We start from the raw sequence: 111,602 nt of genomic DNA, 5'->3' as shown, positions 1-111,602 counted from the left end.
GACGGTCTCGCCGAGCAGCAGCGCCGACCAGATCAGGGTCAGCACCGGCTGGGTGAGCTGGATCTGGCCGACCTTGGCGATGCCGCCCCTGGCGAGACCCGCGTACCAGGCGAAGAAGCCGAGGTACATCGAGATCACGGTGAGGTAGCCGAACGCCGACCAGACGACGGCGTCCGCCTGCGGGGGACGGGCGGCGGCCGCCACCGCCGTGATCGGCACTGTGACGGGCAGGGCGAGCAGCAACGCCCAGCAGATCGTCCGAGCGCCCCCGAGCTCGCGGGCGAGCACCCCGCCCTCGGCGTACCCGAGGCCGCAGAGCACGACCGCCGCCAGCAGGAACAGGTCGGCCAGGGACAGGGCGCCGTGCACCGCGCCGCTGGCGGCGAGGAAGGTGAGCACCGACAGCAGCCCGGCGACGCTGGCGATCCAGAACAGCGGTGCCGGGCGCTCGTTCGACCGCAGCACCGCGAAGACGGCAGTCATGGCGGGCAGCACGGTGATGACCACCGCGCCGTGCGCCGAGGTCTGCGTGGTGAGCGCGAGCGACGTGAACAGCGGGAAGCCGACGACGACGCCGAACGCGACGATCGAGAGCCGCCGCCACTGCCCGCGGGTGGGTCGCGGCGCACCGGTGAACCGCAGATACGGGTACGCCAGCAGCGCCGCGCCGACCGCCCGGCCGAAGGCGACGAACCATGGGTCGAGATCCTGCACGGCGACCCGGGTGGCCGGCAGCGACATGCTGAAGGCGAGCACCCCCAGCGCGCCGAGGGCGAGGCCGGCGCCGCGTCCCGCTGTTACCGTCGCCGGTCGAGTAGCGCTACTCTGTGCTGTCATGGGCAATAGTAACGCTGGTGATCCTGTGGTGCGGGAGCTGCGGCGGCTGCTCGATGGCGCGGCAGCCGGCACGCGGCTGCCCTCGGTGCGTGAGCTGACTGCCCGTCACCACGCCTCCCCGGTGACGGTGGCGGCGGCGATCCGGCAGCTCGTAACCGAGGGCCTGATCGAGACCCGATCGGGCCGGGGCACCTTTGTGGCCAGTCGGCCGGCCCAGCGGAGCGCACCCGACCTGTCGTGGCAGACGGTGGCGCTCGGCCCCCGCCGGCCGGGCGAGGAGGAGATGCAGGCGTTACTGGCGTTACCGCCCGCAGGTGCGATTCCGCTGTCCGGGGGTTATCTGGAGCCCGACCTTCAGCCCGCCGGCCCGCTCGGTGCGGCGTTGGCCCGCGCGGCCCGGCAGCCGTCCTCCTGGGAGCGCGGCCCGGCCGAGGGGCGCGCGGACCTACGCGCCTGGTTCGCCCGCGAGGCCGGCGCCGGGCTACGCCCCGACGACATGGTGATCTGCCCCGGCGGGCAGGCCGCGCTCTCCTCGACGCTGCGCGCGCTGACCACGCCCGGCGACACCCTGCTCGTGGAGTCCCCGACCTATCTGGGCGCGCTGGCCGCCGCGCGCGCGGCGGGGCTGCGGCTGGTGCCGGTGCCCGCCGACGTCGACGGCGTACGGCCCGACCAGCTCGCCATCGCGTTCGCCCGTACCGGTGCCCGGTTGTTCTACTGCCAGCCGCTCTTCGCCAACCCGCACGGTGCGACGCTCGCCGTCCAGCGCCGAGCCGCGGTCGCCGCCGCGGTTCGCGACGCCGGGGCGTTCCTGATCGAGGACGACTACGCCCGCGACCTGGCCATCGACGGGGAGCCACCGTCGCCACTGGCCGCCGACGACCCGGACGGGCACGTCATCTACCTGCGCTCGCTGACAAAGTCGGCCGCACCTGGTCTGCGGGTCGCCGCGATCGGTGCGCGCGGTCCGGCAGGCACCCGACTGCGGGCGGCCCGGCTGCTCGACGACTTCTTCGTCGCCGGTCCGCTTCAGCAGGCCACGCTGGAGTTCGTCACCGCGCCGGCCTGGGCCCGGCATCGCCGCACGCTGCGAAACGAGCTGCGCGCCCGACGTGAGGCGCTACTGTCCGCGCTCGCGCGGCACCTGCCGTCGCTGACCCCGCAGGGCGTTCCCCGCGGCGGGCTGCACCTGTGGGTGCGGCTGCCCGACGGCACCGACGATGTTGCGCTGGTCGCCGCCGGTGCCGCCGAGGGCGTCATCGTCTTTCCCGGCCGACCCTGGTACGCGGCCGAGGCTCCGGCACCGCACCTACGCCTCACCTACGCCGCCGCCCCGGCGGGGCTGATGGACGAAGCGGTCCGCCGACTCGCCGTCGCACTCGACCGGACATAGCCTCCGCCTGGACCTGGTACCCGACCACCCCCTGCACGTCGGGGACGGCAGCCGCGGCTGCGGCATGAACCTTGACCCCCAAACGCGGGCAACTGCCGCATCGACGAGCGTTCACGTCTTGGCAGCGGTGCGCGCCTCCGCTAACGTCCATGGGAACGCTCCCATGAACTTGGATACATCTATGTGATCTGGAGGCAACACGTCGTGGCTATCCTCTCCTCGCTCCGCCGCAGATCGGCGGCCATCAGCGTGGCGGCCGTCGCGGGCGCCGCCACCGTCGGCGTCTGCCTCACCGTCGGCAGCGCCTCCGCCGGCACGGTGTCCGGGTCGCTCTACCGCGACCCGAGTTCGGCAGTCGTCCGCTGGGTCGCCGCCAACCCCGGTGACTCGCGTGCCGCCGTCATCCGCGACAAGATCGCAAGCCAGCCGCAGGCCCGCTGGTTCGCCAACTTCAACATCTCGACCGCGCAGTCCGAGGCCGCCGCGTACGTCGGCGCCGCCAACGCGGCCCAGCAGATCCCGGTGCTCTCGGTCTACCAGATCACCAACCGGGACTGCGGCGGGGCCAGTGCCGGTGGGGCACCGGACCTCAACCAGTACCAGACCTGGGTGTCCAACTTCGCCAGAGGGCTGGGCAGCCAGACCGTCCTGATCATCCTGGAGACCGACTCGCTCGCCCTTCTGACCTGCCTGAACAGCAGCGAGATCAACGCCCGTAACCAGGCGATCTCGACAGCCACCCGCACCATCAAGGCGGCCAACCCCAACGCCAAGGTGTACCTCGACGCCGGCCACTCCACCTGGAACAGCGCGGGTGAGACAGCCAACCGACTCCGGGCGGCCGGCGTGCAGTACGCCGACGGCTTCTTCAGCAACGTGTCGAACTACAACTCCACCTCCAACGAGGCGAACTTCGGCCGAGCGGTCATCTCCGCCCTGAACGGCATGGGCCTCACCGGCAAACGCCAGGTCATCGACACCAGCCGCAACGGCGGCGCCAGCGGAGACTGGTGCGGCGACGACAACACCGACCGGCGCATCGGGATGTACCCCACTACCAACACCGGCGACAACAACATCGACGCGTACCTCTGGGTGAAGCCGCCGGGTGAGGCGGACGGCTGCCGCTACACGGCCGGTTCGTTCCAGCCCGACCTGGCCTTCAGCCTGGCCAACGGCGCGCCGAACCCGCCGAACACCACGCCGCCGACCACCACGCCGCCGACGACCACCCCGCCGACCACCACGCCGCCTACCACCACGCCGCCTACCACCACGCCCCCGACCACGACCCCGCCGACGACCACCCCGCCGACCACGCCGCCGAACACCACGCCGCCGGCCGGTGACGGCTGCTACGCGTCGGTCGCGGTCAACCAGTGGGCCGGGGGCTTCACCGCGAACGTGACGGTCACCGCCGGCAAGTCGGACATCAACGGCTGGACCGTGACCATCGCGCTGCCCAGCGGCACCTCGGTCACCGGCACCTGGAACGCCCAGGCCAGCGGCACCAGCGGAAACGTCCAGTTCACCAACCTGAGCTACAACGGGCGGATCCTCGGCCGGCAGTCGACCACCTTCGGCTTCCAGGGCACCGGCACCGGCCCGGGCGTGACGGCCACCTGCGTCGGCTGATCCCGCTCGTCGCCGCAGCCCGGGTCTCACGAGCACGGGCAGTTGACCCACGGTCCGGTCGAACAGAGTCAATCTGTTCGGCCGGACCCTGCTCGGCGACGCGGTCGTCAAGACGAATTCTCGCTGGTTGCCCCGCCTGGTGTGGTCGGCGGTCGGGCCGCTTCTCGGGTCACTGCGGCCGAATTAGCGGCTCAGGACGCTAGCGGGCGGCCAGGCGGACGTAGGAGTTGTCGTCGATCGCCTCCACGTCCCAGCTCTTGCCGAAGGCGTTCAGGCCGGTCAGCCGGACCCGCCCGATCTCCTCGGGAATCTGCGGGTCGAAAATGAGCTGACCATCTTTGGCCTCGAGGCCGAGCATGGTGCGCAGGAAGAGTAGTGGTGCTCCACTCGCCCAAGCCTGGGGGTTGCAGGCGGTCGGGTACAGGACGGGTAGCCGGCTGAACGACCGGTCATACCCGGAGAGCGCCTCTGGTAGGCGGAACTCAGAGCTCTCGGCCGCCTTCAACATCGCCAGAATGATCCGGTTTGCTTCCTGCCGATAGCCGTACTGGGCAAGCCCGTGAGCGATCAGGGAATTGTCGTGCGGCCACACGGTGCCCATGTGGTAGCCGATCGGGCTGTAGCCACGGTCCTGGGTCGAGGTGGTGCGCACGCCCCAGCCGGAGAAGAGGTGATCCGACATCAGCTGGCGCGCCACGACGGCGGCTCGGTCGGGCGGCACTATGCCGCTCCACAGCAGCTGGCCCATGTTCGAGGTCATCGAGTCGATCCGACGCTTGTCCCCGTCCAGCCCGACCGCGTAGTAGCCGCCCCGCTCGTCGATCCAGAAGTCCCGGTTGAAGCGCTGGCACAGCTGTTCAGCCTCGGCTCGTAACCGCTGGGCCAGCCCGGGGTCGTCGAGCGGGCCGTCGGCCAGCTCTGCCACGCGCAGCTTCGCGTCGTAGGTGTAGCCCTGGATCTCGCAGGTCGCGATCGGCAGCACCGGGATCGATCCGTCGGCGAACTGGATGCCGTCCCACGAGTCACGCCAGCACTGATTGCCCAACCCTTGCGACGACCGGGTGGCGTACTCGACATATCCGTCGTGGTCACTGTCGCCGTACTCGTCGATCCACCGCAGTGCCGCGTGCACGTTGTCGCGCACCTCGCGGACGAGTTCATTGTCGCCGGTGAAGCGCCAGTACTCCGACAGCAGGATCAGCCACAGCTGGGTGGCGTCAGCGGTCCCGTAGTACGGGTCGTACGGCTTGAGGCCGAGCTTGGTCAGCTCGCCGGTGCGGACCTCGTGCAGAATTTTGCCCGGTTCCTCGTCGCTGAAGTCGTCGATCTTGAGCCCTTGGTGCAGCGCCAGCTTGATGAGTGCTCCGTGCGCCAGATGCGGCGCGTAGCTCACCGTCTGATAGGCGGTGATCAACGTGTCCCGGCCGAAGATGCCGAGGAACCAGGGCAGCCCGGCGGCGGGCAGCACGAGCGGCTTGTCCCGTGGACGCACCTCGATCCGCAACGCGATCAAATCCCGCACCGACTTCTCGAAGGCATTGCCGAGCGTCGCGGAGTCCGTCTGCAGGCGCGGCAGCACCGCCCGCCACCGGGAGACGGGGTCGTCCGCGTCGCCGCCGAGGATCTCGCCGAACTCCCGGTGGGTGGGCAGCACGTAGTTGGGCCCGTAATGCAACGGCACATACAGCTCGCATTCCCACCCGCGGCCCGGATCGAGGTGGAGATCCCAGACCAGGTCATCGCCCTCTACCCTGGTGGCCGGGGGGTTCGCCTCGACCACCGTCCTGGCCTCGAACGATTCGTTGCGGTACGAGAAGTCCAGCCGCGAGCCGTCCTGGGCGTGCGCGCGGGTGATCTGCGCCGACCGGTCCCGTATCTCCTCCTTGATCTCCAGGATGTCCGCGAAGTCGTTTCCGACCGCCAGGCGGAGCTGGACCGACACCGGCTCCCGGGCCAAGCAGCGCACCTCGATACATTCGCGCATGCCCTCGCCGACGAAGCGACGCCGGCGGATGCCCAGAGTGTTCGCCGGAAGGCCGGGCAGATCGGGATTGCTCAGGAAGAACGCCGCCGAGTAATGGTCGACGGTGCCCGAGCTCAGGACGAGCAGGGGCTGGCCATTGACGGTGAGCTCCCATCTGCTGAGAAACCTCGTGTCGGCCCGCACCAGCCCACCGATCGAGTTCCGGGGGACGTCGCCCGCCTCGTTCGAGAACATGAAGGTGAGCCCGTCGAGCACCCCGATCGCGGCCGAGCCCAGATCTGGCGGCAGCTTGTGGACGGTCCGGCTCGGGATCTGCTCGTCCGCTGTCAATCCCGGTGTCGGATCGGCCGGGGTCGGACGTCGACCTGTCGTCGTCACGGCGAACCTCCGCAGTAGCCCGGCTCGGAGAGCTGCGTGTCCAGGTCGCGGGCCGCGCCGCCACTGATCTGCTCCGCCGATGTCGTGAGCGTGGCTCCGACGAGAGTCGCCGCCTCCGCCGCTGGCAGTCCCGCCCGCTTTCCTACCGCTTCGAGAAGCTCGGCGTGGTTCACGGGTTCTCCTTCCGCGCCGCACATCGCGTCCTCACTTGTGCGGCGACCAGCGCCGCTTACCCGAGCGCGGTCTGGCAAAACGGCCGCGTCACGCGGTTGGACGACGTCATCGGATACCGATGGGCCTACATCGGCCACGGTTGCGACCCACGCACCGTGGTCACCGACATCCCGCCGGACCGCTCCCTCCACGGAACGCTGTACCGGCGGCCGTCGAGCACGTCGACCATGATCTGCTCGTCCGGGCTGATCGGATCCAGGCTGTAGGTGCCCGGCAGGTCCTCGATCAGGTACCGCCGGTCGCCCGCCTCAAGGGTGCCGACGAATCGGGACACCGTTACACCGGGGTAGTTGCCCGTCTTGGCGTGCAGACCGGTCAGCGCGTTGAAGATGCTCGTCTTGCCGGTGTTCGGGCTGCCCGCCACGGCGGCGCCCCGTCGGCCAGCCCCACGATCGTGGCCCGACTGCCCGGGGGCAGGTCGGACAGCCGCCCCGCTGACCCGGCGGACGCCTCGACGGTACGCACCGGACGACCGGAGCGGGCGGCAGGACGTCTCAGCAGCACCAGCTCACCATAAGGCTCGCCTCACCTGTCAGGGCGTGTGACGAATTCCGGCGGCGGTGCTCTGTCCGCCCTCGGCGACGTACCGTGCGTGCGGGTGTCGACGTTCGGAAGGGGGTGGGCGGGGTGCGGGTGCTGGTCGTCGAGGACGAGACCGCCCTGGCGCAGGTGCTGCGCGCCGGCCTGGTGGACGAGGGTTTCGCCGTGGATGTGCAGCACACCGGGACCGACGGGCTGTGGGCGGCCACCGAGAACCCGTACGACGTGATTGTGTTGGACATCATGCTGCCCGGCCTGAACGGTTACGAGGTGTGCCGGCGGCTGCGGTCACAGGGTGTGTGGACGCCGGTGTTGATGTTGACCGCGAAGGACGGGGAGTACGACCAGGCGGATGCCTTCGACCTCGGGGCCGACGACTACCTGGTCAAGCCGTTCTCGTTCGTGGTGCTGGTGGCCCGGCTGCGGGCCCTGGTGCGCCGGGGCGCGCCCGCCCGGCCGGTCGTGCTGACCGCCGGGGACCTGACCGTGGACCCGGCCCGGCGACAGGTCAGCCGGGCCGGCCAGGCCGTTCGGGTCACCGCGCGGGAGTTCGCGCTACTGGAGTTCCTGATGCGGCACCGCGGTGACGTGGTGTCCAAACGGCAGATCATCGACAACGTCTGGGACGCCCACTTCGACGGCGACCCCAACATCGTCGAGGTGTACGTCGGCTACCTCCGCCGCAAGATCGACCAACCGTTCGGGCGCCGGGCGATCCAGACCGAGCGGGGCATGGGCTATCGACTGGCAGCCGACGGCGGCTGAGGATGGTCATCCGATGGACGCGCCAGCGTCTGGGGGTACGGCTGCGGTCGGCGCTGGCCGCCGCCGCTGTCGTGGGGGCAGCCTTCGCTGTCGGCGCGGCGGCGTTCGTCCTCATCGCTCGCGCGGATCTCGCCGGCAACGTGGATGCCGCCGCACGACAGCGGGCGGCCGAGGTGGTCGCGGCGGTGGCCGCCGGCGATCAGGACGCGCTCGCCCAGACGCTGAAGCCCAGCCCGGGCGAACAGACGTTGGTGCAGGTCCTCGACCCGTCGGGGCGGGTCGAGGCGGCCTCGGCCGCGCTCGGTGACGCCGCGCCGCTGTCCCCGCTGCGGCCCCGGCCCGGTCAGCTGCTGCGCGAGCAGCGGCTGCTGCCGTTCGCCGACGAGGACCCGTTCCGGATCGCGGCCGTTGGGGTGGCCACCGGCTCCGGCACCCGCACGGTGCTGGTGGCGCAGTCGCTGCGGCCGGTCAACGAGAGCACCGAGGCGGTCGCGGGGATCCTGGCCGCTGGGCTGGCGCCCATGCTGCTGGTGGTCGGCGCGGCGGTGTTCTGGTTCGTGGGGCGTTCCCTGCGTCCGGTCGAGGCGATCCGCCGGCGGGTCGCCGGCATCACTGCCCGTGACCTGCACGCCCGGGTGCCGGTGCCGGCCGCCCGAGATGAGGTCGCGGCGCTGGCCGAGACGATGAACCGGATGCTCGAGCGCCTGGAGACCGCCGCGGCGAGCCAGCGCCGGTTCGTCGCCGACGCCAGCCACGAGCTGCGCAGCCCCCTGGCCACCCTGCGCGCTGGCCTCGACCGCCTGACGCTGGCACCCGTACCCCAGGGGCACCGCGACCTGGTCGAGCTGCTGCGCCGCGAGACCAGCCGGCTCGGCGATCTCGTCGCGGACCTGCTGCTGCTCGCGCGCATCGACGAGCGGGGCGCCCCCGGGCGCCGGGACGACGTCGACCTCGACGATCTCGTCTACAACGAGCGGGAGCGGCTCGCCGGGCAGCACCCGGACCTCACCGTCCGGGTCGACCTCGCCCCGGTACGGGTGACCGGAGACGCCCACGATCTGGGTCGGGCGTTGCGGAATCTGGCCGACAACGCCGCCCGTCACGCCCGTACCCAGGTGACCCTGCGCGTGTCGGTGCGCGACGGGTGGGGATGCGTCGAGGTTACCGACGACGGACCCGGTGTCCCCGACGCCGACCGGGAGCGCATCTTCGACCGGTTCGTCCGTCTCGACGACAGCCGCACCCGCCCGGAAGGTGGCACCGGCCTCGGCCTCGCCATCACCCGCCAGGTCGTCGCGGCGCACGGTGGACGGGTGCGGGTGAAGCCGGGTCCGGGAATGACCGTCGAAATCCTCCTGCCTCGAAACGGTGACGTCGACCAGGGGTGAAGTCGGGCCTGGTCCGTTTCAGGCTCCTCTCAGGTGGCGGTTGTGAAGCTGGACGCCAGGCGGCCCGTGGGGGGCGGACCACCAGTTCCAGGGAGATTCATGAACTACCACCTGTTCCAGATCGTCAACGGCGCAGCCGGCCGCAGCGACCTCGTCGACGACGTCTTCGAATGGTCGGCGGCGTGGCTGATCTACGTCCTCGTCGCCACCGCGGCCGTACCTGTCCTGGCTCACCTGCGACACGGGCGTGCCGCCCTGATGCGCGTCGTCGCGTCCCTCGGGCTGGCCTTTGCCGTCGGGCAGGCCGTCGCCGCGCTCAGCACCGAGGTGCGGCCCTTCCAGACCCACACCGTGCACCAGCTGATCCCGCACGCCGCCGGAGCGTCGCTACCCAGTGACCACGCCACCGCGGCGTTCGCGGTGGCATTCGCCGTCGGGGCGTTTCTGTCCCGTCGATGGGGGGTAGCGCTGAGCGTGCTCGCCACCATCATCGGCTTCGCCCGAGTCTGGACCGGCGTGCACTACCCCGGGGACATCCTCGCCGGCGCGCTCATCGCCGCCGCAGCTGTCGCCACCATCGGCGTCGTCGGTCGCGCCTACGAGCGCCGTACCAGCCGCCGCCTCGACACCACCGCCTGAGCACCAGCCCTCGCCCCCTCGTTCCGGAGGTCATGCCATGTCCACGCCTCAGGCGCTACTCGCCGCGGGCCCCAGCTTCATCGACCCGGAATGGCTGATCTCCACCTTCGGGCTGATCGGGATCCTCGCGATCATCTTCGCCGAGTCCGGGGTGCTGATCGGGCTGTTCCTGCCCGGCGACTCGCTGCTGTTCACCGCCGGGCTGCTCGTCGCCGACAGCCGCTACCTGCACCAGCCGCTCTGGCTGGTCTGCCTGCTCGTCGTCGTCGCCGCCATCGCCGGTGACCAGGTCGGCTACCTGTTCGGCAAGCGCGTCGGCCCGAGCCTGTTCCGGCGGCCCAACTCCCGGCTGTTCAAGCAGGAGAACGTGCACCGGGCCAACGCCTTCTTCGCCCGCCACGGCGCCCGCTCGATCGTGCTGGCCCGCTTCGTGCCGGTCGTCCGGACCTTCACCCCTGTCATCGCCGGGGTCAGCCGGATGCACTACCGCACCTTCGTCACCTACAACGTCCTCGGCGGCCTGCTGTGGGGAACCGGCGTCACCGTGCTCGGCTACTTCCTCGGGCAGATCAGCTTCGTCAAATCGAACATCGAGTTCATTCTGATCGCCATCGTGCTGGTCTCCGTCGTGCCGATCGGCATCCAGTTCCTGCGCTCCCGCCGCCGCTCGGCAACCCCGGCCACCGAGGCGACGGTGTCCGGAAACGCCTCCCGTGCGGACTGAACGACCGCTGAGGCGACACTGACCGAATGACCTCGACGATGCTGGTGCTCGGGCCGAGACTCGCCGTCGCGCTGGTGCTGCTGACCGCTGCCGCGGCTGCCATCGCCACCGTCGGACGGCTCGGGCACGGCCGACAGATCGTCGTCGCCGCCGTCCGCGCCGCGCTGCAACTGGCCGCTGTGTCACTGGTGATCACCGCGATCGTCGGCTCGCTGTGGGCCACCGGTGCCTTTGTGCTGCTCATGTGCGCGGTCGCCGCCAGCACGTCGGGCCGGCGGATCACCGGTGGACCGTACGGCTGGTGGGCGGTTGTCCCGATCGCCACCGCCAGCCTGACCGTCGTCGCCGCCCTGCTGCTCGCCGGGCTGGTGCCCCTGCGCGGCATCGCGATCATCCCGATCGCCGGCATCCTGACCGGCGGCGCGATGACCGCCACCAGCCTCGCCGGGCGGCGCTTCAACGACGACCTGCGCGCCCGGCGCGGCGAGGTCGAAGCGGCACTCGCGCTGGGCCTGCTTCCCCGCGACGCCCGGCTGCTCGTCTGCCGCCCCGCCGCCAGCCAGGCACTCATCCCGGCCCTCGACCAGACCCGCACCGTCGGCCTGGTCACCCTCCCTGGCGCCTTCGTCGGCGTCCTCCTCGGCGGCGCCAGCCCGCTGACCGCGGGCATCACCCAACTGTTCGTCCTCGTCGGCCTCCTCGCCGTCGAAGCCACCGCCACGGTCCTCACCATCGAGGTGATGGCCCGGGGGCGGCTCCGTCCGCGCGAGGCGGTCAGCTGACGCCGTCGAACTGATTCAAGGTCGCCAGCAGGGTGTCCACCGCCGAGGCGCAGTCGCCCCGCACCGGACTCGACGCCCGCAGGGCCGTCAGGACCGCATCGATCTGGTCGTCGAGTTCGTGCCACCGTGCCGAATCGCGCGGCTTCAGGCCCGCCTCGGCGTCGTCCCAGGCGACCTCGAGATCCTTCGCCCGGGTCTTCCCGCCCACCAGGTCGTTCTGGGCGACCCTCTCCTTGACGTCGGTGACGATCACCGCGAACTTGCCCAGGTTGCCCAGCTTCGTGGTCGGATGAGCCTGCTGCGGGAGGGCCCTGGGGGCACCGGCCGGGCTACCGGGCTGTGCGGTCGTGATGGGCGCAGGCGCGGCGGTCGGTGTCGTGTCCGCGGCCGGCCGCAGCACGAACCCGGCCAACGCGACAGCTACGACGGCCACGCCGGCCCACAGGTAGTCCTGCCGGTAGCCGCCCAGCGGCCCCGCGCCCTTTACCGCCACCCCATGACGATTGACCAGAACCTGTTCACGGATGACGAGGACCACGATCGTGCCGAAGAACAGCAGACTGGTCACGCTCGCACCCAGCCCCAGACCGCCGAAATCCTTGTCCTGCGTCAGCAGGTCACCGAGCGAGGCGCCGAGCGGGCGGGTGAGCACGTACGCGATCCAGAACGTCAGCACCTGCCCGGCGCCCAGCCGGTAGGCCAGCCACGTCGCCGCGATCAGGCCCCCGAAAATCAGCACCCCGTTGCGGAATCCCAGGCTGAGTGCCTCGGTGGCGAGGTCACCAGCGGCGGTGCCGAGCGCGAACGTGGTGAGGATCGCACCCCAGTAGAACGCCTCGCGGCGCGGGGTGTCGATGGAGGTGATCGCGAGAGTACGTTCCTGCCGATACCAGACGGCGAACACGACCGCGAGGACCACCGCGAAAACAGCGGTACTGACATACAAGCTGACGCCCAGCGTGTCGGTGAACAAGTCGGTCAACTGCGTACCGACGATGCTCACCAACACCACACACAACCAGTAGATCCACGGCGTGTACGCGCGGGTCCGGAACTGGATGACGAGCGCGCCGACCAGCGCAACGATCATGACCGCGTCGGTGACGGCGGGACCCAGCCCGACGTTCACGGCCAGGTAATCCGCGAACGTCTCCCCGATCGTCGTCGACAACACCTTGATGACCCAGAACGTCGCGGTGATCGCCGGGACTTTCGTCAACCACCCGCGCGTACCCACCAGCCGGTCAGTGGCAACGGACACAACTCTTCCCTTCGTCGAGGACACTGACGCGAGCATGGAACGCCGACCCTGAAATCTCGCTGAAGACCTCACCCGCTCTTCGACCTCAGCGACCTCGAGAACCACTCCGCATGCGGCCCTCGCCGCCCGGTGGCCATCACCGAGGCGCGCAAGATCACCTGCGCAGCGTTCTGCGGGGTGACCAACGTCCCGCTGCGGAGCAGCTACGAGACGGTCAGGCTGGCGAGCGCCTGAACCCGACGCATATCTGCTCGGCATCCGGCGACGCCGAATCCGGCGATCGCTCGATCGAGGTGCTCGGTCGTGTCGAGCCCGAGGGCGGACCGCTGCCCCGCGGCGAGATGTCTGCCGAGTTCGTCATGGGCGCGCGCCAGCTCGTAGGGCATGTGACGGCGTTCGGCTTCGCGGGCCGCCTGGACCCACGCCCGCCGGGCGGGCTCGGCCCGGCCGTCGAGCCATCGGTACCAGCCCAGGCAAATGAGCGCTCTCGGGCGGGCCATGGGAAACGTGCGGGCGTAGCGGCGCAACCGGCGTAGGGCGATTCGGGTGCTGTCGCGCAGCTCGGCTGGGCTCGGTTCGCCCGCCCCGCGCTCCGAAGTGCGATGCGGGTCCGTCAGCTCGCGCAGCGCCAGACAGACCTCTGCAATTCCGGCGTGCGCCTCCAACGCGTACTGCTCGAACGACGGATGTGCGCCGATCAGGTGGTCGGCGGTGCGGACCGCCTGCCAGGCGCGCGACGGCTGCCCGGCGGCGAGGTGCCGGCGAGCGGCGGCGACGTGCAGACGGGCGGCGTCGATCCGGGCCGCCGCCGGCAGAAGCTGTGCGGCCTCTTCGGACCAGCCCGCCAGCGCCGGGTCGTCGGGGTCGGTGCGCAGGGCCGTCTCGATCAGGACGAGCAGAGCCCAGAGGTGGACGACGGGATCGCGGCGATCGCGGCCGGCGGCCAACGCCTCCGTGGCCTCTGCCGCCGCCTGCGCGTAGCGGGCGGTGAGGTACCGGCTGCCCGCGCTGATCAGAAGCACCTCGTCGGCCCACCGGTGCATCGGTGTCCGGCGCCGGAGTTTCAGGACCCGGTCCGCGCCGTGCTCGACGGCCGCCCAGTCGCCGACCCCGGTCCAGTGCAGCCCGCCCACGATGCCGACCCAGCAGGCGGTGAGCGGGTCGTCGGTGCGCTCCACGGCGCTGTTCGCGGCGCGAAGGTGGCGGCCCGCGAGCCGGTGCAACCCCACGGTGCCGACGATCATCCCGAGACCGGCCTGCGCCCGCACGATCAGATCGAGGTCCCCGGCGCGTTCGGCGGAGTTCAGCGACGAGATCGAGGCCGCGAGGATCGGAACGTGCTCGTCGAGCACCCAGTAGACCTCGGCGATGGCGAAGCAGGCGGCAGCGCGTTCGCGGGCCGCCTCGCGCCGGTCCGCACGGCGGTCGACGACACCGCCCGGCCGCAGGCCGTGAAGCGCCCGGCGCGCCACCTGTGACGCGAGCATCCCGATCCGACCCGTCGTCGACACCGGGACGCGGCCGCCCAGGAGGTCCAGTGCCCGCTCCAGGTGGTACCGCGCGGCGTCCGCCTCCCCGAGCTGCTGGTGCGTCTCGCCGAGCATGCGGTGCCAGCGGGCCCGCTGGAGGGTCGTGACGTCACGGTTCAGCGCCGCGCGGAAGAAGGCCTGGGCCTCCCGGAACCAGCCCAGGCGCTGGTACGCCGCCCACAGCCGGACCAGGTGGGCGTCGAGGGTGGTCGGGTCGGCGTCGAGGATGAGCCAGTCGGTGGCGGCACGCAGGTTCTCCTGCTCCATCTCCAGACGAGGCCCGCCGTCGGCGCGGGCCTCGCCCTCCAGGGGCAGCAGCGCGATGTGGTGCTCGGCGTGACGCCATCGCGTCCGCGCCTCCTCCGCGGGGTCCGCGGCGAGGCTCTCGGCGGCGTACTGCCGGAGCAGCTCGTGCATCTCGTACCGCCCGTCCTCGCCGACCGCGATCAGCGACTGGTCGACGAGGCCGGCCAGCATCGGCAGTCCGGCGCCGGCCACGGCCTCGGCGGAATCGAGGTCGAAGCTGCGGCGCAGCACCGACAACCGACCCAGGGTCCGGCGTTCCTCGGCGGTCAGCAGCTGCCACGACCAGTCGATCACGGCGCGGATGCTGCGGTGTCGCGGCTCCACGTCGGGTGCGCTGGTCTCCAGCAGTTCCAGCCCGTCGGCGAGACGATCGGCGATGGCGGTCGGACCGGCGGAGCGTACCCAGCGGGCAGCCAGCTCAATGGCCAGCGGCACACCGCCGACCAGCCGGCACACCCGCCCGGCCCCCTCGGCGTCGTCGACGGCGGCAAGGCTGGGACGCAGCAGCCGGGCCCGCTCCTGGAAGAGCTGCACCGCCTCGTAGCCGGCGGCGTCCGCGTCGGCCTCGGGCGAAGGGTAAGGCAGGCCGGGCACCTCGACCAGCCACTCCACACCCAACCCCAGCGGTCGCCGGGAGGTCACCAGCAGCTGCACACCCGGTGCTCGCCGCAGCAGTTCGGCGAGCACTCCTGCGGCGTCGCGGAGATGCTCCAGATTGTCGAGCACCAGCAGCAGCTCGCGGCCGGCCACGTGCTCGGCGAGCAGGTCCAGCGGTTCGCGAGGCACGGCCAGGTCGATCTCGAGCGCGCGGGCGAGACCGGCGACGACCAGATCGCCGGCCTCCGCCGGCCGGGCCGGTCCGGTGCCGACGAAGGACACGAACACCGTCCCGTCACGACGACGCCCCCGCCGATACGTGGCGACCTCCACCGCCAGCCGGGTCTTGCCGATCCCGCCGGGGCCCACGAGCGTCACGAGCCGGCAGGTGGGATCGTCGAGGAGCTCGTGCAGGCGCGTCAGCTCCCTCTCCCGACCGATCAGCGCGGTGAGCGGGCGAGGCAGATCGTTCGATGGCGACCCGGTCGTTGGGGACGGGTCCTCCCGCCCGGCCGCCGGGAGCGGATCGACACCAAGCGCGGTGAACTCGCCGGTGGTGGCGATCTCGTCACGCAGCGCGAGCGTGTCCGCCGCCGGTTCGATGCCCAGCTCCTCCCGAAGGAGATAGCGGCAGGTCTCGAACTGGGCGAGTGCGGCGCTACGCTGACCGCCCACGGCCAGGAACCACATCAACGCCCGGTGCGCCTCCTCGTGGAGCCGCTCCAGCTGTAGCAGGCGGCGGGTCACCTCGATCCCGCCGGCAGCATCCCGCCGGTCTCGGGCCCGCCGTACGGCACGGTCCATGAGCGCGAGCATGTCTGCGCGAACAGCGGCACGCCGCTCGGTCAGCCAGTCATCGAAGAGCGGTGCTCCCGGGACGCCGAAGCCCTCGAGAAAGTCGCCTCGGCAGAGCGGGACGGCCGCCAGCAGCTCGTCATCCTCCCCGTGGGAGGCAGCGACCCGGCTCACCTCCGCGACATCGACCCACACCCGGCTGCTGTCGGCCAGCCCTATGGTCTGCCTGCTCGCCGCCACCTGCTCCGGGACGGCCCGGCGCAGCTTGCTCAGCACCAGCCGCAGGTTGGCCCGGGCGGTCGCCTCCGGGAGGTCGCTCCAGAGCAGACCGGCCAGCGCCGAGCGTGGGTGTGCGGTGCCGGTGACCGCCAGATAGACCAGGAGCGCGGTCGCCTTGGCGGAGGCCAGCTCCACCAGGGGACGCCCATCGACCGTCAGCTCGGCGCCGCCGAGCACCCGGACACGCAACTGTTGGTTCCGCATCGCCACCACCGCCGTCCGGAAGGAACTTTACCGCTTCCCACGCTGCGAAAACGGTCGGGAAACGGTCCGCACACGGCAGCTCCCTACGGTCGGGTCATGAGTGTCAGAACCCGGCTCACCAGCGGCGAGCTGGTGCCGGTGCCGACGGTGAAGGAGTCACCATGGCAGTCGTCCACCCGTCCCGCAGCGACCTGCCCGACGTCCAGGTCGGCGGGACCACCGTGCCATCGCTCGTACTGCGGCACGCCGGCCGCCTCGGCGACAAGCCGGCCCTGATCGACGGCGCGACCGGCCGCACGATCAGCTACCGGCAACTCGCCACCGGGGTGGAGCGGGTCGCTGCCGGCCTGGTCGCCCGAGGGTTCGCGCCGGGTGACGTGCTGGCTCTCTATAGCCCCAACCTGCCGGAGTACGCCCTGGCGGCCTACGGAACGATGGCGGCCGGTGGCGTCGTGACCGGCGCCAACCCGATGCTCACCGTCGAGGAGCTGAGCGGCCAGCTCGCCGACGCCGGGTCGCGACTGCTGGTCACCGTGCCGCCGTTCCTGGACCGCGCGGTGGCCGCAGCCGAGCGCGCCGGCCTCGACGAGGTACTGGTCCTCGGGGACGCGGAGGGCGTGACGTCGTTCCGCGAACTGATCGCCCACCATCACCCGCCAGCGGAGGTGGCGAGCGACACCGACAGTGGGCTTGCTGCCCTGCCGTACTCGAGTGGCACCACCGGCCTGCCCAAGGGAGTGGAACTGACCCACGCGAGCCTGGTGACGAACGTCCGCCAGAGCCAGGCGGTGATGGGTTTCCGTGAGGACGACGTGGTGCTCGCCGCGGCGCCGTTCTTCCACGTCATGGGGTTCAACGTCGTGCTGCCGTGCAGTCTGGCGGCCGGCGCCACAGTGGTCACCCTGGCCCGCCTCGACTTCGAGGCTTTCCTTCAGGCGATACAGGAACACCGGGTGACGGTCGCGATCGTGTCACCGCCGATGGCCATGGCGCTGGCCCATCATCCACTGGTGGACGAGTACGACCTGTCCTCGCTGCGGAGCCTCGGCGTGGGTGCGGCACCTCTCGGCGCCGACGTGGAACACCGGTGCGCCGAGCGGCTCGGCTGTGTGGTCAGTCAAGGGCTCGGCATGACGGAGGCCACCGCCATGGTGGCCGTCGGTCCACTCGACCAGCCGCGGCGCGGGTCGGTCGGTCGTCTCGTGCCGAACACGGAGGCGCGCGTCGTCGACCCGGACAGCGGCGCCGACCTCGGTGCCGGGCGCGCCGGCGAACTGTGGATCCGCGGCCCGCAGGTCATGCAGGGCTACCACCACCGCACGGAGGCCACGGCAGCCACCGTCGACGTCGACGGGTGGCTGCACACCGGGGACCTCTGCTACTTCGACGACGACGGCTACCTGTACGTGGTCGACCGGCTCAAAGAACTGATCAAGTACGAGGGGTACCAGGTCGCGCCGGCCGAGTTGGAGCACCTGCTCCTCGCCCACCCGGCGGTCGCCGACGTGGCCGTGGTGCCACGGCCCGACCCGGACGCCGGTGAAGTGCCGGTCGCGTACGTGGTTCTGCGGGGACCGGCGACGGCGGACGAGCTTCTGACCTATGTGGCTGAGCGGGTCGCCCCCTACAAGCGGCTCCGCGCGGTCCGGTTCACCCCGTCGGTGCCGCGGGCGCCATCCGGCAAGCTCTCGCGCCGGGTGCTGGTCGAGGCCGAACGGGCCGGATCGGAAGAGGCACGGACAGCGGACGGCGGGCCGCGATGAACATCCTGGTGGCCGGGGCCGTCGGTCACGGCCCCACAACGCTCGCTGCCTTCGACGCCGCGCTGGTGGCGGCCGGTGTGGCCGACCGGAACCTGATCTACCTCAGCTCGGTGCTGCCACCGGCCAGCCTCGTCGAGCAGGTCGACCGGATCGGCCGTACACCGGGTGGTTGGGGTGACCGGCTGTACTGCGTGGTGGCCCAGGCGCGGACGGCGGTGCCGGATGCACAGGCCTGGGCCGGTCTCGGGTGGGTGCAGGACGCGTGCGGACGCGGGCTCCTGGTGGAACACGACGCCGAGGACGAGGCGAGCCTGCGGGGGCTGGTGACCGCCTCCCTGGACGCGCTGTGCCGCAACCGCGGCGTTCGTTTCCCGACGCGTGGCATCGAGGTCGCGGGAGCTCGCTGTACCGGGCAGCCGGTATGCGCGCTGGTGGTCGCGGTGTTCCAATCGACGGCCTGGGATCCGGGCCGACGAGCGGCCAGAGCGGCGGCACCGGTATGAACGCGGTCGGTGCGGCGCAGGTGGGTCGACCGGCGACCCGCCGCAAGTTCTGGAACTGGGTCGTCAGCCTCGCCGCCACCGCCGCATCGGCCTACGCCCTCGAGGTGAGCGTGGTGGCGACCGGCGGGTGCCTGGTGGCGTCCGGCCTGCTCAGTGGCCTCGACCACCGGGAGGCGGTGGCGTTCCTGGTCGCCAGCTACGTGCTCTGGGGGTTCGGCCTTCGTGCCGGTGTGCGGGCCAACGGGACGCTCCTGGCGACGACGGACACCAGCACCAACGTGCTGTCCAAAGCGGCGTACGACCTGCTCCGGCGCAGGACGAGCGGCGGCCGTGCACCGCGCCTGGCGGCGGCCCTCGGGTACGCAGGTACGGAGGTCGCCAAGGAGGTGCCCTACTACGCGGGCGCGTTCGGGGTGGCCGCCTTCAGCGACTCGATCACCTCCAACGAGGCACTCGTGTTCCTCGGCGGCGCGAACCTCGGCGCCGCCCTGTACGAGTACGGCCTCGCCCGTCTCACCCGAGCCGTGCTGCGGCGTCGCCGCCGGTACGCGTCATTCGACACGGACTGGGTACCAGCCGACTACCTCGCCGACTACTACCGCACGATCGAACCGGACGAGATCGCCACCATCGCGTTCCTCGTCGAGGCGATGCGCCACGCGGACCGCGGTCAACCCGTGTTGTTCTTCGGGGTGGGCCCCACCCTGCACCACGTGTTCGCGGCCGCCGAGGTGGCATCGGAGATCCATCTGGGCGACTACCTCCCGGCGAACCTCGGCGAGATCCAGCGGTGGATAGACCGGGATCCCGACGCCCACGACTGGCGACCGTTCGTCCGTTACACCCTGCGGTGCGAGGGGGTCCGCTGCCCGACCGACGAGGACGTGGCGACCCGCGAGGATCTCACCAGGAACAAGATCACTGCGCTGATCCGTGTGGACGGCCGGCAGCCCCACCCGGTGGACCGCCGCTACGCGACGGTGGTGAGCGCCTACTGCGCGGACTCCGCCACCGAGGACCGGGCGGTCTGGCAGCTCTTCATGCGCCACATCACCGACCTGGTCCGGCCCGGAGGTCTCTTCGTCACCGCGGCCCTGCGCCGATGCCGCGGCTACACCGTCGGGGGACGCACCTTTCCCGGGGCGGATGTCGACGAAAACGACCTCCGGGCAGTGCTGCGGCCCGAATTCGGGCCGCTGGACGGATCGATCGAGGTGCGGCAGGTCGCCCAGGAGCTGTCGCACGGCTATTCGGCGATCGTCCTGTGCCGGGCCCGCAAGCACCCAGGTTGGCGGCGAGCGGTTCAGCTGGCCTGACCCTGATCGGCGCCGCGACCACAGTGCCCCTGGTCGACGGCCGGGAATGCCGCTACGGCTGTCCGTCCCGGTTGACCAACGACGCATACGAGGGCGCACGCGCGGCGATGCGAGACTTCGTCGGTGGGCGCCCTGACGACGTCGTCTTCCTCGCCCCGGCGGACCTGACACGCGACAACGACGACCAGCCACCGCGCGGCTGATGGCGACCTGGCCGGACCCCCCCCGTGGGAGGCGGCGCCCAGCCGGGGGAGCGGTCAGCCCCACATGATCTTCGATGATGTGCGCGGTGTGTGCTCTTTAGCGAATGCCAACCGGGTGAACCGGTGTCAAACGCGGGTCACCGCGGCCGATCGCTGGTCGCAACCCGGGGTTCGTGCGCTCAGGGTGTGGTCCTGGGCTGGGAGAACGGGGATCCGGGAAACGTGGGTGAACGTGGGCGACTCCCTGCCACCCCAGGTGAACCCCCAGGTCGTTACACTGACCACTCGCGCCCCCGTAGCTCAGGGGATAGAGCATCGGTTTCCTAAACCGTGTGTCGCAGGTTCGAATCCTGCCGGGGGCACGTTACAGATCTGCAACAGCCGGCCGGATGCTTACCGTTCGTGGCTGCTTCGATTTTCCGCATAGACTCGTGGCGGCTTGGAGGCGGTTGGTGAGCCGCCTGCCCGAACCTGGCGCATCCTGGCTGGCCGTGCACCACCGCGTCGGCGTCGTCGAGCAGGCCGAACACTTCGGCGATCGCCTCGTCGTCAGGCTGACATATCGCACGCCTGTGCGGTTATCCGTCTTGGCTAGGTAGCCGTGCCACCCGCGGTGGATGCAGGAATCGAGCCGCGGCATGCCTGTCGGCCCGGAGCGGCCGCTGTGCGGGCGCCCTAAGCCCGCAAGCCTGAGCACGACGGCGGTCGCCCATGACCCCTTCATGCTTCAAGCGGTCGTCTCGAATGCTCGCCATGGACTATCACACCCGTCCATGCATTGCGAGGCCCCACCGGTGCTGTAAGCCGTCGGGCGCTGCTGTGCGCGCCTTGGCGACGGCGGTCGCGAGTCGCTCGCCGGCCGCAAGTGCCGTTACCACCTCGGCAACCACGGCGGCCGTTGATATCGTCGGTAGCGGCCACAGCCCGCCGACGACCGCGGAAACCCCGCTGATCATCATGGCAGCGGGCAGATTGATCGGAAACGACACCGGAGGCGCGTCCAGCGACCGGCACGACGCCACCAGCGCGGCACGCCCCCGGACGGCTTTCGCTAGTTGCAGCGCCGACAGCGATCCGATGCCGTGACCGGTGCGGAAGTTCAGACCCTTGCCACCGCCGTGTGCGAACACCAGTAATAGATCGCTCGGCGTGGTTAATTCGATGCCCAACTGGTCGCGCACCTCGATTTGACCCGAGTGGGCTGCCGCGTTCAGCGCGTCCCGTACTACATCGGCCTCCGTCATGTGGGGTTCGACCAGGGCCGTTACGCTGCGTACGACGCCGTCGAACGCTGGCAGTCGGGCATAGACCGACAGCGAAGGCGCCATGCTCACCACGGTGTCTCGAAACATCGATGCCGCCTGCCAGGGGACCGACCACAGTGCGCCGTCCGGAACGATCAGCACAGACTCGAGACCATCGCTGGCTAGTCGGTCGAGCAGCGCCGTAGGCAGGAGTGCGTTCACCAACTCGTCTACGTCAGCGGCTGTCACGGCCGACATGGCCACCGGTTCGCCACGTGCGACGGCATTGAGCAGCGCGGTGTGCCGCGCGTTGAGTATGGTCGACTTGACCGCGCCGGCATCAGGTGGCTCGATGAAGAAACTCAGCACAGCGCCGTGTCGCGCCGCGAACATGCGTTGGCGGCGCATGATCAGGACATGGCGGCCACCCAGCCCGCGAATGCAGGAAGGCAGGTCGGGCCAAACGGGGTGCGTCTGCGCCGCCGCAGCAAGTCTGGCCTGCGTGACGGCCGGCAGGTCGCCGTCCTGCGCCCCCAGCGCCACCTCGGATAGTCCGGCGTCGGCCAACGCCTCCATGAGCTCAGCGAGAACGTTCACGGAAGCAGGCGTCGCGTCGGTCTTCAACAGATCGGCGACCACGTCTATGCCGGCTCTGGCCACCGGGGGTACTTGGCCGTAGCGTTGCCGACCTCGCAGTTCGGCGAGCGCTATCGTGAGCCCCCGCCGGGCGCCGTCTACGTCCACGTCGGGACCCGACATCGCGGCTACAGCGGCTTGCAGACCACCGATGAGGGTGTCGCCGGTGTCACGGTGTACGTCGGCGAACTCATTCGCCAGCGCCGCCGCCGCGCTCTGGCGATCACCGGCGCGGACCGCTTCGCCCACTATTGACATGGTCCGGTTGGCGTCCGGATGAAGGGTCGGTCGCAGTTGCTCGGCCTGCCGGGCCCTGGGATCGTCGGGTGGTAGACGATCGGTTATTGCGTAGGCAGCGAGCACATCTGCGCGATCCTGCGTGAACAGCGCGAGTGTCAGTCTGGCTGCCGCCTCCTGCGACGGGGTAAGTTCGGCGCGGCGGGAAATGGCTCGCTCCGCAGCCCACCGACCCAGCCGGTCCTGGTCGATCCGCTGTGCCGAGATCGCGACAGCAACAAGATCCGGTCCCGGCCGATCACTTGTCCTCCGTTCGACGAGCAGCGCAAGCGAAACGGCGGCGAGCAGCACCTCTGCGGGAAGGATGCGGGCCCGCAACAGCGCGCGGGCGGAGGCGACCGCCTCTCGGGCGAGCGCAGTGGTCAGGTCAGCATCGGGCCGATATGCGGCATAGACGCCGCCGACGGCCGCCGTCAGTATGTCGACGTCATTACCCTGCGTCTGGAGGCTCAGTAGGATCCTGCGGGCCGTCTCGGCGTCGGAGGGTTGCCCGTAGCCGAGGCAGTGGCGGCACAGCACCTCGGCAAGCGCCGCAGGCAACACATCGTCGGGGGCCACGAGTCGATTCTGCCGCACGGGAGGCGTGTACCCGCGCCTGCTCCCAGGTGCGGTTGGTGATCCGCATACCAGCGGACATTAACCTCCATCCCTCGCCAACAGTTGACCAACGTGTCGCTCCTCTTGCTGATCTTGTTGTCGGCCGACAGTGGCGGCGTGGATGCGGCGCCTGTACTGCGGCGTCCGCGCGCCCTGCGCCGGCAGCCGAGAACCTTCGTAACGAGCGAAATGGCGGCGGCGGTGGTGCCGAGAGCGCCGGTGATGATCGAGACCCACTCCTGCATGAGTGTCCTTTCTCGCGTTGTAGATGTCAGCATGAGCCGTGGTGCGTACCACGCAGCGTGCGCTGGTGTGCGCTCTTCGGCCATGGCCCGCTGAGGTGGCCATACGTCGCCGCACAGCGCACACTAGGGACACGAACAGAGCACGCTCCTCACGGAGGTCGTCGTAGCCGCATGGGCGAAAACCGAGGCCAACCGATCGATACCTCCGGATGGCCGCAGGGTGGCGCCCATCGCGCGTGGCTGTCCTTCTGCGAGGATCTGCATCGCCGCAACGGCTTCCCCAGCCGCCGAGAACTGGCCACCGCCATGGGCCTGACGTCTGCCACACGGGTGAATGACATTCTTCGGGGACGCCGCTGGCCAGCCGACGAGGAACAGGCGCGGCGCCTACTGATCGCGCTCGGCGGCGTAGCCTCCGAGATTGACCAAGGTCTGCGCCGCTTTCGGGAAGCTCGTCGCGTGCGCCGGCCTGCGCCGCCGCAGAACAGTCAGGGCGACGGCTACCTGCAACCGATCCCGGCGGCGGACACGCGCGAGGCGGCGATCCCACGCCGGTCTGTTGCCGAGGCGCCGGTGGTGCCCCGACAGCTTCCACCGGCGCCGCGCACATTCGTGGGACGTGCCGATGAACGTGCCGAACTGGACGCTGTGTTGCGTTCCGTGACCGAGCACTCCGCCGTTTCGGCGACGATCATCACGGTGGACGGAACTGCGGGTGTGGGCAAAACGAGTCTGGTCGTGTGGTGGGGTCACCAGGTTCAGGACCGTTTTCCCGACGGCACGCTGTTCGCCGACCTGGGCGGCCACGGTCCAGGCGCCCCAGTGGAGCCGTCCTTGGCGCTCAGCGCGTTCGTACAGGCTCTCGGATTGCCGGAGCACCGCGAGCCACGCGGGCTGGATGCCCTGGTCAGAGCCTACCGGTCTTTGCTCGCAGGGCGACGCGTCCTGGTTGTGTTGGACAACGCCGCGGACGTGGATCAGGTCAGGCCATTGTTGCCCACGTCCACCGGTTGTCTGGCCGTGGTCACCAGCCGTGGTGTGTTGACCAGCCTGTCCGTCGTCGAAGGTGCCCATCGGATCGGCATCGGTTTGTTCACTCAGCACGAGGCCGAGGAGTTGGTTCGTGTATCCGTGGGAACGGACCGCGCGGCTGCCGAACCCTCTGCTGTTGCCGAGCTCGTTCGGTTGTGTGCGCGCTTACCCTTGGCGTTGCGTGTGGCGACGGCTCGTATTGCCACCCGGCGGCGCGTGCCGATAAGCGATCACGTGGCCGACCTCGGCCAAGCCGGCCAATTGCTGGAAATGTTGGGCTGCACCGGCGACGAGCGCATCGCGGTGCGCACGCTCTTCGACTGGTCGTACAAGCAGCTCGATGCTGCACAAGCACGGTTGTTTCGCCGCCTCGGACTGCATCCAGCTCTGGAATTCAGCGAGTACGCCGCCGCCGCGCTCACCGGGGTCGACAAGACAACGGCCTACCGCAGGCTCGAGTCGCTGGTCGATCTTCATTTGGTGGAGACGGTCTACCGGGGGCGGTATCGCATGCACGCGCTACTGCACGTTTACGCTGCGGAGCGTGCAGCCACGGAGGACCCCGCATACAAGCGTCATGAGGCCCTCGTAGCAGTGCTCGACTGGTATGCGTACACCGCAACGACCGCGGACCGGCTGGTCTTTCCCGCACATCCGGCTGTCGACGTCACTTTGAAGCCAGTCCCTGTGCCATCGCCGTGCACGGACCGCGCCAGCGCGTGGGCGTGGTTGACCAGGGAGTACTCCACTCTGCTCGAGGTGCTGAGCCACACTTCGGACCACGGCCGGCACCAGACGACGGTCGTGCTCGCGGCGGCGATGAGGTTCCTCGCATTGAAGCCGCCCGCATTGTGGCAGGCGCGTCTGGAGGCTGATTCCTACGGTCTGACCGCTGCGAAGGCCATCGGCGACCGTATGTCGGAGGCGATCTTCTATCGTCGTCGGGCGGATACCTATCAGATGCTCGGACACTGGGAAGATTCAAAGGCCGATCTCGAGCGGAGTCTAGCGCTGGCGACCGCGGAAGAGGACTCTGTGCTGCGCGGCGAAGCATTGTGCGGCCTGGGGCGTAACTACAAACTCCAACGACGTTACGAGGAAGCACTAGTCTGTTACCAGCAGGCGCTGCCGTTGGTCCGGGGCACACGCACCGGCTATGTCGAAGCGGTCGTCGAGTCGAACCTCAGCCAGCTCTGCATACAACTGGGCCTTCTCAAGGACGCCGTCCGGCATGCCGAACGCGAGCTGCGGCTCCGACGCCATTCCGGGGATGTCGTGGGCGAGGCATACGCTATGCATGGCCTTGCCACCGCATGGCAGAAGCTCGGTGACCACGCGGCCGCGGCGAGGCTCGGCGAGCGAGCCGTCGAGATCTTCCGGTCGGCCGCGGGCGTCGAGCGCTACCTGGCCTCCGCGCTCGAAACTACAGCGGAAGCCCTCATATGCCTGGATGCTCCGGAGCGGGCTGCGATGTACTTGCATGAGGCAGCGGCAATACTTGCTGACACCGACGACCCGCGTGCCAACGACCTGCGGCTGCGCGCGTGTGGGCTCCGCCGTAGCCAGTTGTAGTGCGTTGGCCTGCGTTGACCGGTCACCTCCGTGACCGGCACGACGGACAACGCGGATATGGCGTGTCGAGTGCGATGACCGGCACGCTTGTCAGATCGACGAGGTTGAACGCGAACTCCCGGTTAGTTTGCAGCGCGGGGACGCCAGTGATCAAACTAATCGCGGCGTGCGCCGCGAAGTTCCCGGCGAACCCGGCGCTGGTCGCGTTAGCCGCCTGCTCGTAGGCGGAAGCGATGCCGGGTATCCATTCGGTCCGTTCAGGTAGCTCCTCCTGACGCGCCTGCCTCGCGGCCGGTAAGCAATCGGAGCACGGTCCCGCGCTCGGGCGATACAACCCGACGGTGACCAACGGACCGTGGTAGCCAGCGTGGACCCATGGCGTGCCGGTGTCAAGGCACGCGCGATTCGTCCAGGAGCGGATGTCCCGAGGCCGGTCTGCCGCGAGCACCACGACATCGAAGCCCGCAGCAAGGTCACGCAGGGCCTCCGGACCGTCAACGTCACGGCACTCGCCCGTGACCTCGACAGAAGAGTTGTACGTGCGCAACCTGGGTACCGCCACGTCGATCTTGAGCGTTCCGACGTCCGCGTCGGCGTACAGGATCTGTCGGTTAAGGTTGGACCGCTCAATAACGTCGCGGTCGACGCAGTGAAGCCGCCCGACGCCGGATAGTACGAGGTTCAACGCGACGACGCACCCGGCTCCGCCGATACCCACGAGAGCCACCTTCGCCCCACCCAGCAGGACCTGTGTCTCCCATCCTGTACGGCGTGGTGTCAGATCCATCCACTGAGACAAGGCCCGGCTCCGGCCGTAACGCCGCCGGGCCGCCGGGGCCAGACGACTCGCCGGTTCGTCGGCATCCTCGACATGCCCCGCGATCATCAGGTCCTCGATGGCGGCACGCACCAAGCGCTGAGACCGGTGGGGGAACAACCGCGTCAGTTCTTCCGCCACCTCGTCGGTGGTCCGCGAACCGTCCAGGAGGTTGAGCAACTCCCACGCCCACCCGTCGGGATCGATCAGGTCACGCCTGATACCTGGTACGAGTCCGCCGATCCGGATAAGGCTCGGGCCGTAGCGGACGGGACGGTGCGGGTACTTGATTCTCGGCCGGCGCATCGTGGCCTCTACGAGTCGACCGTGTCGGGGCAGTACATCGCCTCGTACTCGGACTCGACGAACGTGAGGACCATGAACCCGGGCGTGGTTCGACGCGCCGCCTGGTTGTGGCGAGCCGGGTAAACTGCGGTCGTCGGGGAAACAGTCAGTTCGGAAGGACTCCGATGAGGCCGCAGGCTCATGAATTCGGCGGACAGGTCCATCGCGGCTTCTCCATCGCTACCTGGGTCCGTGACTCCGTGTCGCGAACGGCAACCATGGAGAACCTCCCAGCGTTTCCGCGCGTTTCCGTGTTTCCGTAGGTTTTCGCTTCTTTCCAGAAAAGCATAGAAAGGCGATCCGGCCGGAGTGGACGATTTGGCAGCCGCACGAGCGGCACACAATGCCGCTGTTGCTCGTAAGGACGAAGCCCTCGCGAACCTGAGGGAAGCAGGCATCCAGGCGAGGCTTGCAATTGATGAGCTGGACGACACGCTGGGCAACATCGCGAAGAAGAACGGGTTGCTTCCAGCCACGTTGACGAGGTTGAATCCAAGCCGGATAGACGGTTCGTGGAGCCCACACGGAATCGAGATCTACGAGACGATCGACAAGATCACTTACGGTAGGTACCGGCTTGTCGAGTTGCGTCGAGCATTCGACAACGCCAAAGAGGAAGCGAAGCGTGCGGAGACGACCGTCTCCCTTGCGGAGGCGCGGACGGACGGGAAGCACGCCGCGCGAATGGCCTCGGCCACCGCTCAGGCGGTGGACAGTCAACTGGTGATCGACGATGTGCTGGTCGACCGGCGGTCTGACCGAGTCGTGCTCGACGTCAGGGTGCGCAACGCCGGAGAGCGTGCAGTCAACATCACCCGCGTCGCGGTCAGGATCACTGAGCGGACTCGGTTCCTAGCCTCGTACCCGGTGACCGCCCACTACGATCTGCGGGTGGATGGCGACTACAACGAGGTCGATGTCGCTCATCACGTCAAGCCGGACGACGTGGACAGGTTTACGCTCACGCTTGGGTTCGCGGAACCAGAAATCGGTCATGTGTTCACCGCGGAGCTGGTCGTGCGCTTCAACCGCGACCACGTCGCCGTCTCGACGTCCTTCACCTTCGACTCCTGCTTCGAATGACCCGCGAATACCAGAACTCGCAGATCGGCGAGATCACTGCGACTATGACGGCGGTGTGCACGCTCCTGGTGCGCCGATGCCTTGGCACGGCCAGGCTCGCGGACGCCGACGCGGCTCGCCGTCTCTCGCGGCACCTGGTGCAGATCGGCGCACCAACGGAGATCATGGCCATCGCTACCGTCGGGGTGTGGGCCGGATATCGCCCCGATGACGAGCTTGATGACGACGTACTGCGTGAGGTTGCCGAGGTGACCAGAGTGGTCGCGGGGTCCTACGAGCACGAGGGCCTGACCATGCTGGCGGCGGTGACCCTGGTTCTCCTCGTACGTCGAGGATGCTCGGACAACCCGGCGTACGACCTGGTGCTCGCGGCGCAGGCACTGTGGTCGTCGGAGCACCACGACCTGGCGGCGTCGGCCTGCCGCGACGCGCTCGCGTCGCCGCCGCTTGCGCCGCTCGACGAGGCAACGGCGCTCATGCTTCTCGCCCGGATCACCAACGACGCGGACGACGTCGCGCGGCTACGCGCGGCAAGCAGGGAATGGCCGGCCGACATCGCGGCAAAGGTAGACGTCCACAACGTGGTGGTGCGCTCTGAAAGCCGAGACGACCGGCTCTGGGACCGTGCCCGCGACGCCGCCATGCGCGGTGATCGGCCCGAGGCGGGGCGCCTGATGACCGAAGCAACCGCCTACCTGCTCGATCAGAGCTCTCGGGACCGGGACTTTCTGGAGGGTCTCCGGCGCGCATTCCTCGCGATGTCGAGGCCGGTGGTCGATGTCGGGAACCTTAGGAGGGGGCTCATCGAAGTCATCCGGCAGGTGCGCGCCCGGCAGCGGTTCGGGAATATACCGCCCGCCGCGCGCAGCGCGCTGGAGCTGCTGATCCTCATTTTAATGAGCGACGAGAACGAGGCCAGGGGCAGCGTACTCGCCGAGTTGCTGGAGGCGCTCGCCGACGCGGGCCTCTCTGAGGTCGACCTGCCGATGTCCGAGGGGCTGCCCCACGTTGCCGAGGCCGATCTCGCTGAAAAGGCAAGGCATTTCTCGCTGTGGCCGGACCTGCGCGCGTGCGTGGACGGCCTGGGCGGCAACTTCTGCTTGTTGACCCGCAGGGTCGGCGGAGGGCGCTCAACCGCCGAGCGGTGGATCACGATGTTCATTTCTCCACCAGACGGCGTCCTAATCAGGTCGCACTCCCTCGCTCCGGAGCGCGCCGCCGTCCTGGACCGGTTGAATCCCCGCACCGGGCCGGTCTCCCACCTCTCCCAGACCGAACTCGACGATATCGTGAACGCGTTCCTGCACCGCAAGGCTGTAGACATGCTGCTAGCTCAGCCGGCCAGGGGCCTAGTCGTGATACCGGACGGACCGCTGTGGAGCGTCCCCTGGCAGGCAACGTCCCTCCTTCGGTCCAGACCCACCACCATTGCGCCGTCCATGACCCTCTACTCCACACTACCCAAGCAGTCTCCTGCGCGAGTCCGATCGGTCGTGGCCCTCATCGACATGACGGTCCAAGACGCGGGTCTCGTCCGGGTTGCGCTGTCCTCGGCGCAACACCAAGGCCTCCTAGACGTCGACTGTAGCCCGGCCGCGCTAGACCAGGAGTGCGACCTGCTCATTGTGCTGGCTCACGGCACCGGCGACGGCCTGTCGTTGCAAATCGGCATAGGCGGCGGCCTGACCGCCCACGATGTCGCCCGCCGCATGCGAGCCAGAAGCGCCCTGGTCGCGTGTTGTGGCTCAGCGAAGGCACCTCCCGTGGCACTGCCGATCAACCTGCCCGTAAGCCTCCTCATGAGGGGCTGCACGCACTGCGTCGGCGGAATCTGGCTGTTGCCCCAAGCACCCACATCACACCTTGTCGCCTCCATAATCACCCACATCTCAACCGGTCGTACCCTCACCGATGCCCTCAACCTGGCAAGAGCCGACTCCCCGAACCTCCTCGACGACTGGGGCCTGGCCTCAACGGGCTTCATCGACCAATGGGTTGAAACCGAGTGACGTGCCTGACGTTTCTGCATGGCACCGGCAGGTCCTGGCCAGAGCGCAGTGGCCGTGTACCCAGCCGGGCGGCATCCAACGCTGTGATGTGTCGACCGACCTCAGTGACGAAACCTCTCAGGTCCGGGCAGCTCAGCATCGGCCCCTCCCTTGCCGCGGACGGCTGTTGGCGAGTAAGGAGCGGGCGCACCCGTCACAGGCCTCGATGGTCCTTCTGGTTACTCGAGTAGCAATCCTCTTCGGACCGAGCGCCAAGAAGGGTCGATGATCTCTGGCTAACCGTGTGCCGGAGGGACCAACCTGCAACACGCTAGAGCGGCGAATGAGCAGGTCATACTAGATGAAAGAGCAGGTCAGCCCTCGTGGATCACGGTTGGCCGATGCAGGTTTGTCTCTACCCGGGGGCACCTCGATACGCAGCCGAAACGCCGTCTGGCATACGTGAAACGGCGCAAACGGGCCCTTGTCCCCCGTGCGAGCTACCCGCAAGTGTCCACCGCACGGTGACGATTCCTGACCGACGGCTCCATAGCGTTTGACGTGGCCGCTGCGCCTCAGCCGCGGTTCTCGTCGAGGGAGTCATCATGCGCTTGTTGAAACAGCTCGTGGCCGTTGCGGCGGTTGCCTTCGTCGGTGGTCAGGCCATCGTCGCGGTGCAGGGGAACGTCTGGCTCACGCTGGTCATCGGTGGGTTGACGGCCGTGGTCGCGGTCCTCGTGTACGGGTGGGTGGTACGCCGTACGGAGCGCCGGGAGGTCGCGGAGCTGGCGCGAGCCGGTGCCGGTGCTCGGATCGGCCGGGGGGCGCTGATCGGGTTCGGGATGTTCGCCGCGGTGATCGTGAACATCGCCTTCGTCGCGGACTACGACGTTCGCGGCCTGGGCTCGGTCACTGGCGCGTTGGCGTTGTTCGGGTTCATGGCCGCCGTCGCCGTGACCGAGGAGTTGCTGTTCCGGGGTGTGTTGTTCCGCATTGTCGAGGAGCGGATGGGTACCTGGATCGCACTGCTGCTCACCGGCGTGGTGTTCGGCCTGATGCACCTGTCCAACTCCGATGCCAGCGCGTGGGGTGCGATCTGCGTCGCGGTGGAGGCCGGGTTCATGCTCGCCGCCTGCTACGCCGCCACCCGCAACCTGTGGGTGCCGATCGGCCTGCACTTCGGCTGGAACTTCGCCGCCGGCGGCATCTTCAGCGTGGTGGTCTCCGGCAACGGTCGGTCCGAGGGTCTGCTGGACACCGCGATGTCCGGCCCGACGCTGGTAACCGGCGGCGACTTCGGCCCGGAGGGAAGCCTGTACACGGTGGCGGCGGGTGTGGTGCTGACCCTGGTGTTCCTGTGGTTGGCTCACCGCCGCGGTCACATCGTCCCGCGTCGCCGACGTGCGGTCGGTGTTCAGCCGGCGACGGCTACGGTTTCCTGATGGTCGACCTTCGGACGATCCCGGGCTCGTGGCGGCGGTGGCCCGTCACGGTCCGGGATCTCCCGTTGGCGCTGCTGTTCGCCCTCGCGTCGGTGGCGCCGGCGCTGCGCGACCAGGGTACGCAGCTCGGTGATCTGCCGGCGCGCCCCTTCGACGCGGTGACCGTCGCGGTGGTCGCCCTGGAGTGCCTCCCGCTGGCTGTGCGCCGACGCTGGCCTGCCCTCTGCCTCGCCCTGGTGTCGCTCGGCTTCGTGATCGACCAGTTGCGCGCCTATCACACGGTCTCGGGTTCCGCGCTGGCCATCGCGCTGGTGAGCGCGGGAGTGCACCTGGATCGTCGGCGGCGTACCACAATGGTCCTGGGCTCCGCCGCGTACGTGGCACTGGCCGTGGCTCTCGACCGGCAGGGGTCGACCGAGGGCGTGGCCGGGTTCTCCATCTTCTACCTGTTGCTGGTCCTTGCCTGGGGCATCGGATCCTGGTTGCGGCAGGCCCGGTCCGCCGAAGCCGAACGCCGTCGCCATGCCGCACTGACCGCCCGCGCCGCCGAACGCACCCGCATCGCCAGCGAACTCCACGACATCGTCACCCACCATGTGACGGCGATGGTCGTGCAGGCCGAGGCGGCCCGCTATTTGACCGCCGCCCCGGAACGCCTCGACACGACCCTGACCGCCATCACCGACACCGGCCGGCGGGCCATCACGGACCTGCGTCAGCTGCTCGATCTGCTCAACCCCGATCACGGCGCCGATCCGCGTACGCCGTCCGTCGGCGAACTCCGCGCCCTCGTCGAGCAGACCCGGCAGGCCGGGCAGCCGGTGGAGTTCGCCGAGGAGGGCAGCCCGGCGGGCACGACCGGCGGTGCCGAGGTGGTGGCCTACCGGGTGGTGCAGGAGGCGTTGACGAATGCCCTCAAGTACGCCCACGGCGTCCGCACCATTGTTCACGTGCACCACGGCGAGAGGGAGACCACTGTGCAGGTCAGCACCGAAGGCTCGGGCTCGTACTCCGGGGGCCCCGGCGGGAGTGGGCGCGGCCTCGCGGGGCTTCGCGAGCGCGTCGGCGTGCTGGGTGGTGAGTTCAGCGCGGAACGGCGCGCGGACGGCGGATTCGACGTGTCGGCCCGCATCCCCACCGGGAGCCCGTCGTGACGACAGCGATTCGGGTGCTGGTCTGCGACGACCAGGCGCTGATCCGCACCGGCTTCGCGACGATCATCGACGCGCAGCCCGATCTTGAGGTGGTGGGCGAGTGTGGCGACGGGCGTGCCGCCGTCGACCTCGCCGGCCGGGTGCACCCCGACGTGGTCGTGATGGACGTACGGATGCCGGTGCTCGACGGCATCAAGGCGACCCGCCTGCTGGCCGGCGCCGGAGTGGCCCGGCCCGTCAAGGTGCTGGTGGTGACGACGTTCAACCTCGACGAGTACGTGTACGAGGCGCTGCGCGCGGGGGCAAGCGGGTTCCTGCTCAAGGACGCCCCTCCGGCCCAACTGCTGCACGGTATCCGCACCGTCGCGAGCGGCGCGGCGCTGCTGGCGCCCGAGGTGACCCGGCAACTCGTGGGCAGGTACGCCGCGCGGATCCGTCCCGCCGAGGGCACGCCCCAGGACGTCGGGCTGACCCCGCGTGAGCTGGAGGTGTTGCGCCTCCTCGCCAACGGCCTGTCCAACAGCGAGATCGCCGCGACGTTGGTGATCAGCCAGGAGACCGTCAAGACGTACGTCTCGCGCATCCTCACCAAGCTCGACCTGCGCGACCGGGTGCAGGCCGTGGTCTACGCCTACCGCGCGGGTCTGGCAACGTAGCGGCCGGGCGTCACGTCGGCAGCTGTTCGGCCCGGGTGACCACCTGGTCGATGAGGCCGTACTCCCGGGCCTGCTCCGCGGTGAACCAACGGTCCCGGTCCCAGTCGCGCTGGATCTCGTCGAGCGTCCGACCACTGTGCTGGGCGATCAGCTCCTGCATCGTCCGCTTCACGTGCAGCATGTTCTCCGCCTGGATGGTGATGTCGGCGGCCGTCCCGCCCATTCCGCCGGACGGCTGGTGCATCATGATCCGTGAGTGCGGCAGCGCGTACCGCTTGCCGGCCGCACCCGCACAGAGCAGGAACTGCCCCATCGAGCCGGCGAACCCGAGCGCGAGCGTCGCCACGTCGTTGCGGACGTAACGCATCGTGTCGTAGACCGCCATCCCCGCGCTCACCGAACCGCCCGGCGAGTTGATGTAGAGGTAGATGTCCCGATCGGCGTCCTCGGCGGCCAGCAGCAGGATCTGGGCGCAGATCTGGTTGGCCGACTCTTCGGTCACCTCGGTGCCGAGGAAGACGATCCGCTCCCGCAGCAGCCGCTCGAACACATGATCACCGAAGGATGGTTGCCCACCGTCCAGCATCTGTACGCCGTACCTCATCATGTGCCGCCGCCCTCCACCGTGCCGGCGGGCGGCGGGGACCGCCCGGTGGACCGGCCCCTCCAGCGTGCGGGCGACGGCGGCGGCTGGCCCAGTGATTCTGCCGGCGGCAGATCCGCCGCCGGCAGAATCGGCGCGGCCTACGCGGCGGTCAACCGCCGCAGGCCCAGCAGGGTCTGTGCGCTGTCAGCCAGGGCTGCGGTACGCGGACCGGGGCGTGAGCCACCAGCGGAGGCTTTTCCGTCGACGCTCAGGGTCGGCTCGCTCGCCACCGGCCCGCGGTGCAGGACAAACCCGCTGACACGTGGACCCACCAGCAGGGTGGCGTTGCCGATCTCGCGCCGAGTCGCGTCGACCCGCTCCAGGTGGGTCAGCGCGGCGCGCGGCGCGGCCGGGAGGCGTGGCTCGACCCGGCGCATGTCGTCGCGGGCTTCCCCGAGCAGGTCGGCGAGGCTGATGCCGAGGGCCCGGCAGATCGCCGCGAGCACCTCCGAGGAGGCCTCCTTGCGCCCCCGTTCCACCTCGGACAGGTAGGGCACCGAGACGTCGGCCGACTCGGCCACCTCGCGCAGCGTGCGGCCCTGACGCTGGCGGTGGCGCCGCAGCACCCCGCCGATCACTCGTCGCAGTAACGACATGCGGGTCTCACTTTCGCGGTCGTCGTCGGGAACACCCTCATCATGCCCGTCTCCGGCCGTCTCGACCGACCCGTCCGGGCCCGCGCCGCTCGACGGCGCGGGCCGGGGCCGTCATCTGTGCAGGTGGGTGTGCCACGCTCACCGCTGTCAGCAAACCGCAGGAGACGGCCAGGCTGACCAGCAGCGTCGGCGACGGGCGATGCGTCCGTGCTCCCACCGGTCCTCGGCAGCCCCTCATCCGGCTCGGTTCCTGCTGTCGACCCGAACCCTGCGGATCACCAGCCCGCCGAATGGCTTCCTTGACCACTAATCAACATGTTTAGGGAGACAATCAGCGGATGGACAGGGTGGTGGCAATGCTCACCGGGCTGCCACCGCTCCTCATCCTGACCCTGGTGCTCGTCCTGCCGGCCCTGGAGTCCTCGACCCTGCTCGGTCTAGTCGTGCCGGGCGAGACGGCGATCCTGATCGGCGGACTGGTGGCCCACAGCGGTGCACTGCCGCTATGGGCCGTGGTCGCCGCCGCGACCATCGGGGCGTGCCTCGGCGACCAGGTCGGTTTCGCCCTGGGCCGACGGTACGGACCGGGCGTGCTCGCCCGCGCCCCGCGCTTCCTGCGCCGGCACGTCGACCTCGGGCGGGCCCGCCGCCTGACCGCCCGGCGCGGGGCGTGGGCGGTGGTCACCGCCCGTTGGATAGTTGTGCTGCGGGCCGTGGTGCCCTTGGCCGCCGGCGCTGGTGGGATGCGCTGGCCGTTGTTCCTACGAGCGAACCTGGCCGGCGGGCTGGTATGGGCGGCGGCCGTGACGCTGCTCGGCTACCTGAGCGCGGCCTCCTACCACTATCTGGAGCGGGAACTGGGGATTGGCGAGTGGGTCCTGCTGGCCCTGATCGGCGTCGGCGTGGCGGTACGGGTGTGGCGGCGCCGGGGCCGGCAGAAGCAGGCCGAGCACTGAAAGCGCAGACCTTTCTCGCACGCGACGGGTTGATGGAGGGCGCGTCAGTGGTCAGTGCCTTGGGCAGTGTTGCGGCTGATCCGGCCGCCTCCGGGGCCACGTAGCATTTTGGCTGCACCGACCGCCACTGGCACCGCGAGCAGTGGTCCGAAGAGGTACGCCCACCAGGCTTTTGGTTGGCCGTAGACCAGGGCCGGGCCGAGTGAGCGGGCGATGTTCATTGACGCTCCGGTCAGGGGTGACGCCCAGAGCCCGGCGAGAGCCAGGTATCCGCCGATGGCGACGGCCGCCATCGGCCCGACGTTCTGGGCGGCGGAGGCGGTTCCCAGGACGGTGCTGAGCAGCCCGACGGTGAGGATCAGTTCCCAGACCAGGGCGAGCGGGGTGCCGATGCCCGGTCCGGGCAAAGTGAGACCTGCAGTGTCGTGCCCGCCGAGGAGACCGGCGAGCAGTGCTCCTGCCGTCACCGCCCCGGTGAACTGGGCGGCCAGGTAGCTGGGTACGCGGGGCCAGGGGAAGTCCCGGCGCAACGCGAAGGCAAGGGTGACGGAAGGGTTCAGGTGGGCGCCGGAACACGCGCCCATGAACAGGATGATCGAGGACAGCATCAGGCCGGGCGCGACAACTGCGGCGGTCCGGCTGATCACCTCGTCGCCGATCCGCTGATTGACCACACCGGGGCCGGCCGAGACGAGCACCAGAAAGAAGGTGCCGAAAACTTCGCCAAAGATTCGCCGCCACCAGACCGGGTCCGGGCCGCCGACGACGTAGTCGCCGTGAGCTGCCATTGCCTCACCGTACGACGCCGTCCACCCGGGCGGCATCAAGTTGTCAGACCCTCGCCGATTGGCCTCTCGTGGCAGATCATGCTCGGGGCTTGTCGTCCGTAGTCGGGTGCGAGACCGCTGCTGGTTGTCCTCGATGCAACCCGGACGTGCGGTCGGCGGTGTACCCGCTATGTTGTGGGCGTGCAGGCGACGGTGGGGGAGCAGGTTCGACCGTGATCCATTTTCCCGCGCAGCGCCGGGGGCCGCTGAGCGCGCTGAGCCTTCGGCTCGCCGCCGCCCTGGGTCTCGTCTTCGCCGTGGTCGCCGCGGTCTACCTGGGCCGGGACGGCTACCGCGATGTCAACGGGGACGGCCTCACCCTGCTCGACTGCTTCTACTACGCGGTCGTGTCGCTCTCGACCACCGGCTACGGGGACATCACACCGGCCGCGCCGTCGGCCCGGCTGGTAAACGTCCTCTTCATCACCCCGGCCCGAGTGATCTTCCTTATCATCCTGGTCGGCACCACCCTGGAAGTTCTGACCGAGCAGTACCGGACCGGCCGTCGCCTGTCGCGGTGGAGGAGAGCCGTGAAGGACCACGTCATCATCTGCGGCTACGGCACCAAGGGGCGCAGCGCGGTCTCCGCCCTGATGGAGAACGGTCTGGACCGCTCGCGGATCGTGGTGGTGGAGCGCAGCGCCGCCGCCCTGCGGCAGGCCACCTCCGCCGGGCTGGTGGCGATCGAGGGCTCGGCGACCCGCTCGTCGGTGCTGAACGAGGCGCACGTCAAGAACGCCAAGGCCGTGATCATCGCGACCGACAGCGACGACGCGTCGGTGCTGGTCGCACTGACGGTACGGCAGCTCACCGCCGGACAGGTCCGGATCATCGCGGCGGCCCGGGAGGCGGAGAACGCCCCGCTGCTCAAGCAGAGCGGCGCGCACCATGTGATCGTCTCCTCGGCCACGGCGGGCCGGCTGCTCGGCCTGTCCACCTCGGCGCCGCCGCTGATCGACGTGGTGGAGGATCTGCTCACTCCCGGCCAGGGCATGGCGCTGGCGATGCGTTCCGCGGAGCGGGACGAGGTGGGTCGCTCGCCGCGAGAGCTGGAGTCGTTGGTGATCGCCCTGGTCCGACGGGGCAAGGTGGTCACCCTGGCCGACCGGGCCGGCGCGGTGATCGAGACGGGCGACATGCTGGTGCACGTACGCGACGACCGCCCCCAGTCGGCCACCACTGCCTGACCCTCGCGCCGCTGTTGGTGTCGGTGGGACGGCTTCGCCGCTGGGGTGACGCGGCGTCAGCAGGTGTCGTCGGTGTCGCAGATCGCCTCGGTGCAGTTGATCGCCGTGGCGGTGGAGGCGCGGCTGAGCAGCTCGTAGAGCGTCTCCCGTTCGGCGGAATCCAGTGCGGCCAGCACCTCGTCCTCCGCACTGGCGAGGGCGCATTCGGCCTCGTTGAGGCGTTTTGCCCCGTATTCGGTGAGTTCGACGACATGCCGACGGCGGTCCTCGGGTGAGCGCCGCCGCTCGATCAGCTGCTTCGCCTCCAGGTCGTTGAGCAGCCCGACGATGTTGGTGCTGTCCATTTCCAGGATGGTGGCGAGCGCCTGTTGACCGGTGCCGCCGCCGGCGCGCAGCACGGTGAGCGCGACCAGATGTCGGGGGCGTAGCCCCAGTGGGGCCAGCACCGACTCCGACCGCAGTCGCATCCGCCGGGCCAGATGGTCCAGGAGTGCTCCCGAGCGGTGCTCAGAGGAGTCGAGCGGCGGCGCGGACATGTGACCCAGTCTACCGATTCAGCGGAACATCGGGCTGCTATAAATAGTTGGTGCTTCACAGACTATTCCTTAAGGGGGAATGATGCACCTACTACATATCGACTCCAGCATCCGTGGTGACTGGTCGGTCAGCCGGCGGCTCACCGCCCGCGCGGTCGAGGCATGGCGTGCGGCCCACCCGGACGGCACCGTGACCTACCGGGACCTGGGTGCCGAACCGCTGCCGCACCTGGACACGGACGGTGGGCTGGCGCGGATGACTCCGCCGGACCAGCACACGCCGGCCCAGCGCGAATCCTGGGAGCTCAGCCAGCGGCTGGTCGACGAGGTGAAGCAGGCCGACGTGGTGCTGCTCGGCCTGCCGCTCTACAACTACGGCGCGCCCAGCAGCGTCAAGGCCTGGGTCGACCACCTGATCGTGCCCGGCCTGACGTACGACCCGACGACGCAGGAGGGCCTGCTCAGCGGCCGCGAGTTCGTGGTGGTGGCCACCCGGGGCGGTGGCTACGGCGAGGGCACCCCACGCCACGGCTGGGACCACGCCGAGCGGTGGCTCCCGCACGGCATTTCGATGACCGGCCTGCAGCCGCGCTTCATCAGCGCCGAGCTGACCCTGGCGCCGGCGGTGCCGGCGATGGCCGACCTGATCCCGCTGCACGAGGCGAGCCTCGCGGCGGCCGAGAAGGAGATCGACAACCTTTGGCTGCCGGCCGGCGCCGCCCGCTGACCATTCGCCCCTCGTTCCGCGGAGGGTGGCCGATCCACACCGGACGGCCATCCTCCGGGGCGGGACATCCAGTTCTGGACACCAGGCGGCTGGCGGCCGCAACCCTTCCGGATGAGTCGCGGCTGCGCTGACCCCGTCGTCCGTCGCGATCTTGTAGCAGTTCATGGAAAACTCTCGCCGCCGGGCAGCCTCCCGATCGAACCCTTGCTACTGTGTCTCGGCTTAGAGCTGTCAATGGGTGTCGCTGCCGGGGCTTGCCGGTGCAGCGTCGTTGGCGCAGGCACGACGGGGAAAATCTTCAGTTTCGGGCGGACTCGCCCTGGTGTGGTTTGTCATTCACCCCGTCGCGTCCCACGCAGGTCATCCCGGGCAGTTCCGAGTGCCTCGTTAATCGAACGACGGGAAGCAATCAGTGGCTGAAGTGGCAACATCCGCAGGAGTCCGACGCCGGTGGTACGCCGGTGTCGTGGCGGGCCTCGCCCTCACGGGCATGGCGGCCGTGGCACCCACGACTAGTGCTCACGCCGCCCCCGCCGGCGGCGGCGTCTACGACGTGGCGAGCAGCTCGCGACCGGACCGGTTGAGCAAGCTGCCGAACCTGCACAAGGGGAAGCTCACGCTTCCCAAGCCGGGCGCCCAGGGCCGGACCTTCCAGTCCGGTACGGGTGCCTCTCCCAAGGTCTTCCAGGGGACCCTGGCGAGCGCCTCCGAGTTTCCGTACATCGTGGGCATCGTCACCACCTTCCAGGACGGCCCGGACTTCTACTGGTACTGGTGCACCGGCACGATCATCGCCCCCAACAAGGTGCTGACGGCCGCGCACTGCACCGCCGAGGGGGCCGGCACCACTCGGGTCATCGCCGGCAACGACCGGCTGGTCGACAGCAACGGCCAGCTTGTCGGTGGCAGCGGGTACGTCGCCGAGGTTGGTTCGACCTGGACCCACCCGGGCTGGAACATCGCCCAGCAGTACGAGGACCCCTCCGCGCCGATCGTCGACGACGTCTCGGTCCTCACGCTGAAGCAGAACCTGCCCAGCGTGTACAAGCCGGTGTCGTTGACCGCCCAGGGTGACCAGACTCCGTACGCGGCTGGCACGCAGGCCCAGATCGCGGGCTACGGCGTCACCTCGTCCGACGAGCAGAACCCGGACAGTCGGCTGCGTAAGGCGACCGTTCCGATGCGGTCCGATGCGGACTGCACCATCGGCGAGCTCTACCTCGCCGACCGGATGATCTGCGCCGGTGCGGGCACCGAGGCCACCCCGAGCAGCGACACCTGCGGGGGCGACTCGGGCGGTCCGCTGCTGGTCAACGGGGTCCAGGTCGGCATCACCGACTGGGGCTTCCAGCCGTGTGGTTCCTCGCCCGGCTACTACGAGCGGTTGAGCTACTACAACAACTCGATCAAGGCGGACCTGACCCGTCCGGCGCTGGTCAACGCGGACTGGAGCGGCGACGGTCACACCGACCTGCTTACCCGCGACAGCGCCGGCAACCTGCGGTTGTTCTACGGCAGTGGTTTCGCCAACGACGGGTACGGCGGCTTCTACTGGGATCAGCAGATCGGCACGGGCTGGAACGTCTTCAGCCGGGTCTTCCGCGTCTACAACTGGAACGGCGACAAGAAGCCGTCCATCATGGCGATGAAGCCCAACGGTGAGCTGTTCCTCTACAACACCGATGGCAAGGGCAACTTCGCCGGCGGTGCCAAGAAGATCGGCACCGGGTGGCAGGGCTTCACCGCGCTGATGGTGACGAACAACTGGCTGGGCAACAACCGGCCGAGCCTGCTGGTGCGCAAGTCCAACGGCGATCTGATCCGCTACACCAGCAATGGTGCGGGCGGCTGGGAGAACCCGCTGGGCACCAAGATCGGCACCGGCTGGAACGGCTTCAACCTGTTCCTCACCCCCGGGGCCTGGAAGGGCGACGGGAAGGAGGTGCTGATCGGTCGCACCTCGACCGGTGACCTGAAGATGTACCAGTCCGACAGCAAGGGTGGCTGGACCAACCCGCTGGGCACCAAGATCGGCAGCGGTTGGCAGGGCTTCAAGAACATCATGGTTCCGGGCGACTGGAGCGGCGACAACATGATGGACATGCTCGGCGTCGACGGCAGTGGCCGGATGCGGCTCTACACGACCAACGGCTACGGCCAGTGGATCGACTCGAGCGGCGCGGTCATCGGCACCGGCTGGGGAGCATTCAACCTGGTCTTCTGATCAGGCTGTCCCGCAGCAGTAACGGGAAGGGCCCGCAACCGAACGGTTGCGGGCCCTGTCCCATTTTCCAGGCGTCAGATGATCGTCCAGGTGTCGCCGCTGCCCAGCAGGCCGGCGAGCTGCTGCTCGGGGGTCTCGGTGACAGTCGCCTTGGCGGCCGCGAGCTGAGCCTGCACCACGCTGTCGTAGGACGGGCGGTCCACCGAGCGGAACACCCCGATCGGAGTGTTGCGCAGGTCAAGGCCGGGCAGCCGGGACAGCGCGAAGGCGTACGCCGGGTCGGTCACCGTCGCGTCGTGCACGACGATCTCCTCCGGGCGGACCGAGCCGGTGTCGCGGACTTCCAGGCCGAAGCCGCCCGGCGGGTGCACCACGCAGAACCGCCCGTCGGCACCGAAGGTGATCGGCTGCCCGTGCTCCAGGCGGATCAGGTAGTCGTCCCGGGTGGACGGGTCCTTGAGCTGGTCGAACGCCCCGTCGTTGAAGATGTTGCAGTTCTGGTAGATCTCCACGAAGGCCGAGCCCTCGTGCTCAGCGGCGGCCCGCAGCACCGACTGGAGGTGCTTACGGTCGGAGTCGATGGTCCGGCCGACGAAGCTGGCCTCCGCGCCGAGAGCGAGCGAGAGCGGGTTGAACGGGGCGTCCGCCGAGCCGGCCGGGGTCGACTTGGTGATCTTGCCAACCTCGGACGTGGGCGAATACTGGCCCTTGGTCAGACCGTAGATCCGGTTGTTGAACAGCAGGATCTTGAGGTTGACGTTGCGTCGCAGCGCGTGGATCAGGTGGTTGCCACCGATCGAGAGCGCGTCGCCGTCGCCGGTTACCACCCAGACCGACAGGTCCGGCCGGGACACCGACAGGCCGGTGGCGATCGCCGGGGCCCGACCGTGGATCGAGTGCATCCCGTACGTGTTCATGTAGTACGGGAAGCGGGACGAGCAACCGATCCCGGAAACGAAGACGGTGCGCTCCCGGGGAATGTTCAGCTCCGGCATGAACTGCTGGATGGCCGCCAGGATCGCGTAGTCACCGCAGCCGGGGCACCAGCGCACCTCCTGGTCGGACTTGAAGTCCTTGGCGGTGAGCTTGACGGCGACGGGCTCAAACATTCTTCAGCACCTCTTCCAGCGTCGTCTCCAGCTCGGCGGCCGTGAACGGGAGGCCGCGGACCTGGTTGTAGCTGATCGCGTCGACCAGGTAGCGGGCCCGGATGACGTGGGCGAGCTGGCCCAGGTTCATCTCCGGGATGACCACCTTGTCGTACGAGCGCAGCACCTCACCGAGGTTGGCCGGCATCGGCGCCAGGTGCCGCAGGTGCGCCTGGGCGATGGAGAGGCCGCGCTGGCGTACGCCCCGGCACGCCGCGCCGATCGGCCCGTACGTCGAGCCCCAGCCGAGGACCAGCACCCGGGCGTCGCCGTCCGGGTCCTCCACCTCGATGTCCGGAACCGGGATGGTCTCGATCCGGGCGGCCCGGGTGCGCACCATGAAGTCGTGGTTGGCCGGGTCGTAGGAGATGTCCCCGGTCTTGTCGGCCTTCTCCAGACCGCCGATCCGGTGCTCCAGGCCCGCCGTGCCCGGGATCGCCCACGGCCGGGCCAGGGTCTGCGGGTCACGCAGGTAGGGCAGGAAGGTGGTGCCGTCCTCGCCGTTGGGCTTGGTGGCGAACTCGACCCGCAGGTCGGGCAGCGACTCCACGTCGGGCAGCAGCCACGGTTCCGAACCGTTGGCGACGTAGTTGTCGGAGAGCAGGATCACCGGAGTGCGGTAGGTCAGCGCGATCCGGGCCGCCTCCAGCGCCGCGAAGAAGCAGTCCGACGGCGAGCGGGGCGCGATCACCGCGACCGGCGCCTCGCCGTGCCGGCCGTACAGCGCCATGTTGAGGTCGGCCTGCTCGGTCTTGGTCGGCATGCCGGTCGACGGGCCGGCCCGCTGCACGTCCACGATCACCAGCGGCAGCTCCAGCGCCACCGCGAGCGAGATCGTCTCGCTCTTGAGCGCCACGCCGGGGCCGCTGGTGGTGGTCACGCCGAGCGAGCCACCGTAGGAGGCGCCCAGTGCCGCGCCGACCGCGGCGATCTCGTCCTCGGCCTGCATGGTCAGCACGCCGAAGCGCTTGTGCTTGCTCAGCTCGTGCAGGATGTCCGACGCCGGCGTGATCGGGTACGCGCCGAGGAACACCGGCAGCCCGGAGCGGACCCCGGCGGCGACCAGCCCCAGCGAGAGGGCCGCGTTGCCGGTGATGTTGCGGTACGTGCCCGGCTTCATCTTCGCCGGCTTGACCTCGTACCGGACCGCGAAGTCCTCGGTGGTCTCGCCGAAGTTCCAGCCGGCCTTGAAGGCGGCGACGTTCGCGGCGACCAGCTCCGGACGGGCCGCGAACTTGCGCTCCAGGAAGCGCAGCGTCGACTCGTAGGGCCGGGAGTACATCCAGGAGAGCAGGCCGAGGGCGAACATGTTCTTCGACCGCTCGGCGTCCTTCTTGGACACCTGGTGGGCGGCGAGCGCGCCGACCGTCATCGAGGTCAGTGCCACCGGGTGCACGACGTAGCCGGCCAGCGAGTCGTCGTCCAGTGGGCTGGTCTGGTAACCGACCTTGGCCAGGTTGCGCTTGGTGAACTCGTCGGTGTTGACGATGATGTCCGCGCCGCGCGGCAAATCGGCCAGGTTGGCCTTGAGGGCCGCCGGGTTCATCGCCACCAGCACGTTGGGCGCGTCACCCGGCGTGAGGATGTCGTAGTCGGCGAAGTGCACCTGGAAGCTCGACACACCCGGCAGCGTCCCGGCGGGAGCCCGGATCTCGGCGGGGAAGTTTGGCAGCGTGGAGATGTCGTTGCCGAGCTGCGCCGTCTCCGAGGTGAACCGGTCACCGGTCAGCTGCATGCCGTCGCCGGAGTCACCGGCGAACCGGATGACCACCCGGTCGAGTTGACGGATCTGCTTGGTCACTGTGCCACCTTCGTTCGCGACTGCGGGGCTTGCCCGGCCACGGAACCTCCTTGACGCCACGCTTCACCGCACCGCCCCAGGCTGGTCCGGCCGCTGTCGTTCCTCACCGAGAGCCTACGTCTAAGGGAGCCCTAACCATGCCCGGAGGTCCGCCGACTGGGACCAGACAGGGGCGAGAAAAGCCCGTCTTTGCAGTATTTCGCCCCGGCCGCCGTAATTCAGATCACCGCCGGGCCGCGCCGACGGCCCCGGCGGCGGGGTGCCGCGGGGCCATCTGTCGATCATTCGGTGGGGTTGGCTGCCGGCTCGGGCGGCGGGCCGCCGAGCCGGCGGCGCAGCGAGGTGGTGGCCAGCGTGAGAGCCAGCACCACCAGCAGCGTGGAGACCGCGATCAGGATGACCGCGGTGCGCTGCACCGACGTCAACCCGCCGTCTCCGGTCGCGGCACCGGCCGGGAGTACGCCCTGCGAGCCGGTCGGCGCCGGCGGGGAGACCACCGGCGTGGCCAGGGCGGCCGCCGAGGTGATCCGGAAGCTCATCTGCACCCGACGGGTCGGGCCGCTGCGGGGATCGAGCTGACCGATCACGGCACCGGACAACGGCGCTTCCCGCTGGGCCTGCGGTGTCGCCTCCACCGGCAGCTGCACCTCGGCGGTCGTGCCGGCCAGCACCAGGCCGGCGTCGCAGCGGGTACGCGTCGGGTCGACCGCCACGCAGCCGAGCGGTGGGGCCGGCACGGTCACCCCGGCCGGCAGGACGACCTCGACCTGGCCGGCGGCGTCCACCGTGCCGGTGTTGCCCAGTCGCAGCGTGAGGGTGCTGGGGCTGCCGCTGATGTCGAAGGCCACCTCGTCGGCGGCGAGCGTGATGCCGGGCACCGGCGGGCCGGGTGGGAAGAGCACCGCGAAGCCCTGGTCGTCGGTCGCTTCCCCGGGCACTCCCGGCGCGTCCGCGATGACCTGGACGGAGCCGCTGAGCGGCATCTGCTTCCAGGCGGTGCCAGTGACCCGCAGGCGCAGCACGGTGCTGAACCGGACACCCGCTTCGGCGCTCCAGGCCCCGCAGCGGTACGCGCCGCCACCGACGGCGGCGCAGCCCTTCGTACCGGCGTCGGTCAGCCCGGCGGGCAGCGTGTACGAGAGGCGGATCTGTTGCGCCGTGGTACCGGTGTTGTGCACGGTGACCTGAAGGGTGGCGGCCGTGCTCGCCTTGTTCCAGTACGCCTCGGGGAGGGTGACGTCGCCGGTGGTGACCTGCACGCCCAGCGGGCTCTGCGGCGGTGGTGCCGAACCCGGCGCGGGCGGGTGGACCGGCGGAATCGGGGGTGTCGGCGGGGCCGGGGGCGCCGTCGGTGGCACCGGGGGAGCCGGGGTGGGCGGTCGGGTGGTGCCGCCCGGCGCGGGCGCGACGGTGGTCGGTGCCGGCGGGACCTCCGGGACGGTGGTCACCGGCGCCGGTGGCGTCGTCTCCGGTGGTGGCGCGGTGGTCTCCGGTGCCGGATCGGTCGGCCCCGGTTCGCCGCCCGGGACCTCGGTCGGGGTGGGCTCCACCTCCGGTGTGGTCGGCGGCCCTTCGCCGCCCGGCTCGTTGACCGGGTCGGCCGAGGTGGTGACCGGGTCCGTGTCCGGTGCGGCCGCGCTGGCCCAGGCCGGTCCCACGGCGAGCGACGCGAGCAGGCCGACCGCGAGCGCGGTCGCCAGCAGGGGGGTGGAACGTCGTACCTCCGCCCGCTTACCGGGCGATGCCTTCACGCGGGCCATCTGTCCTCCGGTGACATGGGTGGGTGTCCAGTATTCGGTAACAGTTGCCCTGGTGCACTAGTCCCAACCGGAAACAAATCCGTAACGTGTCTGGGACGGCCCGTCCGAGCGGACGGTAGGCTGCCGACTGTGACCGGATATCTGGGCTCGTACGCGACGCTCGGTCTCCTGCTGCTCGCCAGCGCTCTCTTCTTCGTTACGGCGTTCTCGGCCAACCGGGTGTTACGCCCGGCACGTCCGGCCGATCCGCTGGGCAAGCGGGCCAGCTATGAGTGCGGGCTCGACCCGGTCGGTGCCGACTGGGCGCAGATGCAGATTCGCTACTACGTGTACGCCTACCTGTACGTGCTGTTCGCGGTCGAGGCGGTGTTCCTCTTCCCCTGGGCGGTGGTGTTCGACCGGCCCGGCTTCGGTCTGGTGACGGTGGTGGAGATGGCGGTGTTCGTGGCGGTGCTCGCGCTCGGCATCCTCTACGCCTGGCGCAGGAACATCCTCCGCTGGACCTGAGCGCCGCGGCCTCCGGCGATCGTGCCGGTCCGTCCGGCCGTTCGCGGTCGGTGACGGCGACAACCAGTCAGGCGAGGCCCCGGCGGGTCGCCGTGGGCGGGCGGTCGCCTCGGATCGAGGCCACCAGGTCCAGGACCCGGCGGGTCGGGCCGACCTGGTGGGCCCGGAAGACCCGGGCGCCCAACCAGGCCGAGACCGCCGTCGCGGCGAGCGTCCCCTCCAGCCGTTCGGCCACCGGCAGGCCCAACGTCTCACCGATGAAGTCCTTGTTGGAGAGCGCCACCAGCACCGGCCAACCGGTCCCGGTCAGCTCGTCCAGCCGGCGGGTGATCTCCAGCGAGTGCCGGGTGTTCTTGCCGAAGTCGTGCGCCGGGTCGATGAGGATGCCGTCGGGGCGTACCCCTGCCGCCACCGCGCGCTCGGCGAGCCCGGTCACCGTCGCGACCACGTCGGCCACCACGTCGCTGAAGGCGGCCCGGTGCGGCCGGGTACGCGGCGTCAGGCCCCCGGCGTGCGAACAGACCAGGCCGGCGCCGGTCTGCGCGGCCACCCGGACCAACGCCGGGTCGGCGCCCGACCAGGTGTCGTTGAGGAGATCGGCGCCGGCCGCCACGGCCTCCGTCGCCACCTCGGCACGCCAGGTGTCGATGGAGATCACCACCTCCGGAAACGCGGCTCGGACGGCGGCGATGGTGTCCACCGTGCGCCGGATCTCCTCGGCCACGCCCACGTCCGCGCCGGGGCCGGCCTTGACCCCGCCGATGTCGATGATGGCCGCGCCCTCGTTTACCGCCCGCTCCACCGCGCGCAGAGCGCTGTCGGCGGCGTAGGTGGCACCTCGGTCGAAGAACGAGTCCGGCGTGCGGTTGATGATCGCCATCACCGCCAGCTCGCCGGGGGCGAACGTACGCCCACCCAGCCGAAGCGCCCCGGCCATGCCCGCCTCCTGGAAGTTCGCGCCGTCGCCGCCGCGTCGGCCGGTCCCGACGCTAGTCGGTCGCCCACCCGCGATTCCGGCCGGGCGTCGGCGCCGATCGTGATCGGGGCGGGTGGCGGGGTCGCTCCGGGCCGGCTGCCATGCCACGATCAGTACATGGGTCAGCTTCTGCTCCTCCTGGTCGTGGCGTTGACCGTCGCGGCGGTAATATTCGGCGTGACGGTGCTGGTCAGCGGCCGTGATCCCGGCCTGGTGCCGGCCGAGCCGGATTCGCAGGCCGTGGCCTTGCCGGGCACCCGCCCGCTGCGGGAATCCGACGTGGGGGCGGTCCGTTTCGACACCGGGTTGCGCGGGTACCGGATGGACCAGGTCGATCAGGCGATGCGCCGTGCCGCCTACGACATCGGTTACAAGTCCGAGCTGATCGGCGTACTGGAGTCGGAGGTCATCGCCTTGCGTGAGGGGCGCACCGACGATGCGGACGTGCTGCGCCAGGCCCGCGAGCAGTCCGCCAGCAAGGTGACGACTGCGGACACGGCGGAGTCGGGCGAGGCAGCCGAGCCCGGTGATGCGGTGCAGCCGGGCAGCGACGTGCCGCTGAACGGCGAGGCGGGTGCGGCCCCGGTCGGCTCGACGGCCGCCGACCCGTTGCCCGCCGCCACCTCCTCCCCGGCGGATTCCGACGGGGTGGCGCCTGCCGCCGGGCCCGTCGACGACGCCGACCGCGAGCAGACCGCCGGCAGCACCGACCAGCGCGACGCGGTGGTTCGGTCGGAGTCGGCGTGACCGAGCCGGAGGGCGCCGACGATCTTCGCGAGGCGGCCCGACCCGGCGCCGGTGAGGTGACCGCCACGGTGATCGTCGACGCCCCGGCGGAGCGGGTCTTCGCCGCGCTGCTCGCCTGGGAACGTCAGTCCGACTGGATTCCGTTCACCCGCGTCCGGGTGGTCGAGGGCGACGGGCGTGAGGGCAGCCGGATCGAGGCGGTGACCGCGCTCGGCCGGGCGACGCTGCGCGACGAGATGCTGGTGGTCCGGGTCGACGAGCCGTACGAGATCGGCGTCGTGCACCACGGCCGACTGCTGCGCGGCCCGGGGGTGCTGCGCTGCACCCAGTTGGGCCGGGACCGCACCCAGGTCGTCTGGCACGAGTGGTTCCACCTGCCGGGCGGCCGGGCCGGTCGACTGGCGTGGCCGGTGCTCTGGCCCGGCTCCAAGCTCGGCCTCACCCAGGCACTGAAGAGGTTTGCCCGTCTGGTCGAGCAGGGCCGGCTGCCCTGACCGGCTGGCCCGGTGCCGGCAGCGCGCCGGGCGGACGGAGGCAATGGGGTGTCGGACGGATGCCCTAGCGTGTACGGGGTGACTGACCTGGTGATCGGCGCCGATGGGCTGGCTCGCTGCGCCTGGGGGTCGAGCACCCCCGACTACGCCGTCTACCACGACACCGAGTGGGGGCGGCCGCTGCGCGGCGACGACGCGCTCTACGAGCGGATGACGCTGGAGGCGTTCCAGTCCGGGTTGTCCTGGCTGACCATCCTGCGTAAGCGTCCGGCGTTCCGGCTGGCCTTCGACGAGTTCCACATCCCGACCGTCGCCCGCTACGACGACGCCGACGTGACCCGGCTGCTCGCCGACGCCGGCATCGTCCGCAACCGGGCCAAGATAGAGGCGGCGATCGCCAACGCCCGCGCCGCACTGGAGCTGCCGGAGGGGCTGTCCGCGCTGCTCTGGTCCTTCGCGCCGGAGCCCCGGCCGGCTCGCCCCGCGTCGTTCGCCGAGCTGGCGCCGATCACCCCGGAGTCGACGGCGATGGCCAAGGCGCTCAAGAAGCGCGGCTTCCGGTTCGTCGGCCCGACAACCGCGTACGCGCTCATGCAGGCCACCGGAATGGTCGACGATCACATCGTCGGCTGTCACGTCACCCTCCCAGCGGCGGCGTGATGAGATGGCAGACATGACGACCGAGACCGCGCACCGGGCCGGCGCGGCCGGCAACGCCGACGGGGTGGGCACCTGGGCGGTGCTGTTGCCTGCCGAGCGGTACGAGGCCGAGCGGCTCGTGCACCACGACACGCTGGAGCTGACCGGGCTGACCGACGTCGCCCGGCTGGGGCCGGGAGACCAGGTGGCCGTGCTGGTCGACGCGCCGCCCCGGCTGGTGGCCCTCGGCCGGGTCAGCGCGCCGGGCCAACGCCACCGGGAAGATCCGGACGACCCGCAGTCCCCGGGTGTGCCGGGGACGCTCGTCGTCGCGTACACCCGACGGGCCTTCGACGAGCCGGTGCCGGCCGACCTGCTGACGCTCGACGGGCCGGTCACCGCACTGGAGCCGGCCGCCTTCCGGGCGTTGGCCGACCAACTCGGCCCGCCTCCGGCGCGGCGTACCTGGCTGGTCAGCCTCGACCTGCCGATCGAGGCCGGCACGCCCGCCGAGGCGGTTCGGCTGTTCTGGTCCTACGTGCAGGAGCTGGGGCCGCGGGAGCTGCCCGCCTTCGTCTCGCCGTCCGGTGACGAGCTGGCCATGCAGGCCTTCGTGCTGGGCGAGCAGGCCAACCAGGACCCGGAAGAGGACGACTAGAACAACTTGTCCACTCGTCCCCGCCAGTCGGCGAGGACCGGGCCCGGGTCGGTGTCCAGCACCCGCTCCAGCAGCGTGGCGTAGACGTCCCGGAAGTCGGTGGTGTATTTCAGATCGCCGTCGTCGAGATCAGTGAGACTCGGCGGCGCGCCGTGCCAGCCCCCACGGACGCCCGCGCCGAGCAGCAGCACATCCGAGGCGGTGCCGTGGTCGGTACCGTTCGAGGCGTTGGCTCGGACCCGGCGGCCGAACTCGGAGTAGACCGCCACCACCACCTTCCGGCCCGCCTCGGTGCGACCCATCCGGTCGGCGAACCCGGTCAGCGCCCGATCCAGCTGGCCCAGTAGGACGGCCTGCAACTGCTTCTCGTCGGCGTGCGTGTCGAAGCCGCCCAGCGACACCGAGAAGACCCGGGTGGACACTCCCGCCTCGACACACTGCGCGACCAGGTCGAGCTGCGCGTCCAGCGGGGTGCGCGCCCCACCGGTGGCCGTCGCGGGGGCCTCCTCGCCGTCCGGGTCCGCCGTGTCGGGGTCGGCGGAGTCGCGTACCTGGCGGATCATCTCGTCCACCGACCGCAGGTCGGCGAAGCAGGCGGCGGCTCGACCCCGGGCCGCCGACTCGCCGGCCTCCGCGGCGGCGAACGCGGTCAGTGTCTCCGCGGGCAGCCCCTTGGCGGCCTTCCGGTCGGTCACCGGCACTGCCGCACCGGCGCTCCGCGCCCCGGCCAGCAGCGGCGGCAGCGCTGGCTCGAAGGAGACCGCCAGCCGGGGGTCGCCACCGGCCTGGTCCAGCCACCGCCCGAGCCAGCCGGTGTTCCCGGGCCGGTCCGGTTGCGCGGTGTGCCAGATGTCCATCGACCGGAAGTGGCTGCGGTCCGGCTTCGGGTAGCCGACCCCGCGCACGATCGCCAGCCCACCGCCGGACCAGCGCCCATGCAGGCCGGCCAGTGCCGGGTTGAGGCCGAAGTCGTCGTCCAACCGCCGAACCTCCCCGTCCGGGTACGCCAGCTCGGGGCGGGCCGCCCGGTAGGCCGGATCGCCGTACGGAATGACGGTGTTGAGCCCGTCATTGCCGCCGTAGAGGGTTACCAGCACCAGCGTGCGGGACTGCGGATCGCGGTCCCCGGTGGTGTCCAGCAGGTCCCGCAGGCTGTACGCGCCGGCCCCGGCGGCCAGCGCGCCCGCGCCGACCACTCCGCTGGTCAGCAGGAACCTGCGTCGGGTCACTGTGTCCATGTCGACTCCTCCGCTCAGCTGACTGTGTATTCGGGGCTGACCAGACCGGCGGCGAGCAGCTTGCGGGGCTCGCCGGCCAGCGGGGTGAGGGCGGCGCGGGTGCGGGCGCCCCAGCCGTCGACCACCAGCAGCCGGGCCAGCGCGTCCGGGCGGCCGGCGGTGGGCGCGGCGGTCAGCCGGGCCAGCACCGGTGGCGCCGCGGCGGCGGCCAGCACCCCGGCCGTGCGCAGCCGGGCCTGCAACGACGAGGTGGTCAGCCACGCGGCCCCGGCCGGCCATCCGCCCACACTCGGTGGCCGTAGCGGCACCTGGTCCAGCGCGTTCAGGCCGGCCAGCAGTTGTCGGCGTTGCTGCTCGGGCAGCGCGGACGGTTGGATGCCGAGCTGCCGCAGCGCGCCGACCAGCCATTCCACCGGCTGTTTCACCAGCGTGCCCCGGGTCTGCGCGAAGGCCGGTGCGGAGAAGATCGCGCGCAGGGTGGCAAGGGTGTCCGCGCCGGCCAGACCGTCCGGTGCCGGGATGTCGGCGCCGGCGTAGCGGAACCAGAGCCGCCCGGCCACGAAGGTCGCCGCGGCGGGGTGGGCGGCCAGCAGCCCGGCGTACGCCTCGGCGTCGAACCGGCCGCTCTGGCCGAGGATGCTCTTCTCGCCGGGGTCGTGCCGTTTGGGCTCGAAGCGGGCCACCCCGGTACGCCGGTCGACCACCCAGCCGGTCAACGCTCGCGCGCCGGCCTTCACGTCGGCCTCGCCGTAGGCGCCGATGCCGAGGGTGAACAGCTCCATCAGCTCACGGGCCAGGTTCTCGTTCGGTGCCTTGCGGGTGTTCTTCTGCCCGTCCAGCCAGACGATCAGGGCGGGGTCGCGCACCATCGCGGCGACCAGCGGGCCCAGCGGCCCACGACCGTGCCGGCGCAGCGTCGCCAACTGGCCCACCATCAGCCGCGCAGACTTGACCTTCTGCGCGCTGGTGGCCCAGTGCCCGTGCCAGAAGAAGAGCAACTTCTCGGTCAGCCCGTCCTCGGCGGCCACCATCCGGTTCAGCCACCACTCGGTGACCTGCTGGAGTTGCTTGCGGCGCTCCGCGTTGGCCTGCTGCCGCTGCTCGCGGGTGGAATCCTTGGTCAGTTCGGCGTACGGGTCGGGAGGCAGCGTCGGGGTCGGCGTGGCCGCCGCGCCCCGGTCCGTCGCCGGCTGGGTGAGCAGCCGGTCCACCGTCGCCGCCGGCCCGGCCCGCTCGGCCGCGTCCACCTCGTCGGCGGTCGGCCCGAAGGTGGCCCGGCGCAGCAGGTGCGCCACCGCTTCACGATCGCTCATACCGGTCGACGCTAGGCGTCCCGTGTTCGAGGTCGGTAAGGACGGCGTCCGGATCGCGTTCAGCGTCCCTCGAAGACCGGTTTCTGCTTACCGACGAAGGCGAGGGTGGCCGATCGGTGGTCGGCGGTGGCGCCGCAGATCGACTGGGCCTGCGCCTCGGCGGCGAGGGCGTCGGCGAGGGTGCCGGCATCGGCGATGGAGAGCTGCCGCTTGATCGCCCCGTACGCGACGGTCGGGCCGGCGGCCAGGCGGGCGGCCAACTCCTGGGCGACGGGCAACACCTGTTCGTCGTCGTCCGTCAACCGGTTGAGCAGGCCCAACCGGCAGGCCTCCTCGGCGCGGACCGGCTCGGCCAGCATCAGCAGCTCCACCGCCTTGGCGTGGCCGACCAGGCGGGGCAACGTCCAGGAGGCGCCGGTGTCGGCGGCGAGACCGACCTTGGCGAAGGCCATCAGGAAACTGGTGGTCGGACCGCCGATGCGGATGTCGGCCAGGAACGCCAGCGACGCGCCGGCCCCGGCGGCCATCCCCCGGACCGCGGCGATCACCGGCTTGGGCAGGTTGGCGAGCCGGGCGGCGATCGGGTTGTAGTGCGCCCGCACGGTGCCCAACGGGTCACTGGTGGAGTTCTCCAGGGTGGCCACGTGCTCGCGCAGGTCCTGACCGGCGCTGAACGACCCGCCGGCCCCGGCCAGGACGACCGCGCGGCAGGACCGGTCGGTCTCCAACTCCGCCAGGGCGTCCCGCAGCGCCTCCTTGAGCGCCACGTCGAGCGCGTTCATGGCGTTCGGCCGGTTCAGCGTGAGGGTGACGACGGCGTCGGTCCGGTCGACCAGCAGCGGCTCGGTCACGTGTCAACGACCCTTCTGTCGGACGATGCGGTTGCCGGCGTCGAGGCACTGTTCGACGTACCGGTCGGCGGCCGGACGCAGACGGGCCGCGTGCCGGTCGAAGAAACTCGCCGCGGCGGTGCCGGGCCACCGCTCGGGCAGCAGCGCCGGGGGCAGCTGCGGGTCCTGGAAGAGGAACGTACGCCACGCGTGCACGAGCCGGAACCGCGCCGCGTACGCCTCCTCGTCGCTGCTGCGCACGGTGACTGCGGCGAGCAGCGGGCGCTGGTCCGCGACGAACCGCTCGTAGGCGCGGCCGATCTTGGCCAGGTTCCAGGCGCGTCGGACCACGCCCATCGCGCCGGGGGTGCCGGAGAAGTGCGAGGCGGTGAACCGCTCGAACCGGATGCCGGTCTCGGCGAGGAGCAGGTCGACATCCTCGGCGGGGCGGGTGGCGACCCAGGTCTGCTCGTCCAGCGTCCCGTAGCCGAGGAAGCTCAGGTTGGCGGCGAGCCGCTGGCGGTCCCGCCGGGAGCCGGGGGCCTCCAGCACCAGCAGATCGAACCGGCCGTCCCAGGTGACCCGGCCGGTTCGGTAGATCCGGGCCGCTGCCTCGTCGAGTCGTCGGGCGGCTTTCGGTGTGATCGAATATCCCGGTCCGGAGACCAACCGGAGTGGTTCGAGCCAGCCCTGACGCACCATCCGGGACACGGCGGTGCGAACTGCTGGCGGTGCGATTCCCAGCGGCGCCAGCAGCTTGACCAGGGCAGCAACCGGTGCCCGGCCACCCCTCGGACGGAGGTGGTCGCCGTACAGGTCGAAGAGTGCCGACCGTGCCTGCATGACCGCACATTGTGACAGGCCTTCTCAAGATAAGCTAGATGCTGTTACATCAATGCTGCTCCGGTTTGGGTCCGGCGGTGTTCATCAGGGAAAATCGTTTGTTGACACCCCCGTGACCGTTGCGGGTGGTCGTGACGAAGTGGCTGTGGGGCAACCCACCGACCCTGGTGTAGGTCTGAGGGGAGACAACATGGCGGCGATGAAGCCGCGGACGGGCGACGGTCCGCTGGAAGTCACCAAGGAGGGGCGGGGCATCGTCATGCGGGTCCCGCTGGAGGGCGGTGGCCGGCTCGTCGTCGAGATGACTCCCGACGAGGCCAACGCGCTCGGTGACGCACTGAAGGCAGCGGCCGGCTGAGTAAGGAGTGCTCCGGGCGGCTCATGCCGCCCGGAACGTTCTTCGGACCCTGAGCCACCGGAATCGCCGGTGGCTCAGGGTCTTCAACGCTGCGGGCAGGTGGGTTCGCCGCCGGTCCGCGACACATTCCTGGAGGTACGGTTCCGCGTGCTCGCCATCCGTCTGATCGCCGAGCCCGACCGGCTCGACGCCCTCGTCCTGCCCGTCCGCCCGGCCGACTCCACGGCGGAAGGTGACACCTCGGCCGAGCCCGCCCCGACCGCTGTGGCGACCCCGGACGGCACGGCCGACGAGGCCGCCGCACTGGCGTCAGCGGCCCGACTGAGCGGCCGAGCCGGTGAGATCCACACCCAGCTGCGCCCCGGGGGTACCCCCGACCGGCTGCTGCTGCTCGGCATCGGTGACGGCGACGAGGCGGCCTGGCGGACGGCCGGCGCGGCCCTGGCCCGCTCCGCCTCGGCTGAGACGCATATCACCATCGCGCTGCCGGCCGAGGTGACCCCGGCCGAGGTTCGCGGGCTGACCGAGGGGCTGCTGCTCGCCCCGTACCGGTTCCGCCTCACCGAGGCCGGCGACCGACCGGCGCTCACCAGCGTCGACCTGCTGCTCGCCGACCCGACCGGGTACGAGGACACCGTCGCCACGGCCCGGACCACGGCCGCGATGACCCATCTCGCCCGCGACCTGACCAACACCCCCTCCTCGGTGAAGACCCCGCAGTGGTTCGCCGACCAGGTGGCCTCCGCCGCAGCTGATCTTCCGGACCTGCGGCTGCGGGTGCGTGGCCCGGCTGAGCTGACCAGCGAGGGCTTCGGCGGGATCCTCGCCGTGGGCGGGGGGTCCGCCAGCGGACCCCGGCTCGTCGAACTGGACTGGCACCCGGCCAACGCGCGTACCCACGTGGTGCTGATCGGCAAGGGCATCACCTTCGACACCGGTGGCATCTCGATCAAGCCGGTGGCGTCGATGAAGCTGATGCGCAAGGACATGGCCGGCGCGGCCGCGGTCGTCGCCGCCACCCTGGGCGCCGCCGCGCTGCGGCTGCCGGTCCGGATCACCACGTTGGCCCCGCTGGCCGAGAACATGGTCAGCGGCTCGGCGTTCCGCCCCGGCGACGTCATCCGGCACTACGGTGGCACGACCAGCGAGACGACCAACTCCGACGCCGAGGGCCGGCTGGTCCTCGCCGACGCGCTGGCGTACGCGGTGCAGCAGCTCAAACCCGACCTGCTGATCGACCTGGCCACGCTCACCGGGGCGAACTCGGTGGCGCTGGGCAAGCGCACCGCCGCCCTGTACAGCGAGAACGACGAGCTGGCCGCCGGCGTACTGGCGGCGGCCGAGGCAGCCGGCGAGTCGGCGTGGCGGATGCCGCTGCACACCGACTACGTCGAGTACCTCGGCAGCGAGATCGCCGACCTCTACAGCGCACCGGCGCAGGGCGCCGGTTCGGTGCTGGCAGCGCTCTACCTGCGCGAGTTCACCGGCGACCTACGGGACCGCTGGCTGCACCTGGACATGTCGGCCCCGTCCTGGGCCGACGGCGACCAGGCCGAGGTCAGCCGGGGCGCCACCGGCTGGGGCGTCCGGTCGTTGCTGCGCTGGCTCGCCAGCGTCGACTAGGGCTTTGACACACGCCCTAGCACTTCACCGCGGCGAGCAGCCCGTGTCCGACCGGAAGCAGCGCGGGGATCCAGTGCTCCGACTCCCGGACCGCCTTGATCGTCTCGCGAACCGTCACCGTCTCCGCGTCCCGGGCGGCCGGGTCGCCGATCCGGTCGCTGGCCAGCACGCCGTTGAGCGCCAGCACGCCCCCCGGACGCAACAGCCGCAGCGCCGCCTCCACACAGGCATGGAAACCGGTCGCCTCCGCGTCCACGAAGACCAGGTCGTACGCGCCGTCGGCGAGCCTGGGCAGCACGTCGAGCGCCCGACCGGTGATGATCCGGGTGCGCCCGGCCGCGAAGCCCGCCTCGGCGAAGATCCGCCGGGCGATCCGCTGGTGCTCCACCTCCACGTCGATGGTGGTGAGCACGCCGTCGGCGCGCATGCCGCGCAGCAACCAGACGCCGCTCACCCCGGTGCCGGTGCCGATCTCCACCACCGCACGGGCATTGCCGGCGGCGGCCAGCAGCCGCAGCGCCGCCCCCGCGCCGGGGGTGACCGCGTCGAGGCCGACCTCCCGGGCCAGGCTGCGGGCAGTACGCAGAACGAGATCCTCGGTGACGTACGACTCGGCGAACTGCTGAGCCAGCGTCGTCGAACTGCCGGAACCGGCGACCGTGGCGATGGGGCACCTCCGGGGGCGGTGCGTGGTGCGGGGGCGGGTTGGCACTGTGAAGCGTAGAGGCGACCGTCGTGGGGCGCAGCCGCGCCTCCACCGGAAGCGATCACCGGGGCAACCGCTGACTGCACCGCGGACATCCGTGCAATCCTGGAGGCGGTATCCCGTCAGCCGCGACCAGACCGGCCCGTGGCCGGGCGACGCGGCGCGGGATCCGGGGACGGACTGGGAGGCACCGACGTGACCGACGGCTGGGACTGGCGCCGGGGCGGTGAGACTCCGGCTCCGGCGCGACCGCCCGGGGCAGGAGCCCCGTCGGTGGGGCCGCCGACCATGCCGGGGGCTGACCCCACGCCCCTCGCCTCGCCAGGCGGCGGGCCGACACCGGGCTGGCCGGCGCCTTCTGGCGGGTCGGCACCGAGTTGGCCGGTGCCTTCTGGGGGGCCGGCACCGAGCTGGCCGGCGCCGGCCGCGAGCGGGCCTGCCTCGGCCGACGCGTCGCCCTGGTGGTCGGACGCGCTCGCCGACCCCTGGCGTGACCCGGCGGCGCCGACCGCGGTGGTGGTGCCCGGCGCGGTGGCTCCCGGCACCGAGCCCGAGCCGGTCACCGACCCCGACGCGCCGGGCCGGCCGACAGTGCGCCACCTGTTGCTCATCCCCGTGATCACCGCGCTGCTGGCCGGCACCCTCGGTGGTGCGCTGGGCTACGCGTTCGCGGTGCGCGGCGGCGCTGCTGCGGCGGTCCTCGGTGGTGCGCCCGCGGAAGTGCCGGCGCTGGCGCAGCGCAAACCGGAGTCGCTGGCCGGGGTCGCCGAGCGGGTCCTGCCCAGCGTGGTCACCGTGCGGGTGAGCAGCCTCGGCGGGACCAGCGAGGGCTCCGGGTTCATCGCCACCGCCGACGGCCATGTGATCACCAATGACCACGTGGTGGCCGGCGGCACCGGCAAGGCCTCGGTGGTCTTCAACGACGGCAGCACCGCGCCGGCGGCCATCGTCGGTCAGGACCCGGAGTCGGACATCGCAGTGATCAAGGTGAGTCGTCCGGGGCTGCGACCGGTGGAGTTCGGCGACTCCGACGCGCTGGCGGTCGGCGACCCCGTGCTCGCCATCGGCTCACCGTTGTCGCTGGCCAACACGGTCACCGCCGGCATCGTGAGTGCTCTGGACCGGACCATGCAGGCCGGCGAGCCGGGTGGCCCGGTGCGCTACTACGCCGCCATCCAGACCGACGCCGCGGTCAACCACGGCAACTCGGGCGGCCCACTTGTCGACGGTGCGGGCCGGGTGGTCGGGGTGAACTCCACCATCAAGTCGCTTGTCGCCGAGGGGCAGGAGGCGGGCAACATCGGGCTCGCCTTCGCCATCCCGATCAACCAGGCCAAGCGGGTGACCCAGGACATCATCGGCACCGGCAAGGCCCGACGTACGGTGATCGGCGCTCGGGCGGACGGCCCGACCGGGGTTGTCGGGGGTGGCCTGCGGCTGGCCGAGGTGGAGCCGTCCGGCCCCGCGGACGGCGCCGGGTTGCAGGTCGGCGACGTGATCCTCAAGATCAACGGGCGGCCGATGACCGAGCCGACGGACCTGACCGCGTTGGTCCGCAAGTACGCGCCCGGCTCGGTCGTGACCGTCGAGTACCGGCGGGGCTCCGCCACGCAGAACACCTCGGTAACTCTCGCCGCGGACGCGAAGTGAACAGCGGCGCACCCCTTGCCCGAAAGCGGTCCGGCGTGCGTAGTCTTGCTGCTGACGCCGAGAGGAGGCCCGCGGGATGCTCGACAACCTGAACTGGTGGGAGATCGGTGCGCTGCTGCTCCTGGCGCTGCTGATCTTCGGCGATCGGCTCCCCGCCGTGATCACCGACGGCCTGCGGTTGGTGCGCAACCTGCGCGACATGGCCCGCAACGCCACCGGCGACCTGAGCCGCGAGCTGGGCACCGACATCCAGCTGGAGGACCTGCACCCGAAGGCGTTCATCCGCAAGCACCTCCTCAGCGAGGAGGACGAGGCGGCGATCCGCAAGCCGTTGCAGGGTGTCTACGACAACCTGCGGGCGGACGTCAGCGGCGTGCACAACGACCTGAAGGACGTGGCCAACGCCGCCGACCTGCGGTCGAACGAGTCCCGCTCCGGCACGGCCACCAGCACCCCCTCGGCGCCGGCCCCCCGCGTCAGCTACGACGACGCCACCTGACCGTCCCGTCCCGCTGCCCGCGCTTGCCTTGATCAACTCGGTTTTCAGCAAGTCGGCCCGTCAACCGGCACGGGATGCCCCGACTTCCAGAAACCCGAGTTGACCATGCCGGTCAGCGCCCGGTCAGCGCCCGGCTGGACCGCCCACCGACACGACTCAGCCCGCCGGCCAACAGCGGCCGACGGGCTGACGGTGTTCGAGGTGGTCAGCGGCCGGCGGGCTTGAGGCCGAGTGGCTTGCCGAGCAGTGACTCGCGGCGCAGGGCGAGCCGGTCGGCGATCGTGCCGAGCGCCTGCGCGGCCGGGGATTCCGGCTCGGCCAGCACGACCGGGTTGCCGGCGTCGCCGGCCTCCCGGACCCGGGTGTCCAGTGGGATCTGACCGAGCAGCGGCACCTGCGCGCCGATGGTCCGGCTCAGCGACTCGGCCACCGCCGTACCGCCCCCGGCGCCGAAGATCTCCATCCGGGAGCCGTCCGGCAGCTCCAGCCAGGACATGTTCTCGATGACGCCGACCACCCGCTGGTGGGTCTGCAGGGCGATCGCCCCGGCCCGCTCCGCCACCTCGGCGGCGGCGGTCTGCGGGGTGGTGACGATCAGGATCTCCGAGTTGGGCAGCAACTGGGCGAGCGAGATGGCCACGTCCCCGGTGCCCGGCGGCAGGTCGAGCAGGAGCACGTCCAGGTCGCCCCAGTAGACGTCGGCCAGGAACTGCTGGAGCGCCCGGTGCAGCATCGGGCCGCGCCACACGACGGCGGCGTTGCCGGACGTGAACATGCCGATGGAGATCACCTTCACGCCGTGCGACTGCGGCGGCATGATCATGTCTTCGACCCGGGTGGGTCGGCCGTCCGCGCCGAGCATCCGGGGCACCGAGTGGCCGTAGATGTCCGCGTCGACCACCCCGACGGAGAGCCCCCGGGCGGCGAGCGCCGCCGCCAGGTTGACCGTCACGCTGGACTTGCCGACGCCGCCCTTGCCGCTGGCCACCGCGTACACGCGGGTGCGCGAGCCGGGCTGGGCGAACGGGATGACCGGCTCCTCGGTGGCGCCGCCACCGCGCAGCTGCGACTGCAACGACTGCCGCTGCTCGGGGGTCATCACCCCGAAGTCGATCTCCACGCCGGTGACGCCTGGCACCGCGGCGAGGGCGGCGGTGATGTCCGTACGCAGCTTGTCCTTCAGCGGGCAGCCGGCGACGGTGAGCAGCAGTTCGACGCGGACGACACCGCTGGCACCGATCGCGGCGGAGCGGACCATGCCCAGCTCGGTGATGGGCCGGCGGATCTCCGGGTCGTTGACGGTGGCCAGGGCGGCCTGGATCGCGTCCTCGACGGTGCTCACGGGTGCTGACATGCCCGCAATGCTACGTCGCGGGGCATCCGTTGCCGCCGCTGCCCGGGGCGGTGTGAGCCAATCGATGACCTGTCGGTCAGCCCTCCGACCGGCGCGGCGCGGTGCCGTCCGTCCGGGCGTCCCGGGTGAGGTCGCCGTCCAGGTCGTCGCGGGGCTCGTCCAGGCCGACACCGTCGGTCGGCCGCTGGCCACGCCGCTCCTGCCGGCTCTCCTTCTCCTGCTGGCGGCGCTCCAGCCGCTGCCGGCGTTGCCCCGCCTCATCCAGCTCCTCGGCCAGCCGGGCCAGCTCGGAGCGGAGGAAGTCACGGGTGGCCACCTCGCCCAGCGCGATCCGCAGGGCCGCGATCTCCCGGGCCAGGTACTCGGTGTCCGCCTTCTGCGCGGTGGCTCGCCGCCGGTCCTCCTCAAGGGCCACCCGGTCCCGGTCGGCCTGCCGGTTCTGGGCCAGCAGGATCAGCGGGGCCGCGTAGCTGGCCTGCAACGACAGCATCAGGGTCAGGAACGTGAAGGTGTACGGGTCGAAGCGCAGGTTCGCCGGGGCCAACGTGTTCCAGACGAACCAGACCGTGATCACCACCGTCATGATGACGATGAAGTTCGCGGTGCCCATGCCCCGGGCGATGCCCTCGGACCACCGCCCGAATGCCTCCGCGTCGAACCGGGGCAGCTTGACGCCCCGGGGCTCGCGTGGCTGGTCGAGACGATCCGTCCGCCGCTGCTCAGCCATCCGCGCCGTCCAGCCCGGCGTCGGTGCCGCCCGGGGCGGCCAGGGCGTCGCGGTCCCGCCAGTCCCGGGGGAGCGAGTGGTCCAGCACGTCGTCCACCGTCACCGCGCCGACCAGCCGGTTGTTCCGGTCGATCACCGGCATGGCGACCAGGTCGTAGGTGGCCATCCGGCGGGTGATCTCCGGCAGTGGCGTGGTGGGGCGCAGCGGGTCGATGTCGTTGACCACCACCTTGCCCAGCAGGTCGGCCGGGGGTTCACGCAGCAGCGCCTGAAAGTGCACCATGCCCAGGTAGCGGCCGGTCGGCGTGTTCTGCGGCGCCCGGGTCACGAAGACCTGCGCGGCGACGGCGGGGGAGAGCTGCGGCTCCCGGATCCGGGCCAGCGCCTCGGCGACTGTGGCGTCCGGCGGCAGGATGACCGGCTCCGAGGTCATCACACTGCCCGCCGTGCCCGGGGTGTATTTCAGCAACTGGCGTACCGGGTCGGCCTCGTCCGGCTCCATCAGGTCCAGCAGCACGTCCTGCTCCGGTGGGGGCAGCTCGTTGAGCAGGTCCGCGGCGTCGTCCGGGTCCATCTCCTCCAGGACGTCGGCGGCCCGCTCCCGGTCGAGGCCGGCGAGGATCTCCACCTGGTCGTGCTCCGGCAGCTCGCTGAGCACGTCGGCCAGCCGCTCGTCGTCGAGCGCGGCCGCGACCTCGTTGCGCCGCGCGTCGGGCAGATCCTGCAACGCGTTGGCCAGGTCGGCGGGGCGCATGTCCTCCAGGACGGCGAGCAGGTTGGCCGTACCCCGGTTGTCGGCGATGCCGCTGAGACCGCGCACCCGGTCCCACTCGACCTGGTGCAGGTGGCCGCGGCGGCTGAGCCGACCGGTCTGCTCGCGGACGGCGACCCGGGTCAGCGACCACTCGCCGCCCCGGGTGCACTCCATCGCGACGTCCACGACCGCGCCGGGCTGGCCGCCCGGGTCGAGTTGCACCCGCCGGTCGAGCAGTTCCTGGAGCACCAGCAGCTCGTTCGGGCGCTTCTCGAACCGGCGCAGGTTGAGGGTGCCGGACCCGAGCACGACGGCGTCCGCGTCGATGGAGGTGATCCGGTTGATGGACAGGAAGATTCGACGACGCATCGGCATCTCGGCGACGAGGCCCACCACCTCCGGCGGACGCTTGGTCGCCCGGAGCCGTGCCACGGCGTCACGAACCCGGCCCACCTGATCACCGTTCGGGTCGAAGACGGCGACTCCGGCGAGACGGGCGATGTAGACCCGGGTCGGCGTGCTCACGGGCACCAGCCTAAGCGCCTAGTGTTTATCAACATGTCGACAGTGGCCTACGAGATCGTGGACGTCTTCACCGATCGCCCCTTCGCCGGCAACCCGCTGGCGGTGGTCTTCGGCGCGGAGGCGCTGGCCACCGAGCAGATGCAGGCGCTCGCGCTGGAGTTCAACCTCTCCGAAACGGTGTTCGTGCTGCCGCCGAGGCAGGTCGGCAGCACCTATCGGGCCAGGATCTTCACTCCGGTGGAGGAGTTGCCGTTCGCCGGGCATCCCAGCGTCGGCGCGGCGGTCACCGCGTGCCGGCGGGGCATGTTCGGTGTGGGGCAGGTCACCCAGGAGTGCGGGGCCGGTGTGCTGCCGATCGAGGTGACCGCGTCCGGGGCGACGCTGACCGGTGGTGCCGCGACCCTCGGGCCGGAGCTGGACCCGGAGCCGTTGCTGGAGATCGCCGGGCTGGCCGCCGGTGACCACATCGGGCCGGCCCCACGGGTCGCCGGCTGTGGGCTGGAGTTCCCGTACCTGCCGGTGCGGCCGGAGTCGGTGGCCCGCGCCCGGGTGAACCCGGCGGCGGCGCAGCGGTACGGGGTGTCGCACGTCAGCGTCTTCTCCTGGGACGCGGCCGCGCAAACCGCGCACGCCCGGGTCTTCGTGCCGGGGATGGGCGTTCCGGAGGACCCGGCTACCGGTTCGGCGGCCCTCGGCCTCGGTGTCTGGCTGGTGGCGAGTGGTCTGCTGCCCGGCGAGGGGCGCTCGGAGTACGCGGTCCGTCAGGGCGTGGAGATGAATCGCCCGTCCGCGTTGGCCTGCACGGTCACCGCGGCGGACGGGGTGGCGGTCGGCGCGACGGTCGCCGGTCAGGTGATGCCGGTGGCCCGGGGCGAGATCGCCGTGCCGCCGTTCGTGGGCTGAGCGGAGGCGCCGATGCGGGAGGATGCGGGTGTGACGGACGACGACGCCCCCGGGGCCACCCCACTTGTCGACGAGGCGATGAAGAAGGCCGCGGTGGCCTGGATCAGCGTTGCCGGTGGGCCGGCGCTCGCGCTCTGGTGCGCCCCGCTGGAGGGCGCGCTGCTGGTGGTCAGCGGGCCGGGCGAGCAGGCCGCACCGGGTCTGGCCGACGCGGCCGAGGCCCAGGTCACCCTGCGCGGCGACCACGGCGGCCGGATCGTCACCTGGCCGGCCCGGGTGACCCGGGTCCAGCCGGGCACCGAGGCGTGGGACGTCACCGCGCCGCTGGTGGCGGCGAAGCGCCTCAACGCGCCCGGCCCGACCGCCGACCTGGTGGCCCGGTGGGCCGCCGACGGATGCGCGGTGAACCGGCTCGCCCCGGCCGGTACGCCGCTGTTCGGCACGGAGTTGCCGGCTGACGCGCAGGCCGAGCCGCCCCGGGCGACGCCGGCGGTACGGGCCACCCGTAAGCCGTTCCGCCTGCATCGGGTTCGCCGCCGCTGATCAGTTGATCAGCCCGTCCGACCGCCGACGCCCGCGACCGCCGCGTCGGCGCCGACGAGGGTGAGCACCTCGCCCAGGGCGCCCAGGGTCGGGCCGCGCCAGTCCCGGTCGGCGTTGAACACCATGTGCGTGGCCAGATCCGGTGCGGTGAGCCGGACGGCGGTCATGCCGGCCCGCTCGGCGCCGGTCAGCTCCTGGCTGCCGCCGTCGCCGACGTAGAGGCAGTCGCTCGGGGCGAGCCCGAGCCGCTGGCAGGCGGTCAGGTAGAGCGCCGGATCCGGTTTGCACCGCCCGACCTGCACCGAGAAGACCCGCACGTCGAGCAGTGGGGCGACCGCGAGCTGCGGCAGGAAGGCCGGCAGTTCGTGCGTACAGTCGCTGATCACGCCGGTGCGCAGGCCGCGCTGGCGCAGGGCCGCCAGCACCGGCACGGCGTCGGCCCGCAGCCAGGTGTCCGCGCGGACCGCCCGGTGCCGGGACGCCACCGCCGCCCGCACCGCATGGTCACTGGGGTGTACGCCGACCTGGGCGCACACCCAACGCAGGGTCGCCTCCGCGTTGCCGAGCCGGCCGGTGGCCCGTTCGTAGTAGGTGCGGTTCAGGACCTCGGTCAGCGCGTCGGTGTGGCAGCCGAGCAGCTCGGCGGTGCCGAGGTGCGCGACACCCCGCTGCACCGAACGGGTCAGGGTGCCGAAGAAGTCGAACAGCACCGCCTGGTAGCTGGGCATGGGGGAACGCCTCCGGGCGGTCGAGGGTCGCCGGCGCGGAACCGCGTGATCGTAACGGAGTGATGACCCTCCGTGCCGACCGTCATACGTGTGAGGATTACGTCCCGTGCCCCCACCTTCATCCCGGCCGACAGTGGATCCGCTGACCACCGGCGCGGTCGGGCTGGCCGTGGTCGCCGTGTCCTCGTCCGCGCCGCTGATCGCGTACGCCGCCGCCCCCGCGCTGGCCATCGCGTTCTGGCGCAACCTGCTCGCGGTGGCCGCGCTGAGCCCGTTCGCGCTGGCCCGGCGTCGCGCCGAGTTCCGTCGGCTGACCGTCGGAGCGGGTCGGCGGGAGGGGCTGTTCTGCGTTCTGTCCGGGGTCGCGTTGGCCGGGCACTTCGCGACCTGGGTGCCGAGCGCCCAGCTCACCACGGTCGCCACGTCCACCGCCCTGGTCGCCACCCAGCCGGTCTGGCAGGGGTTGATCGCCCGCGCCCAGGGGCGTCCGCTGCCCCGGGTGGTGTGGATCGGCATCGCGGTGGCGGTCGGCGGCGCGGCGGTCGCCACCGGGGTGGACGTGGGCGTCTCCGGCCGGGCCGTCCTCGGCGATGTGCTGGCGCTGATCGGCGCTGTGTTCGCCGCCGTCTACACCGCCTTCGGCGAGCGGGCGCGCACCAGCATCAGCACCACCACCTACACCACCATCTGCTACGGGATCTGCGCGCTGATCCTGCTGGCCCTGTGCCTGGTCGGCGGCGTACGGCTGACCGGCTTCGACGGGCGTACCTGGCTGGCCATCCTGGCCCTGGTGGCCGGCGCCCAACTGCTCGGGCACTCGATGTTCAACTACGTCCTGCGGAAGATCCCGGCGACCACGGTGAGCGTGCTGATCCTGCTGGAGGCGCCCGGCGCGGCACTGCTCGGGTGGGCCTGGCTGGGTCAGCTGCCCCGCCCGTACGCGCTGCTCGGGATGGCGTTGCTGCTGGTCGGGGTGGCTGTGGTGGTGCTCGGCGGTGCCCGCGCCGGCCGCCGTGCGGCCGCACCCACCGCCCTGCCCGCCGACCCGACGCCTCTGTCCTGAGGGGGATTCACAGGTACGCGGCGAAGTGGTCCGCCACCAGGTCGGTCAGTCCTTCGCCGTCCAGGCTGCCGTCGACCCGGATCACCCGGACCTCCAGTCGCTCGGCCTGCACGACCGCGTCCGCCGCCACCAACTCGTCGCGTTCCCACCGGTGACGCATCGCTATGATCGGATCGCTCACCCCGGCTACCGCTGCGCTGGCCCGGGGCAGCCGGGTGATCTGGTGGGCGCGGAACCCGGGGGTCGGCACCAGCACCACCATCTGCCGCACCGACTCCACGAGCGGCGCGACCAGTTCTGGTCGCAGCCCCCAGCCCTCGGCCACCACCCGCCGCCCGGGAACCAGTGCGCTGAGGTCGTCGAGCACCCATTCGAAGCGACGGGGAAAGCCGGCCAGCGTCTCGGCCGCCATCCGCGCCGGGTCGGTGTGCACCCAGACGGCATCCGGGTCGAGGTCAGCCGGCGGCTCACCGCGTCGGATCCGGTCGGCCACGCGTCGGTCGTCGTGGCCGCGAGCGTCGTGCCGGTCGTAGAGGTACGCGGTCAGCCCGTGCCGCAGCGCCAGGTTGACGGCGACCGTGGACTTGCCGGCCCACTGCCCGCCACCTATCCACAGGGCCCGTCGCGCGGTGGCTGTCGCATCGAAATTCATGGACTCACCCTGGCCGCCGCCTGAGCCAAGATCAAGTCTTGTTCTCGCGGGTTGAGGATGATGAAGTAAAGGTAGAAGGCACGTCCTGCACCTCGATGACACGGGTGGTCGGCGCGGAGTCGCCGAGAGCAGCGAGCAGCTTGCTCCGTTCCCCCGTCGGCGAGGAACACAACATGGATGCTGGTTCCCTCCGCAGCGGGCCCGCCCGGCGTCTGTCCGGGTGAGGAGGGCGATCCGTTGACGACTGAGGAACGCACCCGGGACGGCTTCGCCGACTTCGTCCGGGCCGAGACCGCTGGGCTGACCCGGCTCGCGCATCTGTTGACCGGTGACCGGCATCATGCCGAGGACCTGGTCCAGGTGGCGCTGGCTCGGGTCGCGGTGCGGTGGGAACGGATCGCGGACCCGCGCGCCTACCTGCGCCGGGTGCTCTGCACCCAGGCGGCCAGTTGGTGGCGCTGGCGGCGGGCCCGCCCACCGGAGCGACTGGACGGGGCGTTGCCGGAACGCCCCGGGCCGGGTGACGACACCGATCTGCGGCTGGTGCTGTCGGCGGCGTTGGCCCGGCTCACCGTGCGGCAGCGTGCGGTTCTCGTGTTGCGCTACTACGAGGACCGCACCGAGACCGAGACGGCCGAACTGCTCGGTTGCCGGGTCGGCACCGTGAAGAGTCAGACCCGCCACGCCCTGGGTCGGCTACGGGTGCTCGCCCCCGAACTGGCCGAACTTGTCGGCCGTGACCCGCAGGAGGTGGCCCGGTGATCCCCCGGCTCTCCGAAGCGCTGCGTCGCCTCGCCGACGACGTGCCGCCCGCGCGCGTACCGGAGGGGCTCTTCGACGCGGCGCGGACCCGGCACCGTCGTCGCCGGGCCGTCGTCGCCGGCGCGCTCGCCGTCCTGGTTCTGCTCCTGGGCACCGGGTACGCGCTGCACCCGGTCGCCCTGCCGCTGCCCGCCGGCCCCCGGCACGACGCCCCTGGCCTGCCCACCCGGCTCGTCGACCCGCCGCTGCGGACCGCCTCGGTGCGGGCGTCGGCACCGGGCGCGGCGGCGATGGTCTTCGGCGGTCCGGCAGTGCGCACCGACTGGTTCGAGAACCGGCTGGGCGTGGTGGCCGCCGACGCGGACCGCTTCCGGGTGCTGGATGCCGGTCCGGCAGTCGCCGGCTTCGAGGCGATGCTCTCCCCGGACGGCAGGTACGCGGCAGTCGGCACGGCACTGATCGACCTGACCACCGGACGGAACACCCCGGATCGCGTGGGCGGCTACCCGCTCGCCTTCGCTGCCGACGGCAAGCGTCTCGTCTACGCCGACGACCAGACCACGTTCACCCCGCCGAACACCTACCACACCCCGTACGCGGGGGTCTACGACCGGGAACGCGGGGCGGACGTGCTGCGGGTGCGGGTCGGCACCGCCTGGGTTGCGCCCGGACGCACCGCCGCGCTCTCGCCCGACGGCGGCGAGTTGGCCCTCCAGGTCCGCGACGAGGTCTGGCTCGTCCGGCTTGCCGACGCCGGCGCCGATCGGTTCGCCGAGCCGTACCGGAAGCTGCCGCTCGCCGGTGGCCGGCTGGCCGGGGCGGGGTCGTGGCTGCCGGACAGCCGTTCGGTGGCGGTCCTGGCCCGGTCCACCTGCACCGACTGTCCGGTGCCGTCCTTCCGGCGCACCTGGACGCTGGCGGTGCGGTCCACTGTCGACGGCACACCACTGGCTGGCGCGGCGTTTCCGCAACTGCCCTCCCGCTCGTTCGTGCAACTGCTCGGATGGCGTTCGGTGGACGAGGTGGTCGCGTTGGTCGGCGTGCCGGGCCCGGACGCGGTCGACCAGCCGGAGGAGCACGACATCGCGTGGGGGCCCTATCAGGAGCCGGGAACGGAGGCGGTGGAACTGGTGGTGCTGCGCCGGGGTGCGCCCACGCCGGAGGTGCTCTTCCGCACCCCGCAGGGCATCACCGAGCTGTCGGTCGCCGCCGACCTCGCGATCGACGGTGCGGTACGCGAGTCCGGCCGCCCCGACTACGGGCCGCTGCCGTTCTGGGCGCTCGCGGCCGGGTTCGTCCTGGCGGCCCTTGTCGCGCTGCCCGTGCTGGCAGGGCTGCGCCGCTGGCGGGGACGGTGGCGTCGTCCGCGCGCCCGGACCGTGCCTAGCCCTCCCGCACCTCGATGACCCGGGTGGTCGGCGCGGCGTCGCCGAGGGCGGTACGTAGCGCCGCCCGGTCCGGGTCGGCGAGGAACGACTCGTACCCGGCCCGGGAATCGAACCGGATCACGTGCACCTCGGTCTGGCCGTCGGTGCCGTGCAACCGCTGGTCGAGGTGGCCGCCGTGTCGTTCGAGCAGGGCCAGCACGGCGTCCTCGTAATGCCGTCCGGCCGTCTCGGCACCGGCGGCGAAGTCCACGATCGCGACGAGTGTCAGCCCGGCGGCGCTAGTCATCGATGCCCACCGCCTTGGCGCTGGCCTCCCAGAGCCGGGCCGCGAGGTGCGGGTTCGTGGCCTTGCGGTACGGCCGACGCAGCCGACGGTCGATGTAGTAACCGCCGCCGATCAGCCGGGAGTGCTCCTGGTTGGCCAGCCACACCAGGGTTTCGGCGCCCTTCTCCGGGCTGCGGAACGGCATGAAGCGCATGCCGAACGCGACCAACCGGCTGTCGTTGGCGAACCGGGTGCGGACCACTCCGGGGTGGAAGCTGTACGCGGAAACGTCCGGCCAGCGCCGGGCCGCCTCGGCGGCGAACAGGATGTTCGCCTGCTTGCTGGTGCCGTACGCGCCCATCGGCCGGTAGTCACGCAGCGGCTTGTTCAGGTCGTCCGGGTCGAGTGCGCCGAAGCGGTGCGCGCCGGAGGCGGTCACCACCACCCGACCCACCCGGTCGGCGAGCAGGTTGGTCAGCAGGAACGGGGCCAGGTGGTTGGCCTGGATCGACATCTCGAAGCCGTCGACGGTGCGCAGTGGTTGCAGCGCGATCGCGCCGGCGTTGTTGGCGAGCACGTCGATCCGGTCGTACGCGGCCCGGAGCTGCTCGGCCAGTCGGCGTACGTCGTCGAGGATCGCGAAGTCGGCCCGGAACAGCTCTGGACGCTCACCGGAGTTCTCCCGTACCCGAACGGCTGCGGCCTGGAGCCGGGCCGGATCCCGCCCGACCAGCACCACCTGGTCGCCACGGCAGGCCAGGTGCACGGCGGCGGCCAGCCCGATGCCGGAGCTGGCCCCGGTCACCACCACCAGTCGGCGCCCAGTGAGATCTTCCACAGGTCCATTCACCCCGGTCATGGCGCGAGGTTACCGTGGCGTCACAACGCCCTTTGGGATCGTTAAGTTCTCGGATCTGTCGTCAGGTGGCGTCGGCGTGCCCGCCGGACGCTGGAAGGAGCGCATCCATGGCCGCAGTCGGTCGCCCCCGCAGGTCCTGCCTCGCCGTGCCGGGTTCCAGCGTCAAGATGCTCGGCAAGGCCCAGGGACTCCCGGCCGACCAGGTCTTCCTCGACCTCGAGGACGCCGTCGCCCCGCTGGCCAAGCCGGACGCGCGCAAGAACATCGTGGCCGTCCTCAACGAGGGCGACTGGGCCGGCAAGACCCGGGTGGTCCGGGTCAACGACCTGACCACCCCGTGGACCTACCGGGACGTCATCGAGGTCGTCGAGGGCGCCGGCGCCAACCTGGACTGCATCATGTTGCCGAAGGTGCAGACCGCCGCCCAGGTGCAGTGGCTGGACCTGACGCTCACCCAGATCGAGAAGACGATCGGCCTGGAGGTCGGCCGGATCGGCATCGAGGCGCAGATCGAGAACGCCGCCGGTCTGGTCAACGTGGACGCGATCGCCGCCGCCTCGCCGCGGGTGGAGACCATCATCTTCGGCCCGGCCGACTTCATGGCGTCGATCAACATGAAGTCGATGGTGGTCGGCGGCTTGATCCCGGACTACCCGGGCGACCCGTACCACTACATCCTGATGCGGATCCTGATGGCCGCGCGCATGCACGACAAGCAGGCCATCGACGGTCCCTTCCTGCAGATCCGCGACGTCGACGGGTTCCGTGAGGTGGCCAAGCGCTCGGCCGCGCTGGGCTTCGACGGCAAGTGGGTGCTGCACCCGGGCCAGATCGACGCCGCCAACGAGGTCTACCAGCCGGCGCAGGACGACTACGACCACGCCGAGCTGATCCTCGACGCGTACGCGCACTACACCTCGGAGGCCGGCGGCCGGCTCGGCGCGGTGATGCTCGGCGACGAGATGATCGACGAAGCGTCCCGCAAGATGGCGCTGGTGGTCGCCGCCAAGGGCCGGGCCGCCGGGATGAGCCGTACCTCGTCGTTCACCCCACCGGCGGAGTGACCGGCCGGGCCGGGACGACAGCCGCCGGCTGTTGATCCGGCTCGACAATCGGCGGTACGCGAGCCCGCCCGCCGGTCAGTAGCTGCTGCTGTCGTTGCTCGTCGCGATCGCGTAGATGATCGCGCCGACGTAGAAGAGGATCACCAGCACCAGGAACCCGGTGAGAATCCAGCCGATGATGATGGCGGCCTTCGCCATCCCCGCACCGCCCTCGCCGCTGAGCCGGATCTGCTTCTGCGCGACGTGCCCGAGGATCGCGCCCACCGGCGCGGTGATGCAGGACGTGAAGCCGATCAGGGCCAGCACGAACGCCGCGACGGCCATCCCGTTGGTCTTCGGTGGCTGCGGGTAGCCGTAGCCGGGGTACTGCGGGGGGTAGCCGGGCGGCGGGTAGCCGGCCGGGGCGTAGCCGGGCATCGGCTGGGTCGCTGGCGCCTGCGCGCCGGCGTACGGGTCGACCGGGGCGTACGGGTCTACCGGTCCAGGTTGCGGGGGCACCGGCTGACCGGCCACCACGGTCGGGTCGGGTGCCGGGCTCGACGGCTGGGCCGACCAGGTCGGATCGGTCCAGTTGCCGGGCGGCGGGGGATTGGTCATGCGAACTCTCCGTCAGGTCGGGGTGCGGAGACAGGGTAGCCAGCGCCGCGCAAACCCGACGCCCCCGCTTCCGGGTGCCGCGTTGCTCGGGCCGGTCGTAACGGGCAGGATCCCTGGCATGGCATACGACGCGCGCGCCGCGGACCGCTCCGGCAGTCGACCCCGACGGGACGTCAGCCGCCCGGGTGCGGCCCGACGCGCCCGGACGGTCGCCCCGGCGGGCAGCCCCGGCCCCGACGAGCCGGTCGCGCTCGCCGACCCGGTCACCATGCGCCTCGACGGGCGGGTCGCCCTGGTCACCGGGGCGGGCAGCCCGGACGGCATCGGGTACGCCACCGCCCGGCGGCTCGCCGACCTGGGCGCACGGGTGGCCATCGTCTCCACCACCCGACGCATCCACGAGCGGGCGACCGAGCTGGGGGTGACCGGCTTCGTCGCGGACCTGACCGACGAGTCCGAGGTCGGCGCGCTGGCCGATGCGGTCGCCGAGCAGTTGGGCGACGTCGAGGTACTGGTCAACAATGCCGGCCTGGCCAGTCGGGCCAGTCAGGGGGTGCTGCGGCCGGTAGCGCAGCTGACCTACGACGAGTGGCGCGGTGAGATCGACCGCAACCTCTCCACCGCGTTCCTGTGCAGCCGGGCGTTCATCGGCGGGATGGCCGAGCGGGGCTGGGGTCGGATCGTCAACCTGGCGGCCACGGCCGGCCCGGTCAACGCCCTGCCCACCGAAGCCGCGTACGCGGCAGCGAAGGCCGGGGTCGTCGGGCTGACCCGGGCCCTGGCCATGGAGATGATCGCCGACGGCGTGACAGTCAACGCGGTGGCTCCCGGCACCATCTACACCGCGGCGTCCACGATGGCCGAGATCAAGCAGGGGCTCGGCACCCCGGTCGGGCGACCGGGCACGCCGGACGAGGTCGCCGCGGCGATCAGCTTCCTCTGCTCGCCGGCCGCCTCGTACATCACCGGGCAGATGCTTGTGGTGGACGGCGGCAACAGCGTCCGCGAGGCCCGCTTCCGCTGACCGCGACCTGTCCGCACCGGCTCGCCGGTCAGTAGCCGCCGCTGTCGCCGGTGTTGCCGAAGGCCACCAGCGCCAGCCAGCCACAGCAGGCCAGCACCGTCAGCCCGGTGAAGACGTAGCCCAGGATCAGCCCCCAGGTCGCGAGTTGGTCGCCCTCCTCGCCGCTGGTGCGGATCTGCCGCTTGGCGACGTGGCCGAGGACGGCGCCGGCCGGTGGAAAGACGAAGGCGAACACCAGCGACAGGATCGCCAGCACGTTGGTGCCCCGACCTGGACCGGACGGCGGTGGGCCGTACTGACCGTAGGGGCCCTGCGGCGGGTACGGCGGCTGCTGGCTCCAGTGCGCCGACTGCTGCGGCCCCTGGTGGCCGTACGGCGACGGTTCGTCCGCCGGTGGCCCGTACGGTGACCGTTCCGCTGGCAGCTCGTACGCGGGCTGGTCCGCCTGCGGCGGCTGGCCGGCCGGCGGCGGCGCGTACGGCGACCGGTCCCTCGGTGGTTCGTAGGGTGACGGCGGCTGCTCGTCCTCGGGCGGTCCCGACGGCGGCGGGTAGCTCACAGCTGTCCTCCTCCTGCCGGTGCCGGAAAAGTCCCTCTTGCCGGACGCTACCCGCAGCGGTGAACCTTTTCACAGCGGTTGTGTGGACTGGTCACCTTGGCCTCGCCGACCCGCGAGGCCGATACTGACCCAGCGTTCAGTTACCCACGAGTAGTGCGCGGATCCCCGGAGGCTGAGATGGCTCGACTCGCCCAGACGCCCGGTCTGACCGATGTGCAACAGTCGATCCTGGAGACCGTTCGGGACTTCGCCGACAAGGAGATCATCCCGCACGCGCAACGGCTGGAACACGCCGACGAGTACCCCACCGACATCCTCGACGGCATGCGCGAGATGGGGCTGTTCGGCCTCACCATCGACGAGGAGTACGGCGGGCTCGGCGAATCACTGCTCACCTACGCGCTGGTGGTGGAGCAGCTGTCCCGGGGCTGGATGTCGATCTCCGGCATCGTCAACACCCACTTCATCGTGGCGTACCTGATCTCCCAGCACGGCTCCGCCGAGCAGAAGGCCCGGCTGCTGCCGAAGATGGCGACCGGTGAGGTGCGCGGCGCGTTCTCCATGTCCGAGCCGGAGACCGGCTCCGACGTCTCGGCGATCAAGTCCCGGGCCGTCCGCGACGGCGACAACTACGTGCTCAACGGGCAGAAGATGTGGCTCACCAACGGGGCGTACTCCTCGGTGGTGGCCACCCTCGTCAAGACCGACACCGGGGCCGAGTCCGTCTACGGCAACATGAGCACCTTCCTGCTCGAGAAGGAGCCCGGCTTCGGCGAGACCGCCCCCGGCCTCACCATCCCCGGCAAGATCGACAAGATGGGTTACAAGGGCGTCGAGACCACCGAGATGGTGCTCGACGGCGTGACCGTGCCCGGCTCCGCGATCCTCGGCGGCGCCGACCAGGTGGGCCGCGGCTTCTACCAGATGATGGACGGCATCGAGGTGGGCCGGGTCAACGTGGCCGCCCGCGCCTGCGGCATCTCCATCCGCGCCTTCGAGCTGGCCGTGCAGTACGCCCAGCAGCGCAAGACCTTCGGTCAGCCGCTCGCCAAGCACCAGGCGATCGCGTTCAAGCTCGCCGAGATGGGTACGAAGATCGAGGCCGCGCACGCCCTCATGGTCAACGCCGCCCGGCTCAAGGACGCCGGTCAGCGCAACGACGTCGAGGCCGGGATGGCCAAGCTGCTCGCCTCCGAATACTGCGCCGAGGTCGTCCAGGAGGCGTTCCGCATCCACGGCGGCTACGGCTACTCCAAGGAGTACGAGATCGAGCGGCTGATGCGGGAGGCCCCGTTCCTGCTGATCGGCGAGGGCACCTCAGAGATCCAGAAGACCATCATCTCCCGAGGTCTCCTCAAGGAATACAGGCTCTAACCCGCCCCGCCCCGCCCCGCCCCGCCCCGCCCCGCCCCGCCCCGCTCCGTCGATCAAGGAGTTGTGGTGGGGGACAGATACGGCAAAAGACTGCGAATCTGGCACCACAACTCCATGATCGACGCGGGGGTGGGGTGCGGGGGTGGGGGCTGGGCGGGTGGGGGCAGGGAGCGGGTGGGTTGAGGGCGGGTGGGTTAGGGCAGGCGGGTCAGGTTGGCGGCGGCGCGTTCGACGATGAGGCAGCGGTCCTCGACGTAGTCCATGCCGGCCTCCTCGGCGATCCGCCGCGCCTCGGCCGAGACGATCCCCAGTTGCAGCCAGACCGCGGGGGCGCCGATCGCCGCCGCGTCCCGGACCACCTGCACGGCGTCGGCCGCCGGCCGGAACACGTCCACCAGGTCGACGGGGTGCGGGATGTCGGCGAGGGTCTTGTAGGCCCGTTCCCCGAACAGTTCGTCGACCGTCGGGTTGACCGGGATGATGCGCCAGCCGTACTGCTGCATCTGCAACGGCACGCCGTGCGCGGCCTTCAACGGGTCGCGGGACGCGCCCACGACGGCGATCACGGCGGAGTCGGCGAGGATCTGCTGAGCGGTACGCACCCGCCGACTGTAGCTCCGACTACAGCAGTGTCAGCTGCTCGGCTGCCGGCGGCGGCGGTGGCTCGGGCAGGCTGCGGTTGTCGCCCCGCTCGCCGCGGTGCAGCCCGTGCCGGCGGGCGGCGATCCGAACCCGCGCGGTCAACTCCCGCTGGTACGCCTGCGGGGCGTACGCGCCGGCCCGGTAGAGCTCGCGGTAGCGGGGCACCAGGTGCGGGTGCTCGCGGGCGAGCCAGTGCGCGTACCACTCCCGGGCGCCGGGGCGCAGGTGCAGGGGCAGGGCGGTCACGCTTGTCGCACCGGCGGCGGCGATCGCCGACACCGTGGCCTCGATCGACTCGTCGCTGTCGCTGAGGCCGGGCAGGATCGGGGCCATCAGCACCCCGACGGAGAAGCCGGCGTCGGCGAGCGCCCGGACCGCGTCCAGTCGGCGGCGTGGGTGCGGGGTGCCCGGCTCGACGGTGCGCCAGAGGTGCTCGTCGACAAACCCCACCGAGAAGGAGATGCCCACCGTGGTCACCTCGGCCGCCTCGCGCAGCAGCGGCAGGTCGCGCAGGATCAGCGTGCCCTTGGTGAGGATCGAGAACGGGTTGGCGAAGTCCCGCAAGGCGGCGATGATCTGCGGCATCAGCCGGTAGCGGCCCTCGGCGCGCTGGTAGCAGTCCACGTTGGTGCCCATCGCCACGTGCGCGCCCCGCCAGCGCGGCGCGGCCAGCTCTCGCCGGACCAGCTCGCCGGCGTTGACCTTGACGATCACCTTCCGGTCGAAGTCCGCACCGGCATCGAGATCGAGGTAGGTGTGAGTATTTCTCGCAAAACAATATCGACATGCATGACTGCACCCTCGGTACGGGTTGATCGTCCACTCGAACGGGACGCGGGACTGCCCGGGCACCCGGTTGAGGATGGACCTGGCCTGCACCTCGTAGAAGGTCATCCCGGCGAACTCGGGGGTGTCGAAGGTGCGGGCGACGGCGCCGGGCAGCGCCAGCGGCAGGGGTGGCGTCGCTGGCGCTGCCCGCTCGGGGTCTCCCTCAACCGGGGGAGCGGCGAGGTTCTCCCAGCGCATGGGCATTATTCGAACACGTGTACGAGGCGAGCGCAAGTGACCCGCCGTACACCGGTGGGCGTCCGGGTGGTCGCAGAGAGGAGGATGAACACCATGAAGACGTCGACCTTCGTCTACGACGGGGACTGCGCGTTCTGCACGAGCTGTGCGGAGTTCATCGAGCGCCGCATCCCCACCGCCGCGCGGGTGGTTCCCTGGCAGTTCGCGGACCTGGACGCACTAGGCCTCACCGTGGCCGAGTGCGAGGAGGCCGTGCAGTGGGTCGGCGCGGACGGCTCCCGCGCGGCGGGCCCGGACGCGATCGCGAAGCTGCTCGCCGCGAGTGGTCCGCTCTGGCGGGTCGCCGGTGCCGGCCTGCAGTTTCCTCCGGTACGCGCTGCCGCCTGGCCGTTGTACCGCTGGGTGGCGCGCAACCGGCACCGACTCCCCGGTGGCACCGCGGCCTGCTCCCTGCCGCAGGAGGCCCGGGAGCGGCTCTACGGGCCGGCCGGTCGCCCGACCACGGGAGCCTGATCGTCGAGGGCCCGCTCCGCGCCGGCTCCCACCGGGCCCTGGCCAGGTGGCACCGCGTCGGCGTCCGTCGGGTCCGCTGAAGGAACGTCGGTCGCTGACGCGGGAGTGGCGCGGCCGATGAGCCGGCGTGCCCAGACCAGCGGGCGTACCCGCTCCAGCGGTAGGAAGCTGGTCATCGCGGCCAGGTGCGGCGCGAACGAGATCGTGATGGTCGCGATGGTGGCCGCATGGAACGAGTAGAAGAAGCCGACCATGGCGAGTCGCCAGCGGGGTGGCAGCAGGAAGACCACCGGGCTCATCAGTTCGAACGCCACGATGCCTAACTGGGCGACGATCAGCAGGTGCGGCACCTGGGCGATCAGGTCCGCCAGGTCGGTGCCGCGCCGGATGATCGCGCGGGCCAGCACCGAGCCGGTCAGCCAGTCCAGACCGCCGAAGCGCAGCTTGGCGAAAGCGGCCAGGAAGTACGTGCAGATCACCGCGATCTGGGTGACGCGCAGGGCCCAGCCACCGGCCTCGGTGCGGGTGGTGTCGCCGTGTCGGGCGCGACCGGCGGTGGGCAGCACGGCCAGAGCGACGAGCAGCCCGAACCGGTCGTGGTCGACCTTCCCGTAGCTCATGGCGATGATCATCCACTCCAGGTACAGCGCGCACACCGCCCAGCCGAGCAGGCGGGGCGCCCGTCCGGTGGCGGCGAGGAGGGCGAGCAGCAGCAGCGCCCAGAAGATCACCGCCACCAGCGTCGCGGTCGGCGTCGGCAGTGGGAGTAGGCGGCCGATCAGGAGCGGCTGGTACAGGTCGCCGGGCACGCTGACCCGGGTGCGTACCCAGGGGGTGAAGATCACCAGATCGGCGGCTACGAACAGGTAGATCAGGGTGCGGAAGGCGGCCACCCGGCCCCGGGGTACGGCCTCGGTCAGCCAGCGGCTCATCGGGTGGCCTGCCAGCGGACGACGGTCTGGTCGGTGTGTCGGCCGGTCGGTCGGCCGCCCTGGATGTCGTGCCAGCGGATGACGATGCGGACCTCGACCAGCGCGGGGGCGTCCGGGTGGCGTTCGGCGTACGCGTCGGCGACCTCGGTGAGCAGCGTCGGGTCGGCGGCGTATCGGGCCTGTTGACCCTCGATCTCGGCGCGGCGGATGCCGGTCGCGTTCTGGTCGAGGTCGATCACCGCCCCGGAGCTGTTCACCCCCTCGACGCGGGTGTCGGGCGCGGGTGCGTTCGGCGGGTTGGAGGTGGAGTACATCCGGAACGGGCCGAACGGGAAGTCGTCGTCGCTGCCCCAGAAGGTGCCGACGACGAGCAGGACGAGGCCGAGTGCGGTCGCGCCCAGTCGGGTCACGCGCCCGCGGGTGGTCAGGTTCTCCATCGGGTCGTGACGATACGGGATGTACCGGCTGTGTCGGGTCCCTCCGACGGCCAGTTCGGCCTGCCCGGGAAGGTGATCATGCGGGTGGTACGACGAAGGCCGGGCCCGTGTCGGGCCCGGCCTCGCGTGTCGTCAGGTGGACGACTCAGTGGTTGTGCTCGGCCAGCTGCTTGCGGACGTCGTCCATGTCCAGCGCCTCGACCTGCTCGATCAGGTTCTCGAGCGCGGACTCGGGAAGGGCGCCCGGCTGGGCGAAGACGATGACGCCGTCCCGGATCGCCATGATCGTCGGGATCGACCGAATGTCGAACTTCGCGCCCAGCTCCTGCTGAGCCTCAGTGTCGACCTTGCCGAAGACGATGTTCTGGTGCTTCTCCGAGGAGCGCTCGTAGACCGGGGCGAACCGCTTGCACGGACCACACCAGTCGGCCCAGAAGTCGACCAGGACGATGCCGTCGTTGCCGGTCACCTCGTCGAAGTTCGCCGAGGTCAGCTCAACGGTTGCCATTGCACTCTCCGATCACCGCGGTTTATCTACGTCCCGTAGAACCAGGGCTGACCGTATCGAATTCCCGGGGGGTGGGGCACGAAACGTGCGCCGGGCTGCCGAGGGGTGCCGCCGGTCATCGACACACGTCTGTTCACACCCGACCTGCGGAACGCAAGTGCACGACGCACTTGCGTGACCTGCCGTGATGGGAGCGTTTCCAAAGAGATCCACCCGATTGAGCTATACGAATCGGTAACTTGGGCATTGACAAGGAGGTATCCGGCCTGCAGAGATCGCTGATCAACCTCCGTCTCATCACGGAGAGTAATGTTACAAAAAGATAAATGTGACCACGATCTCTGTTGAACCTACGCGGGCGTAGGGCAGAATTCCTCACATCAGAGCGTGGGCGGCGGGTGCCGGGGAGGGCCCCGCCGCTCATTGCGTCTCCCCCCAGGTGAGTGACCGGTGTGACATTTCCGCCGTCATCGCGCCCCGCCGGTTGCCTTAACCATCGGTAAGGCATGCTGTGCCGAACTCCATCGCCGCCCGTCGAAGGGACCAGCATGCAGTTCGGTCGCTACTACGAGGAGTTCGAGGTCGGCGCGGTCTACCGGCACTGGCCGGGCAAGACCGTGACCGAGTACGACGACCACCTCTTCTGCCTGCTCACCATGAACCACCACCCGCTGCACATGGACGCGCACTACGCCGCCACGGCCAGCCAGTTCAAGCGCAACGTCGTGGTCGGCAACTACATCTACTCGCTGCTGCTCGGCATGTCGGTGCCCGATGTTAGCGGCAAGGCGATCGCCAACCTGGAGGTCGAGTCGCTGCGGCACGTCGCGCCGACCTTCCACGGCGACACCATCTACGGCGAGACCACGGTGCTGGACAAGCGTGAGTCCGGCTCGAAACCCGACCGGGGCGTGGTGTCGGTGGAGACTCGCGGCTACAACCAGGACGGCACCATGGTCTGCGTCTTCCGGCGCAAGGTCATGGTCCCCAAGCGGGAGTACGCGGAAGCTGCGGTGCCAGACGGAGTGGATCCGGAGCGGCCCAGCTTCCCCGAGCCGCGCTGACCGTCGCGGCTGGCTCGACCGTCGAGGAACACCGGGCTCCTTCCCCAGTCGCGGGTCTGCTGGGGAAGGGGCCCCGTTCCCGTTCCGGGGCATATGCTGACGCCGGAGGTTCCGATGAGCCACTCCGTCGCCGGAGAGCCGCCCTCTGCCGGCCGCCGAGCCGTACCCTTGACCACCGCTGTCTACTCCGCCGCCGAGTGGGACCTGCTCACCAGCCTGCCCGGTCGGGTTCTGGTGGCCGCCGCGGCTCCCGGGCCTGGCCGGACGGAGCGTGGGGTCATGGCGAGCCTGGCCGGCCTGGATGCCGTGGCCGCGGGCCGAGCCTCCGACAGCGACCTGGTCCGCGCGGTGGTCGCCACGATCTACGCCCGCCACGACGGCACCCCGCAACCCGCCGAGCGGCTCACCGACCTGGTGGACCTGCTGGCCGCCTGTCGGGCGGCGAGCCGGGTCCTCCGGCGGCGGGCCGACCCCGCCGACTCGGCGGCGTACCGCCAGTGGGTGCAGTCGGTCGCGGCCCGGGTCTGTCGCGCGGTGCCCGGCACCGGCGCGCGCCGGATGGACCCACCGGCCAGCCCGGCCGACCGGCGCTTCCTGGACCGGCTCGGTGCCGCCCTGGATCTGGGCTGACCGGCAGGTCGCCGCGCCGGGCGCCGACGTGGCCCGTACCCTCTGATGACCGTGACCGACGACCAGCTTGAGGTGGGCGTGGGCCCCTGGCCGGGGGACCCACCGGACGACAGCCGTTACGACCCGCAGCTGCTGGCGGAGGGGGACCGGCGCAACGTCGTCGACCGCTACCGCTACTGGCGGCACGAGGCGATCGTCGCCGACCTGGACCGCCACCGGCACAGCTTTCACGTCGCGATCGAGAACTGGCAGCACGACTTCAACATCGGCACTGTGGTGCGCAACGCCAACGCGTTCAACGCCGCCGAGGTGCACATCGTCGGACGGCGCCGGTGGAACCGGCGCGGCGCGATGGTGACCGATCGGTACCAGCACGTACGGCACCACGAGACGATCGAGGAGTTCGTCGCCTGGGCGGCCGAGCGGCAGCTGCCGGTGTTCGGCATCGACAACCTGCCCGGGTCACGTCCGCTGGAGACCGGCACCCTGCCGCGGGACTGCGTGTTGCTGTTCGGCCAGGAGGGGCCGGGCCTCTCCGCGCCGGCCCGCGCCGCGTGCGACCAGCTCTACTCCATCGCCCAGTACGGCTCGACGAGGTCGATCAACGCGGGCGTGGCCAGCGGAATCGCGATGCACGCCTGGATCCGGGCGCACGCCGACCCGCCGCCGGACTGACCCCCGTCCGGGTGCCGAATCGGACGTTCCGACTTGACGTGCCGGCGGTCCGGGGAGACGGTGGGGATGTGAGTGTCGCGGTGAGTTGTCCGAGATGCGGGGGCCCGGTACGGGCGCCGGATCTGATGAACACCGACTCCATTTGTGTGCGCTGCGGCCCGGTGCCGCCGTTGCACGTGCCCGAGCACATCGGAGCGGAGATCGTCGCGAGCGTGGTGGCGCGGATCACCGCGACCGCCGACGCGCCGGTGACGCCGTTGTGGTGTCCGTGGCCGCTGCCACCCGGTTGGACACTCACCGGCGTGGCGTACGCCGGGGACGACCGGACCGGAGTGCGGGCGACCGCGGTGGCCTGCGCGGGCCCGGCGCCACTCGGCGGTGGTCCGGCCGATCTGGTCTTCGTGGCCGAGGAACCCGGTGTCGGCCTGGGCACCCGACTCGCCGGGCTGACCGGCCCGGATCCGGGACCGGAGTTGGTCGACGCGCTGACCGACCCGGGGCTGGCTCACCCTGACCACGTCGGACCGGCAAAGATCAAGGTCGGCGGGCACCCCACTCCACTGTGGTTGGTGAAATCTCCAACGGATCGAAGCGCGTACGCGGGCGAGGCTCGGGGAATGTGGCTCCATGCGATAGCCTGGCCGGCGAGTGCGGGTCACCTGCTCGCGGAAGATGTCGTGCTACACGACCTGACCGAGTGGACTCCGCCCGAGCTCGTGTACGGCGCACGGTCCCCGTATCTACCCGGGAGAGCTTGACAACTCTCCCGGATTGACGGAGAACGGACGCAGATATTCACTGTACGACACCACACTGATACTCTGGGTGCCGCTGCGGTAATGGGACCCGGCGCCGCGCGAGAGGATGGCCCGCCATGGTCAAGAAGGTCCTCACCTGGGCCGGAATCGCATTCTTGATCTTCTTCGTCGCCTACCGGCCAAACTCGGCGGCGGACGTGTTCAAGTCGCTCGGCGGCGGGATCATGGATATCGCCCAGGGGTTTGGCGACTTCTTCACCAGCCTCGTCGCCTAGCCGCCGATGGGCAGCCCCTCCGGTCCACCCTTCGACCCGGACGACCCCGACCGGGAACGCCGCGAGCGTGACACCGAGCCGATTCCGCGGATCGGGCCTGATGACGGCCCGGGCTACGGGGCCGGGCCCAGCCTGTCCGACGGTCCGTCCCTTTCGGACGACGTCGGCTATGGCGACGGGCCCGGCTATGCCGGCCAGGGGCGTTCCGGCCGGGCGTGGATCCGTGATCCGGAGGCCGGCTACCAGCCGCCGCAGATCTCCGAGGACGAGCTGGCCGGGTTGCGTGCCGACGCGACCGGCTCGACCCCACGGCGGGTGCTGCCACTGGAAGACGAGCCCAGCTCGTTGGTGGCCCGCTACCTCTTCCCCACCGAGCGCTACCGGGGTGAGTGGAAGCGGCACTGGATTCACCTCACCACCCCGATCTTGATCGGCATCGCGGCGACCTTCGTGCTCGGCTACCTCTCCGGCTTTCTCGCCGGCCAGAACGTCGGGGCGCTGACCACCATCGCCGTGCTGCTCTGGTTCGCGGTGATGGGCTGGGTGGCGTGGAGGATCGCGGACTGGTGGTACGACCGGTTCATCCTGACCAACAAGCGGGTCATGGTGGTCAACGGCATCATCACCCGCCAGGTCGCCATGATGCCGCTGGTCCGGGTGACCGACATGAAGTACGAGCAGACGCCCACCGGCCGGGCGCTCAACTACGGCACCTTCGTGCTGGAGTCCGCCGGCCAGGAGCAGGCGCTCCGCGAGATCAAGAATCTGCCCAACCCGAACGAGCTCTACCTGCGTGTGGTCGAAGAGATGTACGAGCCGCAGGCGGTCGAGGCCCGGCTCGGCAAGGAGGCCGACGAGGCCAAGGCCGACGACGGCGCGTGAAGGTTTTCGACCGAACATCGGAGCAAGTGCGCACCTTTCGTCATGGACCAGGCCGTCTCTGACGTGGCACTCTGCCAGGACGGCAGGGGCGTGGAGGTGGGCGGTGGCGAGCAGGGACTCGTTGGAGGAGCAGTTCCGCGAGTTCGTCGCGGCCCGCTCCGCCGCGCTCCTACGCACCGCCTACCTGCTCACCGGGGACTGGGCCACGGCCGAGGACCTGCTCCAGACGGCGCTGACCAAGACCTACCTGGCGTGGAAGCGGCTCGGCGGAATCGAAGCGGTCGAGCCGTACGCCCGGCGGGTGATGGTCAACACGTCGACCAGTTGGTGGCGGCGACGCTGGCACGGCGAACGCCCCACCGAGGTGCTGCCCGAGCGGGCCGGTGTCGACGAGATCGAGCGGCAACTTGACCGTGACCTGCTCTGGCGGCATCTCCGGGAATTGCCCAACCGGCAGCGGGCAGTGCTGGTGCTGCGCTACTACGAGGACATGTCGGAGGCGCAGACCGCCGCGCTGCTGGACATTTCACCGGGCACGGTGAAGAGCCAGACGTCCCGGGCACTCGCCACGCTGCGTCGGCGATTGGGCGCGGACGCACCGGACCTAGCCGGCACCGCCGGCCGGTCGGCCGCTACCGCCGGCGGATCGGCCGCGACCGGTGCCACCGGCCGGACGACGGGCGTGGGTTCCCGGGCCGGCCAGGCCCCGGTCACCGGTGCCACTGCCAGACCCACGCCGGGGCGGGTGGCTGGCCACCCGGTGCCCCGACCGGCCGCGCCCCGCCCCGCCGTGCCGCGCTCGGTCACCCCGCAGGTCGTGCTGCCCACCGCCCCGGCGGCCGTGCCCGTCGGCACAGCCTCCGGGGAGCAGCAGTGAGAGAGTTCCCAGGCCCTCGCGACAACCTGACAAACGGTCCGCCGCGTTCATACCAGGTGCGGCCTGACGAGCTGGAAGGTGCGGTGCGGGAGACCCTCTCGCACCGGGTCGCGCTTGCCCGCCCACTGAGCGTCGATCCGGCCGGCCAGGCCATCCGCCGCGCGAACCGGATCCGGCGCCGCCGCACCGTGACCGGTCTCGCCCTCGCGGCGGTCACCACCGTGCTGCTCAGCGCCGGCATGGCCCAACTCGGTGCCGAGACCAGTCGGGACGGGTCACCCATCGTGGTGATCGGCGACCCGGACCCGGCCAACCGGCCGCTGCCGACGGCAAGCATCCCCGGCCCCGGCCCCTCGCCCGAGACGTCGACCGCTCCTCTCGCCAGCGAGACGCTGGTCGACGCCGACGGGCGGCGGCTGGTGCTGCCCGACGTCGGGCCGGCCGAACGCGCCCAGCCCCTGCCCAACGGCGGCGGTTGGCTGGTGGTCGGCGCGCCGAGCACCGCGGGGCGCTCCCTGTGGGTGGTGCAGAACGACGGCCTGGTGCAGGTGCTGCTGGCCGGCGCGGGCGCGATCGTGCTGGCCCCGGACAGCCTCCAGGTCGCCTGGCGCGACGGGGACGATCTGCTAATGGCGGGCGTGGTCGGCACCCAACTCATCGGGGCGGTGCGCACTCCGGTGCCCACGACGGCGGAGCCCGTCCGGTTCATCGCCGACAGCGTGCTGGTCCGACTCGACCCGGCCGGCGCCGGTCACACCCTCTGGCGGCCCGGTGCGGGGCCGTTGCCGGAGGCCATCGATCAGCAGAGCCTGCACGTCTACGGGCTGCTACCCGACGGACGGCTGGTCGGCCAGGTCGCCACGACCGACCCGGGCCGGACCTGCCTCGCCGTACTCGCTCCGACCCGTGAGCTGAACCCGGTACGCACCGGCTGCGGACCAGAGCTGAGCCAGGACGGCGTCGGCGGGGTCTCGCCGGACGGACGCTGGCTGCTGGTCAACGGGGAAGTCGGCAAGACCGACCGGTCCCTGCTGGTCGACCTCCAGCGGCTTGGGCCGGGCGCGACCGCCATCGCGGCCGGGCCGCCGATGACCGGGGCGATCGTCTGGAGCACCGGGACCCGCGCCTCCTACCTCGACGACAACAGCGAACTGGTCCGGGTCGACGTCGGCCAGGTACGGGCCGGAAAGCCTGCCAGCCCGGCTGCGGTGCCCGGCGTGCCCGCCGGAGAGCGGCCGATCCTGGTGACGGGCTTCTGATCCCCGGTGACCTGGGCGGCCCATGTGAACCGGGCTCACTGATTCCTCGGTAGCGTCGGGCGGTGACCTCGCGTACCGGTTCCGCCCCCCGGATCGACCTGCACACCCACTCGACGGCCAGCGATGGCACGCTGACCCCGGCCGAGCTGGTCGGCGCGGCCTTCGACGCCGGGCTGGATGTGCTGGCGATCACCGACCACGACACCACAGCCGGCTGGGCGCCGGCCGTGGACGCGTTGCCGCCAGGTCTGCGTCTGGTCCGGGGTGCGGAATTGTCCTGCCGTTGGTCCGGAGGGCAGCCGGCGGTGCCGCTGCACCTGCTCGCGTACCTGTTCGACCCGGACCACCCGGAGTTGGTGGCCGAGCTGGCTCGGGTCCGGGCCGCCCGGGAGGAGCGCGGCGAACGGATGGTCGATCTCCTGCGGGCCGACGGCCTCGACGTGAACTGGCCGGACATCCTGGCCGGCGCGGGCGGCGGCACGGTGGGGCGCCCGCACATCGCGCAGGCGCTCATCCGCGCCGGCCTGGTCGACAGCGTCCGGGAGGCGTTCGGCCCGGACTGGCTGGGCGAGCGGTACCGGCTACCCAAGGAGGACATCGACGTGTTCCGGGCCGTTCGACTGGTCCGGGCGGCCGGAGGTGTGCCGGTCTTCGCCCACCCGCGGGCCACCCGACGTGGCCGGGTGGTGCCCGACGAGCTGATCGCCGAGCTGGCCGCCGCCGGGCTCGCCGGGCTCGAGGTCGACCACGAGGACCACAGCCCGGCCGAGCGGGAACACGTCCGGGCGCTCGCCGGCGAGCTGGGCCTGCTCGTCACCGGCTCCTCGGATTTTCACGGCACCCACAAGACCGTTCAGCTCGGCGCGTTCAGCACCAGCGTCGAGGCGTACGAACGGATCGTCGCCGACGGGGTGACCGAGGTCGCTTCGGGCTGATCCGGGTATTTCGCCCATCGCGGCGCGGCTAGGTTGATCACGTGGATCTGAAGCTGTTCGGCGAGGTTTTCGTGACCCTGCTGGTGATCACCGACCCGCCGGGCATGATGCCGATCTTCCTGGCGCTGACCGGCCCGCTGCCCGCCCGCGACCGCCACCGGGCAGCCTGGCAGGCCGTCGCGTTGGCGCTCGGCGTCATCGTGATCTTCGCGGTGGCGGGGCAGACCCTGCTCGCCTATCTGCACGTGGACCTGCCGGCGTTGCAGGCGGCCGGTGGACTGCTGCTCGTACTCGTCGCCCTGGAGCTGCTCACCGGCAAAGCCGACGACCCGAGCCAGCAGGTCACCTCCAACATCGCGCTGGTGCCGCTGGGCACGCCGCTGCTGGCCGGCCCAGGTGCCATCGTGGCCACCATGCTCTTCGTCCAGCAGGCCGACGGGCTAAAAGAGTTCACCGCCATCGCCGTGGCCATCCTCGCCGTGATGGTCGCCGTCTGGATCGTCCTGCGCTTCTCCGGCGGCATCGTGAAGATCCTCCGGCCGGGCGGCATCGAGGTGCTGACCCGAATCGCCGGCCTGCTGCTGGCCGCGATCGCCGTGCAGCTCATCGCCGACGCGGTGGCCGCCTTCGTCACGCAGTACGTCAACATGGCCTGACGCCCGCGCGCGATGTCGGGGGTGGATGGCAGGATCGCAGGCGTGCGACGATCCTCATCAGCGGGAAGGCCGGCGGCCGGCGGCCGGGCCCCTCGGCAGCGCGCCGGCGACGCCGAGCAGCTCGGCTTCGAGGGCATGCCGGAACGGCTGTTCGTCTGCACCCCGAGCAAGCTTGCCTCGTACGCGGACTGCCCGCGTCGCTACCGCTACTCCTACGTCGATCGGCCCGCCCCACCCAAGGGCCCGCCGTGGGCGCACAACTCGCTCGGCGCCAGCGTGCACACCGCCCTGAAAAACTGGTATGCGCTGCCCGCCGACCGGCGCCGCCCCGAGGCGCTGGCCACGCTGCTCAAGGGCACCTGGGTCCGCGAGGGCTACCGCGACGACGAGCAGGAGCGGGCCGCCTACCGGCGGGCATTGGGCTGGCTGGAGGCGTACGTCGAGACGCTGGAGCCGGATTCCGACCCGCTCGGCGTGGAGCGGGTGGTGGCGGTCAAGACCGCGGTGTTGGCGTTCAACGGTCGCGCCGACCGGATCGACTCGCGGCCCGGGCCGGACGGGCCGGAGCTGGTCATCGTCGACTACAAGACCGGTCGCACCGGCCTCGACACGGACGACGCCCGGGGCTCACAGGCGCTGGCGCTCTACGCGTACGCCGCCGAACGGGTGTTCCGTCGGCCGTGCCGCCGGGTGGAGCTGCACCACCTGCCGACCGGCACGGTCGCCGGCCACGACCACACCGTCGAGTCGCTGGCCCGACAACTGACCCGCGCGGAAGAGACAGCCCGCGACATCATGGCCGCCGAACGGGCGGTCGCCGACGGTGCCGACGCGGACGAGGCCTTTCCGGTGGCGCCCAGCCCGCGCTGTGGCTGGTGCGACTTCCGGCGGCACTGCCCGGCGGGCGCGCAGGCCCCGGGCAAGGAGCCGTGGGCGGCCATGGACCGGCCCGCCGACGGTTGATCTCCCTCGTACCGAGGTCGGGTCAGCCGGCCAGTGCCGCGGCGGCGTGCCGCGCGGCCCGCTCCTTGGCTGCCTGCATCAACGGCCCCTCCAGGTAACGGCGGGGGACGGCAGCGAACGCGAGCCGCAGCGCGCGCACGGTCAGGTCTGCCGACAGCGCGGTGGTCGGTAGACCGAGACCTCCGTACATCCGGTGCGCCCACGTCGGCAGCAGCGCGAACGCGGTGCCGGCGATCCCCAGGTACGCCCAGCGCGGCGGGCCCAGAGTGAGCCCCAACCGGACCGGCAGGCTGAGCTTCCACGGCAACGGCGGGGCGGTGAGGAACACCGCCGTCTCGGCGGCCTCCCGGGTCATCCGCAACTGGGGCCGTACGGACTGGTAGTAATCCGCGACCTCGGCGGCGCTGCCCGGGACGGTGGCCGGGTCCAGGCCGACCAGAGCGGCGGCGCGGCGTTGCTCGGTGTAGTAGCCGTCCACCTCGGCGTCGCTCAGCGGCAGCCCGGCACGTCGGGCCGTGCTCAGGAACGACTCGACCTCGGTCACGTGCACCCAGCGCAGCAGGTCCGGTTCGTCGATCCGGAACTCCTCACCGGTCAGCGTGTCGGTGGCCCGCAACCGGTCGTGCAGGCGGCGCAGCCGAGCCCCGGCGGCCTCCGCCTCGGTGGTGGTCCCGTAGACGGTGGTCGCCACGTAGGTGGCGGTGCGGACCAGCCGGCCCCAGGCGTCGGTGCGGTAGTTGCTGTTCTGCGCGACCCCGGCCATGGCCCGCGGGTGCAACGCCTGAAGGTAGAGCGAGCGCAGGCCGGCGACGATCAGGATCGGCTCCTCGTGCACCTTCCACGTGACCGAACCCGGACCGAACAGGCCGAGGTCATCGGAGTCCACCGCCCAAGAGTGCCACGGTCCAGCCGGCCCCGCCGGTCGCGTACGCCGGTGCCGCTCTGTCCGCGGTCAGACGTCGGCGGAGCGGCGGGCCCGGCAGCCTGGGCAGAGACCCCAGAAGGTCACTTCGGCCTCGTCCACCTCGAACCCGTGCGCGCCACTCGGCTCCAGGCACGGGGCGCTGCCCACCGCGCAGTCGACATCGGCGATCTCGCCGCAGCCCCGGCAGACCACGTGGTGGTGGTTGTCGCCCACGCGCGCCTCGTAGCGGGCGGGACTGCCGGCCGGCTCGATCCGCCGCGACAGCCCGGCCCGGGACAACGCGCCCAGCACGTCGTAGACCGCCTGGGTGGAGACCGAATCGAGGCGTTCGCGAACCCGCCGGGTGATCTCGTCGACCTCCAGATGGCCGCCGCCGGCCAGCACGTCGAGCACCGCGAGGCGTGGCCGCGTCACACGCAGGCCCCTCGACCGCAGCAGCTCCTCGGCACCGGACATTCGCCAATGACAGCACGACCGGTGCGCATCGACAACCGTCGCCCGCCCCGGGTGGCGACCGACACAACCAGGCAGGATCGGGAGTACGGCCCAGAGGAGTGAACCCGATCGACGCGGCGCGCGTGTGTTCGGTCGAGAGCCTGGGGACGATCGGCGGACCATAGGCTGAGCACCCCTGACCATGATCCACCTGGAGGGTTCGATGTTCGAGGAGATCCTGGGTCTGCCGGTACACGTCCTGGTGGTCCACGCGGTCGTCGTGTTCGTGCCGCTGCTGGCGGTGCTGGCCATCGCGTACGTGGGGCTCCCGCGCTGGCGGCACCGGCTCGACTGGGCCCTGGGCCTCCTCGCCGTGGCCGCGCCGGTGACCGCCTACGTCGCGGTCAGGTCGGGTGAGGCGCTCACCGACGCGCTGGTGGCCCGGGGCTTCCAGGGGCCGATCCTCGATCAGATCTTCGAGCACTCCCGCTACGGCGACATCCTGTTCCGCATCGTGCTGCCGCTCGGGATCGTGGCCGTCCTGCTGCTCGTGGCGACCAGTGGACACCCCCGGGTGCCGCAGTTGCCCGCGCTGGTCACCCCGGTGCTGGCGGTAGCGGCCGTGGCGCTCGCCATCGCCGCCCTGATCTACGTCTACCTGACCGGACACTCCGGCGCCGAGACGGTCTGGGGCACCACCCTCTAAGAGATCTTGGACAGTTTCCGTTCCGTGCTAACGGAAACTGTCCAAGATCTCCTGAGGGGGCAGCTGCGAGATGGAATCTGGTCTGTGCCCTCTGGTCTGTGGCCGCTGAGTCGCGGCCCTGCTGGGTGTGGCTGTCGGGCTGCTGCCCGGGGGGTGGGCATCAGAAGATGACTCGCGAGCAGAGCAGGCAGAGCAGAACCAGCAGCACCACGCCGGCCGCCGCGCCGAAACCGTAGGTGACCCGCTGCGAGCGCTGCTCGGCCGCGTCCAGGCCGACCATGTCCTGCGGGGGCAGTTGCCGCGGCGGCGCCGGCTGGAGATGTACGGGCGGACGCCAACCCGCCGGCGGCGGCACGCTGGGCGGCGGGCCGGCGTACCCGCTGGGCGGGTGCCCTGTCGGTTTTGCGCTGGTGGGCTCGGTCGGTGGGTGGCCGGCGTGCCCGCTGGTCGTGCGTTCGGTCGACGTTGCGCTGGTGGGCTCGGGCGGTGGTGGGGTACTGGGCCGGCTGGGCGGGTGCGCTGTCGACGTTGCGCTGGTGGGCCCGGTCGGTGGTGTGGTCGCTGGCGCGGCCGGCGGTTGGTCCGCCACTGCGTCGTCACCGGTGTCAGGCCGTCGCCAGTAGTCGTCCGGGGTGCTGCCACCGCTGGGGGTCGTCACGCCGTCCGACGCTACCAACGCCACCGGCGGCCCGGTCGTTTCTGGGCGGCGTGCCACGGTTGTCGGTCTGGCCGTTTCCTGCCGGCGTGCCACGGTCGGCGGCCCGGTCCGTCGTCGTCGGCTGCGCTAGTCTTGCCGCTCGTGAGCACCGAAGACCCCGGCACGCACGGCGTACGTGGAGACGATGACCGCGCCGTCGACCTGAGCGAAGACTTCGTGGTGCTGCCCGAGCAGACCTCTGACGACACCGACCGTGGTTGGGGCGAGCGGTCGGGCGGCAACGACGACTGGCTGCTCGCCGAGCGCCCCCCGCACTGGGACTGACCTCGGCGGCTCCACCAGGTCCCCACCACGTTGGGGTCCGGCAGCCGACCGTGGGCGACAGCAGGTCGGTCGGCAGCCGACCGTGGGTGATAGCAGGTCGGTGCTTTACCTGGGGGTGTCCGGAGCGCCTTTTCTGATGTCGGCCGATGGGCCCTCGTCGACCTGCCGGGCCGTGTGGTCTGCCGTGGTTGGCGCCTCGGAGGGCACGGCGGTCGGCGGGCATTCGGCCGGGGTGTGCAGGACTGCGGCGGCCAGGCCGAGCAGCGCGGCGACCAGACCGGCCCGGAGCAGGGTGCGCCCGCCGGGCAGAGTGAGCTGGCGTAGCGGGCGCAACGCCCGCGCGGAATCCGGACCGACCATCGCCTCTGCCGCCTCCCGTCCCCGAGCGCCGCAGTGGCACCCATGGACGGCAGGCTAGGCAGTTCCCCGCCACCTCGGCCGACCCTCGGCGGACGCCTGTGGACAACCGCCCGGCCTGTGGACAACGCCCATTCGTCGGCTTGATCTGCTACGGCAACGCCTTGATCGACTCGGGGTCAAGGAAGGCGGGCTATCCGCGCGGCGAGGACAGGCCGGTTTCCTGAAACCCGAGTGGATCAAGGTCGGCCGAGTGGATCAGGGGTCGCCCGGGTTGTTGAAGGCCCGGCCACACCGGTCGGGCCTTCGACGATCAGGATGCGGAGCTGGTCGCCGCGGCCTTGCCGCCGCTCGATCCACCCGAGGACGACCCGGAGGACGACCCCGCGGATGACGATGAGCCTGAGGACGACCCGGACGAGGACGACGAGGACGAAGAAGACGACGAGGTCGACGAGCTGTCACCGGAGGACGACTCGGACTTCGCCGGCTTGCTGGCCGTGCCGCCGGCCGTCGTCTCGGAGCCGGACGCCCGGGAGTCGGTGCGGTAGAAGCCCGAACCCTTGAAGACGATGCCGACCGAGTTGAAGACCTTGCGCAGCCGCCCCTGACACGCCGGGCACTCGGTCAGCGGCTCGTCAGAGAAGGACTGCACCGCCTCAAGCTGGTGACCGCACGTGGTGCAGGCGTACTGGTACGTGGGCACGTTCTCCTCCGGATCTGGGCTCAGCCAGTTGGCACTCGACGTATTCGAGTGCCAATGGTGCGTCATTCGCCCCGGGTTCGTCCAGCGGACGTGTGGGGCGCGACACCCTGCGCCGCACCCGGGCCGCCGTCAAGCGTACGCACCCCGTCGGCGGGGGTGACGACCGCGCGCACCCGACGGTCGTGTGGCTCCACCGGCAGCGCCTCGACCAGCTCACCGTCGTGCAGGGGCACCACCGTCAGGGCTGCCTCGGGTACCCGGGCCAGCGCCCGGTCGTACGAGCCGCCGCCGCGCCCGAGCCGCCGACCGTGGCGGTCGACCGCGAGAGCCGGTACGACCACCAGCTCCGCGTGCGCCACGGCGGCCACCCCGAGACGGGCACCGGCTGGTTCTCGGATACCCCGCCCCGCCGCGATCAAGGCAGCCGGCCCGGTATACGCCGCCCAGTCCAGATCCAGGTCGTCGAGGAGCACCGGCAGCAGCAACTCGGCCTCCGCCGGCAGGGCCGCCCGCAGAACCTCGGGCAGGTCGGCGCCGCCCGGTTCGGAGCCGACCGGCACGTACGCCGTCATCCGGTTCGGGCGCAGCCGGCGTACCAGAGCGACCAGCTCGGCCTGCACGCGCCCGGCGGCGGCCGCCCGGGTCGCGGCGGGCAGTGACCGGCGGCGAGCGAGCAGCTCAACGCGGGTGTCCCGCTTCGTCACCCGGGTCACTTCCGCTTCATCAGAAAATTCCGGCACGCAACACTCCTGACGCAACGCCTCTCCCGCGGTTGCACTGTGTCAGCATCGCAAGCAACGGAGGCGGAACTTCCGGGGGGACCGAGTGACGCTACGCGGGCGGTTGACGGCAGCCTTCCTCGTGGTGGTGCTCGGGCCGGTCCTGCTCGGCGCGCTCTTCGTCGCCTCCACCGTCGCGGCGGTCGACCGTAGCCGCTCCACCGACCGACTGGCTGTGGCGGCGTCCGCCGTGCGTACCTCGGTCGACGCGCTCTGCCAGCAGCTACGCGCCACCGCCGACGCGGTGGCGCTCAGCGCCGATCCGCCGGTCGCCGCCACGCAACTGGTCGGCCGGGGCCTGGCCGCCGCGGTGCTGATCACCGACGTGGCCGGCCGGGTCAGCTACGTCTCACCCGGTGCGCCGTCGACCCCGTGGCAGGACTGCGCCGGCTCGACCGACGGCACGAACGGGGGTTCGACCGACGGTTCGACAAGCCCGGTCCGTGCGCTGGCCGCCCAGGTCGACCTGCACAATCGCGCTGGCGCCCCGCTGGGCACGGTGACCGCCGCGCAACTGGTCGACCCGGCCTTCGTGGCCCGGCTGGCCGCGGTGACCGGGGTGGCGGTCACCCTGCTCGACAGTGGGGCGAGCGCCGCGGGGGTCACCCACACGACCGAGTCCCGTGACGTACGCGACGCGGTGCTGGCCGCCGCCGTCGCGGTCCGGGGCGAGCAGGTCACCGAGACCAACGAGGGCCGGTACGTGCGCCGGCTCCGACCCTCCGACCGGCAGCCGCTGCCGTTGGTGCTCTCCGTGCCCAGTGAACGGCCACCGGGTCTGCACGCCACGCTGGCCGGGGTGGTGGTGCTGGCCGGGCTGCTCGCCGTGCTGACCGCTTGGCGGCTCGCCCGGGTGACCACCCGGCCGCTGGCCGAGTTGGCCGGCGCGGTCGACCGGGTGGCCCAGGGCGACCTGACCGCCCGGGTGCCGGTGCGCAGTCGCGACGAGTTGGGGCGGTTGGCCGCCGCGTTCAACCGGATGACCCGGGAGACCGGCTCCTACGTCGCCGCGTTGACAAGCAACCGCGACCAGCTGCGCGGTCACCTCGCGGTGCTCGGCGACACCCTGGCCAGCACCCACGACCTGCAACGCATCCTGCGGGTGATCCTGCGTAGCGCCATCGGGGCCACCGGCGCGCGGGCCGGCGCCGTGCTGCTGGTGGAGACCGGCGGGGTGCTCGTCGCGCAGTGCACCGAGGGGTTGGACGGGCGTTGGCCGGCCGAGGAGGCGGACGGGCCGCAGACGCTCCGGGTGCCGGTCGGCGTCGGGGTGGTCGGCGAGGTCGCCGCCACCGGGGAACCGCAGCGCGGCAGGGCGGAGCCGACCGAGGCGCCAACGGGTGAGCCGCGCTGCCGCACCTACGTCGCGGTTCCGTTCGCCGCCCCCGGCGGCACCACCACCGCCACCCTCGGCCCACCCTCGGGGTCGGCCGACGAGGCCGGCGCGGCGGCCGCGCTCGGCGTGCTGGCCCTCTACGACCGGCTGGGCGCCGACGAGTTCGACGACGACGACCTGGCCACCCTGCGCACCTTCGCCGGGCACGCGGCGGTGGCGGTGGACAACGTCCGGGTGCACGAGGAGGCGCAGCGGCTCTCCCTCACCGACCCGCTCACCGGGCTGTGGAACTACCGCTACCTGCGTGAGTCGATCCGGCGGGAGGTGGAACGGGCCAGCCGTTTCGGGCGGATGCTCAGCGTCCTCGCGTTGGACCTGGACCGGTTCAAGAACGTCAACGACACGTACGGGCACGCCGCTGGGGACACCGTGCTGGCCGAGTTCGCCCGGCGGGTGCGTGCGGAGATCCGTGAGGTCGACCTGGCCTTCCGCCAGGGTGGTGAGGAGTTCGTGCTGCTGCTGCCGGAGACCGACGCGCGGGGCGCGGCGATCGTGGCCGAGCGGCTCGGCGCGGCGGTACGCGACACGCCCATCGCCGTCGAGGCGTACGCCGGGCCGGTCCTGGTGACCGTGTCGGTGGGCATCGCCGTCTTCCCGGACCACGGCAGCACCGGGCGGGAGGTGCTGGAGGCCGCCGACGACGCGCTCTACGCGGCCAAGGCGGCGGGCCGTGACACGTACCGGGTCGCCGAGGTGCGCTCGGATCTGCCGACCCGGGAGATCCCGGTGCTCGCCTGTGCGGTCAGCCCACCCGACGGGCTGCCGCGCGCCGGCCAGCCGGTGCAGGCCATCCGGGAGCCGGGCGGATCCGCCCGGTCCGACCCTGCTGTGGGCGTACCGGAATCGTCGCTGGCGGGCCCGGCGCAGGCCCGCCCGGACACCGCCGACGACACCGCGGACAGCGCGGCGGGCGGGGCGCGGGCCGGCCCGGACGCGGCACGGCCGGGGTCAGGTGGCGGCGCGTCTTCTGGGCCACACCCGCCGCGGCAGAGCCGTGGCCGATAGTCTCGCGGCATGTCGGAGCACTCAGCGAACCCCTCATCAACGGTCGCCGCAACTGGCCGTCCCCTGGCGGTCAAGGCCGTCATCCCGGCCGCCGGACTGGCCACCCGGTTCCTGCCGGCCACCAAGGCGGTGCCCAAGGAACTGCTGCCGGTGGTGGATCGGCCGGTATTGCAGTACATCGTCGAGGAGGCCACGCAGGCCGGCATCGGCGACGTGTTGCTGATCACCGGTCGGGGTAAGACGTCGATGGTGGACCACTTCGACCGTCGCCCGGACCTGGAGGCCAGGTTGGAGGAGAAGGGCGACTCCGAGCGGTTGGCCGCCGTGCGTCGGCCCAGCGAGCTGGCCGAGATCTACACCGTGCGGCAGCCCGAGCAGCTCGGGCTCGGCCACGCCGTCGGGTACGCCGAGTCGCACGTCGGCGACCAGCCCTTCGCGGTGCTGCTCGGCGACGAGTTCGTCAAGCTGTCGGAGCCGCTGCTGCCGGCGATGCTGGAGTTGCAGGCCCGCACCGGCGGTGTGGTGCTCGCCTTCTTCGAGGTCGACCCGGCCGAGACCAAGCGGTACGGGATCGCGTCCGTCGAGCCGGCCGAGGCCGACCTGACCGACATCGGCGAGGTCGTCAAGGTGACCGGCATGGTGGAGAAGCCGCAGCCGGAGGACGCCCCGAGCAACCTCGCGGTGCTCGGCCGCTACGTGTTGCCGGGCAAGATCTTCGACGCGATCCGGCGGACCAAGCCGGGCAGCGGCGGCGAGATCCAGCTGACCGACGCGATGGAGCTGCTGCGCACCGAGGGCACCCCGGTGCACGCGATCGTCTACCGGGGCACCCGCTACGACACCGGCATGCCGCTGGGGTACCTCCAGACGGTGGTGCAGATCGCCGCCGAGCGCGACGACCTCGGCACCGAGTTCCGGGCCTGGCTGGCCGACTTCGTGAAGGCCGACGCGGCAGGCGGATCTGGTACATGACCGCGACGGCCGACGCCGAGGCGGCCGCGAACGAGTTGACGCCGCTCGCCGACTACCTGGGCAGCGTGCTGCGCAGGTTGCGCGCGCTGCCGCCACTCGACCTCGACCTCACCCAGGCGCACGGCAACGTCCTCGCCGAGGACGTCGTCGCGCCGCACGCCTTCCCGGCCTTCGACCAGGCGGCCGTGGACGGCTACGCCGCGCGCTGGGAGGACATTTCCGGAGGGGGCCGGGGGCCCAGCTACATCCCGGCCCCCTCCGGCACGCGCGGCGGTCGCACCATCCGGCTGAACGTGGTCGGCGATCTCGGTGCCGCGAGCTGGCGGCCGGTCCGGCTCACCCCGGGCTCGTGCTTCTCGGTGGCCGCCGGGGCGCCGCTGCCGGTCGCCGCCGACGTGGTGGTCCCGGTGGAGTGGACCGACCAGGGCATGGCCGCCGTGGAGATCTTCCGCACCCCCAAACGGGGGTACGGGGTACGCCGCGCCGGTGAGGAGCTGCCCGCCGGGGCGCTGCTCGCCCGGGCCGGCACGTACGTGTCCCCGGCCCTGGTCGCGGTCTTCGCGGCGACCGGCATCGGGCACGTGGTGGTCCGGCCCAGTCCACGGGTGGTGATCGTGGCGACCGGTGACGAACTCGTCGACGTGGGCCGGGGCAGTCAGCCCGGCCAGGTGGTGGACGCGAACTCGCACGCACTGACCGCCGCCGCGGCCGAGGTGGGGGCACTCGCGTACCGGGTGGGCATCTGCGACGACGACCCGGAGGGGCTGCGCGGGCTGCTGGAGGACCAGACGCTGCGCGCCGACCTGATCATCACCACCGGGGGCACCGGCACCGGCCCCGGCGACATGGTGCGCCGGATCCTCTCCCGCCGCGAGGGCGGGCGCGCCGGGCCGGTCACGTTCACCGACGTGGCGCTCTACCCCGGCACCGCGCTCGGCTTCGGCACGGTCGGCGCCGAGGAGGTGCCGGTGGTCTGCCTGCCCGGCGACCCGGGCGCCGCGTTGATCGGCTTCGAGGTGCTGGCCCGCCCGGCCATTCAACTGCTCGCCGGCGCTGAGCCGGTGTTCCGCCCCAGCGTGCGGGCGCACCTGCTGGAGACCGTGTCGTCCCCGGCGGGGCTGCGCGAGTTCCGTCCCGCCCACGTCGCCGAGCGGCGCGGGGGCGGATACACGGTCCAGCCGCTCAGCGGCGGGCCGTTCACCCTCTCCGGACTGGCCGAGGCCAACGGGCTGCTGGTGCTCGGCGAGCGGGTCACCACCGCCGCGGCTGGCTCCACCGTGGACGTCCTGCTGCTGGACCGCCGCCGGTGACGTGTCCCGGCCGGTCCGCTCGCGACCCGCGCCGGGTTGCCGTCGGACAAGTGCGGTGAACGCGGCGGGGCCACTTGCGCGCGACACGGTCCCGCGCGGGAGACTGTGCGGGTGAGTCTCTTCGGACCCGCGCGGTCACCGGGCTGGCCGGTGGAGCTGGCCGACGGCCCGGTGCTGCTGCGACCGTACCGGCGCTCCGACGCGGCCGCGTGGTCGGAGGTACGGCGGGCCAACCGCGCCTGGTTGGCACCCTGGGAGTCGTCACTGCCCGGCGGTTGGGACGAGATGAACTCGCCGGCTGCGTTCCGTTGGGTGCACCGTGACCAGCGCCGCTCGGCCCGGGAGGGTGAGGGCATGCCGTTCGCGGTCTGCCTGCGCGAGGCCGACCGGGACCGGCTGGTCGGGCACATCAACGTGGGCAGCATCGTGCGGCGGGCGCTCTGCTCCGGCTACGTCGGCTACTGGGTGGACGCACGGGTCGCCGGCCGAGGCGTGATCCCGACCGCGCTCGCGCTCGCCGTGGACCACGCGTTCGGTCCGGGTGGGCTGCACCGGGTGGAGGTCAACATCCGTCCGGAGAACCGGCCGTCCCGGCGGGTGGTGGAGAAGTTGGGCTTCCGCGAGGAGTCGTACCACGTGCGCTACATGCACATCGACGGCGCGTGGCGGGACCACATCGGGTACGCGATGACGAGTGAGGAGATCGCTGCCGAGGGTGGCCTGCTGGCCCGCTGGCACCGGGTACGCGCCGCCGCTCGGTGAGCCGTCCCACGGACGGGATCGGCGCGGCGCGGTGGCATCCCGGTCGGTGCGCCGTAACCTCAAGTAACTGCAAGCTGCGGCAAGCGCTCCCCAGCCGGACGATCCACGCGCCCAGGCGCGATTGATGGAAGATCCTGCGGTCGGAGAGCGGGTGCTTCGAATTCGGTGACGGGAGGGGTGAGGGTGCCGACCTCGGTGCTCCTCGCCGTCCTCGCCGCCGCCGGCCTGCTCGCCCTGGCCCCGGCGCTGGTTCGCCGGTACGACGCCACCGAGCGGCTGGTGGCGGAGCGGGCGCAGTCGACGGCGCGGGTGCTCCAGCGCCGCCGACGGCGCCGCACTGTGCCGGGACGGCGCCCCGTCCACCCTCCGCGCTCACTGGTCGTCACCCTCAGCCAGGATGCGGCTACCGGTGCGTTGAGCGCGCCGGTCTCCGCACCCCCGGCCGCCCGCCGCTCCGGTCGACTGCGCGCCGTGCCTCCCGCACCGAAGCGGTCCCGTCGCCGCCCGCCACCGCGCCGGCAGCACACCCCCGCCGTCTACCGGCGTCGCCGGGTGCTCGCCGCCCTGCTGCTCCTCAACGTCGTCGAACTGATCGGCGTGCTCTTCGTCAGCCCCGGCTTCTGGGTCGGCTTCGGGGTCACCTTCCTGCTCCTCGCCATGTACGTCGTCCACCTGCGCGGTCGGGCCCTCGCCGGGCGTCGCCGCCGCCGCACCCGAGCCCGGGAGGCCGCCTGGTTGGCCGCCCGGCAGGCCGAGGTGCGCCGGGAGCAGGCCCGCCGGGCCACGGCTCGCCGGGAGGCGCAGCGTCGCCTGGCCGCCCAGCGCGAGGGGGTACGCCGAGCCGCCATGGGCCTGGACCGGCCGGGAGACCTGCCGGCGGCGGTCAACGGTGGATCGGTCTCGTACCGGCGGTCGGGTGGCCTCCGCGGCCGCCCCTACGAGGCCGGCCGAGGCGCCTGACGCGCTCCCGGTCCTGGCCCGCGCCGCCGGTCCTGGCCCGCGCCGCCGGTCCTGGCCCGCGCCGCCGGTCCTTGCCCGAGTTGGCCGGGTTGATCGACTCGGGTTTCTGGGAGTCGGGGTGTCGCGGCGTCCGGGACGGCGCGATTTTCGGGAACCCGAGTCGATCTTCGGGTGGGGCGGAGCGCCGGGCAGGGGGCGGATTCGCGGTGCGGGGCGCCGACCTGTTAGCCTTGCTGCCGGCCCGCCCGGTGTAAGCCGGGTGGGACCGAAGCCGGTTCGCCGGCGGGGGGCTGTGGCGCAGACTGGTAGCGCACCTCGTTCGCATCGAGGGGGTCAGGGGTTCAAATCCCCTCAGCTCCACCAAGAAACAGCAGGTCAAGGGCGGGTTTCCGGATGACGGGGAACTCGCCCTTTGATCGTTTGACCGTCGTTTGACCGCCGGACGGAGCCCCAGACCGCGGCACAGGGGCGGCAGAACTCGAGCCGAACGGCTGAGTTCGACGGAGTCGGTGGCCCCAAGCGTGAGGTTACGCAGCGGTCGAGTGCCCCCACGATGTGCGTCACCGTGCGGCTCATAGCTCCGGCCCGTCAACTCTGACGGGCGCTGTGCGTCCATAAGACGTGGTTCGCTGGATGCTGAAGTAATTGCTAGCTACAGGTGCGTCCCGGTTGTGAGAGAACTTGACCGCTAGCATTCCTGGCGTTGAATCGCTGACGCCAGCACCGATCCGCGGCGCATCGATCCACCGGCACGTAAAGAACCTCTGGCGGATTATCGAACCGGACCTGGACGTCCGCGAAACCGGTCGCTACCTCCTGCTGGCTGGCACGGGCCACAGGGTCCGCAAGACCACCCGTCCGACGACGGCCGTCGTCGGCTTGTCCGTGACGTTCAGCAACATCAGAGTGCTCACCGCCAGTTGACCAAGACTGCGGCAAGTCAGTGCGGCCGAGCCCTGTGGTGGTCCGACGATGTTCCTCGCCGATCAGTGTGCCGCCGCATATCGAACGCCACAGGCCCGCGAACCGAACATCGCCGAGCCGCAGATCGAAAGCAGACCTGCCCGCAGATCGTAACCCCGCCGGTTATCATGACTCGTGCCCACACCGCACTTGATACCCCGCCACGCCGCCGCGCAGGTCGACGCAGCACTCGCTGACACCCGCGTCGTGCTGATCAGCGGAGCACGCCAAGCAGGCAAGAGCACCCTGGTTCGCATCGTCGCGGGCGACCGGCTCGCCGAGCGCCGCGATCTCGACCGGGCGCAGGACCGGGCTGCGGCGATCGCTGACCCGGTTGGTTTCGTGGACTCCGCCGAACTGCTGGTGATCGACGAGATCCAGCGCGCTCCGGAATTGCTGCTGGCCATCAAGGCGGCCGTCGACGAGGACGTTCGTCCCGGCCGCTATCTGCTCACCGGCTCATCGCGGCTGTTCGGCATGGTGGCTGCCCCGGACGCGCTGCCCGGCCGGATGGAAACCGTCGAGCTCTGGCCGTTCTCACAAGGTGAACTCGACGGTGAGCCGGACGGATTCGTCGACGCGGTCTTCGCGCTCGGCCCCGAACTGCGACACGAGTCGGACGTGACCCGCGCCGACTACGCGGCCAGGATCGTGCGAGGCGGCCTGCCCGAGGCCACGAACCGCGTCGACCCACGGCGCCGCCAACGGTTCTTTGACGCGTATGTCCAAGCGCTCATCGATCGCGATGTGCGACAACTGTCCGACATCCAGCACAAGGGCGAGCTGCGCAAGCTGGTGCGCCTACTCGCCGCCAGATCCGCGACCATCATCGCCGCCAACGCCCTCGAATCCGCCCTCGGACTGAGCCGCCCGACGATCGCACGATACTTCCAGGCACTGGAAGAGATCTTCCTCATCAAGCGGATCCCCGGTTGGTCCCGAAATCTTGGCACCCGTTCAACTGCCGCGCCGAAACTGATCTTTGTCGACTCGGGTATCGCCGCCAACGAGATCGCGACCGACGCCCGCGCACTGCTCCGGCCGGGCGCATCGTTCGGCGCATTGCTCGAATCATTTGTCTTGTCCGAGCTGTCCCGCCAGCTCACCTGGTCGGAGCAGTCTGCCGACCTCTCTCACTACCGCGACCAGAGTAGGTACGAGGTCGACGCGGTGCTCGAGAACAGATCCGGGCATGTGGTCGGGATTGAGGTCAAGGCAGCCACAACCGTTGGATCCGACGATTTCCGCGGATTACGCCGACTCGCCGACCGCCTCGGCGACGACTTCATCGCCGGCATCGTCCTCTACACCGGGACCTCGACACTGCCGTTTGGCGACAGGCTCCGCGCAATGCCGGTCAGTGCCGTGTGGCAGGTTGCCGGCCCACGGACAGGCTGACCGGGGCGCTCGCCTCCGGCGGCGACGGCACCAGTGCGAGCATCCGCGCCGGGTCGGGGTCCGCCGTCCGCTTGTCCGTGGCGGCCCACGTGCAGCCCGTCATCGGCTTCGGGCACCGAGCCCGGCCCTGATCTTCTGCTCCGAAATCCCTGAGTTCTCGTCCAGCAGCGCCACCTCTTCGCGGTAGGTCTTCAACGACCCATACGTCGCGTCCCACTGCTCACGCTCCATGATCAGCTCCGCCGCCCGTTCCCGGCGGTTCTCGTGGGTGATCCACTCCTTGCCTTCGGCAGCGATGCCCTCCAGGACATGCAGGGTGCGCTCGAGGCCCGAGGCGTCGAGGGAGACCTGGGAGGCGATGCGGTCGTCGTCGCCGAGCTCCGGCATGCCTGGGGTCAGGGGTTCAAATCCCCTCAGCTCCACCCCTGAAAGAAGGCCGTCTCCCATGCCGGGAGACGGCCTTTTTGGATCTTGTGCTGCGGGCAGACGCGGCTGTTCCCGCGGTCGCGAGGTCAGCTCCACTGCAGCCTGGTGAGTTCGGCCCGAAGCTGTTTCAGGCTGAGAGTCTCGCCTTCGGGGGGCGTCAGCCTCAGCGCGTACGTCGTGTCCCCGACCTGCCACTGCACCTGCCAGGAGGTGCCGGTGCCGGTGATGGTGCCTTCGCGTGAGCCGATGGAGACGGTGCCGACGGCTGACGGACGCTCCCCTCCGACTGCGCGGCCACCGCTCGCCGAGAGCGTGGAGCCGTTCGGGCCGTTGTACCCCTGACACCAGCCCTCATCGCAGTGACTCGGATGCGGACTCCACCTCCTGTCGGAGGCCAGATCCGGCAGTTCGCGGTCGGAGAAGGTCGGTGGTGGCAGTGCACTGGCGGCGTCGCGGAGCATCCGACCGCCGAGGGGCTGCTGAAGTGAGACGACGACGGGCACCCGCTGGCCAGTGGTCGCAGTGCAGTCCGGAGCCTCGATGATGCGACCGCTCACCGCGATGACGACCGAGGTGGCGGTCTGCTCGGTGATCGTGGCCTGCGGCTGATCGAGTCCTTGCAGGGCCGGTCGCCCGGGGTGGCGTACACGGTGATGGTGGTGTCGTCACGGGCGACCATCGCGGCGTTCCACTCGATGGCCGGCACCGCGGGCGGTGCCGTGGTGGCGTTCGCGAGCTGCGTCGTGGCCCGGCTTGGCGTGCGGCGGTTGAGCACGATGCCGCCGACGAGCGCGAGGGCGACCAGTACGCACGCCGCTGCGGCGCCGAAGCGACGGTAGCGGTTGACGCGATTCTCGGTGCCGCCCTCCGGTACGAGCCGGTCGTCCCTCTGCACAGCTGCTGACCCCCGAGATCGCCTGGATCCGGATCGTACTGAACACCCGGTGCTTCCGGCGCCCCTAGACGATCTATTTCAAGGGACCTGACCGCCGACGTCCGTCGGTCGGGGACGTGTCGCGGCGAGTTGACCTCCGGCTGCGACAGGCACCAGACGCTCCCATGCGGCACGACCCGCGGGCCGTTCCACCCGCCATCGCTGGCAATCTTGGACACTTTCCGTTAGCAGCTAACGGAAAGTGTCCAAGATCTACCCGGTCAACCGCCTCGGACGGCGTCGCCGGCACGGTCTTCGACCATCAGACGCACCACCACCTCCGCTCACCGAAACCTCGGAATAGATCGTCTAGGAGAAGGGTTCGGCAGGTCCCAGGTGATCCGGGCGCCACCCTGCTCACGTCGACCGCTCGCGGCGGACGCGCCCGTGCCGCCCGCCGGTGTCCGCCAGGCCGTCCGGAGGCTCGTCACCTGCTCGGTACGGAGATCCTTGGCGAAGAGGACGCGGTACACCCGCCGTACAGCTCGCAACGGGTCGATTGTCACCAGCACAACCTGAGTGAAGAAGAACGGTTAGCATCCGGACCTCTACGTGAGGAGCCCAGATGACTTCGGTGGCCCAGACCCGGTTCGGCATCGTCGGCAGTGGTTGGCGAGGCGAGTTCTTCCTTCGCCTGGCCCGGCTGCTGCCGGAGCGCTTCCGGGTGACCGGGGTGGTGACGCGTACCGAATCGCGGGGAGCTGCCGTGACGGCCGAGTGGGGCGTACGGACCTTCCGCACGACGGCGGAGTTGCTCGCCCACGAACGGCCGGACTTCGTCATCGTGTCGGTGCCGTGGTCGGTGACACCCGACGCGACCCGGGAGCTGGTCGCGGCCGGCGTACCGGTACTCGCGGAGACGCCGCCCGCCCCCGACCTGGCGGGGCTGCGCGCGCTCTGGGCCGACGTCGGAGACAGCGGCCTGGTGCAGGTCGCCGAACAGTACCTGCTGATGCCCGGGCACGCGGCCCGGCTGGCGCTGGTCCGCGCCGGGGTGCTCGGCGAACCAACCTCGGTCCAGATCTCCTCGACCCACCTGTACCACGCGGTCTCGCTGATCCGTGGCCTGCTCGGCGTCGGGCAGGAGAGCGCCGAGGTGAGCGCCCGCACCTTCGTCGCGCCGCTGGCCAACCCGCTCTCGCCCGCCGGCTGGAGCGGCGACGACACCCCGCAGCAGCTCACCACCACCCTCGCGACCATCGACTTCGGTGGGCGGATGGGGTTGTACGACTTCACCGACAACCAGTGGTGGAACCCGCTGCGTACCCGCCGGTTGGTGGTGCGGGGCTCGCGCGGTGAGCTGGTGGACGACCGGGTCGTCCGGTTGATCGACCCGACCACGCCGGTGGAGTCTCGCCTACTGCGTCGCCAGACGGGCCTCGACCTCAACCTGGAGGGGCTCGACCTGAAGCACATCAGCTTCGACGGCGACGTGGTCTATCGCAATCCGTTCGTCGGCAGCGGGATGTCCGACGACGACATCGCGGTGGCCGACATCGTCGCCCGCGCCGGGGCGTGGGCGCGGGAGGAGGGCCCGGCTCCGTACTCCCTCGCCGAAGCCTGCCAGGACCACCTGATCAGCCTCGCCATCGAAGAATCGGCCCGCACCGGCCAGCCGGTGGTCACCGCCGAGGAGGCGTGGGCACGGTAGGCCCAGCCGAACGCGGGGCTGGCCGGTTGGGCCGACCCCGCGCCCGGAACGTTCACGGTTTCCAGGAACCGGCGGTCTCGAACTGGTCCTGGTACTCCAACGCGCCCGAGGTGTCGTGCACGTCGAACACCACGCTGCCGGTGTGCCTGGTGCCGGCGGTCAGGTCGTCGCTGGCGGGCATCGGTTCGCCGCAGCCGGAGAGGGCCCCACCGATCGCGGTGGTCTTGGTGCCGTCGGCGGCGACCCACTGGAAGAAGAGCGGGTTCGTGGAGGCGATGCCCTTGGTGACGGCCACCGTCACGTCGGCGATCACGTACATGCCCTCGCCGGGCTTCAGCCCCTGGCGTTTGCAGGGTTTGGTGGCGCTGCTGAACTTCGTCACGGTGATCTCGACGGTGCCGGCCTCGCTGTTGACGATCAGGGTGTCGCCCGGCGACATGTCGCGGGTGTCGCCGTCCACCGGCGGCGGCGTCGACGGGGTGGCCCCTGCCTCGCTCACCGTGGTCGAGGCGTGATTGGCGCCGATGACGACCGCCACGATGCCGCCGGCGCAGGAGAGCAGGGCGAAGACGGCCACGGTGACCGCGACGACCACCGCGGACTTCTTGGAGCGGTCGGTCTGCACCGGTGGTGGCGCGATGATCGGGTAGCCCGGGCCACCGGGTGCCCGATATCCGCTGCCAGCGTTCGGGTACCCGCCGGCCGCCGGGTACGCAGCCCCCGAGAACGGCGGCTGCGGTGTCGTCGCGAACGTACGGGTCGGCGGCTGCGGGTTCGGTTGCTGGGGGTCCTGCGGCCCGGCGGAGGGCTGGGGGTGGGGGTGGCTCACCGTACTCCTTGACGCATCGGTACGTGCGGTGCGGGAACCCTTCGACGCTACCGTGGGTGGCGCAGTGCCCGATCGCCACGCCGGAGGGCTTCCACCATGGGGGAGGTTTCACTGCACTGGCCAGCATGGATGGTGGTGGGTCGATCACCGAGCGCCATTGTGGACAGGTATTCCGTTCGTTGCTGTGAGTAGCCATACGAGGTCAGCGCAGCGGAAGCGCGGCGGCGGTGCGGACCAGCCCGTCCGCGATCACGAAGCGACCGGTGATCGATGCCGGCGGGTCGTCGACCCCCGCCGCGTCCACCCGGGCCGGCGCGATCCGGGCGGTGAACGTGCCGGCGTCCGGATCAAGGTCGAGTCGGGCGTCGTGGAAGTCCAACCAGCCGCGGACGATCGGGTACCACACCTTGTAGACGGTCTCCTTCGCACTGAACAGCACAACCGGCCAGTAGGTGCCGCTGGGTAACCGCGCGCAGGCCTCCTCCTCCTCGGGCAGCAGCACGAGTCTGCGTACCCCCGGATTGACCTCGCGGTGCTGCTCGGCGTCCATCCCGACGGACCGGATGTCGGTGGTGTGCGCCGCGGCGGCGGCGCAGTAGCCGGCGGTGTGGGTGATGCTGCCGACCACCCCGGCCGGCCAGACCGGCGCGCGGTCGGCGGCGGCCGGCACGGCGGTCGGCGGCAGGCCGAGGTCGCGCAACGCCCTGCGGGCGCAGATCCTCCCCGCAGCGAAATCCCGCCGGCGGGTCCGCGCCGCCCGATCGCCGAGACATGCCTGCTCAGCGGGGAGCAACTCGCCCGTCCAATCCTCCGGCCCCGCGATGGCTACCGCGACCGTCGATGGCAGCAGGTCATGCATTCCGGTGACCTACTGGTCGGTAGGAACAGCGCATCGGGTCAACCGTCAACTTTCCGACTCCCACGACCGCCGAAAGTACCGCAAAGATGTATCACCGGAGGGACGCGCGGCGCCCTTCCTGATGGCTCCGGGGGGACCACCATCAATGCTGGACGGCACGGTAGCCGCCAGCCCCGTGGACATCTGGAAGGACGTGCGATGACCGATGGTGCGGAACGGCCGGGGGTGCGGGCTGACGAGCACGCCCCGAAGACCCCCTGCTGGAGCTGCGGCTCCTGCGGTGACGAGTGGCCATGCGCGACCAAGCGCGCCCAGCTGCTGGCGGAGTACGGGGGTGATCGCGCCATGCTCAGCGTCTATCTGGGCTCCTGCCTCGCCGCTGCCACCGAAGATCTGCGCGCCGCCCCGGTGATGTCGCTCCAGGACCGGTTCATCGGCTGGTTGCCGCGCGGCCCCCGGCGTAGCTGAGCCGCTGGTGGCCCCGCCGCCGGGCGGGGCCACCAGCGCGGGCGTTCAGCGACGTCGAGGCCGCCGGGTCACCGCGAAGCCGAACACGCCGGCGACCGCGGCGAGCGCGCCGCCGATGCCGGTCCAGACCCAGCGCGAGCCGAGATCCGGCAACCAGTCCGTGAGCGAGTCGCCCTCGTCGTCGGTCTCCGCGTCCACCGGGGGTACGGCGTTGAGCACCGTGCCGGCCTTGGTGTTCGGCACCAGCGGGGCGGCCAACTCGCCGTCGTCAGCCGAGGCGCCCCGGTCGGCGATGGTGCCGACCAGCAGGTCGACGTCGATCGGCGCGCCCAGATCCGGCTCCGGCAGGTCGATCACGGAGAGCCGGATGACGTACGTGCCGGGCAGTGGGTCGGCCGACCAGGGCTCCGCCCACGGCCGCACCTCGCGCAGCGTGCAGCCCAGCACCACGTTCGACGCCTTCGGGTCCACGGTCGGGGTCTGTGCTCCCGCCGTGCACGCCTGGCGTCGGCGTAGCCCGTCGAAGACGTCCACCGTCCAGGTGGAGGCCCCGCTGCGTCCCTTCGGGAAGGTCACGGTGGCGGTGATCTCGTGCACCTGGCCGGCCGTCGCCGGGAACGACCAGTAGAGGTGGTCGCCGATCGAGGCGTCCACCCGTACCGGTTGCCCGGCGGTGATCGGGGTGGCGGTGAGGAACGACGTGCCGGCACGGTTCACCGGCGTGGCACCCGGGGAGGGGGTCGGGGCGGCGACGGCCGCAGCGGGAAGCAGAGCGGCCCCGCCGGCGGCGAGCAGCGCCGCCATCGACCGGAACAGTGCGGTACGCATCAGTTCTCCCTCCAGGTGGCGACCCACCAGCGGGTGAGCAGGCCGGCGAGCAGACCGGTGACGAGCCCGGCGATGGTGAGCAGGGCGAGCAGCACCCAGCCCCGGCCGAGGTCCGGTCCGTCCGGCGCCGGTGCGGCGGCGACCACGTCGATGGTCAACTCCACCGGCATGCCCGGGGTCGCCGCGGTGCCGGGACGAGGGGCGAAGGAGTTGCTCACCACCAGGCAGACGGTGGTGGGCTCGACGACCGGCGTGGCGCCCTCCTCGGTCTCGGCGGCATCCTCGTCGTCGTCGGCGGTGGCCGACCAGCGCAGCCCGGCGGAGAGCACGTCGGCCCGTCCGCTGCCGGCGTCCGCGCCCCGGACCAGTTCCCGGCCGTCGGCGGCGGTGGCCCGCAGCAGCACCCCGTAGTCCCGGTTGACGGCTCGGTCCAACGCCATGCTCACCGAAGCCCGCAGCTCCTGCCCGGGGCGGATCGGCACCCGGTAGTAGCGGTGCTCGGAGAACGCCTCCCGGTCGGCGTAGACGCCGGGGGCGAGCAGGGGCGCCGAGTCGCAGGCGTTCGCGCCGCCGACCACGGTCGGCGCCCGGGTGTGCGTGTCGCCGGCCCGCTCGACGAGCTGTTTGATCCGGTCGGTCAGCTCCTCGGCGCTCTGCGCGGCGGTGTAGGTCCCGCCGGTCGCGCTGGCGATGCAGAGCAGTTGCCGGCGGACCTTCTCGTCGGGGGCCAGGCCGAGGGTGTCGACGATCAGGCTGGTGCCCTGGGCGGCCAGTTCCCGGGCCACCTCGCACGGGTCCGGCGGAGCGCAGGTGTCCTCGCCGTCGGTGATCAGCACGATCCGCCGGGTGGTGGCCCCGGTGCCCAGGTCCTGGGCGGCGGAGCGCAGCGCCAGCCCGACCGGCGTGAACCCGGTCGGCCGCAGTGTCGCCACCGCCGCCTTGGCGGCGGTCCGGTCCACCGGGCCGACCGGCACGATCTGCTGGGTGTCCTGGCAACCGACCTTCTTGTCCTTGCCGCGGTAGGTCGCGCCAAGCACCCGGATGCCGAGCTGTGTCTCCTCGGGTAGCGCGTCCACCACCTCGTTGAAGGCCTGCTGGGCGACCGCGATCCGGGTGCGTCCGTCGATGTCGGCGGCGCGCATCGACCCGCTGACGTCGAGCACCAGCTCGACCCGGGGCGGCTCGGGCGCCAGCTCCTCGTCGGCCTGCGCCGGGGTGGGCCCGGCCAGCGCGGTGGTCGCCAGCAGTCCGAGAAGGACCGCCGTCGATCGTCTGAAGTTGATCACGACCGCAGTGTAGTGAGATCCACTTTGGATGATCGTTTGGGTGGAGGGGTGCGGAACAGACGCCTACGGCGGGTCAGGGAGCATCTCTGCCGGCCGCGCCCGCGCTCTGGGTCCACGCCGGGTCACCCTCGGTCAACTGTGAGAGGGGCGGTGTCGGTTCGGCCAGCATCCGTCGGAAATCTGACCCAAGTTGACCCGTTGTGCCGGTGGTGCGCGGTGGTTAAGCTCTTCATGCGCGCCCCAATCGCCCGCTTCCCCCGTGGCAGGCGATCGGGGCGCGCGTCTTTGTGCAGAAGGGCCCGCACGCGCAAGCGTGCGGGCCCTTCTTCCGTCGCGCGGCGCGGCGCGGCGCCTGTCGATGCTTATATCCACCGACCGTCGAGCCACATCCGGGACAGCCAGTCCGAGTACGGAATCACCCGGCCGACGAAGATCGGATAGAAGTACGCGAAGCAGAGCGCCACCAGCAACACGTACGCCCCCGCCGCGATGCTGCCCACCAGCCGGCGTTCATAACTCGGGTCACCGGGCACCAGCGGTGTCACCGCACCCACCTCACCCCCGGCCGGCGCGATCAGCGCGCCCAGCACGTACACCACGGCCAGCACCAGGAACGGCACCGCCGGCGCGGCGTAGAACGAGAACATCGTCCGGCCGTCGAGGGCGAACCAGAACCACGGCAGCAGGCCGGCGGCCACGGTGAGCAGGATCGCGCCGGCCCGCCAGTCCCGACGGGCGACACCCAGCCAGACCAGCGCCACCAGGGCGGGCAGGAACGACCACCAGAGCAGCGGGGTGCCGAGCAGCAGAATCTCGGAGGCGCAGGTCGGCGCGCCGCAGACGCCGTTGCTGGCGTAGTGGAACGCCACCGGCCGGCCCAACAGCAACCACTGCCACGGCCACGACTGGTACTTGTGCGCGTCGTCGAGCTGGGCGTGGAAGCCGTACGCCGCGCGGTGGTACTCGAAGAGGTTGATCAGCGGGCCGATCACCGGGCGGTCGCTGAGCGGGGCGCTCGGGTAGGACGACGCGAGCCGGTAGTAACCGTCGTCGGTGATCAGCCAACCGGACCAGGTGGCGAGGTAGGTGCCGACCATCAGCACGCCAGCGAGCACCAGCCACGGCAGCTCGTCGACCAGGGTGTCCCGCCAGGGCCGGCGGACCCCCGCCGAGCGGCGGACGCCGACCTCCCAGAGGAGCACCAGCAGCGCGAAGGCCGGTACGAAGTACAGGGCGCTCCACTTCACCGCACAGGCGCAGCCGATCAGTACGCCGGCCGCCAGCCGCCACCACGGCCAGGTGCGCCAACCGGTCGCCGGCCGACCGGCACGGCCCGGCTGGCTCGGATCGAGCCCGTCGTCCAGAGCCCGTGCCCAGCGACGACGGCGGGCGTCCCGATCGAGCACCAGCGCGCCGAACGCGGCAAGTACGAAGAAGAGCAGGAAGATGTCGAGCAGGGCCGTCCGGGACAGCACCAGGTGGAAGCCGTCCAGGGCGAGCAGCAGGCCGGCCGCGCAGCCGAGCACCGTCGAGCGGAACATCCGCCGCCCGATGCGAACCAGCAGCAGCACCGACAGCGTGCCGATCACGGCCGCCGAGAATCGCCAGCCGAACTCCGGCGCGGTGGTCATCAGGTGCCCGGGGACGGAGACCTTGGAATCCGCGTCCTGGTAGCCGAAGGCCCACTCGCCGACGCCGATCAACCACTTGCCCAGCGGTGGGTGCACCACGTACGACGGGACGTTGTCCTTGTAGTTCCACTCCACGCCACGGGAGATCAGCCCGTAGGCGTCCTTGGCGTAGTACGTCTCGTCGAAGATCTTGCCCGTGGGGCTGGACAGCCCGACGAAGCGCAGGATCGCCGCGATGGCCACCACCACTGCCGTGGCCAGCCAGGAGAACCGGTCCACCTGGCTGTCGACGGTCGCGAACCGTCGCCGCAGCGCGGCGGACACCCCGCCACCCTCGGCGCTCGGTGCCGTCGGCTCCTGGGGGGCACTCGCCTCACCCGTCACCTGGATCATCTTGTCCGGATCGGCGCTCGGGCTCTGCGCTGTCGACGCACTCGTCACCCGGCGATCGTAGGCTGCCAAGGGGTCCGGTGGCGTCCGTCGTCCCTGATACCGGTATAGCCAGTCAATGAAGGAGACGATTCCGTGGGTGAAATGTCCGAAGTTGGGCGCCTGATTCTGCTCGGTGCTCCGCTCGGCAACCCCGCCGACGCCTCGGCCCGTCTCCGGGAGGTGCTGATCAGCGCCGACGTGGTCGCCGCCGAGGACACCCGCCGGCTCACCCGGCTGGCCCGCGATCTCGACCTCACCGTCGGCGGTCGAATCGTCTCCTACTTCGAGGGCAACGAGGAGCGGCGCACCCCCGAGCTGGTCGAGGCCATCCTCGCCGGGTACGTGGTGGCACTGGTCACCGACGGAGGGATGCCGAGCGTCTCCGACCCCGGCTACCGGCTGGTCCGGGCCACGTTGGATGTCGGAGCCCCGGTCACCGTCGCCCCCGGGCCGAGCGCGGTCACCACCGCACTGGCCGTCTCCGGGCTGCCGTGCGACCGGTTCTGCTTCGAAGGCTTCCTGCCCCGCACCCCCGGCGGCCGTCGATCCCGACTGCGCGCGCTCGCCGCCGAGGAGCGCACCCTGGTCTTCTTCGAGGCGCCGCACCGGATCGGGGCGACACTCACCGACCTGGCCGACACGTTCGGGGCGGACCGGCCGGCCGCGCTCTGCCGCGAACTCACCAAGACCTACGAGGAGGTGCTCCGCCGCCCCCTTGGCGAGCTGGCCCGGTGGGCCACCGAGGGAGACCCGCGCGGAGAGATCACCCTGGTGGTGGCCGGGGCTCCGGTGACCGCCGCCGAACGCCCCGACGACGACACCCTGCGCGCCGCCGTCGCCGAGCGGGAGGCCGCCGGCCGGTCCCGCCGGGACGCCATCACCGAGGTCGCCACCGAGTACGCCCTGCGCCGCCGGGACGTCTACACGATCGTGCACAGCTGACCGAGCTGGTCCGGCTCGCCGGACGGCGGCATCACCACGCCGCGACCAGGAAGCCGACGGTGATCAGCGTGGGGCCGGCGATGGCGGTGGCCACCGCCCAGCGGCGGTGCCGGCGACCGGGCAGCCGGGCCGATCCGGTCCACCGGATGATGCCGGTGGTGCAGGCCAGCACCACCAGCAGACCGGGCAGCCACCGCAGGTGCCGGCCCACTCCGACGTCCGCGTACGCGGTGCCGCTGTCCGGGCCGGTCATCCGCGCCGGCAGCGGGGTACCGACCGCGCTCCCTTCGACGGGCACGCCGCTGACCCGGACACCATGGGCGATGAACCGCCCGTCGGCGGCCGTGAAGATCCCCCGGCACCGCTGGGTGAGCCCGCCGCCGGAGCAGTTGTCGATCACCACAGTGCCCGTTCGGGCGTGCCCGACCGCGAGCCAGAACGGGCCGGCGCTGACCCAGGCGAAGAAGGCCGCGACCAGGCTCAGCACCACCAGCGCGGTGAGCCCGGGCAGCGGATCCGGCGGTCGGGGCGTGCGGCCGGGGGCTCGACGTCGGGCCAGCCGGAAGCCGCGAAACCGCTCCGCTGGCGGGTCCTTGCGGACCGGGGTGCCGTCCCAGTGCACCTGCTCGATCGGTGCCCAGAACGCGGCGCCGTCGTCGTCCAGGGTGTCGTCGGGCCGGCGGTCCCGCTGCTGTCGACCCTGCTGCCGGACCGGCACCCGCCGCGGCACCGCGTCCACCGGCGCGCCGGTGGTGGGCTCCACCTCGACGGGCTCCGGACCGGCAGGCGTCGAGCCGGCCGGCGGGCCCGACGACCCGGGTCGCGCCGGGCTGGG

The 111,602-nt window shown here is 71.1% G+C and carries 110 protein-coding genes, 2 tRNA genes and 3 pseudogenes (1 of these 115 running past the window's edge); 65 read left to right on the top strand and 50 right to left on the bottom strand.

All coding sequences use genetic code 11. The features are described from left to right. Positions 1 to 837, bottom strand: partial view of a DMT family transporter gene (locus tag ABZU52_RS07330; RefSeq protein WP_354970205.1) — the 5' portion only. Its footprint begins 117 nt before the window's first position; the window shows 837 of its 954 coding nt (coding positions 1-837); its start codon is at positions 835 to 837; its stop codon lies beyond the left edge, outside the window. Between ABZU52_RS07330 and ABZU52_RS07325 the strand changes: the two genes are divergently transcribed. Both ABZU52_RS07325 and ABZU52_RS07320 read left to right on the top strand, forming a co-directional pair. Continuing rightward, positions 836 to 2,230 carry a PLP-dependent aminotransferase family protein gene (locus ABZU52_RS07325; RefSeq protein WP_354970204.1) on the top strand — a complete coding sequence of 465 codons (1,395 nt, stop codon included), beginning with the start codon at positions 836 to 838 and terminating at the stop codon, positions 2,228 to 2,230. The genes ABZU52_RS07330 and ABZU52_RS07325 overlap by 2 nt on opposite strands. Positions 2,231 to 2,434: 204 nt before the next feature. Then, positions 2,435 to 3,865 carry a glycoside hydrolase family 6 protein gene (locus ABZU52_RS07320; RefSeq protein ID WP_354970203.1) on the top strand — a complete coding sequence of 477 codons (1,431 nt, stop codon included), beginning with the start codon at positions 2,435 to 2,437 and terminating at the stop codon, positions 3,863 to 3,865. Between the two features lie 199 nt (positions 3,866 to 4,064). On the opposite strand, the gene ABZU52_RS07315 is transcribed toward ABZU52_RS07320, so the two are convergent. The 3 genes and pseudogenes from ABZU52_RS07315 to ABZU52_RS07305 all read right to left on the bottom strand — a co-directional run. After that, on the bottom strand, positions 4,065 to 6,227 hold the full coding sequence (locus ABZU52_RS07315) for a glycogen debranching N-terminal domain-containing protein (protein ID WP_354970202.1): 2,163 nt from the start codon (positions 6,225 to 6,227) through the stop codon (positions 4,065 to 4,067). Continuing rightward, positions 6,224 to 6,400 carry a hypothetical protein gene (locus tag ABZU52_RS07310; RefSeq protein WP_354970201.1) on the bottom strand — a complete coding sequence of 59 codons (177 nt, stop codon included), beginning with the start codon at positions 6,398 to 6,400 and terminating at the stop codon, positions 6,224 to 6,226. The genes ABZU52_RS07315 and ABZU52_RS07310 overlap by 4 nt, the downstream gene beginning before the upstream one ends. 209 nt (positions 6,401 to 6,609) lie before the next feature. Further along, positions 6,610 to 6,825, bottom strand: a pseudogene (locus ABZU52_RS07305) (FeoB small GTPase domain-containing protein); the annotation flags it as partial. Positions 6,826 to 7,088: 263 nt separating this feature from the next. On the opposite strand from ABZU52_RS07305, the gene ABZU52_RS07300 reads away from it, so the two are divergent. The 5 genes from ABZU52_RS07300 (at position 7,089) to ABZU52_RS07280 (ending at position 11,299) form a co-directional block, all read left to right on the top strand. Next, the gene (locus ABZU52_RS07300; RefSeq protein WP_354970200.1) at positions 7,089 to 7,766 is read left to right on the top strand and encodes a response regulator transcription factor; all 678 of its coding nucleotides are present in this window, start codon (positions 7,089 to 7,091) and stop codon (positions 7,764 to 7,766) included. A gap of 2 nt (positions 7,767 to 7,768) precedes the next feature. Next, positions 7,769 to 9,154 carry a HAMP domain-containing sensor histidine kinase gene (locus tag ABZU52_RS07295; RefSeq protein ID WP_354970199.1) on the top strand — a complete coding sequence of 462 codons (1,386 nt, stop codon included), beginning with the start codon at positions 7,769 to 7,771 and terminating at the stop codon, positions 9,152 to 9,154. Between the two features lie 99 nt (positions 9,155 to 9,253). Continuing rightward, on the top strand, positions 9,254 to 9,793 hold the full coding sequence (locus ABZU52_RS07290; RefSeq protein ID WP_354970198.1) for a phosphatase PAP2 family protein: 540 nt from the start codon (positions 9,254 to 9,256) through the stop codon (positions 9,791 to 9,793). 37 nt (positions 9,794 to 9,830) lie between these two features. After that, entirely contained in the window at positions 9,831 to 10,517 is a 687-nt protein-coding gene (locus tag ABZU52_RS07285; protein WP_354970197.1) for a VTT domain-containing protein, read from the top strand. A gap of 26 nt (positions 10,518 to 10,543) precedes the next feature. Next, positions 10,544 to 11,299, top strand: coding sequence for an ABC transporter permease (locus ABZU52_RS07280; protein WP_354970196.1), 756 nt, complete (start codon positions 10,544 to 10,546; stop codon positions 11,297 to 11,299). Here ABZU52_RS07280 and ABZU52_RS07275 read toward each other — a convergent pair. Both ABZU52_RS07275 and ABZU52_RS07270 read right to left on the bottom strand, forming a co-directional pair. Next, a complete protein-coding gene (locus ABZU52_RS07275; RefSeq protein ID WP_354970195.1) occupies positions 11,292 to 12,665 on the bottom strand; it encodes a hypothetical protein in 1,374 nt (457 codons plus the stop codon). The genes ABZU52_RS07280 and ABZU52_RS07275 overlap by 8 nt on opposite strands. Before the next feature lie 98 nt (positions 12,666 to 12,763). Then, positions 12,764 to 16,270 carry a BTAD domain-containing putative transcriptional regulator gene (locus ABZU52_RS07270; RefSeq protein ID WP_354970194.1) on the bottom strand — a complete coding sequence of 1,169 codons (3,507 nt, stop codon included), beginning with the start codon at positions 16,268 to 16,270 and terminating at the stop codon, positions 12,764 to 12,766. 161 nt (positions 16,271 to 16,431) lie between these two features. Here ABZU52_RS07270 and ABZU52_RS07265 point away from each other — a divergent pair, with 161 nt between their 5' ends. The 5 genes from ABZU52_RS07265 to ABZU52_RS07245 all read left to right on the top strand — a co-directional run bounded on the left by ABZU52_RS07265 (position 16,432) and on the right by ABZU52_RS07245 (position 20,417). Next, positions 16,432 to 18,033: an AMP-binding protein gene (locus tag ABZU52_RS07265; RefSeq protein ID WP_354970193.1), complete on the top strand. Its 1,602-nt coding sequence runs from the start codon at positions 16,432 to 16,434 to the stop codon at positions 18,031 to 18,033. Next, a complete protein-coding gene (locus ABZU52_RS07260; protein ID WP_354970192.1) occupies positions 18,030 to 18,536 on the top strand; it encodes a pyruvoyl-dependent arginine decarboxylase in 507 nt (168 codons plus the stop codon). Before ABZU52_RS07265 ends, ABZU52_RS07260 begins: the two co-directional genes overlap by 4 nt. Further along, positions 18,533 to 19,852: a guanitoxin biosynthesis pre-guanitoxin forming N-methyltransferase GntF gene (gntF, locus tag ABZU52_RS07255; RefSeq protein ID WP_354970191.1), complete on the top strand. Its 1,320-nt coding sequence runs from the start codon at positions 18,533 to 18,535 to the stop codon at positions 19,850 to 19,852. Before ABZU52_RS07260 ends, gntF begins: the two co-directional genes overlap by 4 nt. Then, positions 19,825 to 20,055 (top strand): hypothetical protein, encoded by a 231-nt coding sequence (locus ABZU52_RS07250; RefSeq protein ID WP_354970190.1) that lies wholly within the window; start codon positions 19,825 to 19,827, stop codon positions 20,053 to 20,055. The genes gntF and ABZU52_RS07250 overlap by 28 nt, the downstream gene beginning before the upstream one ends. A 289-nt stretch (positions 20,056 to 20,344) precedes the next feature. Beyond that, positions 20,345 to 20,417 (top strand) — tRNA-Arg (locus ABZU52_RS07245). 399 nt (positions 20,418 to 20,816) lie between these two features. On the opposite strand, the gene ABZU52_RS07240 is transcribed toward ABZU52_RS07245, so the two are convergent. Continuing rightward, complete coding sequence (locus ABZU52_RS07240; protein ID WP_354970189.1) at positions 20,817 to 22,790, bottom strand: CHAT domain-containing protein; 1,974 nt, start codon at positions 22,788 to 22,790, stop codon at positions 20,817 to 20,819. Positions 22,791 to 23,245: 455 nt separating this feature from the next. Between ABZU52_RS07240 and ABZU52_RS07235 the strand changes: the two genes are divergently transcribed. Further along, positions 23,246 to 25,678, top strand: a complete 2,433-nt coding sequence (locus tag ABZU52_RS07235) for a tetratricopeptide repeat protein (protein WP_354970188.1) — start codon at positions 23,246 to 23,248, stop codon at positions 25,676 to 25,678. A 22-nt stretch (positions 25,679 to 25,700) separates the two neighbouring features. Here the strand turns inward: ABZU52_RS07235 and ABZU52_RS07230 are convergent, their stop codons facing one another. Continuing rightward, positions 25,701 to 26,801 (bottom strand): ThiF family adenylyltransferase, encoded by a 1,101-nt coding sequence (locus tag ABZU52_RS07230; RefSeq protein ID WP_354970187.1) that lies wholly within the window; start codon positions 26,799 to 26,801, stop codon positions 25,701 to 25,703. A gap of 348 nt (positions 26,802 to 27,149) precedes the next feature. Between ABZU52_RS07230 and ABZU52_RS07225 the strand changes: the two genes are divergently transcribed. The 5 genes from ABZU52_RS07225 (at position 27,150) to ABZU52_RS07205 (ending at position 33,163) form a co-directional block, all read left to right on the top strand. Further along, on the top strand, positions 27,150 to 27,923 hold the full coding sequence (locus ABZU52_RS07225) for a hypothetical protein (protein ID WP_354970186.1): 774 nt from the start codon (positions 27,150 to 27,152) through the stop codon (positions 27,921 to 27,923). Continuing rightward, the gene (locus ABZU52_RS07220) at positions 27,920 to 29,932 is read left to right on the top strand and encodes a CHAT domain-containing protein (protein WP_354970185.1); all 2,013 of its coding nucleotides are present in this window, start codon (positions 27,920 to 27,922) and stop codon (positions 29,930 to 29,932) included. Before ABZU52_RS07225 ends, ABZU52_RS07220 begins: the two co-directional genes overlap by 4 nt. A 584-nt stretch (positions 29,933 to 30,516) precedes the next feature. After that, positions 30,517 to 31,353, top strand: a complete 837-nt coding sequence (locus ABZU52_RS07215; protein ID WP_354970184.1) for a CPBP family intramembrane glutamic endopeptidase — start codon at positions 30,517 to 30,519, stop codon at positions 31,351 to 31,353. After that, positions 31,353 to 32,507, top strand: a complete 1,155-nt coding sequence (locus tag ABZU52_RS07210; RefSeq protein WP_354970183.1) for a histidine kinase — start codon at positions 31,353 to 31,355, stop codon at positions 32,505 to 32,507. Before ABZU52_RS07215 ends, ABZU52_RS07210 begins: the two co-directional genes overlap by 1 nt. Beyond that, the gene (locus tag ABZU52_RS07205) at positions 32,504 to 33,163 is read left to right on the top strand and encodes a response regulator transcription factor (RefSeq protein ID WP_354970182.1); all 660 of its coding nucleotides are present in this window, start codon (positions 32,504 to 32,506) and stop codon (positions 33,161 to 33,163) included. The genes ABZU52_RS07210 and ABZU52_RS07205 overlap by 4 nt, the downstream gene beginning before the upstream one ends. A 10-nt stretch (positions 33,164 to 33,173) precedes the next feature. Here the strand turns inward: ABZU52_RS07205 and ABZU52_RS07200 are convergent, their stop codons facing one another. Both ABZU52_RS07200 and ABZU52_RS07195 read right to left on the bottom strand, forming a co-directional pair. After that, positions 33,174 to 33,770, bottom strand: a complete 597-nt coding sequence (locus tag ABZU52_RS07200) for an ATP-dependent Clp protease proteolytic subunit (RefSeq protein WP_354970181.1) — start codon at positions 33,768 to 33,770, stop codon at positions 33,174 to 33,176. A gap of 137 nt (positions 33,771 to 33,907) precedes the next feature. Further along, complete coding sequence (locus ABZU52_RS07195; RefSeq protein WP_354970180.1) at positions 33,908 to 34,405, bottom strand: helix-turn-helix transcriptional regulator; 498 nt, start codon at positions 34,403 to 34,405, stop codon at positions 33,908 to 33,910. 338 nt (positions 34,406 to 34,743) lie between these two features. On the opposite strand from ABZU52_RS07195, the gene ABZU52_RS07190 reads away from it, so the two are divergent. After that, complete coding sequence (locus ABZU52_RS07190; RefSeq protein ID WP_354970179.1) at positions 34,744 to 35,361, top strand: DedA family protein; 618 nt, start codon at positions 34,744 to 34,746, stop codon at positions 35,359 to 35,361. A 44-nt stretch (positions 35,362 to 35,405) separates the two neighbouring features. Here the strand turns inward: ABZU52_RS07190 and ABZU52_RS07185 are convergent, their stop codons facing one another. Then, on the bottom strand, positions 35,406 to 36,149 hold the full coding sequence (locus ABZU52_RS07185; protein WP_354970178.1) for an aquaporin: 744 nt from the start codon (positions 36,147 to 36,149) through the stop codon (positions 35,406 to 35,408). A 212-nt stretch (positions 36,150 to 36,361) separates the two neighbouring features. Between ABZU52_RS07185 and ABZU52_RS07180 the strand changes: the two genes are divergently transcribed. Further along, the gene (locus ABZU52_RS07180; RefSeq protein ID WP_354970177.1) at positions 36,362 to 37,375 is read left to right on the top strand and encodes a potassium channel family protein; all 1,014 of its coding nucleotides are present in this window, start codon (positions 36,362 to 36,364) and stop codon (positions 37,373 to 37,375) included. Positions 37,376 to 37,431: 56 nt separating this feature from the next. Here the strand turns inward: ABZU52_RS07180 and ABZU52_RS07175 are convergent, their stop codons facing one another. Continuing rightward, on the bottom strand, positions 37,432 to 37,911 hold the full coding sequence (locus ABZU52_RS07175) for a MarR family winged helix-turn-helix transcriptional regulator (RefSeq protein ID WP_354970176.1): 480 nt from the start codon (positions 37,909 to 37,911) through the stop codon (positions 37,432 to 37,434). 82 nt (positions 37,912 to 37,993) lie between these two features. On the opposite strand from ABZU52_RS07175, the gene ABZU52_RS07170 reads away from it, so the two are divergent. Further along, on the top strand, positions 37,994 to 38,638 hold the full coding sequence (locus tag ABZU52_RS07170) for an NAD(P)H-dependent oxidoreductase (protein WP_354970175.1): 645 nt from the start codon (positions 37,994 to 37,996) through the stop codon (positions 38,636 to 38,638). Between the two features lie 499 nt (positions 38,639 to 39,137). Beyond that, entirely contained in the window at positions 39,138 to 40,862 is a 1,725-nt protein-coding gene (locus ABZU52_RS07165) for a trypsin-like serine protease (protein ID WP_354970174.1), read from the top strand. Between the two features lie 74 nt (positions 40,863 to 40,936). Here the strand turns inward: ABZU52_RS07165 and ABZU52_RS07160 are convergent, their stop codons facing one another. The 3 genes from ABZU52_RS07160 to ABZU52_RS07150 all read right to left on the bottom strand — a co-directional run bounded on the left by ABZU52_RS07160 (position 40,937) and on the right by ABZU52_RS07150 (position 45,571). Beyond that, on the bottom strand, positions 40,937 to 41,971 hold the full coding sequence (locus ABZU52_RS07160) for a 2-oxoacid:ferredoxin oxidoreductase subunit beta (protein ID WP_354970173.1): 1,035 nt from the start codon (positions 41,969 to 41,971) through the stop codon (positions 40,937 to 40,939). Continuing rightward, a complete protein-coding gene (locus ABZU52_RS07155) occupies positions 41,964 to 43,811 on the bottom strand; it encodes a 2-oxoacid:acceptor oxidoreductase subunit alpha (protein WP_354970172.1) in 1,848 nt (615 codons plus the stop codon). Before ABZU52_RS07155 ends, ABZU52_RS07160 begins: the two co-directional genes overlap by 8 nt. Positions 43,812 to 44,092: 281 nt before the next feature. Beyond that, positions 44,093 to 45,571 carry a hypothetical protein gene (locus tag ABZU52_RS07150; RefSeq protein ID WP_354970171.1) on the bottom strand — a complete coding sequence of 493 codons (1,479 nt, stop codon included), beginning with the start codon at positions 45,569 to 45,571 and terminating at the stop codon, positions 44,093 to 44,095. A gap of 129 nt (positions 45,572 to 45,700) precedes the next feature. Between ABZU52_RS07150 and ndhC the strand changes: the two genes are divergently transcribed. Continuing rightward, positions 45,701 to 46,078, top strand: coding sequence for an NADH-quinone oxidoreductase subunit A (gene ndhC / locus ABZU52_RS07145; RefSeq protein WP_354970170.1), 378 nt, complete (start codon positions 45,701 to 45,703; stop codon positions 46,076 to 46,078). A gap of 67 nt (positions 46,079 to 46,145) precedes the next feature. On the opposite strand, the gene folP is transcribed toward ndhC, so the two are convergent. Then, positions 46,146 to 47,015: a dihydropteroate synthase gene (folP, locus tag ABZU52_RS07140; protein WP_354970169.1), complete on the bottom strand. Its 870-nt coding sequence runs from the start codon at positions 47,013 to 47,015 to the stop codon at positions 46,146 to 46,148. Between the two features lie 156 nt (positions 47,016 to 47,171). Between folP and ABZU52_RS07135 the strand changes: the two genes are divergently transcribed. The 4 genes from ABZU52_RS07135 to ABZU52_RS07120 all read left to right on the top strand — a co-directional run bounded on the left by ABZU52_RS07135 (position 47,172) and on the right by ABZU52_RS07120 (position 49,592). After that, on the top strand, positions 47,172 to 47,801 hold the full coding sequence (locus ABZU52_RS07135; RefSeq protein ID WP_354970168.1) for a DivIVA domain-containing protein: 630 nt from the start codon (positions 47,172 to 47,174) through the stop codon (positions 47,799 to 47,801). Then, entirely contained in the window at positions 47,798 to 48,295 is a 498-nt protein-coding gene (locus ABZU52_RS07130) for an SRPBCC family protein (protein WP_354970167.1), read from the top strand. Before ABZU52_RS07135 ends, ABZU52_RS07130 begins: the two co-directional genes overlap by 4 nt. Before the next feature lie 78 nt (positions 48,296 to 48,373). Next, a complete protein-coding gene (locus ABZU52_RS07125) occupies positions 48,374 to 48,955 on the top strand; it encodes a DNA-3-methyladenine glycosylase I (RefSeq protein WP_354970166.1) in 582 nt (193 codons plus the stop codon). 13 nt (positions 48,956 to 48,968) lie between these two features. Beyond that, the gene (locus ABZU52_RS07120) at positions 48,969 to 49,592 is read left to right on the top strand and encodes a hypothetical protein (protein ID WP_354970165.1); all 624 of its coding nucleotides are present in this window, start codon (positions 48,969 to 48,971) and stop codon (positions 49,590 to 49,592) included. On the opposite strand, the gene ABZU52_RS07115 is transcribed toward ABZU52_RS07120, so the two are convergent. The 4 genes from ABZU52_RS07115 to ABZU52_RS07100 are packed head-to-tail and all read right to left on the bottom strand — an operon-like array spanning position 49,589 to position 53,816. After that, positions 49,589 to 50,830: a DUF1501 domain-containing protein gene (locus ABZU52_RS07115; RefSeq protein WP_354970164.1), complete on the bottom strand. Its 1,242-nt coding sequence runs from the start codon at positions 50,828 to 50,830 to the stop codon at positions 49,589 to 49,591. The genes ABZU52_RS07120 and ABZU52_RS07115 overlap by 4 nt on opposite strands. Positions 50,831 to 50,844: 14 nt before the next feature. Next, positions 50,845 to 52,143, bottom strand: a complete 1,299-nt coding sequence (locus ABZU52_RS07110) for a DUF1800 domain-containing protein (protein ID WP_354970163.1) — start codon at positions 52,141 to 52,143, stop codon at positions 50,845 to 50,847. Between the two features lie 59 nt (positions 52,144 to 52,202). Then, complete coding sequence (locus tag ABZU52_RS07105) at positions 52,203 to 52,994, bottom strand: enoyl-CoA hydratase-related protein (RefSeq protein ID WP_354970162.1); 792 nt, start codon at positions 52,992 to 52,994, stop codon at positions 52,203 to 52,205. A 3-nt stretch (positions 52,995 to 52,997) separates the two neighbouring features. Beyond that, complete coding sequence (locus tag ABZU52_RS07100; RefSeq protein WP_354970161.1) at positions 52,998 to 53,816, bottom strand: PaaX family transcriptional regulator C-terminal domain-containing protein; 819 nt, start codon at positions 53,814 to 53,816, stop codon at positions 52,998 to 53,000. Between the two features lie 190 nt (positions 53,817 to 54,006). On the opposite strand from ABZU52_RS07100, the gene ABZU52_RS07095 reads away from it, so the two are divergent. Next, positions 54,007 to 54,174: a DUF3117 domain-containing protein gene (locus ABZU52_RS07095; protein WP_007455245.1), complete on the top strand. Its 168-nt coding sequence runs from the start codon at positions 54,007 to 54,009 to the stop codon at positions 54,172 to 54,174. 147 nt (positions 54,175 to 54,321) lie between these two features. Further along, positions 54,322 to 55,797: a leucyl aminopeptidase family protein gene (locus ABZU52_RS07090; protein WP_354970229.1), complete on the top strand. Its 1,476-nt coding sequence runs from the start codon at positions 54,322 to 54,324 to the stop codon at positions 55,795 to 55,797. Positions 55,798 to 55,813: 16 nt separating this feature from the next. Here ABZU52_RS07090 and ABZU52_RS07085 read toward each other — a convergent pair whose 3' ends face one another. Continuing rightward, complete coding sequence (locus ABZU52_RS07085) at positions 55,814 to 56,428, bottom strand: O-methyltransferase (protein ID WP_354970228.1); 615 nt, start codon at positions 56,426 to 56,428, stop codon at positions 55,814 to 55,816. A 459-nt stretch (positions 56,429 to 56,887) separates the two neighbouring features. On the opposite strand from ABZU52_RS07085, the gene ABZU52_RS07080 reads away from it, so the two are divergent. Together ABZU52_RS07080 and ABZU52_RS07075 are read left to right on the top strand one after the other, a co-directional pair. Then, positions 56,888 to 58,153 carry a trypsin-like peptidase domain-containing protein gene (locus ABZU52_RS07080; protein WP_354970160.1) on the top strand — a complete coding sequence of 422 codons (1,266 nt, stop codon included), beginning with the start codon at positions 56,888 to 56,890 and terminating at the stop codon, positions 58,151 to 58,153. A 76-nt stretch (positions 58,154 to 58,229) separates the two neighbouring features. Continuing rightward, complete coding sequence (locus tag ABZU52_RS07075) at positions 58,230 to 58,652, top strand: preprotein translocase subunit TatB (protein ID WP_354970159.1); 423 nt, start codon at positions 58,230 to 58,232, stop codon at positions 58,650 to 58,652. A 205-nt stretch (positions 58,653 to 58,857) separates the two neighbouring features. On the opposite strand, the gene ABZU52_RS07070 is transcribed toward ABZU52_RS07075, so the two are convergent. From ABZU52_RS07070 to ABZU52_RS07060, 3 genes are all read right to left on the bottom strand, one after another. Then, a complete protein-coding gene (locus ABZU52_RS07070) occupies positions 58,858 to 60,006 on the bottom strand; it encodes an Mrp/NBP35 family ATP-binding protein (RefSeq protein WP_354970158.1) in 1,149 nt (382 codons plus the stop codon). Between the two features lie 76 nt (positions 60,007 to 60,082). Further along, positions 60,083 to 60,733, bottom strand: coding sequence for a DUF1003 domain-containing protein (locus tag ABZU52_RS07065; RefSeq protein ID WP_354970157.1), 651 nt, complete (start codon positions 60,731 to 60,733; stop codon positions 60,083 to 60,085). Continuing rightward, complete coding sequence (locus tag ABZU52_RS07060) at positions 60,726 to 62,012, bottom strand: CBS domain-containing protein (protein WP_354970156.1); 1,287 nt, start codon at positions 62,010 to 62,012, stop codon at positions 60,726 to 60,728. The genes ABZU52_RS07065 and ABZU52_RS07060 overlap by 8 nt, the downstream gene beginning before the upstream one ends. Before the next feature lie 33 nt (positions 62,013 to 62,045). Here ABZU52_RS07060 and ABZU52_RS07055 point away from each other — a divergent pair, with 33 nt between their 5' ends. Further along, complete coding sequence (locus ABZU52_RS07055; RefSeq protein WP_354970155.1) at positions 62,046 to 62,915, top strand: PhzF family phenazine biosynthesis protein; 870 nt, start codon at positions 62,046 to 62,048, stop codon at positions 62,913 to 62,915. Between the two features lie 12 nt (positions 62,916 to 62,927). Beyond that, complete coding sequence (locus tag ABZU52_RS07050) at positions 62,928 to 63,458, top strand: hypothetical protein (RefSeq protein ID WP_354970154.1); 531 nt, start codon at positions 62,928 to 62,930, stop codon at positions 63,456 to 63,458. Positions 63,459 to 63,466: 8 nt separating this feature from the next. Here the strand turns inward: ABZU52_RS07050 and ABZU52_RS07045 are convergent, their stop codons facing one another. Continuing rightward, entirely contained in the window at positions 63,467 to 64,186 is a 720-nt protein-coding gene (locus ABZU52_RS07045; RefSeq protein ID WP_354970153.1) for an HAD family hydrolase, read from the bottom strand. 106 nt (positions 64,187 to 64,292) lie between these two features. Between ABZU52_RS07045 and ABZU52_RS07040 the strand changes: the two genes are divergently transcribed. Beyond that, the gene (locus tag ABZU52_RS07040; RefSeq protein ID WP_354970152.1) at positions 64,293 to 65,249 is read left to right on the top strand and encodes a DMT family transporter; all 957 of its coding nucleotides are present in this window, start codon (positions 64,293 to 64,295) and stop codon (positions 65,247 to 65,249) included. 7 nt (positions 65,250 to 65,256) lie between these two features. Here the strand turns inward: ABZU52_RS07040 and ABZU52_RS07035 are convergent, their stop codons facing one another. Continuing rightward, positions 65,257 to 65,901, bottom strand: a complete 645-nt coding sequence (locus ABZU52_RS07035; RefSeq protein WP_354970151.1) for a hypothetical protein — start codon at positions 65,899 to 65,901, stop codon at positions 65,257 to 65,259. Positions 65,902 to 66,138: 237 nt separating this feature from the next. On the opposite strand from ABZU52_RS07035, the gene ABZU52_RS07030 reads away from it, so the two are divergent. After that, positions 66,139 to 66,663 (top strand): SigE family RNA polymerase sigma factor, encoded by a 525-nt coding sequence (locus ABZU52_RS07030; protein WP_354970150.1) that lies wholly within the window; start codon positions 66,139 to 66,141, stop codon positions 66,661 to 66,663. Continuing rightward, positions 66,660 to 68,069, top strand: coding sequence for a hypothetical protein (locus ABZU52_RS07025; RefSeq protein WP_354970149.1), 1,410 nt, complete (start codon positions 66,660 to 66,662; stop codon positions 68,067 to 68,069). The genes ABZU52_RS07030 and ABZU52_RS07025 overlap by 4 nt, the downstream gene beginning before the upstream one ends. On the opposite strand, the gene ABZU52_RS07020 is transcribed toward ABZU52_RS07025, so the two are convergent. Both ABZU52_RS07020 and ABZU52_RS07015 read right to left on the bottom strand, forming a co-directional pair. Further along, complete coding sequence (locus tag ABZU52_RS07020; protein ID WP_354970148.1) at positions 68,047 to 68,337, bottom strand: hypothetical protein; 291 nt, start codon at positions 68,335 to 68,337, stop codon at positions 68,047 to 68,049. The genes ABZU52_RS07025 and ABZU52_RS07020 overlap by 23 nt on opposite strands. Continuing rightward, complete coding sequence (locus ABZU52_RS07015; protein ID WP_354970227.1) at positions 68,330 to 69,154, bottom strand: SDR family NAD(P)-dependent oxidoreductase; 825 nt, start codon at positions 69,152 to 69,154, stop codon at positions 68,330 to 68,332. Before ABZU52_RS07015 ends, ABZU52_RS07020 begins: the two co-directional genes overlap by 8 nt. Positions 69,155 to 69,282: 128 nt before the next feature. On the opposite strand from ABZU52_RS07015, the gene ABZU52_RS07010 reads away from it, so the two are divergent. Then, the gene (locus ABZU52_RS07010) at positions 69,283 to 70,239 is read left to right on the top strand and encodes a CoA ester lyase (protein WP_354970147.1); all 957 of its coding nucleotides are present in this window, start codon (positions 69,283 to 69,285) and stop codon (positions 70,237 to 70,239) included. 75 nt (positions 70,240 to 70,314) lie between these two features. Here the strand turns inward: ABZU52_RS07010 and ABZU52_RS07005 are convergent, their stop codons facing one another. Then, the gene (locus ABZU52_RS07005) at positions 70,315 to 70,836 is read right to left on the bottom strand and encodes a DUF4190 domain-containing protein (RefSeq protein WP_354970146.1); all 522 of its coding nucleotides are present in this window, start codon (positions 70,834 to 70,836) and stop codon (positions 70,315 to 70,317) included. 118 nt (positions 70,837 to 70,954) lie between these two features. Between ABZU52_RS07005 and ABZU52_RS07000 the strand changes: the two genes are divergently transcribed. Continuing rightward, entirely contained in the window at positions 70,955 to 71,860 is a 906-nt protein-coding gene (locus ABZU52_RS07000) for an SDR family NAD(P)-dependent oxidoreductase (RefSeq protein ID WP_354970145.1), read from the top strand. A gap of 28 nt (positions 71,861 to 71,888) precedes the next feature. On the opposite strand, the gene ABZU52_RS06995 is transcribed toward ABZU52_RS07000, so the two are convergent. Further along, complete coding sequence (locus tag ABZU52_RS06995; RefSeq protein WP_354970144.1) at positions 71,889 to 72,419, bottom strand: DUF4190 domain-containing protein; 531 nt, start codon at positions 72,417 to 72,419, stop codon at positions 71,889 to 71,891. A 177-nt stretch (positions 72,420 to 72,596) separates the two neighbouring features. Between ABZU52_RS06995 and ABZU52_RS06990 the strand changes: the two genes are divergently transcribed. Continuing rightward, entirely contained in the window at positions 72,597 to 73,793 is a 1,197-nt protein-coding gene (locus ABZU52_RS06990; RefSeq protein WP_354970143.1) for an acyl-CoA dehydrogenase family protein, read from the top strand. Between the two features lie 194 nt (positions 73,794 to 73,987). Here the strand turns inward: ABZU52_RS06990 and ABZU52_RS06985 are convergent, their stop codons facing one another. Continuing rightward, positions 73,988 to 74,395 (bottom strand): CoA-binding protein, encoded by a 408-nt coding sequence (locus ABZU52_RS06985; protein ID WP_354970142.1) that lies wholly within the window; start codon positions 74,393 to 74,395, stop codon positions 73,988 to 73,990. Positions 74,396 to 74,414: 19 nt separating this feature from the next. After that, on the bottom strand, positions 74,415 to 75,461 hold the full coding sequence (locus ABZU52_RS06980) for an Rv2578c family radical SAM protein (RefSeq protein ID WP_354970141.1): 1,047 nt from the start codon (positions 75,459 to 75,461) through the stop codon (positions 74,415 to 74,417). A gap of 93 nt (positions 75,462 to 75,554) precedes the next feature. Between ABZU52_RS06980 and ABZU52_RS06975 the strand changes: the two genes are divergently transcribed. Next, positions 75,555 to 75,974 (top strand): DUF393 domain-containing protein, encoded by a 420-nt coding sequence (locus tag ABZU52_RS06975; protein ID WP_354970140.1) that lies wholly within the window; start codon positions 75,555 to 75,557, stop codon positions 75,972 to 75,974. On the opposite strand, the gene ABZU52_RS06970 is transcribed toward ABZU52_RS06975, so the two are convergent. From ABZU52_RS06970 to trxA, 3 genes are all read right to left on the bottom strand, one after another. Next, positions 75,938 to 76,906 carry an HTTM domain-containing protein gene (locus ABZU52_RS06970; protein ID WP_354970139.1) on the bottom strand — a complete coding sequence of 323 codons (969 nt, stop codon included), beginning with the start codon at positions 76,904 to 76,906 and terminating at the stop codon, positions 75,938 to 75,940. The genes ABZU52_RS06975 and ABZU52_RS06970 overlap by 37 nt on opposite strands. After that, positions 76,903 to 77,343: a hypothetical protein gene (locus ABZU52_RS06965; protein ID WP_354970138.1), complete on the bottom strand. Its 441-nt coding sequence runs from the start codon at positions 77,341 to 77,343 to the stop codon at positions 76,903 to 76,905. The genes ABZU52_RS06970 and ABZU52_RS06965 overlap by 4 nt, the downstream gene beginning before the upstream one ends. A 145-nt stretch (positions 77,344 to 77,488) precedes the next feature. Further along, positions 77,489 to 77,851: a thioredoxin gene (trxA, locus tag ABZU52_RS06960; RefSeq protein ID WP_030329190.1), complete on the bottom strand. Its 363-nt coding sequence runs from the start codon at positions 77,849 to 77,851 to the stop codon at positions 77,489 to 77,491. Positions 77,852 to 78,399: 548 nt separating this feature from the next. On the opposite strand from trxA, the gene ABZU52_RS06955 reads away from it, so the two are divergent. From ABZU52_RS06955 to ABZU52_RS06905, 11 genes are all read left to right on the top strand, one after another. Then, the gene (locus ABZU52_RS06955; protein ID WP_030329188.1) at positions 78,400 to 78,915 is read left to right on the top strand and encodes a MaoC family dehydratase; all 516 of its coding nucleotides are present in this window, start codon (positions 78,400 to 78,402) and stop codon (positions 78,913 to 78,915) included. Between the two features lie 93 nt (positions 78,916 to 79,008). Then, positions 79,009 to 79,545 (top strand): hypothetical protein, encoded by a 537-nt coding sequence (locus ABZU52_RS06950; RefSeq protein WP_354970137.1) that lies wholly within the window; start codon positions 79,009 to 79,011, stop codon positions 79,543 to 79,545. A gap of 51 nt (positions 79,546 to 79,596) precedes the next feature. Next, the gene (locus tag ABZU52_RS06945) at positions 79,597 to 80,220 is read left to right on the top strand and encodes an RNA methyltransferase (protein WP_354970226.1); all 624 of its coding nucleotides are present in this window, start codon (positions 79,597 to 79,599) and stop codon (positions 80,218 to 80,220) included. 11 nt (positions 80,221 to 80,231) lie between these two features. Next, a complete protein-coding gene (locus tag ABZU52_RS06940; RefSeq protein ID WP_354970136.1) occupies positions 80,232 to 80,978 on the top strand; it encodes a DUF6758 family protein in 747 nt (248 codons plus the stop codon). A 116-nt stretch (positions 80,979 to 81,094) separates the two neighbouring features. Continuing rightward, complete coding sequence (locus ABZU52_RS06935) at positions 81,095 to 81,253, top strand: hypothetical protein (protein WP_007455302.1); 159 nt, start codon at positions 81,095 to 81,097, stop codon at positions 81,251 to 81,253. Between the two features lie 6 nt (positions 81,254 to 81,259). Continuing rightward, on the top strand, positions 81,260 to 82,135 hold the full coding sequence (locus ABZU52_RS06930) for a PH domain-containing protein (protein WP_354970135.1): 876 nt from the start codon (positions 81,260 to 81,262) through the stop codon (positions 82,133 to 82,135). A 103-nt stretch (positions 82,136 to 82,238) separates the two neighbouring features. Then, positions 82,239 to 83,012: a SigE family RNA polymerase sigma factor gene (locus ABZU52_RS06925; protein ID WP_354970134.1), complete on the top strand. Its 774-nt coding sequence runs from the start codon at positions 82,239 to 82,241 to the stop codon at positions 83,010 to 83,012. A gap of 83 nt (positions 83,013 to 83,095) precedes the next feature. Then, positions 83,096 to 84,271: a hypothetical protein gene (locus tag ABZU52_RS06920; RefSeq protein ID WP_354970133.1), complete on the top strand. Its 1,176-nt coding sequence runs from the start codon at positions 83,096 to 83,098 to the stop codon at positions 84,269 to 84,271. Positions 84,272 to 84,333: 62 nt separating this feature from the next. Then, complete coding sequence (locus tag ABZU52_RS06915) at positions 84,334 to 85,206, top strand: PHP domain-containing protein (RefSeq protein WP_354970132.1); 873 nt, start codon at positions 84,334 to 84,336, stop codon at positions 85,204 to 85,206. Between the two features lie 41 nt (positions 85,207 to 85,247). Next, on the top strand, positions 85,248 to 85,862 hold the full coding sequence (locus ABZU52_RS06910; RefSeq protein WP_354970131.1) for a MarC family protein: 615 nt from the start codon (positions 85,248 to 85,250) through the stop codon (positions 85,860 to 85,862). Positions 85,863 to 85,904: 42 nt separating this feature from the next. After that, positions 85,905 to 86,825 carry a PD-(D/E)XK nuclease family protein gene (locus ABZU52_RS06905; protein ID WP_354970130.1) on the top strand — a complete coding sequence of 307 codons (921 nt, stop codon included), beginning with the start codon at positions 85,905 to 85,907 and terminating at the stop codon, positions 86,823 to 86,825. 22 nt (positions 86,826 to 86,847) lie between these two features. On the opposite strand, the gene ABZU52_RS06900 is transcribed toward ABZU52_RS06905, so the two are convergent. Together ABZU52_RS06900 and ABZU52_RS06895 are read right to left on the bottom strand one after the other, a co-directional pair. Continuing rightward, positions 86,848 to 87,711, bottom strand: a complete 864-nt coding sequence (locus ABZU52_RS06900; protein WP_354970129.1) for an oxygenase MpaB family protein — start codon at positions 87,709 to 87,711, stop codon at positions 86,848 to 86,850. Positions 87,712 to 87,777: 66 nt separating this feature from the next. Beyond that, a complete protein-coding gene (locus ABZU52_RS06895; protein ID WP_354970128.1) occupies positions 87,778 to 88,206 on the bottom strand; it encodes a Fur family transcriptional regulator in 429 nt (142 codons plus the stop codon). 202 nt (positions 88,207 to 88,408) lie between these two features. On the opposite strand from ABZU52_RS06895, the gene ABZU52_RS06890 reads away from it, so the two are divergent. Next, positions 88,409 to 88,891 carry a DUF2231 domain-containing protein gene (locus ABZU52_RS06890; RefSeq protein ID WP_354970225.1) on the top strand — a complete coding sequence of 161 codons (483 nt, stop codon included), beginning with the start codon at positions 88,409 to 88,411 and terminating at the stop codon, positions 88,889 to 88,891. 160 nt (positions 88,892 to 89,051) lie between these two features. On the opposite strand, the gene ABZU52_RS06885 is transcribed toward ABZU52_RS06890, so the two are convergent. Continuing rightward, positions 89,052 to 89,549, bottom strand: coding sequence for a hypothetical protein (locus tag ABZU52_RS06885; protein WP_354970127.1), 498 nt, complete (start codon positions 89,547 to 89,549; stop codon positions 89,052 to 89,054). A gap of 141 nt (positions 89,550 to 89,690) precedes the next feature. Between ABZU52_RS06885 and ABZU52_RS06880 the strand changes: the two genes are divergently transcribed. Continuing rightward, the gene (locus ABZU52_RS06880; protein WP_112581848.1) at positions 89,691 to 89,873 is read left to right on the top strand and encodes a hypothetical protein; all 183 of its coding nucleotides are present in this window, start codon (positions 89,691 to 89,693) and stop codon (positions 89,871 to 89,873) included. A 105-nt stretch (positions 89,874 to 89,978) separates the two neighbouring features. Here ABZU52_RS06880 and ABZU52_RS06875 read toward each other — a convergent pair whose 3' ends face one another. After that, on the bottom strand, positions 89,979 to 90,233 hold the full coding sequence (locus ABZU52_RS06875; protein ID WP_354970126.1) for a hypothetical protein: 255 nt from the start codon (positions 90,231 to 90,233) through the stop codon (positions 89,979 to 89,981). A gap of 338 nt (positions 90,234 to 90,571) precedes the next feature. Here ABZU52_RS06875 and ABZU52_RS06870 point away from each other — a divergent pair, with 338 nt between their 5' ends. Next, the gene (locus ABZU52_RS06870; RefSeq protein WP_354970231.1) at positions 90,572 to 90,781 is read left to right on the top strand and encodes a hypothetical protein; all 210 of its coding nucleotides are present in this window, start codon (positions 90,572 to 90,574) and stop codon (positions 90,779 to 90,781) included. 14 nt (positions 90,782 to 90,795) lie between these two features. On the opposite strand, the pseudogene ABZU52_RS06865 reads toward ABZU52_RS06870, so the two are convergent. Continuing rightward, positions 90,796 to 91,002, bottom strand: a pseudogene (locus ABZU52_RS06865) (FmdB family zinc ribbon protein); the annotation flags it as partial. Continuing rightward, entirely contained in the window at positions 90,999 to 91,676 is a 678-nt protein-coding gene (locus tag ABZU52_RS06860; RefSeq protein WP_354970125.1) for a 5-formyltetrahydrofolate cyclo-ligase, read from the bottom strand. The gene ABZU52_RS06860 and the pseudogene ABZU52_RS06865, both read right to left, overlap by 4 nt. An 85-nt stretch (positions 91,677 to 91,761) precedes the next feature. Between ABZU52_RS06860 and ABZU52_RS06855 the strand changes: the two genes are divergently transcribed. From ABZU52_RS06855 to ABZU52_RS06820, 8 genes are all read left to right on the top strand, one after another. Continuing rightward, entirely contained in the window at positions 91,762 to 94,116 is a 2,355-nt protein-coding gene (locus ABZU52_RS06855; RefSeq protein ID WP_354970124.1) for a diguanylate cyclase, read from the top strand. A gap of 9 nt (positions 94,117 to 94,125) precedes the next feature. Then, positions 94,126 to 95,088, top strand: coding sequence for a UTP--glucose-1-phosphate uridylyltransferase (locus ABZU52_RS06850; protein ID WP_354970123.1), 963 nt, complete (start codon positions 94,126 to 94,128; stop codon positions 95,086 to 95,088). Continuing rightward, positions 95,085 to 96,398, top strand: coding sequence for a gephyrin-like molybdotransferase Glp (gene glp / locus ABZU52_RS06845; protein WP_354970122.1), 1,314 nt, complete (start codon positions 95,085 to 95,087; stop codon positions 96,396 to 96,398). Before ABZU52_RS06850 ends, glp begins: the two co-directional genes overlap by 4 nt. 111 nt (positions 96,399 to 96,509) lie before the next feature. Further along, a complete protein-coding gene (locus ABZU52_RS06840) occupies positions 96,510 to 97,160 on the top strand; it encodes a GNAT family protein (RefSeq protein WP_354970121.1) in 651 nt (216 codons plus the stop codon). Between the two features lie 177 nt (positions 97,161 to 97,337). Then, a complete protein-coding gene (locus ABZU52_RS06835; RefSeq protein ID WP_354970224.1) occupies positions 97,338 to 98,120 on the top strand; it encodes a hypothetical protein in 783 nt (260 codons plus the stop codon). A 286-nt stretch (positions 98,121 to 98,406) separates the two neighbouring features. Then, positions 98,407 to 98,483, top strand: a tRNA-Ala gene (locus ABZU52_RS06830). Positions 98,484 to 98,801: 318 nt separating this feature from the next. Beyond that, on the top strand, positions 98,802 to 99,044 hold the full coding sequence (locus ABZU52_RS06825; RefSeq protein ID WP_354970120.1) for a hypothetical protein: 243 nt from the start codon (positions 98,802 to 98,804) through the stop codon (positions 99,042 to 99,044). Between the two features lie 174 nt (positions 99,045 to 99,218). Continuing rightward, on the top strand, positions 99,219 to 100,481 hold the full coding sequence (locus ABZU52_RS06820; protein ID WP_354970119.1) for an ATP-binding protein: 1,263 nt from the start codon (positions 99,219 to 99,221) through the stop codon (positions 100,479 to 100,481). Positions 100,482 to 100,580: 99 nt separating this feature from the next. Here the strand turns inward: ABZU52_RS06820 and ABZU52_RS06815 are convergent. The 3 genes and pseudogenes from ABZU52_RS06815 to ABZU52_RS06805 form a co-directional block, all read right to left on the bottom strand. Beyond that, a pseudogene (locus ABZU52_RS06815) lies at positions 100,581 to 100,835 on the bottom strand (hypothetical protein); the annotation flags it as partial. Between the two features lie 158 nt (positions 100,836 to 100,993). After that, positions 100,994 to 101,368: a hypothetical protein gene (locus tag ABZU52_RS06810; RefSeq protein ID WP_354970118.1), complete on the bottom strand. Its 375-nt coding sequence runs from the start codon at positions 101,366 to 101,368 to the stop codon at positions 100,994 to 100,996. A gap of 92 nt (positions 101,369 to 101,460) precedes the next feature. After that, entirely contained in the window at positions 101,461 to 101,802 is a 342-nt protein-coding gene (locus ABZU52_RS06805; protein WP_354970117.1) for a hypothetical protein, read from the bottom strand. A gap of 604 nt (positions 101,803 to 102,406) precedes the next feature. On the opposite strand from ABZU52_RS06805, the gene ABZU52_RS06800 reads away from it, so the two are divergent. Further along, positions 102,407 to 103,492 carry a Gfo/Idh/MocA family oxidoreductase gene (locus ABZU52_RS06800; protein WP_354970116.1) on the top strand — a complete coding sequence of 362 codons (1,086 nt, stop codon included), beginning with the start codon at positions 102,407 to 102,409 and terminating at the stop codon, positions 103,490 to 103,492. 52 nt (positions 103,493 to 103,544) lie between these two features. On the opposite strand, the gene ABZU52_RS06795 is transcribed toward ABZU52_RS06800, so the two are convergent. After that, complete coding sequence (locus ABZU52_RS06795) at positions 103,545 to 104,321, bottom strand: DUF4352 domain-containing protein (RefSeq protein ID WP_354970115.1); 777 nt, start codon at positions 104,319 to 104,321, stop codon at positions 103,545 to 103,547. A 202-nt stretch (positions 104,322 to 104,523) separates the two neighbouring features. Continuing rightward, positions 104,524 to 105,180, bottom strand: coding sequence for a 4'-phosphopantetheinyl transferase superfamily protein (locus ABZU52_RS06790; protein ID WP_354970114.1), 657 nt, complete (start codon positions 105,178 to 105,180; stop codon positions 104,524 to 104,526). Positions 105,181 to 105,378: 198 nt separating this feature from the next. Here ABZU52_RS06790 and ABZU52_RS06785 point away from each other — a divergent pair, with 198 nt between their 5' ends. Continuing rightward, positions 105,379 to 105,648: a hypothetical protein gene (locus ABZU52_RS06785; RefSeq protein ID WP_354970113.1), complete on the top strand. Its 270-nt coding sequence runs from the start codon at positions 105,379 to 105,381 to the stop codon at positions 105,646 to 105,648. Positions 105,649 to 105,693: 45 nt separating this feature from the next. Here ABZU52_RS06785 and ABZU52_RS06780 read toward each other — a convergent pair whose 3' ends face one another. From ABZU52_RS06780 to ABZU52_RS06770, 3 genes are all read right to left on the bottom strand, one after another. After that, the gene (locus ABZU52_RS06780) at positions 105,694 to 106,476 is read right to left on the bottom strand and encodes a peptidase (RefSeq protein ID WP_354970112.1); all 783 of its coding nucleotides are present in this window, start codon (positions 106,474 to 106,476) and stop codon (positions 105,694 to 105,696) included. Continuing rightward, a complete protein-coding gene (locus ABZU52_RS06775) occupies positions 106,476 to 107,762 on the bottom strand; it encodes a VWA domain-containing protein (protein ID WP_354970111.1) in 1,287 nt (428 codons plus the stop codon). The genes ABZU52_RS06780 and ABZU52_RS06775 overlap by 1 nt, the downstream gene beginning before the upstream one ends. Before the next feature lie 362 nt (positions 107,763 to 108,124). After that, positions 108,125 to 109,834, bottom strand: coding sequence for a phospholipid carrier-dependent glycosyltransferase (locus ABZU52_RS06770; RefSeq protein WP_354970110.1), 1,710 nt, complete (start codon positions 109,832 to 109,834; stop codon positions 108,125 to 108,127). A gap of 84 nt (positions 109,835 to 109,918) precedes the next feature. On the opposite strand from ABZU52_RS06770, the gene rsmI reads away from it, so the two are divergent. Further along, entirely contained in the window at positions 109,919 to 110,767 is an 849-nt protein-coding gene (gene rsmI / locus ABZU52_RS06765; RefSeq protein WP_354970109.1) for a 16S rRNA (cytidine(1402)-2'-O)-methyltransferase, read from the top strand. Between the two features lie 31 nt (positions 110,768 to 110,798). On the opposite strand, the gene ABZU52_RS06760 is transcribed toward rsmI, so the two are convergent. Continuing rightward, positions 110,799 to 111,602: hypothetical protein (locus tag ABZU52_RS06760; RefSeq protein WP_354970108.1), on the bottom strand; the 804-nt coding region annotated here is incomplete at its 5' end.

Origin of the sequence: Micromonospora sp. NPDC005220, assembly GCF_040607895.1 — a bacterium.
In the GTDB taxonomy this organism is placed as follows: domain Bacteria; phylum Actinomycetota; class Actinomycetes; order Mycobacteriales; family Micromonosporaceae; genus Micromonospora.
Note: the sequence above shows the minus strand (reverse complement) of the source record. Positions and strands in the feature narration are given on the sequence as shown.

Coding starts and splice junctions, on each gene's coding strand:
- ABZU52_RS07325 (WP_354970204.1), top strand. CDS start 836: ATGGGCAATAGTAACGCTGGTGATCCTGTGGTGCGGGAGCTGCGGCGG.
- ABZU52_RS07295 (WP_354970199.1), top strand. CDS start 7,769: ATGGTCATCCGATGGACGCGCCAGCGTCTGGGGGTACGGCTGCGGTCG.
- ABZU52_RS07290 (WP_354970198.1), top strand. CDS start 9,254: ATGAACTACCACCTGTTCCAGATCGTCAACGGCGCAGCCGGCCGCAGC.
- ABZU52_RS07285 (WP_354970197.1), top strand. CDS start 9,831: ATGTCCACGCCTCAGGCGCTACTCGCCGCGGGCCCCAGCTTCATCGAC.
- ABZU52_RS07280 (WP_354970196.1), top strand. CDS start 10,544: ATGACCTCGACGATGCTGGTGCTCGGGCCGAGACTCGCCGTCGCGCTG.
- ABZU52_RS07270 (WP_354970194.1), bottom strand. CDS start 16,270: ATGCGGAACCAACAGTTGCGTGTCCGGGTGCTCGGCGGCGCCGAGCTG.
- ABZU52_RS07265 (WP_354970193.1), top strand. CDS start 16,432: ATGGCAGTCGTCCACCCGTCCCGCAGCGACCTGCCCGACGTCCAGGTC.
- ABZU52_RS07260 (WP_354970192.1), top strand. CDS start 18,030: ATGAACATCCTGGTGGCCGGGGCCGTCGGTCACGGCCCCACAACGCTC.
- gntF (WP_354970191.1), top strand. CDS start 18,533: ATGAACGCGGTCGGTGCGGCGCAGGTGGGTCGACCGGCGACCCGCCGC.
- ABZU52_RS07235 (WP_354970188.1), top strand. CDS start 23,246: ATGGGCGAAAACCGAGGCCAACCGATCGATACCTCCGGATGGCCGCAG.
- ABZU52_RS07230 (WP_354970187.1), bottom strand. CDS start 26,801: ATGCGCCGGCCGAGAATCAAGTACCCGCACCGTCCCGTCCGCTACGGC.
- ABZU52_RS07220 (WP_354970185.1), top strand. CDS start 27,920: ATGACCCGCGAATACCAGAACTCGCAGATCGGCGAGATCACTGCGACT.
- ABZU52_RS07215 (WP_354970184.1), top strand. CDS start 30,517: ATGCGCTTGTTGAAACAGCTCGTGGCCGTTGCGGCGGTTGCCTTCGTC.
- ABZU52_RS07210 (WP_354970183.1), top strand. CDS start 31,353: ATGGTCGACCTTCGGACGATCCCGGGCTCGTGGCGGCGGTGGCCCGTC.
- ABZU52_RS07200 (WP_354970181.1), bottom strand. CDS start 33,770: ATGATGAGGTACGGCGTACAGATGCTGGACGGTGGGCAACCATCCTTC.
- ABZU52_RS07195 (WP_354970180.1), bottom strand. CDS start 34,405: ATGTCGTTACTGCGACGAGTGATCGGCGGGGTGCTGCGGCGCCACCGC.
- ABZU52_RS07190 (WP_354970179.1), top strand. CDS start 34,744: ATGGACAGGGTGGTGGCAATGCTCACCGGGCTGCCACCGCTCCTCATC.
- ABZU52_RS07185 (WP_354970178.1), bottom strand. CDS start 36,149: ATGGCAGCTCACGGCGACTACGTCGTCGGCGGCCCGGACCCGGTCTGG.
- ABZU52_RS07175 (WP_354970176.1), bottom strand. CDS start 37,911: ATGTCCGCGCCGCCGCTCGACTCCTCTGAGCACCGCTCGGGAGCACTC.
- ABZU52_RS07170 (WP_354970175.1), top strand. CDS start 37,994: ATGCACCTACTACATATCGACTCCAGCATCCGTGGTGACTGGTCGGTC.
- ABZU52_RS07160 (WP_354970173.1), bottom strand. CDS start 41,971: ATGTTTGAGCCCGTCGCCGTCAAGCTCACCGCCAAGGACTTCAAGTCC.
- ABZU52_RS07150 (WP_354970171.1), bottom strand. CDS start 45,571: ATGGCCCGCGTGAAGGCATCGCCCGGTAAGCGGGCGGAGGTACGACGT.
- folP (WP_354970169.1), bottom strand. CDS start 47,015: ATGGCCGGGGCGCTTCGGCTGGGTGGGCGTACGTTCGCCCCCGGCGAG.
- ABZU52_RS07135 (WP_354970168.1), top strand. CDS start 47,172: ATGGGTCAGCTTCTGCTCCTCCTGGTCGTGGCGTTGACCGTCGCGGCG.
- ABZU52_RS07120 (WP_354970165.1), top strand. CDS start 48,969: ATGACGACCGAGACCGCGCACCGGGCCGGCGCGGCCGGCAACGCCGAC.
- ABZU52_RS07115 (WP_354970164.1), bottom strand. CDS start 50,830: ATGGACACAGTGACCCGACGCAGGTTCCTGCTGACCAGCGGAGTGGTC.
- ABZU52_RS07110 (WP_354970163.1), bottom strand. CDS start 52,143: ATGAGCGATCGTGAAGCGGTGGCGCACCTGCTGCGCCGGGCCACCTTC.
- ABZU52_RS07100 (WP_354970161.1), bottom strand. CDS start 53,816: ATGCAGGCACGGTCGGCACTCTTCGACCTGTACGGCGACCACCTCCGT.
- ABZU52_RS07095 (WP_007455245.1), top strand. CDS start 54,007: ATGGCGGCGATGAAGCCGCGGACGGGCGACGGTCCGCTGGAAGTCACC.
- ABZU52_RS07075 (WP_354970159.1), top strand. CDS start 58,230: ATGCTCGACAACCTGAACTGGTGGGAGATCGGTGCGCTGCTGCTCCTG.
- ABZU52_RS07070 (WP_354970158.1), bottom strand. CDS start 60,006: ATGTCAGCACCCGTGAGCACCGTCGAGGACGCGATCCAGGCCGCCCTG.
- ABZU52_RS07065 (WP_354970157.1), bottom strand. CDS start 60,733: ATGGCTGAGCAGCGGCGGACGGATCGTCTCGACCAGCCACGCGAGCCC.
- ABZU52_RS07055 (WP_354970155.1), top strand. CDS start 62,046: ATGTCGACAGTGGCCTACGAGATCGTGGACGTCTTCACCGATCGCCCC.
- ABZU52_RS07050 (WP_354970154.1), top strand. CDS start 62,928: ATGCGGGAGGATGCGGGTGTGACGGACGACGACGCCCCCGGGGCCACC.
- ABZU52_RS07045 (WP_354970153.1), bottom strand. CDS start 64,186: ATGCCCAGCTACCAGGCGGTGCTGTTCGACTTCTTCGGCACCCTGACC.
- ABZU52_RS07035 (WP_354970151.1), bottom strand. CDS start 65,901: ATGAATTTCGATGCGACAGCCACCGCGCGACGGGCCCTGTGGATAGGT.
- ABZU52_RS07020 (WP_354970148.1), bottom strand. CDS start 68,337: ATGACTAGCGCCGCCGGGCTGACACTCGTCGCGATCGTGGACTTCGCC.
- ABZU52_RS07010 (WP_354970147.1), top strand. CDS start 69,283: ATGGCCGCAGTCGGTCGCCCCCGCAGGTCCTGCCTCGCCGTGCCGGGT.
- ABZU52_RS07005 (WP_354970146.1), bottom strand. CDS start 70,836: ATGACCAATCCCCCGCCGCCCGGCAACTGGACCGATCCGACCTGGTCG.
- ABZU52_RS07000 (WP_354970145.1), top strand. CDS start 70,955: ATGGCATACGACGCGCGCGCCGCGGACCGCTCCGGCAGTCGACCCCGA.
- ABZU52_RS06990 (WP_354970143.1), top strand. CDS start 72,597: ATGGCTCGACTCGCCCAGACGCCCGGTCTGACCGATGTGCAACAGTCG.
- ABZU52_RS06980 (WP_354970141.1), bottom strand. CDS start 75,461: ATGCGCTGGGAGAACCTCGCCGCTCCCCCGGTTGAGGGAGACCCCGAG.
- ABZU52_RS06975 (WP_354970140.1), top strand. CDS start 75,555: ATGAAGACGTCGACCTTCGTCTACGACGGGGACTGCGCGTTCTGCACG.
- ABZU52_RS06970 (WP_354970139.1), bottom strand. CDS start 76,906: ATGAGCCGCTGGCTGACCGAGGCCGTACCCCGGGGCCGGGTGGCCGCC.
- ABZU52_RS06965 (WP_354970138.1), bottom strand. CDS start 77,343: ATGGAGAACCTGACCACCCGCGGGCGCGTGACCCGACTGGGCGCGACC.
- trxA (WP_030329190.1), bottom strand. CDS start 77,851: ATGGCAACCGTTGAGCTGACCTCGGCGAACTTCGACGAGGTGACCGGC.
- ABZU52_RS06955 (WP_030329188.1), top strand. CDS start 78,400: ATGCAGTTCGGTCGCTACTACGAGGAGTTCGAGGTCGGCGCGGTCTAC.
- ABZU52_RS06950 (WP_354970137.1), top strand. CDS start 79,009: ATGCTGACGCCGGAGGTTCCGATGAGCCACTCCGTCGCCGGAGAGCCG.
- ABZU52_RS06935 (WP_007455302.1), top strand. CDS start 81,095: ATGGTCAAGAAGGTCCTCACCTGGGCCGGAATCGCATTCTTGATCTTC.
- ABZU52_RS06930 (WP_354970135.1), top strand. CDS start 81,260: ATGGGCAGCCCCTCCGGTCCACCCTTCGACCCGGACGACCCCGACCGG.
- ABZU52_RS06895 (WP_354970128.1), bottom strand. CDS start 88,206: ATGTCCGGTGCCGAGGAGCTGCTGCGGTCGAGGGGCCTGCGTGTGACG.
- ABZU52_RS06890 (WP_354970225.1), top strand. CDS start 88,409: ATGTTCGAGGAGATCCTGGGTCTGCCGGTACACGTCCTGGTGGTCCAC.
- ABZU52_RS06875 (WP_354970126.1), bottom strand. CDS start 90,233: ATGGTCGGTCCGGATTCCGCGCGGGCGTTGCGCCCGCTACGCCAGCTC.
- ABZU52_RS06850 (WP_354970123.1), top strand. CDS start 94,126: ATGTCGGAGCACTCAGCGAACCCCTCATCAACGGTCGCCGCAACTGGC.
- glp (WP_354970122.1), top strand. CDS start 95,085: ATGACCGCGACGGCCGACGCCGAGGCGGCCGCGAACGAGTTGACGCCG.
- ABZU52_RS06810 (WP_354970118.1), bottom strand. CDS start 101,368: ATGCTCCGCGACGCCGCCAGTGCACTGCCACCACCGACCTTCTCCGAC.
- ABZU52_RS06800 (WP_354970116.1), top strand. CDS start 102,407: ATGACTTCGGTGGCCCAGACCCGGTTCGGCATCGTCGGCAGTGGTTGG.
- ABZU52_RS06790 (WP_354970114.1), bottom strand. CDS start 105,180: ATGCATGACCTGCTGCCATCGACGGTCGCGGTAGCCATCGCGGGGCCG.
- ABZU52_RS06785 (WP_354970113.1), top strand. CDS start 105,379: ATGACCGATGGTGCGGAACGGCCGGGGGTGCGGGCTGACGAGCACGCC.
- ABZU52_RS06780 (WP_354970112.1), bottom strand. CDS start 106,476: ATGCGTACCGCACTGTTCCGGTCGATGGCGGCGCTGCTCGCCGCCGGC.